Genomic DNA, 113,056 nt, shown 5'->3' on the forward strand with positions numbered 1-113,056 from the left:
GGCGAATTCGGGGCTGGGTTCGTCGACGAGGGTGAAGCTGCCGTCGCCGGCGGACAGGGCGACGGGGATCGTCTGCCACGATTCGGGGCCGAGGAGCGCGAGGTCGGTCTTGCCGTCGCCGTCGAAGTCGCCGGTGAGCAGCTGCGCATTGTCGGCGGCGGCCCGCGCCGGCCATTCGCCGAGGCCGCGGGTGAGGACGTCGAAGTTGCCGTCGCCGCGGCTCAGGGCCACGGGGATCGACTTCCAGTCGCGGGCGCCGGTGACGGCGATGTCGGTGCGGCCGTCGCCGTCGAAGTCGCCGGTGACGATGTCGGCGCCGTGCTGGCCGGCGACCTTGGCCAGGGTGGCCACGGCGGCGCGCGTGACGTTGAAGCCGCCGGCCCCCGCGAACGCGACGGGCAGGGCCTTCCATTCGGTCGAGCCGATCAAGGCGAGGTCGCTGCGGCCGTCGTGGTCGAAGTCGACCGGGACCTTCGAGGCGTGACGCACGACCGCCGGCGGGCCGTACAGCGCCCGCGCGCCCTCCTGGTCGGAGATCGTCAGGGTGTAATCGGTGGTGATGGTGCCGCCGGCGCACCACTGGTAGTGCATCACCGAGCGGCTGTCGTACTCGCTCAGCTCGGCCCACTCGCTGTCCTCGAAGCAGATGCTGGACAGCTCGCGCGTGTGCTCGTGACGCAGGCCGAGCGTGTGGCCGAGCTCGTGGCGCAGCACGCCGACGGTGGTCAGCCGCGGCGACGACTGGTCCCACGCGGGGTTGTTGTCGAAGTCGTCGTAGTCGATGTAGAGGACCCGCTGGCTCTCCGGCGAGGACGGGAAGAAGGCCATCGCGCCGCCGCTGTCCCACGGCTTGACGGCGAACGTGACGGCGCCGCCGGGCTTGCAGGCGGCGTCGCTCGCGGACACGTAGCGGAAGTCGACGTGGCCGGCCTGCTCCCACGAACGCGTGGCCTGCGACATCTCGTGCACGACGCGCTCCTTGAGCGGGCCGAACTCGTCGGCGATACAGTAGCGGAGGTCCTGCTCCTGACCGCCCTGCCAGCGGTCGATCGCGCCCTCGTTGAGGTTGACGATGCTGCGCGGGGCGGTGCCCTCGCGCGCGGCGACGAGGTCGGCGTAGGCCTGCTCGACCTGCGGGAGGTCGACGGGGAGGTCGCCGTCGAGGACGTAGCGCTCCTGGCCGTCGACGATGCGCGTGGCGGCGGCGCGGAACTCCTGCCACGAGGGCAGTTCGGCCTGGTCGGACGATTGGACGGAATCACAGCCGGGGAGCACGACGGCCGCGATCACGACGAGCCGCCGGGGACGATGGAGGTACCTGGACATCATTGAGTTGTGCACGCTCGATGAGCGGCACGCCAGCGATCGGCAGATCCTTACGCGAGGATTACCGTGCGGCGATTGCACGTGCGCGCGGCGCCGTGGCGCAAACGAGGCAGGACCGCGATCGCTGCATGTTCTCCGCGAAGCATCATTCGTCGCCGCGGCGAACCCAGGCGCGAAGAGGCGGCGGCGCCGCCATTGTCATTCGCAGCACCCGGGCCCTCGAGTCGCTCGCCCCGGCGCTCACCGCCGTGCGGCCCACCGCGCGCTCGCACAGGCGAGGCGCGGCGCGAGACCGCTGTCCATCGGCTCGAGCGCGGCGCAGGCGGCCTCGACCAAACCGGCGCGGGTGACCGGATAGGTGTGGATGACGCCGCTCTCCGCGTCGAGCACGTCGATCTCGCGGTCGTCGCCGTGCAGCCGCAGGTCGTCGGCCCGCGAGCGGGTGTGCAGGCGGAACTCCTCGTGCATCTCCGGGACGCTCAGCACCGCGAGCTGACCCTTCTGCGTGCGCGCGACCAGAAAATCGCCGGAGTGGGCGAACTCCAGCAAGGGGGCGTCCTCCAGGCCGGGAGAGCGCACCATCGAGTCGTAGGCGACGCCGCTGTAGGCCGAGAAGCCGGGCTCGGCGAGCTTGACGCCGACGTCGACGGCCCACAGCGAGACGTCGCCGAGGTGGCCGCGCGACCTGCAGGAGGTCAAGAGATACCGCCCGTCGCTCGAGATGATCGAGAAGCCCTGCGGGCTGCTGTGATCGTCGCAGGCGTCGACGGCGAGGAGCCGCTCGTGCCCGCTCGAGGGGTCGAGCACGCTGGTGCGATCGTCGCCGCGTACGACCAGCAGCCCGCTGCCGAGGAAGCTGAGGATGCCGGTCTCGAGCTGGTCGGGCATGCGGAACGGCGACGCGGCGAGGTGCCGCTCGCAGCTCGCCGTCGACCAGATCGACAGCTCGCCCGAATTGCGCAATACGCCGACCCAGGCGCCGTCGCCGGAGATCCGCACCTCCCGCACGCGGGTGCCGTCGCCGGGGAATCGACACAGCGGGGCCGGATCGGGCGGCGCGAGCACCTCGACGCTGCCGTCCGCGACCGCGCCGGCGATGAGGGCCGCGCGGGCGGCGGGCGCGGCGGTCTGACGGCCGCCGCCGAGGCTCCGGCGTCGGTACCGCTCGCGCCCGGAGCTGTCGTCGTGGAAGCGAATCAGGCCCCCGTCGCGCGCGCCGGCGACGGTCTCGCGCCACACGCCGCCGGCGACGCTCCAGGCGTGGGAGCGATCGCCGGGCGCGTCGGCTTCGGCGAGCACCAGCGGCGGCCGCGTGCCACTCCGATCGTGGAGGCGGACGACGCCGGCTTCGTCGCGCGTCGACACCTCGCGCTCGTCGAAGCGCATGACCTTCTCGCCGGGCGGCGGGGTCCATCGCCGCAGCTCGAGCCGATCCGCCGAGTCCCACACGGCGACCCTGGAGGAGAGGATGGCGAACCGGGTGCTGCCGCGCGAGGCGCTCATGTGATCGGTGTGCCAGTTGGAGATCGGCGGGGTGCCCTGGCGGAGGTTCGGCGTCGACGACAGCGAGAGCTCGGCGCCGACGACCAACAATTCGTCGCCGGCGGTGGCCTCGTGGAGCTCGCCGACGATCTGCCGCGCCTGCTCCCATTCGCCGCCGGCGCCGACGGGCACGCGAAACACGACGGTGTTCTCGGCGACATTGTCGGCAGTCAGGAGCCGGCGCCCGTCGCCCGAGAACAGGACGCTGCGCGCGCGGTGGGGCAAGCGCTCGACCCGCCGGGTCTGCATGTCGAACACCAGCGAACCCTCCGCGGCCGAGGGATGCGCGACGGCGATGAAGCGCCCGTCCGGCGAGACTGCCAGTGAATCCGGCCGGCGCGGCCCGGCCCACGATCTGTTCCACGCCGGCGCGCCGCGCCACGCGGGCGAGCGCACCGGCTCGCCGGTGTCGGCGGCGAGGAGCGTGGGCGTCGGCCTGTCGGTGGCGACGACGAGGCGGCGACCGTCGGGGTGCACGGCGAGCGCGGCGCCGGAGGTCGCGAGCGGGGTCGACCACGACCGGACGCCGCGCTCGGGGCTCCACGCGTCGACGGCGTCGAACAGCAGCGCGTACGGGTTGTGCTGGACGGGGCCGCTGTGCGCCGAGAGGGTGAACAGGCGCGAGCCGTCGCGGGCGAACGCGAGATCGTGACAGCGGCGGATCTGCGCGGTCCTGCGGCCGTCGGCGGTGGCGTAGACGTCGCAACGATCGCCGTGGTGCACGACGAGGAAGCGATTGTCCGGACTCAGTGAGACGGAGGCGCGCTGGACGGCGCCGGTGTGAATGGTGCCGAGGTGGCGGACCGGATCGGTCGACCACAGCTGGACGCCGTCGTCGCCGGCGAGCTGGACGGCCAGCAGCGCGCCGTCGTCGGACAGCTCGACGGCCCGCGGCGTCCCGGACGTCGGCAGCTCCGCGACCGGGAGCATGGCCGGCAGGGCGCGGGCGAGGCCGTCGATGACCGCTTGCGGGGCGCGGTCGTAGGTCGGGGCGTACTCCGCGAGGACCTGCACGGCGAGCTCGAGGGCGTCGCGCTCGTGGGCGCCGATGGTGGTGAGGCGCCAGACCTCGGACTCGCGCTGCTCGGCGCGGCTGGCCCGTTCCTGGGCCTCGCGGGCCCGTTTGGCGGCGAGCCGCTCGTCGTCGATGGCACGCGCGACCAGGGCGGCGGCGATCAGGGCGGCCACGCCGAGGAGCAGGGCGCCGAGGCGCCGCCGCGAGGCCTCGCGGTCGCGCTCGAGCTCGCCGAGCAGGGCGCTCATCGACGGCCAGCGGGCGGCAGGGTCGACGGCGAGGCCGCGCTCGAGCACGCGGCGCAACCACGCGGGGGCGCGGCGAGCGTCGCGCGGCGGCGTCAGTTGCCCGCGGGTGATCGCCAGCATCAGCGCCGACGAGGTCTCGCCGCGGAACGGACGCGCGCCGTAGAGCGCCTCCCACAGGGCGACGCAGTAGGCGAATTGATCGGTGCGCGCGTCGGCCTCGCGGCCCTCCCACTGCTCGGGCGCCATGTACGCCGGCGTGCCCATCAGGGCGCCGGTGCGCGTCAGCTCGAGCCCGAGCGGCTGCTCGCGCGGGCGCGCCGGCGGCTCGTCGCCGGGCTCGCCGGCGCTGGCGCGCGCGAGGCCGAAGTCCATCACGCGCACGCGCTCGTCGACGCCGATCATGACGTTCTCGGGCTTGAGGTCGCGGTGGACGAGCCCGGCTTCGTGGGCGGCGGCCAGGCCGCGACCGATGGCGATGAACACGGCGACGATGTCTCGCCAGCTGCGGCGGCGGGCGTTCGACCACTGGCGCAGGCTGACGCCGTGGACGAACTCCATGGCCACGAACACCTCGTCGCCGAAGGTGCCGACGTCGTGGACGGTGACGACGTTGGGGTGGGCCAGCCTGGCCATCGCCTGGGCCTCGCGGAGCAGGCGAGCGCGGCCCTTGTCGTCGCGGCCGTGGCCCTTGAGGAATTTCAGCGCGATCTTGCGGTCGAGCTCGGGGTCGTAGGCGCCGTAGACGACGCCCATCGCGCCGGCGCCGACGTGCTCGAGCAGGACGTAGCGGTCGATCAGCGCGCCGCGGGCGAAGGTCGGCTCCCCCGGGCGCGCGACGCTGCCCTGGGCCGGCAGCTCGCACCTCGGATCGCCGCTCGAGTCGAACTGCAAGGTCGGCGCGGTCGCCGACCCGTGGTGCTCGCGGGACATGCGGTGACCGCCAGGTATGGCGCGCTTCGAGGGTGCTGCCGATCACCATCCCCGGCGCTCGTCGACGTCGCGGCAGTGACGATCGCGGTACGGGTCGGGCGATCGGGCGGGGCCACCGCGGGCCGGCGGGGCAGGCGCCGGCGCGAGGACCTCGGGCCGAGGACCTCGTCGCCCGGCCCTGCTCTCGCTGCTCGTCGTCGTGGTGCCGGCGGCCAGCGCCTCGCGCAGGAGGTCGCGACGACGTCGAGGAGCGACGCGCTTCGGCATGACCGAATGGTCATGTCTTCAAGGACATCCGTTTCGGGACGATCGGCGCGCCGGCCGCGGGGCGCGCGGCTTCGCGCGGCCGATTCTTCTGCAAAAAAATCTTCGTCGCGTGTCACGAACCGGGCGGCTCGCTCTTCAAGCCTCCGGAAGGAAGCCGACACCATGAGCGACACCCAACCCGTCCGCCTCGAACTGCACCTCCCCGATCTCATCAAGACCTTCAAGGAGATGGCCGGCGTGCTCGACAGTTACGGTCTCGATCGCACCGTCAAGCACCTCGTGGTCACCCGGGCCTCGCAGATCAACGGCTGCGTCAACTGCCTCAAGATGCACCTCCGCGAGGCGCGCGAGCACGGCGAGACCCAGGACCGGCTCGACCGCCTCGTCGTCTGGGACCACGTCAGCGACTTCAGCGAGCGCGAGAAGGCCGCGCTGGCGTGGACCGAGGCGCTCACGGTGCTCGATCGCAAGGCCGACTACGGCCCGCTGCGGGCGCGCCTGCGCCAGCACTTCAGCGACGAGCAGATCGCCGCGCTGACTGCCGTCATCGGCGCGATCAATTTCGCCAACCGCCTGCAGGTCTCGATGCACTGACAGGTCGGGTAGGGGGCGCGCTCGCTGCGGGCGCGCCCGGCGATCCGCCGGACCGGGCATGTCCTCTGTGACATGTCTGAAGAGACAGACATGGCCGGGCGAGTTCGCGCCGCCCGGCATCGCAGCCGGCGCGGAGCGGACAGGTCGTCCCCGAGGTGCGCTTGCTCCCTCGCGTCTGCTCGCGTAGGACAAGACCGGGGAGGGTTTGTCATGGCTGACCGGATGGACGACAGGACGCGCGCGTCGGGGGACGGGCGCGACGAGCCGGATCCGCAGGAGACGCGCGAGTGGGTGCTGGCGCTGGTGAACAGCTCGCCCAGCCTCGTGTACCTCAAGGACACCGAGTTCCGCTACCGCTTCGTCAATCGCCGGTTCGAGCAGGACAGCCGCAAGAGCAACGCGGAGATGTACGGCCGCGGCGACGAGGTGATCATGCCGGCGGAGTACGTGGCCCAGGTCCGCGCCGACGAGCTGAAGGTGATGGAGGGCGGGGCCCCGCTGGCCTACGAGGAAGAGGTGGTGACGCCGAAGGGCCGGCGTCACTTCTCGGTGGTCAAGCTGCCGGTGTACGGCCCCGACGGCGCGCTCCTCGGCATCGGCGGCTTCGTCACCGACATCACCGAGCGCAAGCTGCAGGAGCTCGAGCAGCAGCGCACGATCGCCGCCCAGCGCGAGGCGCTGCGCGAGCTGTCGACGCCGCTCTTGCCGCTCGCCGAGGGCGTGCTGGCGGTGCCGCTGGTCGGCGTCGTCGACCCCGAGCGGGCGGGCCAGATCGTCGACGACCTGCTGCGCGGGATCGCCAGCCACCGCGCCCACACGGCGATCCTCGACGTCACCGGTATCCGCAGGATGGACGCCGAGGTCGCGCGCGCGCTGGTGCAGGCCGCCCGCGCGGCGAAGCTGGTCGGCGCCCGCGTGGTGCTCACCGGCATCAGCCCCGAGGTCGCGCAGACGCTGGTCGCGCTCGGCGTCGACCTCTCGGGCATCACGACCCTCGCCACCCTCGCCGACGGCATCGCCTCCGCGCTGCGCGAGTCGTGAGGCGGATGGCGCAGCGACGGCCGCGGGCGCCCCAGGGCGACCATCATCGCTCGCCTGATGGCGAGGTACGGTGATTCGCGCCGGCGGGCGCCGGCTCGACCGAGCCGCCGGGGATGCGTTACCCTCGCGGGCGTGACAGGACGGAGCAGTCGCGCCGCGCCGGCGCTGGTCTGGCTGGTGTTCGGGTGTGGTTCGCAACCCGTCGAGACGAGGCCGCCACCGCCGGCCGCGGCGACGGCTGCGAGCGCGCCGGCGCCGGCTCCGGCTCCGGCCGCGGCCGTGTTCCCGCCGATCGAGAGGCCGAGTTGCCGCCCGGCGGCGCTCGAGCCGGCGATCGCCGCGCCCGCGCCGGGGCCGGCGTACGTGCTGGTCGAGCACGTCGGCGTGCTCCGGCTCGACGGCGGCGAGCCGACCACGGCGTGGCCGCTGCCGAAGGGCGTCGACGCGAGCGAGATCGAGATGACGGTCGGCCCGAGCGGCGCGCTGTGGCTGAGCGGCTGGGACGGTGTCGTCGTGCTCGCGCCGGACGGCAGCGTGCGACGCGTCCGCGAGGCCAAGGGCGGCCCGCGTTACGAGCATCTGCAGGTCCGCGCCGACGACGACGTGTGGGCGGTGACGAGCGACATCGAGTGGCAGGTGGTGCATTACGACGGCAAGCGCTGGGAGCCGGTGCGCGCGCGCAAGCAATTCCCCGGCAAGTACGACGACAACAAGTTCGCCAGCCTGGCCGTGAATGACGAGGGCGTGTGGGTGTCGTCGTGGAACGGCCTGTGGCGCGGCCAGGGCGGGAAATGGCAGCAGGTCGACGCGCCCGGCGGCCCGGGCCCCGGCCTCATGCTATGGACATACCGCGGTCACCTGCTCGTCGGCGCGTTCGAGCGGCGATACGTACGCGACGGCGCCGGCTGGCGCGAATTGGCGTGGCCGCGGACGAACATCTTGACGCGAGCCGTCGGCGAGGTCGGGCTGGTGGCGGCGCCGGACATGGGGCATACGAAGTTGACGCTCGCGCCGGTGTTCGCCGCGGGCTGCACCGGGGTCAGCGAGCCGGTGCCCGGCACGTCGGTGACCGAGCTGACGGTGGACGGCTCCGGTCGGGTGTGGCTGGCGACCGACGCCGCGCTGGCGGTGATCGACGGCGACGGGCGCAAGCTGGCCGAATGGACGCTCGGCGCGTTGCCCGGACTCGCGGGCAGCGTGGAGCAGATCGCGGTGGTCGGCGCCGGGCCGTCACGCTTGCCGGCGCCGCGGAAGCCGCACACGTGGGAGGTCGTCGGCCGGCTCACGACCTACAAGGGCAGGGGCGAGCCGCTGGCGAACGCCGCGATCGAGCTGTGCCCGTCGCCGGCCCGCGACGACCGCTGCCCGCCGGGCCCGTTCACCCGCACGGCGACGAGCGCGGCCGACGGCTCGTTCCGCCTGCCCGAGGTGGGGTACGGCGATTTCTCGATCGTGGTGCGGCCGCCCGAGGGCCTCGAGGACTGCGAGGGCCCGTTCACCGTGAACAGCCACTGGCTGGCGCCCGTGACCGACTGCCCGGCCGACCAGCCCCGCTGCGACATGGGCACGCTGACCTGCTGCCGGCCGTTCGAGATGCCGCCGCCGCATTGAGGCCGGGCGGCCGCGCGACGAGGGGCGCGAAAGGGCAGGTGTGAACGGCCATGCGCCGGGAACACGCCGACCTCCGCGTGCAGAACATCGATCGATGACGGCTGGAGTGCCTGCACCGAAAATTGAAACTCGTTCCATGATTGGCATGGTGGGCGGAGCCTGACGGCAGGGGCTGCAGCGACGCTCAGGGGCGGCCCGAAACGGGTCCTCCGGATTGTAGCGAGAGGTCGGACGCCCGCGCCGTTGCCTCACGGGGGCTCCGCGAAGAGGGGCGTTGACCCGCCGACCTTAAATATCGTCTTTAATGACCCGACATGCGATTCGGCGCCCCGCGAAATCATCGATACGTCTTCACGTTGTCGACGGCCGTCCTGGCCGCCTGTGGCAGCGGCCCCAGCCGCCGCGCCGGGCGTTCCGGGCTATCGCCAATTGCATGAAAAGATCTTCAGCAAGGGCTGCGCCAACGAGGCCTGCCACAGCGGCGAAAAGGGCATCGCCAACCTCACGTTCACCGACCTGCAGGGGTCCTATGATTCTCTGGTCGACGGCGTCCCGGCCAACGGCGCGGCGGCGGGGGCCGGGCTGGTGCGGGTCAAGCCGGGCGACGCGGCGGCCTCGTTCCTCTACATGAAGCTGACCGAGCACGGGCCGGCGCTGACGGAGAAGAGCTACGGGGCGGCGATGCCGCTGTCGGGGATCGAGCCGCCGGGCGAGAAGTCGCTGGCGGCGATCAAGGCGTGGATCGACGCCGGCGCGCCGATGGACGGCGACGACTTCGCGGCCGACCTGGCGGAGCACCACCACGAGGCCAACTACGTCGAGTGCGAGGCGACCGCGGCGGAGGACATGCAGAAGTGCTTCAAGCCGACGCCGACCGACGGCGAGTACCTGCGGATCTACACGCCGCCGCTCGAGATCCCGCCCGGCCGCGAGATCATGCTGTGCAGCGAGATCAACCTCGCCATCGACGAGCCGCTGCTGATCGACCGCGCGGCCGGCCAGCAGATGAACGGCGGCCACCACATCGCGGTGTTCACGACGCTGGCGCCGACCGGCGAGTTCGCGCCGCTCGACTGCGACGACGTCGACATGAGCAGGCTGCGCTTCGTGATGGGCGCCGGCGGGGCCGGCGGGCTCGACACCGCGCTGCCCGAGGGCGTCGGGGTGCGCGTGCTGCCGGGCCAGCGCCTGCTGGTGCAGTCGCACTACATCAATACGACCGACAAGCCGACGATCGTGATGGACGCGGTCGACCTGGCGCTGACGACGGAGGAGGAGTCGCCGACGCTGGCCGACTCGTTCGCGGTGATCGACTCCGAATTCGAGATCCCCGCCAAGACCCGCGGCTTCGAGCGCGTCAAGGAGTGCCGGCTCGAGCAGGACTACGACATCCACATGCTGCTCGGCCACACGCACGAGCGCGGGGTGATGTTCCGCTTCGACCTGCTGCGCGGCGACGCCGAGCCCGAGCTGCTGTACTACGCGACCGACGGCAAGCTGCTGCGCTCGAACCCGGAGATCAAGCTGTACCGCGAGCCGCTGCAGTTCAAGGCCGGCGACCGCCTGCGCATGACCTGCCGCTGGGACAACGACGACGCGACCGCCGTCGGCTGGCCCGAGGAGATGTGCGTGACGTTCATGTACTACAGCCCGGGCGAGGGCTTCTTGACCTGCGACACGGCCGACGAGACGCCGGTGACGATCGGCGGCGGCGACGACAAGTGCCGCGAGCCCGGCGACGAGGGCAACGAGAAGGGGGTCGGCAAGCTCTGCTCGGTCGCGGGCGGCGAGTGCGTCGGCAACGGCACCGCCACCCTGTGCCTCGAGAACTTCGACGCGTTCTCGAACTACTGCACGCTCATCAACTGCCAGTCGGACGCGGACTGCGGCGCGGGGGCCTACTGCGCGGTGGACCCGGCGGGCAGCGCCTGCGTGCCGAACGACTGTTGAGTGAGATGGCTGAAGGGACATGCGCTCCGGGGCATGTCCCTTGCGCCTCGTCGGCTCAGGTCCGGGGGGCCAGCCGCTGGGCGAACAGGACGGTGTTGCCCGCGGGGTCGGCGACGATCGTCTCGCGCATGCCGTAAAAGGTGTCGCGCTGGTCGACGACGCGCGGCCAGTCGCCGAGCGCGCGCTGGACGGCGGCGAGGTCGGCGACCTCGATGAACAGCGAGGCGCGCTCGGCCGCGGCGCCGGCCCCGGGCACGTCGTCGCGCACGGAGGCGACGCTCTGCAGCATGATCTCGGTGGCGCCGGCGCTGAGGATGACGAAGCCGAGCCGCTCGCCGTGCGGCACCTCGGCGACCTTGACGAAGCCGAGCCTGTCTGCCCAAAAGGACAGGCAGTCCTCGACCGATTCGACGACGAGCACGGGGGTGATTCGCTGGACGTTCACGGCATTTCCTCCGCCCCGGGGTGTGCCACGCCGGCGTCGGCGGCGATTGTAGAAATGGTGCGGGCGTACGCGCCGGGCGTGAGCCCGCTCAGGGCCCGCATCTCGTGGATGAAGTGGGCCTGGTCGTGAAAGCCGAGCTCGCAGGCGAGGGCCGCGTGGTCGCGCCGGCCCGCAGCCAGGGCCCGCGTGGCCCGCTGCAGGCGGAACACGCGGGCCAGCTCCTTGGGGCCGACGCCGACGGCCTGGCGCACGCGGCGAGCGAGCGACTGCCGGGCGACGCCGAGGTCGTCGGCCAGCGCGGCGACGCCGGGCGGATCGGTGGCGGCCAGCGCCCGCACCGCGCGCTCGACAAGGGCGTCGACGGGGTGCCGACGCGCCGCGAGCAGCACGGCCGCCAGCTGCCGCACGCGCGCGCCGGGATCGGCGAGGCGGTGCAGCGCGTCGAGCAGCGGCGCCGCGGGCAGCCCGAGCGCGGCGGCCGGGACGCGCGCGTCGGTGAGGGCGTCGGCCGGCACGTCGAAGAAGGCCCGCGCGGCCCCCGGACGCAGGCGCACGGCGACGATGTCGGACGCGCCGTCGGGCACGAGCAAGGCCCGCGTCATGGTGCCGACGACCTCGACCCGCGGCTCGCCGACGAGGTGCACGATCACGTCGACGCAGCCGTCGGGGAGGATCCGCCGGACCTGCTCGGCGCGCGGGGCGACGCTCGTGTGCGTCCAGAAGGCGTCGACGAGGTCGGCGAGCGGGCGCGGGGCGAGGTGCTCCCGGTACATGGCCGCGCGAGTGTAGCGTCGCGGGACGGGGGCGCGGCGGGGGTCGATCCGCAGGGCGCCCGAATCACTCGAGTTCGTCGTCGAGGGCGGCGAGGACGTCGGCGGTGCTCGGGGGTCCGGCGTCGAGGTCGCCGCGGACGCGCTTCAGCTCGTGCTCGAGGGCCTCGATCCTGGCGGTGAAGCGGCGCAGGACGGAGTCGAGGTCGTCGATGGTGCGCTCCTGGAAGGCGAGCTTGACCTCGAGCTCGGTGATGCGTTGCTCGAGCCGGGTGATGTCGGCGTCGGTGGCGGGCACGGCGTGGGGATACGCGGGGCGCGCGGCGCGTGCAAGGGCACGGGTTCGCTCGCGCGAGCGGCGGCGACGAGAGGTTTCGGCCGCGCGCGCGGGCGGCGGGGGCCACGGGCGGCGTGACAAGCGGTTGAAACCCCTCGCGCGCGGCTTTAGGCTCGGACGGGCGTGCCCGAGTTCATCGACATCCTCGATCCCGTGGCCGGCCCGGGGATCGTCGGTCAGGTGCGGGTCGACCGGCGGGCCGGGCCGGACGGCGGGACGGCGCCGCCGCTGGTGATCCTCGGCGGCATGACGCAGACGCTGGCGAGCTGGGGCGGGCAGGTGCGGCCGCTGTCGGCGCAGCGGCCGGTGATCGTGTACGAGGCGCGCGGGCAGGGGCAGACGCGCCTCGACGTGCGCGACGTGTCGCCGCCGGTGCACGTCGACGACTTCGAGCGCCTGCTCGACGCGCTCGGCGTCAGCGAGCCGATCGATCTGTGCGGGTTCTCGTTCGGCGGGCGGATCGCCCTGGCGATCGCGGCGGAGCGGCCGGAGCGGGTGCGGCGGCTGATCCTGTCGGGCGTCAGCGCGGGGCGCGGGGCGCTCGGTCGCGTGGTCGTCCGGGCGTGGCGCGAGTCGCTGCGCACCGGCGACCTCGAGGCGCTGGCGTGGCTCAGCCTGGCCGACACGCTCGGGCCCCGCTACCTCGAGGCCAACGAGCCGATGCTCGCGGCGTTCGTCAAGGCGACGGTCCAGCGCAACACGTACGAGGGCATCTCGGCCCTGTTCGCGCAGACCTTGAACGACGCGCCGGACTCGCCGTGGGCGCCGCTCAACCTGGCGCCGCGGGTGCGCGCGCCGGCGCTGCTGATGGCGGGGGAGCTCGACCGCCTCGCGCCCGCGCGCGAGCTCGAGGCGCTGGCGGCCGCGTTCCCCGGCCCGGCGCGCGCCGAGGTGCTGCCCGAGGTCGGCCACACGGTGGCCATCGAGGCGTCCGAGCGCTGGCGCGCGCTGGTGCTCGAGTTCCTGGCCTGAGGTTCCTGGCACAAAGGGCATGTTCTTCGGGGCATTATGAGCGGCAACACTTTCGGACATGTCTTTCGGGTCACGACCTTCGGCGAGTCGCACGGCGGCGGGCTGGGCGTGGTGGTCGACGGCTGCCCCGCCGGCCACCCGTTCCCGCACGCGCGGATCGCCGCCCAGATGGCGCGCCGGCGCCCGGGCCAGGGCAAGCTGACGTCGGCCCGCCAGGAGGCCGACGCGGTCCAGGTGTACAGCGGGCTCGAGCCCGAGTCGGGGCGCACGCTCGGCACGCCGATCATGATGATGGTCGGCAACAGCGACGCGCGCAGCCACCACTACGACGACCTGGCGGCGCTGTACCGGCCGTCGCACGCGGACTACACCTACGACGCGCGCTACGGGCTGCGGGCGGTGGCCGGCGGGGGGCGGGCCTCGGCGCGCGAGACCGTCGGCCGGGTCGCCGCCGGGGCGCTGGCCGAGGACCTGCTCGCGGCGCTGCACGGGGTCGAGATCGTGGCGTGGGTGGCCTCGGTCGGCGACGTCGAGCTGCGCGAGGTCGACGAGGCGACGCTGACGCGCGCGCAGGTCGACGCCCACGCGGTGCGCTGTCCCGAAGGACAGGTCGCGGAGGCGATGTCGGAGGTGATCGACGCGGCGCGCAAGCAGGGCGACACCGTCGGCGGGGTGGTCCGCTGCGTGGTCCGCGGGGTGCCGGCCGGCTGGGGCGCGCCGGTGTTCGACAAGCTGACGGCCGACCTGGCCAGGGCGATGATGAGCCTGCCGGCCAGCCGCGGCTTCGAGGTCGGCGACGGCTTCGCGGCGACGAAGCTGCGCGGCTCGACCCACAACGACCCATTTTACAAGGACCCGGCGAGCGGGAAGGTCCGGACCACCAGCAATCACTCCGGCGGGATCCAGGGCGGGATCAGCAACGGCGAGGCGATCCGTCTCGCCGTCGCGTTCAAGCCGGTGGCGACGATCTTCCAGCCGCAGCAGACGGTCAACCGCGCCGGCGAGGCGGTCACGTTCCAGGCCCGCGGCCGCCACGACCCGTGCGTGCTGCCGCGGGCGGTGCCGATGGTCGAGGCGATGGCGGCGCTGGTCCTGTGCGACCACATGCTGCGCGCTCGCCTGGCGACCATGGACGGGCTGCGGCGATGACCGACGACACGCCCGAGGCGCGCCGGCGGGCGTTCCGCATCGTGGCCGGCGGCGAGCTGCGCAGGGCGCTGCCGCCCGCGCCCGTGGTGGTCGATGAGCCCTTGAGGACAGGTCCGCCGGAACATGTCGTCGAGGACGTGTCCGGAGGGCCACGTTCGCTGGCGCCCGGGGCCCCGCCGTCGCCGGGCACGGCGCCGCTGGAGATCGCGCGCCACCTGCGGCTCGGCGAGGCGCTGGTGTGGTGGGACGCCAAGGCGGGCTTCGACCTGCGCCCGCTGGCGTGGATCGGGGGCATCAGCGCGGCGGTGCTGCTGGTCGCCAGCCTGCTGGCGCCCGAGTTCTGGCAGCAGCCGCTGTCCGAGCTGTGGCGGCCGATCGCGGTGCTGCTGTCGCCGATGCTGCTGTGGCTGGTGCGCGAGCAGTTCAGCCAGAGAGCGATCCTCGTGACCGACACCGCGGTCCTCGAGGTGCCGCGCCGCGGCGAACCACAGCGGCTGCAGTTCTCGGCGGTGCAGCGGGTCCGCCGCGACGTGCTGACCGGCGGGGTGGTGCTCACCGGCAAACTGTCGAAGATCCGCGTGCCGGCGGCCCTGGTCGACAACACGCGCGCGGCGATCGCGTCGCAACGCAAGGGGGCGCTGCGCAGCCAGGCCGAGCGGCCCGACGACCCGCTGCGCTTCATGGGCTGAGCCCGCGACCGGCGGCGTTCGAGCGGCCCGCGCCCGCGCTCCGTCATCCGGCCGGAATGGCGAGAGCCGGCGCGCGGCAGCTCATTGCGATGCGAACGTTCGCCGGAGGCACGACCATTCGGCCGCGGGCCGGTCGTGCGCGGTGCGTCGAGTCGGAATGTCCACGGGCCATACGCTCATCACCGCATCTCCGCGGCTCGCCAGCGATCGATGGTCCGTGCCGGGCACTGCGTGATTCTCGCGGATTCCACATCTGACGACACGCCTGATGGTGAAGGATTGTCCATGGATGGGCCCGGCGGAGATGGGGACCGTGCTGGATGGGCCGCAGGATTCGCCATGGTGCATGCGCCAGCGGGCCTCGCCTTGACAGATGAACAAACCTTGATCATGGTTGAAGACCATGACGCGCCGTCCTGCCTTCTCAAAGCTGCTCGTTTTCGCCACGGGGTGGGTCGTGGTCGGGGGGTGCAATCGCACGGGTGACCCGCTGATCCCCGAGTCGGTGTTCGGGCACTGCGTTTATAAAAATCGATTCTCCGGGCGGACCGAATGTCGGGAGTACCGCGGGGACCGCTGGGACGAGGCGGGGGCGAGCGCCGACTGTGGTGAATGGGGGGCCGAGCTCGAGGCCGGGGCGTGCGAGCATGAGGACATTCTCGGCGCGTGCGTGCTCGGCGATCCGGAGCGGGTGATCCGCGTGGTCGTGCCCGGGTCCGACGCCGGTGATTGTCGGCAGCAGGAGCGTGGTTGTGAGATCTTCGGCGGCGGGATCTTCGTGCCCGGGCCGGTGTGCGGCGGCGACGACCTGCCCGAGCCGAACGAGGGGACCGTGTTCCAGTGGCCGGTGCTCGAGTGTCGTCAGCCGGTCAAGGGCGAGCCGGCGGGGCAGGGCGCGGGCGGCGATGTCTGTACGTGGTCGATGGTCTCGGGCTGCACCGAGCCGGGGCGCCACTACGGTGATTATGCGTCGTGCGACATGGTGCGGACGCAGCGGCCGTACTCGCCGGTGCCGTCGCCGCAGCCGCCGGTGCCCGACGACCTGCGGCTGGACGACCCGGCCTACGTCGCCGAGCTCGCGTGGGTGACCGAGCAGGCGTCGGCGTGCGCGTGCGTGTGTTGTCATCAGGCCAGCGCGACGCCCGAGGGGGCGGCGATCTGGGACCTCGAGGCGCCGGGCAATTGGGTCAACGGGTTCACGCCGTACGGCCTGGCGTTCGCCGGCGGGTTCCTCGACTCGTCGCTGCTCGGGGCCTATCCGGCGGCCGAAAACAACGGCTTCGACCGCGCGAGCACCGGCCTGCCGTCCACCGACCCCGAGCGCATGCAGGCGTTCTTCGCCGGCGAGCTGGCGGCGCGCGGGCTGTCGCCGGCCGACTTCGCCGACGCCGACCCGACGCCGGCCCCGTTCTACCAGCAGCTCATCCACGAGCCGCAGCGGTGCGCGGGCGGCGAGGGGGTGGCCGCCGATGGGACGATCACCTGGGAGGGCGGCAGCGCCCGCTACGTGTACGTGCTCGCCGGGGACGCGCCCAACCCCGGGCTGCCGCCGAATCTCGACCTGCCTGAAGGGACACGTTGGCGCGTCGACGTGCCGTGGGACGCGGCGCCGATGGCGAGCCGCGGCGTGCGTTACGGGGTCGTCCCGGACGGCGCGCGGCAGAGCTTCCCGGCCGAGGGCTCGCCGGCGAAGCTGGTCGCGGGCACGACGTATTATCTGTACGTGCTGGCCGACATCGGCGTGCCGATCACCCGCTGCCTGTTCACGTATTCAGGGTAGTAGGGCCGCTCCGAAGTTTTCGGCTGTGCGACGCGGTTCCCTCGGCCGTGACCGGGCGAGCTTCGGGTCGGTCGTAATTCGCGGGAGATCGCGGCCCCTCGCAGTGAGGTCCGGCGGCGGGCCCGCCGGCTCTCGCGCGGGAATCGGGGCGTGCGGGCGAGCCGCCGTGCGCTGGCCGAGGTCGCCGGCGAGGCTTCGCGCGTGATTTGGCGAATGCCGGCGAAGTAGCTTGCTGAGGTCGGTGCTGGCCTCTCTCCACGCGCGCACGCCCGCGGCTCGCCGAGCTTCGCTCGGATGTACATTGAGACATGTCATGATGAACATGTCCATCGGGACAGCAATAACGGCCGGCTGCAGCGAGACGTACGAGGTGCGGGGGCGTCAGGTGGTCGTGGAGGCCGACGCGGGGCTGACGATGTGCGCCGGCACGCTCGAGCACATGGACCGCTTCGTCGAGCGGTTCGCGGCGGAGATCGGGCTGCCGCTGGCGGACGGGCCGTGGATCGAGTTTCGCTGGTTGACGCCGGAGCGGTTCGCGGCGCGCAACCCGTGCGGCGGGATGCCGGCGTGCGCCTTGATTCGTACCGTCTATGCCAGCGAGATCCCCCACGAGCACGAGCTCGTGCACTCGGCCGCCAGCGACCTCGGGCTGGCGCATCCGTTCTTCGTCGAGGGGCTGGCGATGGCGTTCGAGGGCGGGGCGCGCGACGCCGAGCCGACCGACGACGAGCCGGACGAGGACGGCGAGGCGGCGGCGCGACCGCGGGTGATGGAGGCGCTGCGCGCCCGCTACGCGTGGCTGCCGGGCGAGTACTACATGCTCGCCGGGGCGTTCACTCGCTACCTGATCGACCGCTTCGGTCTGCGGCTGCACCTCGAGTTCTACCGCCGGACCTGGTACGCCGACCGCTACCGCGGGCTGGCGCGCGAGTTTTTGGCGGTGTTCGGGGCGACGCTCGAGGACGTGGTGCTCGATTTCGAGGCCGAGCGAACCGACTGTCACTACGCCGGCTGGCGCTTCAAGCTGCTCGAGTGCGAGGCGCCGGAGCTCGCGTGGGACGACCAGCGGCTGGCCCGCAACCTCACGCTCGACTGCGACGACGCGGCCGCGGTCGGGGCGGCGGGCGTGGACGTGCGCACGAGCCACAGCTTCACCGTGGCGAGGCCGGGGCGCTTCCGCGTCGAGCTGCGCGAGCGCGACGGCGTACGGGCGACCCTCGGCAGCTGCGGCGGGTGCGAGCGGCCGGTGCTGGCGCGGCTGCGGGCGGCCGACGGTCCGCAGGAGCTCGAGCTACCGGCCGGCCGCTACTTCCTGCGCGCCGAGGCGGCGGCGAGCGACCCGGTGACGTTCGGCGTGGTGATGGAGCGGATCGACGAATGAGGCGCGGGACGGGAAGCTGTCCTTTGGACAATTTATTGCGAGCATGTCGGAAGCCGTCGGGGCGGGGGAGCGTCGTGCGGGCGATGGCTTCGGAGGATGCTGATGGAGGGGGAGCGACGAATGACGCGTCGTGGTCGGGGGGCGACGGAGCGTCATGCGGGCGGTTGCTTCGGAGGACGCTGATGGAGGGGAGCGACGAATGACGCGCGGTGGACGGGGGCGGCGGAGCGTGATGCGGGCGGTGTGTTCGGGGGATGCTGATGGAGGGGGAGCGACGAATGACGCGCCGTGGTCGGCCGGGGCGACGACATCGGGGCCCGCGTGTCGAGGAGCGGAGCGACGGATGACGGGCCGGATCGTCGGGTTCGTGCTGCTGGCGGCGGGCTGTGAGCTGGCCTCGGAGCAATGTTCTTTGGAACAGGTGTGTGCCGAGCCGGGGCAGCGCTTCGGGGTCGGCGGCGGGCCCGGGAGCGCGCTCGTGCGCGACCTGGACGGCGACGGCCGGGCCGAATGGGTCACGGTCAGCCCGGGGCTCGGGACGCTGACGGTGGCGTGGGGCTGGACCGGGGCGGCGGAGACCTGGTCGATCGGTCAGGCGCCGGCGGGGCTGGCGAGCGGCGACGTCGACGGTGACGGGAGGCTCGACGTGGCCGTGCCGCTCGCGGGCGAGGGCGCGGTGGCGCTGCTGCGCGGGACGGGGCGCGGGCAGCTCGGCCCCGTCGAGCGCGTGCCGGTGGGTCCGCGACCGGGCGCGATCGCGGCGGCCGACCTCGACGGCGACGGCGCGGCGGAGCTCGTCGTCTCCGACCTGGATCGCGGCGACCTGCGGATCGTGCGGGGCGGGGTGGTGGTAGGCGAGCCGGTCGCGGCCGGGGCAGGGCCGACGGCGCTGGCGACGGGCGACTTTTCGGGCGACGGGGCGGTCGACGTCGCGGTGACGCTGGCGGTCGACGGCATCATTAAATTGTTCGTCGGGACGGGGGATGGTGGGCTTCGGGCCGGGGCGACGCTCTACGCGGGGGCGGGCCCGCAGCGGGCGCTGGCGGCCGACTTCGACGACGACGGCGCGCTCGACCTGGCGGTGATCGACGGGCTGCTCGACGAGGCGGCGGTGGTCCTCGGCGACGGGGCGGGCGGGGCGCGCGAGACCCGGCGCTGGGCGGTCGCGGCGGGGCCGCAGGAGATGGCGCTGAGGACAGGTCCGGATGGACATGAGCTTTTGGTCATGTCACAGCTGCAGCGGGCGCTGACGCGGGTGCCGCTGGCCCGGCCGGAGCGGCGGACGGCCACGACGGCGAGCGGCTGGCAGGGGCTGGCGGTCGGCGACGTCGACGGCGACGGGAGCGACGAGGTGGTGGTCGGCGACGCGGGCCTCGGCGCGCTGCCGCTGGTCGACGGGCAGGGCTTCGGGTTCTCGCCGTGGTACGCGGCCGACGGGGCGGGGCTGGCGGGGCCGCTGGCGGCGCGGGACGTCGACCGCGACGGGTGGATCGATCTGGTCGTCAGCGACCGCGAGCGCGGCGAGATCGCGCTGCTGCGCGGGCAGGAGGGCGGGTTCGCGGCGCCGGTGCGCTCGCCGGGGCCGACCGACGCGACCGCCCTGGTGCTGGCCGACCTCGACGGCGACGGGGCCGACGACGTGGTGACGTGGCGGCACGCGGGGTACGCCGCGGCGGCGCGTGCGGGCTCCCTGTGGAGCGCGCGCGGCGTCGGCGAGCGGTTCGCGTCGCCGGTCGAGTTCGAGTTCGCCGGCGATCCGCGCCGCGTGGTCGCGTTCGACGGCGACGGCGACGGTCGCAGCGAGCTGCTGGCGCTGCAGGCCCCGGTCGCGCCGGGCGAGTCGGGCGAGTCGGCGGAGGGGGGCGCGGGGCTGTTGACGCTGGAGCTGGCGGACGACGCGTTCGCGCTGATCGACCGCGCGATGGCGACGGAATTCGCGGTCGGCGACGACGTGCTGGTCGGCGACTTCTCCGCCGAGTACGCCGGTGACGAGTTGATCCGCGTCGGGCTCGCGGACGGGGCGGCGGCGATCGTGGTCGAGAGCCGCAGCGCGGGGCGGCGGTGGAGCGGCGGGGCGCTGCCGGCCGGGCGGGTGCTCGGGCTGGCGCGCGCCGACCTCGACGGCGACGGGATCGCCGACCTGCTGGTGTGCGGCGACGACGGGCTGCTGCTGGCGGCGGGGCGCGAGTGGAACGCGTTCGCGCCGGCGACTCGGGTGTCGCGGTCGCGCTGCGACGGGGTGGTGGTGGCCGAGCTCGACGGCGACGGCCGCCCGGACGCGATCACGCTGGGCGAGCGGTTCGGCGAGCCGGTCGCCGAGGTGCAGCTCGGGCACGCGCTGGGGTGGTTGCCGCAGCTCGTGCCGGGCGGGATGACGACGGCGAGCAATCGCCCGCGCGCGCTGGCGGTCGCCGACTTCGACGGCGACGGGCTGCCCGACCTGGCGGCCAGCGGGGTCGACGGCCTGCAGGTGCTGCGCGGCGGACCGCAGGCGGTGCTGCGGCCGGCGCCGGCGCTGGCCCAGCGCGCGGCGCGGGCCGGCGGGCTCGCGCTCGGCGACGTCGACGGCGACGGGCGCGACGAGGTGGCGGCGTTCGGGCTCGGCGGCGACGTCGGGCTCGGCGAGTTCGACGGGACAGGTGCTCTCGGACATGTTCGATACGACATGTTTTTTAAAACATATGACGACGGGCAGGGCGCGCGGCGGCAGCTGTTGCTCGACATCGACGGCGACGGGGCCGACGAGCTGCTGACCGCGCGGACGTGGCAGGAGGGGTTCGTCAGCGACCTGCTGCGGGTCCGCGGCGGCCGCTGGGAGCGCGCGGCGGAGGTGCCGCACGCGATCGCGTCGTACGGGCCGGTGCGCGCCGGGGACCTCGACGGCGACGGCGACGACGAGGTGGTGTACGTGCACACGACGGGGATGCTGGTGACGCACGCGGGCGGGCCCGGCGGGCTCGGTCCGCCGCAGATCGGGCCGTTCGTCGGCGACGGCGCGCTCGGGGTCGATCTCGGCGACGTCGACGGCGACGGGCGGCTCGACGCGGTGCTGTCGACGTGGGACCAGGGCGTGGCGGTGTTCCGGGGCGACGGGCGCGGCGGGTTCGTGGCGGCGCCGCAGACGTGGCCGATGGGCTGGACCACCGGGGCGATCGCCGTCGCCGACCTCGACGACGACGGTCCTGCCGACCTGCTCGCGGTCGCGGGCTTCGCCGGCGGGGCGTCGCTGCGGGTGTGCCACGGCGGCGCGGACGGGCCGCGCGGCGATTGCCGCGACCTCGTGCTCGGACCGGAGGAGGGGCAGATCGCCGGGTTCGCGGCGGCGGACGTCGACGGCGACGGGGTGACCGACCTGCTGGCGGTGCTGGTCGAGGGCGAGGCGCGCTCGCTGGTGTTCGGCCGCGGCGGCGAGGGCGGGCTGGCGATGCACGTCAAGCCGCTGCCCGCCGGCTGGCTCGACGCGGACGCGCGCGGGGTGGTCCGCCGGGCGCGGCTCGACGAGGAGGGGCCGGAGTGGGTCTACGTCGACGGCCGCGAGGTGACGCGCCTCGGGGTGCGGGCGCGCTGATCGGGGCGTAGCGTGACTGCTGCCGGCAGATGGTTCGTCGAGCGTGGCTCGACGACGAGGAGCCTGAGTGGGTCTACGTCGACGGCCGCGAGGTGACGCGCCTCGGGTGCGGGCGCGCTGATCGGCCGTGGACGAGCGCTCGCCCGTGCAGGCGGAAATGGTATGACTCCAGGGGACATGTCCTCGAGAGCATGCGACATCGAGCATGCTCTGATGGTCATGTCTCGACGGGCATGTCTCAACAGCTCTGCGAGAAGATGTGGGCGCGGTCGAGGCGGCCGGCGTAGAAGTCGAGGTCGGGCAGGAAGATGTAGAGGCAGCCGGAGTCGCCCCAGTCGAGGCCGTTGCCGGCGCTGTCGATCTGCAGCAGCAGGCGCCAGCCGCGGGCGGGGGCCGGGGGGTCGGGCAGGGCGGGGTCCTGGACCCAGTCGGGCCAGCCGAGCAGGCGGTGCGTGGGCGGGCGCCGCAGGGCGCCGCGAGCCCGACACCACGCCTCGTAGGTGACCTCGTCGTCGTCCTCGGGGAAGTCGAGGCCGGCGAGCGCGGGGTCGTCGGTGTCGGGCAGGGTCTGCTCGCGCTCGAGGGTCAGCGGGCGCGCGCGGTGGGTGAACTTCGGGCCAGGTTCGCGGCGCAGCGGCTCGTCGACGCCGACGACGCGGAGGGCGACCGCGCGGGCGTCGTCCGTGTCGGCCTCGGCGTCGTGAAGGACGTGGAGCAGGCCCTGACGCGGCAGCGTCAGCCCGGGCACGAGGGCGTGGGCCCGCGCGAGGTCGAGCTGCAGCACGAGCTGGCGGCGGCGGTAGATCGGGTCGGCCAGCGAGCGCGGGACGTCGGCCAGGCCGCCGAGCTTGTCGGCGCCGGGCGGAGTGTCGTCGACCGGCGGCGGCAGGCCCGGCGCGTGGCGCATGCGCAGGGCGGGCGAGATCTGCCGGCCCAGGCCGGGGGCGATCGGGGCGAGCTCGGGGATGGCGAGGAGTTCGTCGATGTCCTTCGGCCCGTCGCTCATGCGGCGCGTGACGATACGCCGAACGCGGTGGCGTCACAACAATGGCCGATCAGACAGGGTCTTCGCGCCAGGTCGCGTCGGGGTGCTCGTCGAGGCGGGGCGGGGGGCGGTAGCGGTCGATGGGGGTGCGCGAGTAATGGATCGGGTTCTTGAGGCAGGGGGTGCGGCCGTCGTCCATGGTGGTGAACAGGTTGCGGTGCGCGACCTGCGGGTCGGCGGCGACCTCCGCGAGGTCGCGGATCGGGCCGTGCGGGAACTGCGGGGCGGCGGCGGCGAAGACCCGAAGCCAATGGTCGCGTGTCTCTTGGGACAGGCGAGCCTGCAGCCGCGCGACCAGCTCGGCCCGGTGGGCCACGCGCGCGGGGTTGGTGACGAAGCGGGGGTCGAGGGCCCACGCCGGTTCGCCGAGGGCGGCGCACAGGCTGGCGAACTGGAGGTCGCTGCCGACGGCCAGCATGAGCGGGCGGTCGGCGGTGGCGAAGCTCTGATAGGGCACGATGGTCGGGTGGGCGTCGCCGAGGGGGCGCGGGACCTCGCCGGTGCACAGGAAGTTCATGGCGACGTTGGCGAGGCCGGCGACCTGGGTGTCGAGGAGGGCGAGGTCGATGTGCTGGCCGAGGCCGCTGCGGCTGCGCTCGTGCAAGGCGGCGAGGACGGCGACGACGGCGTAGAGCCCGGTGCCGAGGTCGGACACGGCGACGCCGACCTTGGTCGGGTGGTCGCGGTCGGGCCCGGTGATGCTCATCAGCCCGCTCATGCCCTGGATGAGGGCGTCGTAGCCGGCGCGGCCCGCCTCGGGGCCGGTCTGGCCGAAGCCGGTGATGCTGCAATAGACGAGCCGGGGGAACCGCGGCGCGAGGCTCGGGTAGTCGAGGCCGTGGCGGGCCAGGTCGCCGACCTTGAAGTTCTCGAGCAGCACGTCGGCGCCGGCGAGCAGGCTGAACAGGGCGTCGCGGTCGGCGGGGCGCTTGAAGTCGAGCACGCGCGAGCGCTTGTTGCGATTGCAGGCCAAATAGTAGGCGGCGCTGCCCTCAAAGTCGGGGGGGCCCCAGCGACGCGTGTCGTCCCCGAGAGGATGTTCGATCTTGATCACATCTGCCCCGAGATCACCGAGCAGCTGGGCGGCGCTGGGCCCGGCGAGGATCCGGGACAGGTCGAGCACGCGCAGGCCGGCGAGCGGTGGGGCGGCGTTTTCCATGGGTCGGAGGATACTATCGGCGACCCGCCGAGGAGGCGAACAGGCATGACGGCAGTCGAGCTGCGCGGTGATTGGAACTTCGGGACAGGTCGCGCGGAGGTGCGGCGATGACCCGGATCGTGCGGGCGCTCCACCGGGCGGTGCGGCTGGCGGGGCCGCGGGCGCCGCTCGACACGCTGCACGCGCGGGTGTTCTACCCGGGGCGACTGACGGGCACGGCGACGGAGCGCGACCTCGGGGCGGTCGAGGCCGACGCCGACGCGGGGCCGTTCCCGGTCGTGCTCTTCCTGCCGGGGGTCAACGTCGGGCCGGAGAGCTACCGCTGGCTGGCGCAGGCGCTGGCGGACCGCGGCTACGTGTTCGTGACGTTCTCGTACGTCGGCGAGACGCGGCCGAGCGAGCCGGGGGCGATCGGGCTGACGCCGGGGCTCGACGGCTCGCGCCTGCGCCCCGACAGCTTCGGCCACGCGCCGACGTCGACGACGATCGGCCCGCTGCTCGACGAGCTGGCCAGGCTGCAGTGCGAGGGCATCCTCGCCGGCTTGCTCGATCTCGAGCACGTCGTCCTCGGCGGCCACTCCGCAGGCGGCTGCGCCGCCCTGCAGAACGCGGCGTTGCGCTATTTCAGCAACATCGCGGCGGCGTTCGCCTATGCGGGGCACGCGGCGGCCCTCACGGCGCTGGGCTGGCCGGAGCAGTCGCTGCTGCCGCTGCCCGGCGAGGTGCCGCTGCTGCTGCTCGGGGGCGAGCGCGACGGGGTGATCGCGGCGAGCAGCCACCGCTACGGGTCGTCGAGCGCCGACGCGTTCGCGCTGATCCGGCGCACGTTCACCGAGGCGCTGCCGGGCGGGCGTGGGGACGCCCACATGTTCCTGCTCGCGGGGGCCAATCACTTCGCGTTCTGCCACCCGGACGACCCGACCACCGGGCGCTCGTTCCTCGACCACCGCGCGACGGCCCCGGGCGAGGCGCTGCGGAACTTCTTCGTCGAGGTCATCTCGACGTTCCTCGACGCATATGTCCGTGAGGACAGCGAGGTGGTCGAGCAGCTCGACCAATTGTCGGGGCACCCGCTGGTGCTGCAGGCGGGGCGGCGATAGGTGCCGCGTCGCGCGTCGGTGACATGACGCCCGGTCGCGGCACGCGTCGCACGTGAGGCTTGACGCGGCGGCCTGGCCGGCGGACGATTCGCGGTCTGGCGGGCCGCCCGCCCCGGTTTGCGGGCCGCGGTGCGCTCGTGCTAGGGTCCGCGCACCATGGCACGTACAACGTTTTATCCGCTGCTGTCGCTGGTGGTCGCGGCGTCGCTGAGCGGCGCCTGCTCGTCCGAGCTCGACGGCAAGCCCAAGGCGCAGGTCGACGACGTCAAGAAGGTCGAGGCGAAGACGGACACCAAGACCGACGCGCCGGCCGCGGCGACGCGCACGCTCAAGCTCGACAAGACCGGCAGCTCGATCGGCTTCGTCGGGGCCAAGCTCACAGGCGACCACAAGGGCGGCTTCGAGGAATTCGAGGGCGAGGCGACGCTGGCCGGCGACCAGGTCACGGCGCTGCGCGTCACCGTGCAGACACCCTCGGTGACCTCGGACGCGCCGGACCTCACCGGCCACCTCAAGAGCAAGGACTTCTTCGAGGTCGAGACCTACCCGACGGCGGTGTTCACCGCGTCCGAGTTCGTGCCGAAGGCCGGCGAGAACGGCGTGACGCACGAGCTGGGCGGCGAGCTCGAGCTGCACGGGGTGAAGAAGGCGATCCGCTTCCCGGCCAAGATCACGGTCGACGCCGGAGGCGCGCAGGGCCAGGCCGAGTTCACGATCAACCGCAAGGACTTCAAGATCGAGTACCCCGGCAAGCCGGACGACCTGATCAAGGACGAGGTCCTCCTCAAGCTCGACCTCAAGTTCAAGGCCGGCTGATCCGGTCGACGACAGGTCCGCCCGGGGCCGGGCGGACCTGCGCGCCGCTCACGCCTCACTCGAACTCGGTGTGCTCGACGATCCAGCGGTGGATGCCCGGCACGATCCAGAAGCTGTAGATGCCGAGCGTGATGATGAGCAGGAAGAACCACTTGATCCACAGGCCGATCAGCGCGAGGCCGCTGCCGGTGAAGCGAAGCCTCCGCCCGCCGATCATGGTGTGGTGACAGCGCCAGCGCTGGATCATGCACAGCGCCCACGGATAGGCGATGCCGAGAGTGACGAACGTCAAGAGAAAGGCGAGGATGGCGACGCCGAGATAGTCGGCGGCGCCGCCGTCGAAGCGGAACGCCGGCGCGGCGCCAGGTGAAACGGTGGCCGTCGATGGGTAGGGAGCGGGTGCGTTCATGGAGCGGGCGATGCTATCGCGGCTCCCTCGGGGCTGCGGAGCCAGGACGTCTGTGAGATGAACGTCGTCCCGAGTCGGGTGTATGTTGCAAAGGCGTGATTCAGGACATGTCTCGAGGGTCCTGTCGGCCTATTGGACATTGTTCCGCTGGCGCGCGACGGCGATCGGGATCGGCCTGTATCTCGTGGCCGCGGCCGGGATCATCCTCGCGGGGGTCGCGTCGCGGCAGGCCAGGAGATAGCCGAACGGGCAGGTCCTGAAGGACATGCCCTTTGGGGCATGTCCTTCAGGACGAGGCTTCACTCGTGGTCGCGGCCTCGGTCTCGGTCTTGGCGGGCTCGGTGATGGTGAGGTCGAGCGCGAGCTGCCAGTGGCCGTCGTCGTCGCGCCGCCACAGGCGCAGGTAGCCGCCGTGCTCGGCCGCCGCGCCGGGTTTAATAGAGCGGGTGGCCTCGCCCCAGACGTAGCCGAGGTCGCCGGCGGCCGAGACGCCGTCGCCGCGGGGAGTGAAGGTGAGCACGTCGGCGCGGTTCAGCAGGGTGGTCTGGAACGCGCTCGGGCCGGTGATCGGGAAGCTGCCCGGCGGGTAGTAGCGGAGGTCGGGCGCGGCGGCGGCCACGAGCGCGTGGAGGCCCTTGCTGGTGATGTCGGCGATCAGCGCGGCCTCGGCGGCGCGCAGGCTCTTGAGCTCGGCGGCGGGGTCGGCCGAGTCGGCGGAGACGCGCGCGGGCGCGTGGGTGAAGCGGTCGGGCAGGTGGAGCGGGGGCGGGTGCGGGCTGCCGCCGTCGACGACGAGGCGCCAGCGCTCGCCCTCCTTGCGCCAGACGCTGACGTAGTGGCCGTACTTGACCTCGCCGCTGTCGCGCCGGTGGGCTTGATAGGGGCCGGTGGTGTAGCCGAGGTCACCGGAGGCGGCGATCTCGGCGAACGCGGGCTCCCAGGTCAGGCTGACGCCGGAGGGGCCGGCGAGCGCCTGCGCGGCCGGCTGCGGCGCGGGGCGCAGGAGCACGGCGTCGGCGGCGAGGTTGCGGGTGAAGCCGCCGACCACGCCGAGCTCGGCGACGTCGCGGCCGAAGTTGCGCTCGGCGCCGACGAGCGGCATCACGTGGGCCTCGGGCAACTTCTCGGCGCAGGCCGCGAGCGCGACGGGCAGGGCGAGGGCGAGGACGCGGCGCACGACGAACTCATAGCACGTAGACCGCCCCGGCGGGACCGGCGTTGCTGGCCTCCACCCCACAGGAGTTCCGCATGCGCTTCGTCGTCCTCGCCTCGTTGATGCTCTGTTCCACCACCGCCTTCGCCGCGCCCGCCGTCAAGGCCAACGCCGACGCCGACGAGGCGGCGTTCAAGGGCACCAAGGGCGCCACCAAGGTGTTCGACTTCGAGAACGACAACGTCTCCGGCGACGCGCTCAAGCCCGACCACGAGGGCGTGCAGAGCCGGACTCAGCGCAAGTGGGAGAGCATGATCAAGGTGCGCATGCACTTCATCCCGCAGATGCTGCAGATGGCGCACGACGTGTGAGCGGCCGCCGGGGCCCGCCTGGTCAATTGGCCAGGCGAGCCTTGTTGCGCGCCTCGGCGGCGCGGGCGGCGATCAGCTGGCGGTCGTCGGCCATCGGCGCGAGGCTCAGGTAGTGGTTGAGGTCCAGGGCGGCGGCGCGGTAGGCTCGGCGCTGCAGCTGGCACAGGCCGCGGTCGCGGTACTCCTCGGCGGCGCCGGGGCTGAGCAGGAGGATCCGGTCGCTCGCCGCGAGCGCGCGCTCGAGGTCGCCGCGGCTGAGGTGCACGCTCTTGAGGTTGTTCAACATGCGCACCAGCAGCTGGCGACCGCCGACCGGGCGCAGCTGGTTGCGGTCGAACTCGATCCGGCCCTGGGTCTTCTGCCGCAGCATCACCCGACACTCGTACTCGGTGAGCAGGCGGCCGCCGTGGAACGGGTCGATGAACAGCTGCGGCAGGTCGAGGTCGACGGCGAGGAAGTGGGCCGGGAAGCCGACCCCGGCGACCCGCAGGCCGACCCGCCGCGCCAGCTCGATCAGCAGCAGCGCCAGCGAGATCGGCAGGCCGCAGCGGCGGTCGAGGACCTGGTGGAAGTAGCTGTTGCGCGGGTCGTAGTAGTCGGACTCGTTGCCGTGGAAGCCGAGCTCGCGGAACACGTAGGCGAGCAGCTGATCGAGGCGCTCGCGCGCGCTGTGGTCGGGCTGGATCCGCTGGCGCAAGGTCGAGGCGAGGCCGTCGAGGCGGGCCAGGTAGTCCTCGACGTCGACCGGCCCGTCCTCCTCTGCGCCGATCCACAGCGCGGTCTCCCCGAGGTCGAGCGCGTGATCGGGGGCGGCCGCGAGGCGGGTGAATTGCTGGCGGGCGTGCTGTTGGCGGACGTCCATCCCGAGCCGTTCGGATCACGATAACTCACAAGTCCCGGCGGCGGCCGCGACAGGCGGTGTGAGAGTGGCCGCGCGGACACTCGAACGGGTGTCCGGACACGCCGGCGCGGCGGGCGATCGGGGCCCGCGCCGGCCCGCCCGTGGGGTATACCGCTCGCGGACGGTCATGCGGTTCCACGAGACGATCCACGGGGTCTACTTCGACGACCTCGACGCCTTCCACATCCTCCACAACGCCCGCTACCTGCTCCTCTTCGAGCACGCGATCGGCTCGTTCTGGCGCCACCTCGGCTGGGCCGGGGTCCTCGACTTCAACACGAACCCCGACCAGTACCACCTCGTGCGGGCGAACTCCCTCGACTACCAGCGCCCGGTGATCGGCACCGGCCAGGTGCGTGTGCGCGTGTGGGTCGAGCGGCTCGGACGCACCAGCCTGACCTTCGGGATGCGGGTGATGCCGCTCGACGAGGACGTCGACCACGCGACCGGCCGCCGCACGGTGGTCCGCGTCGACCCCGAGACCAAGCGACCGTGCGCGTGGACCCCGAGCTTCCGCGCCGAGATCGCGCCGTTCTGCGCGCACGTCGACGCCGAGGCTGGCAAATGAGACATGTGCTGAAGAGCATGTCTTGGTGGACATGTGCGATCGGGCTGGTCGCGGCGCTGGGCTGCACGCCGCGTGACTTCGCCCGGCGCGAGCCGCTGTGGCCCGGCGAGGCGCCGGGGGCCCGCGGGACGGCGAAGGCCGACCGGCCGGAGCTGTTCTACTACTTGCCGCCGGCCGGGAAGGCCAACGGGGCGGCGGCGATCGTGGCGCCGGGCGGGAGCTACGCGCACACCGGCGGGCTGCGGCCGGAGGCGTTCCCGACGGCGCGCTGGCTGGCGGAGCAGGGGTTCGTGGCGGTGGTGCTGCGCTACCGGGTCAGCGGCGACGGCTACGCGCACCGCGACTTTTTGGCCGACGGTCGGCGGGCGGTCCAGCGGGTCCGCGCGCAGGCGGCCGAGCTGGGGGTCGACCCGCAGAAGGTCGGCTTCATCGGCTACTCCGCCGGCGGCCACCTGGCCGGCTTCGTCGCCACGGCGTGCGGCGAGCAGGGCGACGCGGCGGCCGCGGACCCGCTCGAGCAGGTCAGCTGCCGGCCGGACTTCATCGTCATGGTCTACCCCGTGGTCACGCTCGACGACCGCTGGGCCCACCAGCGCAGCAAGCGGAGCCTGCTCGGCGAGGAGGCCGCGACGCCGCAGCTCGAGAAGGAGCTGTCGCTCGAGCAGCGGGTCACGGCGAGCGCGCCGCCGGCGATGCTGGTGCACTCGCGCAAGGACGCGAAGGTCGTGTTCCACAACAGCGAGCTGTACGACGAAGCCGCCCGCGCCCGCGGGGCCCCGTCGCGGCTGCAGCTGTACGACGACGGCCGCCACGGGGTCGGCCTGGCCCAGCGGCCAGGGATGCCGCAGATGGCGAGCTGGCCGGCGACGATGCTGGCGTGGCTGCGCGAGCTCGGGGTGGTCGCGAAGTAAGCTGGTCCGCGCGGGACTGTGCTCGGCCGCCCGCGCTCGCCGGCCCGACGTGCCACATGTCCTGAGGGACATCTCACTTCGCCGGCACGCCGTGCTGCCGCGACTGCGAGCCCGATATCACCTGCCCCGAAGGACAGCTCAATTCACCGGCGCCAGAGCGTCGGCTTCACGGCGCGCCGGCCGGGGTGATGCGCACGCCGAGGCTGGTGCGCTGGTCGACGGCGCCGAACAGGCGCAAGGTGTGGCGGCCGGCGTCGAGCCACACGGTCGTCGCGGGGCTACCTGCCCGAAGGGTCAGCGTCGGCTCCGAATCGCAACCGCCGCAGGACCGCAGGGCCAGCTTGTTGGCGGTGCTGTCGCCGAACAGCTCGACGGTGTATTCGCCGGCGTCGGGGATGGTGACGGTGCGGAAGACGACGACGACGTTGCCGCCGTAGGGGCCGACGGCGTCGGGCTGGTCGCAGGCGATCGGGCGCTGCTCGGCGATCCGGCCGTCGCGCCACGAGAGCTCGGGGGCGGCGCACTCGACCAATTTGGCGTCGTAGGCCGGGTGGGCGCAGCGATTCGAGGCGACGTTGAACTCGCGGACGAGCTCCGCGAGCGAGGCGCCGAAACCGGCGACGAAGGCGCGGTCGATGTCGTCGACGTCGGCTGCCAGACCGATGTCGTCGACGACGCGCAGGTAGGCGTCGAGGCCGTGCGTCCGGATCAGGAAGGCGACGAACGCACCGGCGTGCGGATAACCGCCGGCGATGCCGAAGAGCTTGTTCGTCGGGGCGCGCAACAACGGCTCGATCGGGTCGAGCAGCGGGGCCTCGTCGGCGTCGATGCCGGCGCCGAGGCCCTGATAGGCCGTCGCCAGGCCCTCGCTGAAGAAAGAGAGGGAGCGGCCGAGCGGGGCCGCCACGGTGTGCACGAACTCGTGGTTCATCGGCAGGAGTCGCGCGAAGAAGACGCCGTTGCGGGCGCACCCGTCGGCGCCCTCCTCGCAGGCGGTGCGGGCGACGAATTCGTCGCGCTCGAGCCAGTAGGCGAGCAGGCGGTCGTCGTCGGTCGGCGCCTCGAGGCCGAGCTCGGCGGACAGCAGCGCCACGAATTCGTCCATGTGGGCCACGCTGCCGGCGCACAGCTCGAGGCCGGGATCGACGGCGATCCGGACGTGCTGGCCCTCGTGGGTGACCTCGGGGAGCTCGCGGCAGCCGCACGCGAGCGCGCAGGCGAGGGCGAGGTGGCGCGTCACGGCGCTTGCCTCACGAAGGTGACGCCGAGGTCGTCGATGAGGGCGATGTCGCGGCGGCCGTCGCCGTCCACGTCGGCCGCGTCGAGCCGGAGGACGCCGCGCGCGCTCCAGCGGTGGCGGAGGATCCGGAGGCCGTCGGCGCCGCGACCGATGTGCAGCGCGCCGAGGCCGTTGACGCCCTCGCTCGCCGCCAGCAGCTCGTTCCAGCCGTCGCCGTCGAGGTCGGCCGCGGCGATCGCGGTGACGCCCGTCGGAGGCAGAGGGCGCGGCGGGCCGCCGGTCGCGCCCGCGCCCGGGACCAACAGGAGCCGGTGGGCGCCGTCGACGAGCGCGAGGTCGGTGCGACCGTCGCGGTCGAAGTCGGCGGCGGCCAGTTGATACGGATTGACGGCGGTCCACGCTCGCGGCGCGGCGAAGGTGCCGTCGCTGCGACCGGCGAGGACCTGCGTACCGTCGAGGCTGACGCTCACGAGGTCGAGCCGGCGGTCGCCGTCCATGTCGGCGACGGCCTCGATCCACGCCTCGTGCTCGACGGCGGTCCGCCGCGCCCCCGCGAAGGTGCCGTCGCCGCGGCCGGCGAGGATGGTGAGCTCGATCCGTCCGTAGCGGTCGGCGAGCAGGTCGAGCGCGCCGTCGCCGTCGAGATCGACCGCGCGCACGTGATGGTCTTCGGGCGCGAGCGTGGCGATCGACGCGAACACCGGGGCGTCGCCGTCGAGACGGACGCGCAGCAGCTCGCAGCCGTCGGGGCGCAGCACGGCGAGGATCAATTCGTCGGCGCCGTCGCTGTCGAGGTCGGCCAGCACCGCGTGACGGGCGGACCCGACGAGCCGGTCGTCCGCGTCGAAGCGCTCGAGCGGGCCGAAGCCGCCGCGCCCGTCGGCGCGCGCGCGCGCGAGTCGGTCGCTCAGCCCGAGCAGGTCGGCGGCGCCGTCGCCGTCGAGGTCGCCGATGAGCAGCTCGAGCGCTTCGTCGAGCCGGACGCTCGCGGTCTCGACGAGCCCGGAGCCGAGCGCGAGCGCGGACACCTCGAGGTCGCCGGTGTCGGCGGAGACGAGCGCGAGCCCATCGTCGAGGCGGGCGAGCGCGGGGATGTCTTCGGCGGCCAGCGCGAGCGCGGCCCCCGGCTCCCACGCGCCGCCGGTCGCCAGCCAGGGCTCGAGGCGCACGTGGCCATCCTCCTTGTCGGTGACGAGGACGTCGATCGCGCCGGCGCCGTCGAGGTCGACCGGATCGATCTGCCGGCACGGCGCTTCGCCGAGGCGAACCGGCGCGCCCGGTGTCGGCGCGAACACGTCCGGGACCGCGAAGACACCCTCGCGCGCGCACAGCAACGCGTCGAGCCGGCCGTCCTCGTCGAATTCGACGGCGTCGAGGTCCCACAGCGACAGCGGGTCGAATTCGAGGGGGCGCGGCGGATCGGCGAGGCGATCGAACACGAGCAGGCCGGTGGTGCCGCCGAGGATCAGGCCGACCTCGGCGTCGCCGCGATCGACGACGGCGAGCGTGGCACGCGGCGGCTCGAGCTCGAAGTTGACGAGGGTGGCGAGCCCGCCGGCGCCGTCGCTGTGATAGGCGCTCAGACCGCTGCCGTACAGGTTCAGCACCTCGTCGCGGCCGTCGCCGTCGACGTCGGCGACGGCGACGGCCGAGGGCGTGGCGATGAGCCTCGGGACAGGTTCGATCGGCCAGGTATCGTCGGCCTGCCGCAGCGCCGCGGTCATCTCGCCGAGGCTCCACACGACCACGTCGCGGCGGCCGTCGCCGTCGAGGTCGCCGACCCGCACGCCCTCGATCGGGTCGGCGAGCCCGGTCGGGACGAGGTCGAACCAGCCGCCGTCCGGCCGCCACAGGGCCAGCGAGCCGGGAGCGCCGCTCACCTGGGCCGCCATGACGTCGCGGCCGTCGCCGGCGAGGTCGATCGGCCAGGCGCCCGCGATGTCGGGCTCGTGCCAGGCCGCCGTGACGACCAGCCCCGGCGCCGGCGCCAGCGCGCCGAGCCGCCCGGGAGCGCCGTAGAGGAGCGTGTCCCCGTCGCCCGCGGCGATCGCCCGCGGGGCGGCGGCCGGGGCTCCGGCGGCGATCTGCCCGTCGCGAGGGTCGAGGCGCTGGATCGTGTGTGTCGTTTCGGACAGGACCCCGAGGACGGGTGGTTCGGCGGGCGGCGTGACGACCACCAGGGTGCGGGGCAGCGCCGCCGTCGGCCAGACCGCGCGCCCGCGCAGGTCGCCGCTCCCGTCGCTCCACAGCACGGTGACGGTGTCGTCGAGGGCGTCGGCGGTGGCGAGATCGGCGTGGCCGTCGGCGTCGAGGTCGGCGACGACGACGGCGTACGGGGCGTCGCCGACGGCGTGCCTCGGCCCCTTGTGCAGGCCGCCACGGCCGTCGCCGCGCAGGACCTGGACGGCGTCGGCGCCGGCGAGCGCGACGGCGAGGTCGAGGTGGCCGTCCCCGTCGAGGTCTCCGGCCGCGAGACCGCGCGGGTCGAGCCCGACCGGCAGCGGTGGTTCGGCGACCAGCCGGCGGAGGACGCTGACCGTGCCGTCGCCGGCGTTGGCGGTGACGAGGACCGGCGGCCCCGCGGGATCGAGGTCGACGGCCAGCAGCGCGCGCGGGGCAGCGCCGACCGGGTGGCGCTCGACGCCGGTGAAGTTGCGACCGCCGAGCCCGTGCAGGACCGCGACGGCGTCGTCACGCGGCAAGGCCGTGGCGAGGTCGAGGTTGCCGTCGCCATCGAGGTCGGCGGCGATCACCTCGGCGACCTCCTGGCCGATCGACCAGGTCGAGGTGCTCGTCGCGGGGCCGTCGAAGGCGGACCACGACACGGTCAGGGAGCCGGCCCGACCGCTGGCGACGATGAGGTCCCGGCGGCCGTCGCCGTCCAGATCGGCGTGGACGAGGGCGTCGGGCTCGAAGCCGAACTGGATGCGCACGGGCTCGTCGAGCGCGGGGCAGAGCGCGCCGCGATCGCTGCACGGGGCAGGTCCGCCGCACCCGATCGAGGCGAGCAGGCAGCCGGTGAACGCCGCGGCGTGGCGCTGGGAGAGCACGAGCAGGGTCGAGGTTACATCGCCGCGCCGACCAGGGCCATCGGGATCGCGGGCTCCGGACTCCTGGACCGAGGCGCGCCTGTCCTCGAACGGTCGACGGCCGGGCCGGGGTCGCGCGCGAGTTTCGAGCCGAGGACGAGCCATCGACGGACAGGTCGCGGCGTCGAGGCCGGAGCGGGTCACTTGCCTGTCCCCGAGGACATGTCGTAGTGCGAGGGCGCCGGGCGGGCCGCCTGCCTCGAGGGGGTGCCTGTCTCATGGGGCATGTGACGTCGAATCCGGCGAGCGAACAGAGATGTCCGATGGGACATGTGATGCGGGGCGGGCGGGGGCCGCCGGGCGCAGGAGGAGCGGCTGTCTCCCGGGCGTTGCAGGGCCGACGCGTGCCGCGCCGGGCGACCGATCTGCGTGAGACGCGACGGCGCCGTCCTCGCGGGGCCGAATCGCGCCGCGTTCACGTCGCGCGTGACACGGGCGCGTGAGCGGCGTCGGCTCGAGCTCCTGACTTCGGGGGCAGACGAGGCCCGTCCAGTCCTCGAGCTCATGGCTCATGGGACAGGTTAATTTTCGCGCCGGCGTCTTCGGTTGCGTGCTGGATACACAAATGGGGGCGTGGCACCCCATGTGGAGCTTGTCGAGGTCTGATGACCTCAAGTCAGATAACTGGATGCAACTGGGACGGACATTGAGAGGAACGGTGCTCGTGGGGCTTTGCGGGCTCGTCGGCTGCAGCGACGACGGGACGAGCGCGGGCTCGGAGACGGCGGGCGACTCGTCGACCACGGAGGTGGGGACGACGACCGGGGGGCCGGCGACGACAGGGGCGGTCCCGACCACGGGCCCGACGACGGGGATGGACTCGAGCTCGGAGGGCGCGACCGAGACGACGAGCGACGCACCGACGACCGGGGGCGAGCCGGTGTGCGGCGACGGCAACCTCGACGCCGGCGAGGCCTGCGACGACGGCGAGGGCAACGGGCCCGGTCAGGCGTGCAAGGCCGACTGCACGAGCAACGTGTGCGGCGACGGCGAGCTCGGGCCGGGCGAGGCGTGCGACAACGGGATCGACAACGGCCGCGGCGACGCGTGCACCAGCGAGTGCGCGGCCAACGTGTGCGGCGACGGGGTGGTCGGCCCCGGCGAGGGTTGCGACGACGGCAACCAGGTCGACGACGACGCGTGCACCAACGCCTGCGCGACGATCGCCTGCGGCGACGGCATCGTCAGCGCCGAGGAGGTGTGCGACGACGGCAACGCCGACGACACCGACGCGTGCACGCAGGCGTGCACGGCGGCGACCTGCGGCGACGGGTTCGTGCAGCCGGGGATCGGCGAGGCGTGCGACGCGGGGGCCGCGAACTCGGACCACGGGATGTGCACGTCGATGTGTCAGGTCGCGCAGTGCGGCGACGGCTTGGTGTGGAACAGCGACGGCGGGACCGAGGCGTGCGACGAGGGCGCCAACAACGGCACCGGCAAGACGTGCAAGGGCGACTGTACGCTCAACGTGTGCGGCGACGGCGACCCGGGGCCCGGCGAGGGCTGCGACGACGGCAACCTCGACGCCGGCGACGGCTGCTCGCCGCTGTGCCAGAGCGAGGGCTGCGGCAACGGGATCGTCGACCCGGGCGAGGGCTGCGACGACGGGGCCGACGGCGATCAGAACGACGGCTGCACCGACCTGTGCCAGCCGCCCAAGTGCGGCGACGGGTTCCTGCAGGACGGCGAGGCCTGCGACGCCGGGGCGAACAACAGCGACAGCGGGGCGTGCACGCTGCAGTGCGCGGCGGCGACCTGCGGCGACGGCCTGGTGTGGGCCAACGTGGAGGCCTGCGACGACGGGCCCGCCAACGGCGACGACAAGGCGTGCAAGGCGGACTGCACCGACAACGTGTGCGGCGACGGCTTCGTCGGCCCCGACGAGACCTGCGACGACGGCAACCAGAACAACAACGACGGCTGCACCAACGCGTGCAAGCCGGCCAGCTGCGGCGACGGCTTCGTCCAGCCGGGCGAGGAGTGCGACGACGGCAACCAGAGCGACACCGACGCGTGCCTGGTGAGCTGCAAGGCGGCGACGTGCGGCGACGGACAGACGCAGGCCGGGGTCGAGGAGTGCGACGACGGCAACGCGAGCGACACCGACGCGTGCCTGACGAGCTGCAAGGCGGCGACGTGCGGCGACGGCAAGGTGCAGGCCGGGGTCGAGGCGTGCGACGACGGCAACCTCGTCGCCGGCGACGGCTGCAGCGCCGGCTGCGAGTTCGAGGTCAACATGGTGTGCCAGAACCCGGTGCTGCTGACCCAGGCCGACCGCAACGCCAGCTTCAACGACGGCGGGGCGACGCTCCGCTGCGACCTCGCGGACTGGAACAACCCCGGGCCCAACGACTGGATCGGTCCCAACCTCTGGTACCGCTTCACCGGCGCGGCCGGGACGAAGATGCCGACCTCGCCGCCGCCGGAGTACTCGTGCGGCACGCACGCGTCGGGCTGGATGCAGGGCACCTACCCCACGATCCAGGACGGCATCGTCAACCGCACCGTCTGTTACCACTGGACGGGCAACACGTGCTTGTGGTCGAACCAGATCCAGGTCGTCAACTGCGGCAGCTACTACGTGTTCAACCTGCCCAACGTGGCGGCCAACTGCTGGCTGCGCTACTGCGGCGCCGACTGACCGCCACCCGCCCCGCCCTCACTCGGCCAGCGCGAGGGCGGGGCCGCCCGGCTCGTCGAGCAGCTGGCGCAGCGGGACGGCGGTGCTGTAGCGGTGGCGCCGGACGTGCGCGCCGGCGCAGGTCAGCACGGCGTCCCAGCGGCGCGCCCACAGGTCGGCGTCGATGCCGTCGCGCACGCTCTGGACCAGCGCGATCTCGAGGCCGACCAGGCCCTTCGGCAGCCATGATGCTTCGGGACATGTCCCCGAGGACCTGTAGGCGCGCTCGAACTTGTCGAGCTGCTTGCGCTCGCCGGCCTGGCTGGCCTCGAGGTCCGACAGCACGACGACGGTGGTCCGCTGCGGCTCGCGCCGCACCGGCGGCAGGTCGGCCAGCTTGGTGAAGAAGGCCAGGAGCGAGGTGCCGGGCCTGGGGGTGTAGGCGGCGGCCTGGTCGCGCCAGCCGTGGATCCGCACGGCCCGCTCCTCCTGCAGGCGGGTGCGCCGGGCCTCCTCGACGCCGTTGAGCTCGGCGACGCGGAGGGTCTGGGCGGCCTCGAGCTGCTCGACGCACTTCTGCTGGAACAGGCTGTCGGGCTTGCAGCCGGGGCACAGCACCGGCTCGGAGGCCCAGCGCGCGCCGAACTCTCCTGGCTCGAAGGGCATGTCGGGGGTGGTCGAGCGGTCGCTGCGGTCGGTGATCAGCAGGACGCCGACGCCCGACTCGGGCTCGAGGGTGGCGGCGTAGGCGACGGCGGCGTCGAGCTGGACGTCGGCGAGCTCGCCGTTGCTGCCGCTGCGGTCGACGCCGAACACGATGTTGCGGGCCGGGCGGTCGTCGGGTCGGCTCGCGGGGCCGAACTCGGCGTAGGCCTTGCCGAGGCGCTGGACGCACGGGGGGCGCCAGTCGTCGGTCCGGGTCGCGGGCTGCAGGCCCGACTGCCACCACAACAGGCCGCCGAGCAGGGCGCCGCCGAGCAGCAGGCCGCCGAGGGCGGCGAGGGGTTGAAGCTGGCTCACGGGACACCTCCGGTCATCTGCAGCGGGGCGTGCGGGGGGCTGGCGGGCGGCTCCTCGGCGGCCTGCAGGACCTCGACGGGGAGGGCGAGCGCGGCGGCGCCGTCTTCGTGGCCGAGGATCGTGGCGATGACGTCGTCGAGGGCCGACCACACGGCGACGAGCAGGCCGAGGGCGAGCACGAGGGCGATCGCGGGCGCGCCGAGGGCGATCGCGGCGAGCCACACGACGGCGAGCACGGCGATCCGCGGGAGGGCGGAGATCAGGCGCAGGACGCCGAGGCGCGCCAGCCAGCCGTCCATGGCGCCGACGAGCAGGCCGCCGGTGTGCGCGGCGACCCACGGCACGGCGAGGCCGAAGCCGATGAAGATGATGTTGCTGACCATGATCGAGGAGCCGACCAGGCCCTGCTCGGCGAGCACGAGGCCGCGCGAGGCGGCCAGCGCGGCGTCGAAGGCCGAGGCGCCGCCGAGCACGAACCACCGCAAGGTGCTGCCGCCGCCGCGGATGGTGTCGAACACGCCGAACCACACCTCGAGCACGGCCTTGAAGGCGGCGACGGCGACGTAGAACGACCACTCGGCGGCCCCGGGCGAGAGCAGGCCGAACAGGTCGAAGCGGTAGGGCGGCTCGGGGAAGACGTCGCGCAGCAGCAAGGTGGTGAGGACGACGTCGAGGGCGGTGAGGCCGAGGCCGGCGACGAGGGCGATCCGCTCGCCGAGCCGCATCGGCGGGCTGTGCGGATCGGCGGCCGGCGCTCGCGGCCACAGCCGCAGGCTGAGCCGCCACACGCCCTCGCCGGCGCCGACGAGCAGGCCGCGCAGGCTGCGGTGCCAGCCGAGCTGGACGCGCCGCAGCAAGGCGGCGAGCAGGAGGAAGCCGAACGCGAGCAGGGCGAACAGGCCGGCGCCGCGGACCGCCTGGCTGCCGGCGTCGGCCGGCGGCGGCAGCCACACGGCGAGGCCGAGGACGCTCAGGGCCGCGAGGCCGACCGCGAGCGTCAAGGTCCGCGTGCGTCGCTGGGCAGTGATGGGGCCGGGCGGGCCGGCGGTGCTGGAAGGAGTCGTGGTCATGCTGGCAGTCCTCCGACGCGCGGACGGCCCGCGCCCAGGCCCTCTCGCGCGCGTCACAGTGAGATGTCCCATCGGACATGCTCTGAAAATCATGCGGCTCGCGCCCCCACGGGCGCGGCCGGAGGTTGCACGCGCGAGCGGGTCGCGGTTATTCCGGGCGCCGGCGAGCGGCACGGCGGTCGGAATCAAGTGTCTCGAAGGACAGGCCGGAACTGCGCCGGGTCAGGCGCCGTCGTCGGCCTCGCGGCCCTCGGCTGGCGCCAGCGGCGGGAGGTCGAGCCACTCCGGCGGCGGTCGCATGCGCGCGGCCCGGCGCTCCTGCAGGGTGGCGATGACTTTCTGCAGCGTGGGGTCGTGCCACGGGCGGTCGTCGAGGCGGTGGCCCTTGCCGTAGTTGCAGCGGTTGCAGGCGATCGCCAGGTTGGCGATCGCGTCGGTGCCGCCGTGGGCCCGCGGGACGATGTGCTCGATCGAGGCGGAGGTCAGGGGGGCGCCGTCCTCGGTGATCGTGTGGCGGGTGTTGCAGTGGATGCACTTGCCGGTGAGCACGGGTCGCCCGTCGGCCGCGACGGCGCGCTCGAAGGTGCGATCGGTGGCGGCGCACCACAGCAAGAGCCGCTGCGTCCGACGCGAGCTGCCGCGACCGCCCCTGGTCCTCATGGCGCCTCGATCCGGGCGGCGCGCAGCTCGGCGACGAGGGTCGGCAGGAGCGTGGGCCCGGCGGCGACGACGTCGGCGCAGCCGAGCCGCCACGCGCTGCCGTCGAGCCGGCGGACCCCGCCGCCCGCCTCCTGGACCAGCAGCGTCCCGGCGGCCACGTCCCACGGCTGCAGGTGGTACTCCCAGTAGCCGTCGAGCCGCCCGGCGGCGACGTAGGCGAGGTCGAGCGCGGCGCTGCCGGCCCGCCGCACGCAGCTCACCAGCGGCACCACGCGGCAGAACTCGGCCAGGTTGTCGGTCTCGGTGCTGGCGCGCTGGTACGAGAAGCCGGTGGCGATAAGCGCCTGCTGCATGCCGGCCGCGCGCGAGGCGGCCAGGGCGCGTCCGGGCCGGGCGGCCCGCTCGAGCCGGGCGCCCTGGCCGCGCACGGCGACGAAGGTCTCGCCGCGGATCGGGTCGTGGATCACGCCGAGCCGCGCGCCCTCGTGGTCGCACAGGGCGAGCGAGACGCAGAAGTGCGGGAAGCCGTGGGCGAAGTTGGTGGTGCCGTCGAGCGGGTCGATCACCCACCGCAGCTCGCCGGGGCCGGGCAGGACGGTGTACTTCGGGTCATGTCCCGAGAGACCGGACTCTTCGGCAAGGAACGAATGGTCAGGGTGGACGCTGCGCAGGGCCTCGAGCACGACCGCCTCGGCGGCGCGGTCGGCCGAGGTCACGAGGTCGATCGGCGAGCTCTTGGTCTCGACCTCGAACACGCCCTCGAAGTGGCGGAGGAGCACCGCCCCGGCGGCGTGGGCGGCGGCGGTCGCGAGCGCGAGCTCCGGGTCCTGCATGCCGGCTACGTAGCACGCCGGATCGGTCTGCCGCGCGGAGCCGAGGCCGGCGCGGATCGCCGGGCACGGCGGACGGGAGCGCGCACGTGGCGGCGAGCGCGGCGAAGGGGCCCGCGGCGGCTGCGCGGGGCATGGCGGGCCGAAGCCCCCGCTCGTGGCTGGCGCGCGGCGCGCGGCGCCGGCCCCCGGTCGCCGGCGCGCGCGCGTCCCCTCGCCGGGCGGTCGCGCTGCCAGCCGCAACTCGGTCTGTTACGCTCGCGCCGGTGGTCAAGCAGCTCGATCCGCTCGACAAGACCCTGCTCGGCGAGGGCACGACGACGACGACGACCGCGCCGTCGACGACCCTGACGGACTCGGGCGAGCTGCTGGGCGGGCGCTACCGCATCGAGCGGTTGGTCGGACGCGGTGGGATGGGGGCGGTGTACCGCGCCGTCGATGCCATGGTCGGCGACGTGGTCGCGCTCAAGGTGCTCGACATCGAGATCACGCGCGCGCCGGAGCAGCTCGAGTGGTTCCGCCGCGAGGTCCGACTGGCGCGGCGGATCACCCACCCCAACGTCGCCCGCACCCACGACATGGGCGAGGCGGCCGGGACCCACTTCATCAGCATGGAGTTCATCGAGGGCACGACGCTGCAGGACGTGCTGCGCGTGCGCGAGGACGGCGAGCGGCGGCGCCTGGCCCTCGAGCCAGCCCGGGCCGCGCGGGTGATGCTGGCGGTGTGCGAGGGCCTGGCGGCGGCCCACGCGGCGGGGGTGGTCCACCGCGACCTCAAGCCGGCCAACATCCTGATCGAGAACACCGGGCGGGTGGTGCTCACCGACTTCGGCATCGCCCGCGCGCTCACCGACGAGGGCGGGCGCACGCAGGGGCTGGTCGGGACGCCGCTGTACATGTCGCCCGAGCAGGTCTCCGGCCAGCCGGTCGACACCCGCACCGATGTCTACGCCGTCGGCCTGATGCTGTTCGAGATGCTGACCGGGGCGCTGCCGTTCGCCGGCGACCCCGCCGCGGGGCCGGTGTCGCCGCTGACGGTCGCGCTGGCTCGCCTGACGCAGGCGCCGCCCGACGCGCGCGCGCTGCGGGCCGACCTGCCGCCGGTAGTGGCCGAACTTGTCCTTCAGTGCATGGCCCAAGAGCCAGGCGATCGCCCGGGCAGCGCGGCCCAGGTGGCGGAGCGGCTGCGGGCCTGGCTGCTCAGCGTCGGCGAGTCGGCGGCGCCGCAGGCCGGGGCGCCGCTGCTGGCGGCGATGGCGGCGGCGGCCCACCGCGAGGCGGAGACGATCGTCGGCACCGGGGCGCTGACGCCGAGCGCGACCACGGCCCCGGCGCCGTCGACCCTGGCGAGCGCGCGCCACAACTCCACCGCGGGCGGGCCGGTCGGCGCGGCCACCAGCGGCGGGCGCTCGATGATGCCGACCTCGTCGCTGCCGACGGCGGCGATGCGCTCGCTGGCGCCGGTGCCGTCGGCCGAGCGGGCGCTGGCGGTGCTGCCGTTCCGCTACCAGGGCCCGGCGGACCAGAGCTACCTCGGCGACGCGCTGAGCGACGAGCTGATCGACGTGCTGTCGCGGACGCGCGGCCTGCGGGTGCTCGGCAGCGGGGCGACGGCGCAGTACCGCGACAACCGCGACCCGCGGGCGATCGGCACCAACCTCGGGGTCGACGCGGTGGTCGACGCGACGGTGCAGTGCTCGCCGACGCAGATCCGCGTGCTCGCGCGGCTGGTCGAGGTCGCCAGCGGCACGCAGCTGTGGAGCGACCGCTTCGAGAGCCGCATCGAGGACGTGTTCGAGATGCAGGACCGGATGAGCAAGCGGATCGCCGAGGCGCTCCGCGTCGAGCTCAACACGGTGACCGCCCGCGGCGACGCGCCGGCCGAGGCGGTGGCGCTGTACCTGCGGGCGCGGCGGAAGATCACCAGCCTGCACATCCTCGGCGAGGACGGGGCGATCGAGCTGCTCGAGGCGTGCATGCAGCTGGCGCCCGAATTCCGCCCGGCGCTGGCCAGCTACGCGATCGCCTGCATGCGCGCGTGGTTCCTGCCGGCGGCCTCCGAGTCCCCGCCCGACCGCGACTGGGCGGCCGAGGCCCGCTCGGCGCTGGCCCGCGCGCTGGCCGACGCGAGCGACCTGGCCGAGACCCACCTCGCGCGGGCGATGCTGGCGGTCCAGACCGGCGAGTGGCGCGAGGCGGTGCAGGCGCTGGTGAAGGCGCTGGAGATCGCGCCGACCTACGCGCACGCGCACCAGTACCTGGCGCAGCTGCAGTGCGAGGCCGGCAACACCCGCGAGGGCGTGTCGCGGGCGCGCCTGGCGGTCGACCTCGAGCCGCGCCTGTTCGTCGGCCTGTTCGACGTGGCCCGGGTGCACGCGCTGCGCGGCGAGCTGAGCGAGTACGAGGAGGTCCTGAAGAGGATCGAGGCCGACGCCCGCTACCGCAACCCGACCACGCAGATCCGCCTGCGTGTGGCCGGCTGGTACGGCCACCTCGACAAGGTCCGCGACGTGCTCGACTCGGTCCGCGACGAGGTGATGGTCGGCTTCGCCAAGTTCTCGCTCGGCTACGCCCGCGCCCTGCTCGGCGAGCTCGACAAAGCCGGGCTCGACGCGTTCGTCCGCAGCATCATCGCCGACGGCGTCAGCCCGCGCCTGTACTCGCTGCTGTGCCAGATGGCGGTCGAGATCTACTGCGCCCGCGGGTTCTACGAGGACGCGCTGGTGTACTTTCAGAAGGCCGCCGACTCGGTGCTCATCGACGTCGAGTGGGTCGACCGCTGCCCGTCGCTCAAACGGCTCGCCAGCCTGCCGGGCTTCGGCGAGGCCCGACGCAAGGTCCGGGCCCGCGTGCAGTCGATGTGGAGCGTGTGACCGGCGCGAACTCGCCCCGCGTTCCCAGGTCGTGCTAGGAAGGGGTGAGGTTCGACATGGACACGCTCTATGAGCTGCTGCTGTTCCCCAACCGAGCCGAAGATCTCGACCAGTACCAGACGTACGATGTCGACTTAGAGCACTGGAAGGCGCTGTCCACCGAGTTCCGCGAGGTCTTTCGCGCGGTCTACGAGCGAGGGTCCAGCGCGGTGCTGCTCGTCCACGGGGCGCAAGGTACGGGTAAGACCCTGTTCAGCAAGCGCCTGGCTCAGGACTTCGGACGCGCGTTGCAGGGAGCCCGCGAACCCGACAGCGAGAACTTGTGGCACACCCTGGTCGGGGATACGCCGCCGAAATGGTCCACGATCGAGACTGCGACCCAGGGCTCGCGACTGCACCGCGTCGACCCGGTGAACGGGTGGTTGACCGCGCAACGGGCGATGGCCACGAACGACAAGAGCCGCGTCCGCGTGTTCATCCTCGATGATGCGCACAAGGACGTGTTCGTGTGCGAATGGGCCGGCCTGTCGCGCGAGGCGTACCTCCGGTTCAAGGCCGACAAGTCGGAAGGAGTGGTCCTCGAGTCCGTGGCGCAGAAGCTGGTGGAAGACTGCCGGGGTGATTTCCGGCGCAGCATCTTCCTTCTGCTCTCGAACGATGCCGCGCAGATGAAGGCGTTGAAGGCCCAGATCGACCGATCGCACGTCGGTCTCGCCAAGGTGCTCGAGCTGCCCTTGCCGGCGCCGGAGATCAAGGAGAAGATCATCCGGAAGAACACCAACCGGCTGAACCGAATGAGCTACTGGTGTTGCCTCGACGCCGCAGGGAAGGAGGAGAGGTGTTCTCTGTGGGACGTCCTGATGGCGTCCGACAAGGGCTTCACCGAATCTTTCGTGGCGGTGGACCGGGCGCTTCGCAGCGGCGAGACGCGGCGTGCCGGGCGGCCCGCGAACCGCAACCTCCTCACCTTCGTGACGCTCGGTGCACCGCCGAGCACGGTCCGGAGTTTCGTGGACGACTTCGAGTTGACCGCGGACGAGCACTTTCGCGGTGATCACCTCGGCGTGTGGTTGATGCGCGAGCAGTGGGCATCGAAGTTGTACATGGCGAACGATCCGCAGATGTTCCGGCGGGTTCGCATGCTGGAGTCGGAATTTGCCCTGCGCTGGGTGGCGCTCGACATGAAGGCCACCGCGCTGCTTTGCGAGCGGCCGCAGAGCTTTCTCTCCCTCGTCAACCAGAAACCGCTCGTGCAGTCGCTCCTCGACATCGTCCGGTTCTTGCCGTCGATCGCCAAGCCGGAGGAAGTGAAGAAGCACGGCGCCGTCTGCACGGCCCTCGACGAGGCCATCCAGCGGGATGCGAGCCTCGACATCGCCGATTTCACGCGCAAGTTCATGGAGATGGGCCAGTCCAGGAGCCGGCTCTACGAGCCTGCGCTGGGCCAGTTGCTCGGCTCGTACAGTCGCGGATTGGCCGCGTTCCCCGCGCTGCGGCCCGACTTCATCGTCGAGGAGTATCGGCCCTGTGCCGTCACTGCGGCGAAGGACCACGACGGCATCAAGGACGCCATCAAGCGGAGTTGCCACGTGATCGAGTTCACCGCACACGTGCAGAATGACATGCGCGGGCTCAAGGAGTACTTGCTCGGCAAGGTCGAGCGTTACGCGGTGTTGCTCGAGTCGGTCTGAGGGCGAGGGTCAGTTGCCGGCCTCGCACTCGTCGGGGCCGAAGGCGAAGCAGGCGCCGAAGCTGCCGCGGGTGGTGCAGTGCTTGATGCACACCGCCCCCTCGCCGCACACGTCGCCCGACCACTCGAGGCAGGTGCCGCCGCCGTCGCGCGAGGCGCAGCGGCGCGCGCACGCGGCCGAGGGGCCGCACACGTCCTGGCCCCACGAGGTGCAGTCGCCGTGGGTCGAGCGCGTCAGGCAGCGCTGGGTGCAGACCATGCCGGGGCCGCATACGTCGGCGCCGTAGGCCATGCAGGTGCCGTTCTGGGCCCGCTGCACGCAGTGCTTGGCGCACTTGTAGCGGGTGCCGCAGGCGTCGCGGTCGTAGGCGATGCAGGTGCCGTCGGTGCCGCGCTCCTTGCACCGCACGGCGCAGGCGAAGGCCTCGCCGCAGGCGTCGGCGCCCCAGGTGTGGCAGTCGCCGTAGGTGCTGCGGACGGCGCAGTCCTTGGCGCACACGGCGTCGGCGGCGCAGAAGTCCTGGCCGTAGGTGACGCACTCGCCCTGCGCGTCGCGCCCCTCGCAGGCGAACACGCAGCGCAGCTGGTCGGCGACGCACGAGCCGCGCGCGCAGGTGAATCCGCCCGGGCAATCGCCCGGCTTCTGACACCCGCCCGCGCGTGAATCGCCGACCGGCACGAGGCCGACGAACAGGCCGAGGAAGAACGCCGCCACCAGAGATCCGCGAAGCGCCACGGGTGCAGCGTAGCAGGCCGCAGGACAGGTTCACGCGCGGGCGAGGGCGCCCGTGCCGCGTGAGCGGCGCAGTGGCACGGCCCGGCCCCGGACGTCGGGAGCTCGAGCGGCCGCGAGGATCCGTCGATCCGTCCTCGCGCCGCAGATCCGGCAGGCTGGCAAGCGCGAGGAGGGCGGATATCGGCCAGCCAGGCTCGAAATGCCCCGGTCGCGGCACTGGTGGGGATCGCGGTGCCCAGATTGACTTATAAAAAATCAAGACTGCGGGTCGCTGTATTGCGATCGACAGGGCGGCTCGCGGCCGGCGCTGCTCTTGCGAATCCCGGCCGGACCTGAATGTCGACAGTGACTCGGGCCGTCGGCCGCTTCAGGTCTGCGGCAATTGAGCGACCGGGGCGGCGGCAAGCGCCGAGGCGTCGCGTTCGCGCAGCATCTCGACGAAGCGGACCTCGTAGGCGGCCCGCAGCTCGCGGTTGAGCTGGCGCGGGTCGAGGTCGCGGCCGGCGGTCTCGATCACCGGGAAGAACTCGACGCGGTACATGCCGCGGCGCTCGGGGACCTCGTACCAGGGCTGGTGCTTCATCAACATCGGCGGGTTGACCGAGATGAATGCGGGGACGATCGGGACGCCGGCGCGCACGGCGGCCTCGACCGCGCCGCGGCGGAAGCGTCGCATCTTGCGCTCCCACGAGCGCGACGCCTCGGGGAAGATCACCAGCGGGCGGCCGGACTGCAGGTGGGCGACCATGCGATCGACGACCGCGGGCATGTCGCCGTCGGAGGCTGTCTCTTGCGACATGTCCAACGTGCCCTCCGCGGAGGGCGACAGCGCGGCGCTGCGGTCGGTCCCGGGGATGTGGCCGGCATAGCGCATCAGCACGCGCAGCATCCACGAGCTGTACCAGTGCGGCTTGACCACCGAGGCGAGGCCGGGCGACAGACCCATGAGGATGAGGGTGTCGATCAGCGACGGGTGGTTGGCGATGACGACGTAACCGCCGCTGCGCGGGAAGTCGGGCGGGAGCTCGGGGCGGGTGTAGCCGACCAGCCGCACCAGGTGCAGGAACTGCATGAAGCCGCGGTAGACGCCGCAGATCGCGTTGTCCATGCGCCGCCGCTTGGCCTCCGGCGTGCCCGGCCAAAACGCCAGGAGCGGCAGCGCCAGCCAGCCGACGATGCAGCCGAACGAGAAGAAGCCGAAGAACGCGAAGGCGGTCAGGGGGATGCGCAGGAACTTGGGCACGCGAGGGGACTGCCTACTGTAGTCGCTGGCGAGGCCGCTGAGGAGGCCGCGCGGGGGCGCTCGCGGCCGAACAGCGCAACGGGCTGCGCGGGTCAGCCGACCCGGCCGAAGATGAGCGAGGTGTTGACGCCGCCGAAGGCGAAGTTGTTGCTCATGACGACGCCGACCTCGATGTCGCGGACCTCACGCACGTAGTCGAGGGCGGCGCAGCGGGGGTCGACCTCGACGAGGTTGCGCGTGGGCGCCAGGAAGCCCTCGCGCAGCATGGCGACCGAGAAGGCGGCCTCGATCGGCCCGCAGGCGCCCATGGTGTGCCCGGTGTAGCTCTTGGTCGAGGACACGGCGACCGGGCGGCCGAACACCTCGCGCGTGGCGTTGCTCTCGGCCACATCGCCGATGTCGGTGGCGGTGCCGTGGGCGTTGACGTAGTCGACGCGGTCGGGGGCGAGGCCGGCGTCGCGCAGCGAGCGGCGCATGGCCTCGCGCATGCCCTGCTCCGACGGGGCGGTGATGTGGAGGCCGTCGCAGTTGGTGCCGTAGCCGAGGATCTCGGCGTAGATGGTGGCGCCGCGGGCCTTCGCCCGCTCGTACGACTCGAGCACGACGGTGGCGGCGCCCTCGCCGACGACCAGGCCGTCGCGCTTGGCGTCGAACGGGCGCGGGCTGAGGTCCGGCCGCTCGTTGTAGTTGGTCGAGGTGGCGAACATCAGGTCGAAGGTGACCGCGGTCGTGTAGTGCATCTCGTCGGCGCCGCCGGCGACCATGACGTCCTGCAGGCCGTACTTGACCGCCTCGTAGGCGCTGCCGATCGCCTGGGCCCCGCTGGCGCAGGCGGAGGTGACCGGGACCACGCGCCCGCGGATGCCGAAGAACTGGGCCAGGTTGGCGGCGCAGGTGTGCGGCATGAACTTGAGGTAGCTGGTCGACTGCAGGCCCTTCATGCTCATGGTGGTGAGCAGGGTGGTGCAGAACTCCGCCAGCGCCTCGGACGAGCCCGAATTGGAACCAAAGGACAGGCCGGTGGCGCCCGAGCCGAGGGTCTCCTCGTCGATGCCCGCGTCGGCCAGCGCCTGCTCGGCGCTGTAGGCCGCCAGCAGGGCGACGCGGCCCATGGTGCGGACCTTCTTGCGGTGCCAGCGACGCTCGAGCTCGAGGCCGCTGACGACGCCGGCGAGGCGGGTCCGCATCTCGCCGACGCGGTCCCACCCCGGCATGGCGACGATGCCGTGCCGCCCGCTGCGCAGCGAGGCGGTGGCCTCGGTGAGGTTGTGGCCGATCGGGCAGGCGATGCCGACGCCGGTGATGACGACGCGACGCGGGTTCATGACGCAGGCTCCACGAGGTCGGGGCGAGCGGCGGCCGCGAACTCGGCCGGGTCGCCGCGGAGGACGGTGACGGCGCCGCTGGCGAGGCGCTCGTCGCCGCGCGACAGCTGACAGTGGTACTGCGCCACCGGGCCGCTGGCCCACTGCTCGCGGCAGTGGACCCGCAGCTCGTCGCCGACGCGCAGGTGCGAGACCTCGAGCTCGAGGTCGCGGACGCCGAGCAGCAGGCCGCGGAACGGCCCGGCGTCGCCGCCGCGGGCCTTGTAGGCGAACATCGCGGCGACGGCCTGGGCGAAGTACTCGACGGCGAGCAGCGAGGAGGCGCGCTCGCCGGTGACGAACGGCGCCCCGGCCCGCACCGTGGCGCTGCAGGTGACGGACTGGACCTCGATCGCCGTCATCGCGTCGAGCAGCAGCATCGGCGGGCGATGCGGCAAGATCTCGGCGAGCGGCGGGAAGGCCACGGACCCGTCACTCCTGGGTCGGCGGCACGCTGGCGCTGGCGAGCTCGGACTCGACGAGGTTGACGATGTCCTCGACGGTGCGGATCTTCCGCGCGACCTGGACGTCGATCCGGCGGCCGGTGACCTCGTGCAGCTCGACGAACATGTCGATGGCGTCGATGCTGTCGAGGTCGAGGTCCTCGAAGAGCCGGGATTCGGGGCGGATGTCGTTCGGGTCGAGCTCGAAGCTCTTGACCAGGATCCCGACGATCCGATTGTAGATTTCCGCGCGCGTCATGCTGGGGGTCGTGGGGCGAATGGTACTTGCAGGGTCGAAAGAGGTAAAGGCGCTCGCGCCGGCCGGGTTCCGTGAGGCCGGACCTGGAGCCCGGGCCCGGCGCCGGACCCGGAGGGCCGTGAACGCCGGCTCGGCGGGCCGGGGCGTGCAGCGGCCGGCTCAGGCGAGGGGGTCTTGGAGCATGAATTCGTAGAGCGGCAAGGTGGGAGCCTCGCGCTGGGGGACGACTCCCAGCTCCTGCAAGATGGCGAGGCCGCGGTCGCGGGTGCCGTTGAAGATCGCCTCTGTGGTGCGCATCACCTGCCGCCGCGGGCGCGGCGCGAACATGTCGTCGACGAAGTCGACCAGGTCGAGCTGGTAGCAGAATTGACCGAGGTTCTTGCGGTAGTAGCCGCCCCGCGCGTGCATCTCGCGCTCGATCTGCTTGAAGAAGCGGGCGAAGTTCTCCAGGCCCTGGAGCACGAACTCTTTGCGCCGCAATTCGCCCTTCAGGTAGCGCAGGTCGAGGTGCTGGTCGGTGAAGAACGGCGCCGCCCACAGGTTGTAGTAGCAGGCGATGTCGAAGTCCCACTTGAGCTTGAGCAGCTCGTAGCTGCCGAGCACCGAGTAGAGGTCGCGGTAGAGCAGCACGGTGGCGGCGAACCGGAACTGCATGAACTCGTCGTAGGCGTCCGAGCGCTCGGCGATGTCGGCGCGGCTCTCGCCGGCGGCGTCGCGGGCGATGGTGTCGACGATGAAGTCGCTCTCGATGGCGATGAAGTCGCTGCCCGGGCTGTAGAAGGGGTCGGTGAAGGCGGCGGCCTCGCCGAGGAGGAACCACCGGTCCTCGCCGCGGAAGAACCGCTTGGTGCCGTAGGCCAGCTGCTTGTACGAGAGGATGTCGATCAGCTCGGCCTGGCCGCCGCGCAGGAGGTCCCACACGGCCCGGTGGCCCTTGAGGAACTCGAGGAAGCCCTCGGGCTTGCGCCACGCGTCGCTGAACTGGGCCTTCTCGCCGACCCAGCCGACGCTCATGACGTCCTGGCCGAGCGGGATGAACCAGATCCAGTAGCCGGGGTAGCAGAAGTGGGTGGTGCTGAGGAAGCGCGCGGTGTTCTGCACGCGGGCCCGGAATTCGGGCGGGCCCATGTCGTCCATGTCGGCGTGGCCGCGGAACCGCCCCCACACCGCGCTGATCGGCAGGTCGGTCGGGACGCGCAGCTCCTGGTCGCGGGCGACCAGGCTGGCCCGCCCGCTGGCGTCGATCAGCCACTTGCAGCGCCACCGCGTCTGCTGCTCGCCCTCGGTGACGGTGAACTCGTGCGTCCCGGGGCCCGCTTCGGGGCTGCTCGGCGCGAGCGTGAGGTCGTGGGCCTTGGCGCCGACGTGGATGTCGACACCTGCCTCTTTGTTCATGCGCAAAAGGTCAGTCTCGAGGCGGGCCCGGTCGAGCTGGAACGAGGGCAGGCGCAGCAGGTGGCGGCTGCCGAGCTCGGTCATGCTGAACAGGTCGGCGTCCTTCGCGGGGGTGTCGAAGAAGAAGCGGAGGCCGTTCTTGGGCAGCTGGTGCTGGTAGAGGTACGAGGTGAGGCCGAGCCGGCGGGTGAAATAATTGCCGGCGATCTCGACGGAGGACTCGCCGACCTTGAACGAGCCCTGGGTGCTCTTCTCGAACAGGGCGACCGAGAGGCCGGGGACTTGCCGACGAAGTTGACGGGCGATCAGATTGCCTGCGAGACCGCCGCCCAGCACGGCGACGTCGACGGTACGAGCTGCTTCCACAAGGCCTCCGGGAGGTGATGACATAGCCGATGGACGGCGCCGGCGCTCAAGACTGCGACGCGGCCGCCGTGGCAAAGGTCATGACGCCGACGGTGCAGGCCTGACCTTCGCGATCGATCTGGAAGTGCACCCGGGGCGGCTCGGCGTGCTCGCGCTCGAGGGTGAGCTGCAGCGCGTCGCCGGGGCCGATCGGCTGCTTGAATTTGAGCCTGCCGACCCTCGTGGGTTCGCCGAGCTCGGGCCACAGCGCGCGCACCTGGTCGAGCACCAGGGCGACCAGCTGGGCCACGCCGGGCAACAGCGGCGAGCCGGGGAAGTGGCCCTCGAAATAGAGGAGGTCGGCGGGGACGCCGACGGCGAAGGTCGCGCTCTCGCCGCCGGCGGTGCTGTCGCGACGCAGCAGCTCGAGGTCGAAGCGGTCGCGCATCAGCCGAGGTCGCCGAGGCCGATGACGTCGGCCATGGTGTAGAGGCCAGGCGCCCTGCCGGCGACCCAGCGGGCGGCTCGCAGGGCGCCGCGGGCGAAGATCGCCCGGTCGAAGGCGCGGTGGGTCAGCTCGAGGCGCTCGCCCTCGGCGAGGAACATGAGGGTGTGCTCGCCGATCGAGTCGCCGCCGCGGACGGCGGCGACGCCGATCTCGCCGCGCTCGCGCGGGCGGGCCTGCTCGCCGGCCCGGTCGGTGCGCATGACGCCCTCGAGCTCGCGGCCGGTGGCCTTGGCCACGGCCTTGGCGATCCGCAGGGCGGTGCCCGAAGGGGCGTCGCGCTTGTGGCTGTGGTGGATCTCGAGCAGCTCGGCGTCCCAGCTCTCGCCGAGGGAGCCGGCGACGAGGCCGGCGATCTTGGTCAGCAGGGTCACGCCGACGCTGAAGTTGGCGGCGCTGACGATGGCGATCTCGCGCGAGGCGGCGCGCAGCAGCTCGCGCGTCGACTTTTGCAGGCCGGTGGTGCCGAGCACCAGCGGCACCCCGGCCTCGACGCAGCGGCGGATGTTGGCGTCGGTGGCGGGGGCGAGCGAGAAGTCGACGACGACGCTGTTGCGGCGCGGCCTGAGGTCGTCGACGACGGTCACGCCGATGTCGTGCAGGCCGGCGAGGCGCCCGGCGTCCTGGCCGAGCCCGGCGCCGCCCTCGCGGTCGACGGCGGCCTCGAGGATCAAGGAGTCGCTGAGCACGATCTCGCGGATGAGAGTCTTGCCCATGCGCCCGCGGGCGCCGACGATGCTGATGGGGACGAGGCGTTCGGTCGTCATGGCGGTCTGGGGCTGGCTTTGAGGACCTGTCTCGAAGAGCAGGCGAGCTGGCCTTGGGGACCTGTCGCTCAGGACAGGAGGCCGAGGGTGCGGAGGGTGTCGGCGAGGGCCAGGCCCTCGCGGCTGGTGGGGTCGATGGCGACCAGCGGGAGGCGGAGATCGCCGGCGCAGCGGCCCTGGAGGGCGACGGCGGCCTTGACGGGGATCGGGTTGGGCTGGCCGAACAGGGCCCGGGCGAGCGGGTAGTGGCGGTCGTGCACGGCGCGGGCGTCGTCCCAGCGGCCGGCGGCGGCGGCGTCGCACAGCCCGGCGACCCACTGCGGGGCGACGTTGGAGGTGACCGAGATGACGCCGTGACCGCCGAGCGCGAGGAAGGGGAACACGGTGAAGTCGTCGCCCGAGAGCAGGGCGAATTGCGGGCGCTGGTGCAGCAGCTCGCGCAGGCGCGCGGCCCGGTTCAGGTCGGCGGTGGCCTCCTTGATGCCGACGATGCCGGGGATCGCCGCCAGCTCGGCGACGGTCTCGGCCTGCAGGTCGACGCCGGTCCGGCCGGGCACGTTGTAGACGACCACCGGCAGGCCGCTGGCCTCGGCGACGGCGCGGAAGTGGGCGACGAGGCCGGCCTGGGTCGGCCTGTTGTAGTAAGGAGTGACCTGCAGCGTGCCGTCGGCCCCGGCGGCCTTGCAGGCGCGCGCCAGCTCGACGGCCTTGGCGGTGTCGTTGGCCCCGGCGCCCGCGAGCACGGGGACGCGCCCGCGCGCGGTCTTGACGACCAACTCGACGACGCGGAGGTGCTCGGCCACGCTCAACGTCGAGGCCTCGCCGGTGGTGCCGCACGGCACGAGCCCGTGGATCCCGGCGGCGATCTGCGACTCGGCGAGGGCGACGATCGCCGGCTCGTCGAGCTCGAGCGCGCCGCCGCTGCTGCGCCGCATGGGAGTGATCAGGGCGGTGAGGGCTCCGCGGAACATGAGCGGGCGGACACTAGCACAGGCTCGCAGGAGCGCGCGCGTCCGCCGGGCGCAGGGGCCCGCCCGCGCGCCGCCGCGTCCGCGACCGCGCCGACGGGCGCGCCCGAGCGCGACGGTGCGGGTCCGGCGACGCTCAGGCGCCGGGTGGGGTCGGCCAGGAGATCGCCTCGTGGACGGCCAGGAGCTGCAGACCCTCGGCGCCGAGGCGGGCGAGACACAGGCTGGCGCTGGCGGGGCTCGGGCGCGCGCCGCCGGCGATCGGGAAGGTGTGCTCGCCGGCCTCGCTGCGGCAGCGGGTCGAGGTGACGGTGACGCTGGTGCGCCCCGGGAGGGCCGGGACCGGGCGGAAGACGGCGGCGATCAGGTGCAGCGCGGGGTCCAGGGGGGCGTCGTGCCAGCGGACGACGACGCCGCTGCCGGGCTGGAAGGCGGCGTAGAGGCGCGCGCGCGAGCGCTGGGCCAGGCGCTCCACCAGGGCGAGGGCGTGGCCGTGGAACGGATCGGCCGCGAGGACGCGCGCGACCACCCGGCGGGCCTGCTCGAGGTGGTCCTGCTGCATGTACAGCTGCGCGAGCGTGGCGCTGACGAGGGCGGGCGCTTCAGACATGGTCGTCGTCCCAGGTGGAGGCGGCGCCGAGGACGGCGCGGGCGAGCCAGTCGGGGGTGAGGAGGGGCCGCGCGACCTCGATGTCGCGGGCGATCTGCTCGACCAGGGCGGCCGCCGAGGGGAAGCGGGCCTCGTCGCGCAGCCGCGCCGCGAAGGCGACCTCGACCGGGCGGCCGTAGAGGGCGTCGCCGAGGTCGACGTCGAGCGCGTGGACCTCGAGGGTGCGGGCCAGGCCGGCGCCGAAGGTCGGGTTTTGACCCAGGTTCATGACGGCGGGCCAGAGGGTGCCGGCGTCGCGGTCGGGGGTGACGAGCGCGAGCGCGCCGGCGTAGACGCCGGGGGGCGGGAGGAGCGGGTTGTGGACGCCGACGTTGGCGGTCGGGAAGCCGAGGCCGCGGCCGCGGCGGGCTCCGGGGACGACGGGGCCCTCGACGCTGTAGGGGCGGCCGAGCATGGCCGCGGCCGCGCTCAGGTCGCCCTGCACGATCGCGCGGCGGATCGCCGAGCTGCCGAGCTTGGCCCGCGTCGGGTCGGACGGCAGGCTCACCTCGGCCACGATTTCGGTGGCGACGCCGGCCGGGGCCAGGAGGCGGCGCAGGTCGTCGGGGCCGCCGGCCCGGCCGGAGCCGAAGCGGAAGTCGGGGCCGACGACGACGGCGCTCGGCCGCAGGCCGGCGAGCAGCAGGTGCTCGACGAAGGCGTCGGGCGAGGTGTCGGCGAGGGCGCGGGTGAACGGCAGGACGACGAGGCTGTCGACGCCGAGCGCCGCGGCGACCCGGGCGCGCTGGTCCGGGGTCTGGAGGCGGGGCGGCGCGCGGTCGGGGGCGAGGAGCTGGGCGGGGTGCGGCTCGAAGGTGACGAGGGCCACACGGGGCGCGAGCCCGGCGGCGCGGCGGAGGAGCGCCTGGTGGCCGAGGTGGAGGCCGTCGAAGGCGCCGATGCACGCTGCCGTGCCGGGCGGGAGGGGCGAGGGCTGCCGCAGGAGGCGCATGGGCGACCGGCGGCGAAGCTAGCACGCGCGCGGGGGCGCGGAGCGCGGGCGGCGCGGGGCTTGGCTCACGCGCGACGGCGCCGGGACGGCGTCGCCGGTGGCGAGGCCGAGGTCCCGTGCAGTGGAAGCGGTCGTGGCGGCGAGAAGGTGTAGGGTTGGGACATGCCGCGGATGTCGTTCGGTCTCTGGTTGGTCCTCGTGCTCGGCTGCGGCGAGTCCGCCCGCGAGGTGTACACGCAAGGGATGAAGGCCGAAGGCGAGGCCGAGCGCGGGCCGTGCAAGCTGGTCTTCGATCCGCAGCTCGGGGAGAACGTGATCTCCGCCGACCAGATCCAGAGCTGTCTCAAGGGCCAGGAGGAGGCGCTGGCGCTGTACGACAAGGCGGCGGGGCTCGGGCTCAAGGACCTCGACTTCGAGCGCACGCACGAGCAGGCGCGCGAGCGGGCCAGGCGACTGCAGGGGATGTTGACGACGCTGCGGGAGCTCGAGCAGCCGGAGTATCCCGGCGGCAAGGCGCCGTAGCGCGGGACTCGCTGCCGTCGCGGCTCAGGGCAGGGCGCCGCCCTCGATCCAGCGGACGATGGCCAGCATCTCGTGGTAGGGCAGCGGGGCCTCGGGGGGCATCGGGGCGCCGCGGACGCCGTGGAGGGCCTGGCCGTCGTCGTCGCGCAGGAGCACCTGCACCAGGAAGCTCTCGGAGGGGCGGCGCGGGGCGACCATGGGGAAGCCGGTCGACTGCGGATGGGTGGGCAGGACCAGGCCGGCGAACGCGTCCTGCGGGGAGGACAGGTCGAGGCGCTCGTAGGCGAGGTCGTCGGGGTCGCGGTGGCAGCTGCAGGCGGGGTTGTTGGCGGCGAACACCTGGCCGGGCGCGAACAGGTCGGTGAGGGTCGGGGCGGGCTCGGGCGGGTCGGCCTTGTCGTCGTCGCCGGGCTCGCGGACGTAGAACTGGAGGATGAAGAGGGGGCCGGCGTCGTCGGCGACCCACCCGGGGGTGCCGACGTCGAGCTGCTCGCCGGCCCAGCCCACGGCCGAGGGGGCCAGGCGGACGCGGTGGAGCACGCCGGGGACCAGCGGCTCCTTGGCGCGCAGCGAGACGACGCTGCCGGGGCACCAGGGGGCGTCCGCGGTGCCGCTGCGCTCGCCGGGCGGGCGCCAGGCGAACAGCTGCAGGTCGAGCTGGGTGTCGAAGATGACGAGGCCGGAGCGCAGCGAGGCGTCGAGGTCGTCGAGGGCGCGGGGGTCGAGGGTGCCGGAGAAGCAGAAGTCGATCTGGGCCCCGGGAGGCACGTCGGTCGCCATGGGGCCGGGGATCGTCTCGAGGATCTCGAGGCGCTCGGAGATCGGCTCGAAGCGCGGCGTGTCGCTGACGCGGGTGCAGGCGAGGGCCGCTGCGAGGGCGATCCCGGCGGCGAGGCGGGCGGCCGGGCGCGCGGAGAGCGGTCGCTCGCGGCGGGACGACATCGGCCTGCAGCGTACCCGTCGGCGACCGGGAGAGCCAGGAGGGCTTTTCCCCACGGCGTGCAGGGACTCCGGTCGCGGTCCAGCGAAGGCCGAAGCGGCGTGCAGGGCGGCTGTGCCAGGGCCGGGACCGCGGAGGTCGGCTTGTTGACCCTTTGCGCCGGCCCCTGGTATCGTCGCGGCGATTTCGGCAGTCGCCGCGCCCGCCCGGGCAACCCCGGCTCCATCGGCCCACATCGGGCCCACGAGCGCCGGCCCTAACGACCCCTCCACCGACGCCTGCCACGATCTCGAACCAGGGAGCCTTCTGGTGCTGCGAACAACGCGATTCGTCAAGCTGATCCCCATCGTCGTCGCGGCCGCGTGTACCGCGGGCTGTGGACCCTTTGGGTACCTCAAGAAGGTGGCCAAGGAGTCGACCCGGGCGGTGGCGGACGCCGAGGCGGCAGGCGCCGAGGAGAACGCCCCCTATGAGTACTGGGGCTCGGTGACCTACCTGGAGCAGTCGAAGATCTTGATGGGTTACAGCGAATACGAGCGCTCGTTCGACTACGGCGAGCGGGCCAAGCAGCTCGCCGAAGAGGCGAAGAAGAAGGCCGAGATGCGGCGCAAGGGGCAGATGGACCAGCGCGCCGAGGGCGTCGCGACCCCCGACGAGCTGCCGGCCGGTGCCGACGGCGATGCGAGCGGTGACGCGAAGGCGAGCGGCGACGCGAAGGCGAGCGGCTCGACCGATGCGGGCGGCGCCAAGGGCGAGGTCAAGGCCGGCGTGTCGGTCGGAGGTGGCAAGTGAACCGCCTTACAGTTTGTGTTGTCGCCACGGTGGCGAGCTCGTTCGTCGGGCTCGGGTGTCTCGGCGAGCGTCTGCTCGGCAAGGTCCAGGGCACCGACACGGTGCTGCAGGGCGCCATCGCCGACGGCTCGAAGACGATCGGCTGCGCGCCCAAGGAGACGGCGATCGCCGAGGCGAACATCCGCTTCTCGCGCGACGCGCTGGGGATGGGCGAGTACTACCGCGGCAAGGACCACGCGGAGAAGGCCGAGCTGTACACCCAGCTGGCGCGCAAGAAGACCGACCCGGTGCGCTGCAAGGACCCGAACGTGGTCAGCCGGCCGCCGCCGGGCGCCAACGACCGCGACTGGGACGGCTACGACGACATCGCCGACAAGTGCCCGGACGAGCCGGAGGACTTCGACAGCTTCGAGGACGACGACGGCTGCCCCGACAAGGACAACGACAAGGACGGGGTCCTCGACGCGGACAAGCTGACGAAGGACGAGGCCCGCAAGACCTACACCTGGTCGAGCAACGACAAGAAGACGGAGAACGGCCGCGAGGTCGACTGTCGCAACGAGCCGGAGGACGTCGACCAGTTCGAGGACGAGGACGGCTGCCCCGACCCGGACAACGACCGCGACACGCTGCTCGACGTCAACGACAAGTGCCCGAACGACCCCGAGGACTTCGACAGCTTCGAGGACGAGGACGGCTGCCCCGACGTCGACAACGACAAGGACAAGGTCCTCGACGCGGCCGAGCTCGTGCGCAACGCCGACGGCACCTACAACTGGGTCAACAACGACAAGAAGACCGAGAACGGGGTCGAGGTCGACTGCCGCAACCTGCCCGAGGACTACGACGGGGTCGAGGACGAGGACGGCTGCCCGGACGTGCTGAAGATCGACAACTGCCAGATCAAGCTGAGCGACAAGATCTACTTCAAGTTCAACAAGTGGGACATCGACCCGAAGAGCTTCAAGGTGCTCGACGAGGTCAAGGACACGCTCAACGCTGCGCCGGACATCAAGATCTTCATCGAGGGTCACACCGACAGCAAGGGCAGCAACAAGTACAACAAGGATCTGTCGCAGAAGCGCGTCAACAGCGTGCGCGACTACCTGGTCAAGGCCGGCATCGACACCGCCCGCCTCGAGCCGGTCGGTTGGGGCGAGGAGAAGCCGATCGACGACAACAAGACCAACGAGGGCCGCGCCAACAACCGCCGCGTGGAATTCAACCTCAAGGACTGCAAAAAGACCATCCAGTGATCGGCGCCGCGCGCCGAGCCCCCTGGACACCCAACGCCGGCGCCGAGCCGGCGTTCGGCTAGAAGGAGCCCGAGACCCAGTGCGAACGCAGACCTACGTCCGTCCTAGCCTTGTCGGCCTGCTCTCCGCGGCTCTGTCGCTGGCGGTGTTCCTGTCCGCAGGGACAGCCTTCGCAGACGCGCGCGACGACCTCAAGGCGGCCTACAACAAGGCGCTCGGGCAGTACAACAACCTCGAGCTCGACCCGGCGCTCGCGGGCCTCGACCAGGCGCTGGCCGGCGCCACGGCGGACGACCCGGCGACGGCGCCGCTGCGGATGCTGCGTGCGGTCATCATCTTCTCCAACTCGGGCGACAAGAACGCGACCACGGCGGCCTTCGTCGACGCGGTCAAGGCCGACTACAACGTCGCCATCCCGACCGAGCTGCGCTCGCCGGACGTGCAAAAGCTGCTCGACAAGGCGCGCAAGGACTCGGGCGCGTCGGCGCCGACCGAGGCGGTGCGCCACACCTCGCCGTCGACCGACGCCTGCGGCCAGGACCTCCAGTTCGAGGTGGTCGCCTCCGGCATCCCCGACGGCGGCCAGGTCGCGCTGTACTGGCGCGTGCAGGGCGACACCGGCGAGTTCAAGTCGGTGACGATGGACTCGTTCGGCAACATCGCCACCGCCCAGGTGCTGGCCTCGGAGCACGGCGACAAGCCGGTCGAGTACTTCGTCTACGTCTACGACGCGGGCAACAAGGCGCTCGGCAACAAGGGCGCGCAGGACAGCCCGCTGGTGGCCGAGGTCAAGTGCGTCAAGGAGGAGCCGAAGGCCAAGGAGCCGGAGAAGCCGCCGCCGCCGAAGCACTCGCTGCCCAAGATCTTCATCAACATCGGCCTCGGCACCGGCGTCGGCGTCGCCCGCGGCGTCGCCGACCAGAGCTACAGCCAGTACGACCCGCAGGGCAACTTCAACTACGGCCTCAAGGAGTTCGCCTGCGCGCTCGCGCGGTGGAGCTCCGGCACCAGCGACCTGCCGGGCGACCCGATCCAGTACCAGACGCAGATGGGCCCGACGGTGATGGCCTACGGCGGCCCGTACACCATCGACCAGCTGGCCACCGCCTACAACGCCGGCGAGTGCGCGGCCCACCACAAGGTCAGCACCGGCATGGCCTCGGCGCCGTTCCACATCGCCCCCGAGATCGGCGGCCGGATCGGCAAGAAGCTGGTGCTGTCCGGCTTCCTGCGCATCCAGGCCGTGACCGGCTCCAAGGTGTACCGCGACGACCCCAAGGCGTCGTTGCCGGACTCCTACATGAACGACGTCACCAACCCGAACCCGGAAGGCATCCGCGGCAAGCCCGGCATCACCATGGCCGGCGGCCTCAAGATCAAGTACTTCCTCGGCTCGGACGAGAAGAAGTTCCGCCTGTTCGTCGGCGGCTTCCTCGGCGGCGGCTTCACCCGCCTGCGCGTGCCCATGGGCTTCGCCAACGACCGCAACGGCAACAGCGTGCCCGACGACAAGGAGGCCGCGTTCGAGGGCGCGGGCCAGTGCACGGCCGTGTGGCCGTACAAGTACAACTGCGGCGACCCGGGCTCGATGGAGAGCCAGGGCGCGATCCAGCAGGCCGCCACCGTCACCGCCAACGCCGACAAGTCGCAGCGCATCGACACCGTCCGGATCGGCGGCGGCCTCCTCGGCGGCGTGTTCGGCTTCCACTGGCAGGCCGCCAAGCACTTCGGCCTGTTCGGCGAGCTCCAGGTCGGCGTGTGGTTCCCGCGCACGACCAGCCTCCTCATCGACCTCAACGTCGGCCCCGTCATCACCTTCTGAGGGCGAGGGCCGCCGGCGCAGAGGACCTGCTCGATGGGGCAGGTCCTCACGGACAGGTCAGCGCAGCAGCGGGGCGGCCAGCGCCACCGCGCTGGTGACCGCGAGCGCGACACACATGGCGTAAAGGACCTGTGCGATCCGCCATGTCCTCACGGACAGCCACTCGAGCGCCGCGGCCTCCTCGAGCTCGGCCAGGCGGCGCAGCGTGGCGGGCAGGTCGCCGCCGCCCTCGGCCGCCTGGACCGCGCGGGCGAAGCCGGCGGGCAGGCCGACCTCGGCCAGGGCGACGCCGAGGTCGCCGCCCTGCGCGACGCCGGCGCGGGCGCGCTGGGCCGCCTCGGCGAGCTCGCGGTCGGCCGCCTCCCAGCCGGCCAGCTCGAGCGCCAGCTGGCGCGGCGCCTCGGCGCCGACCAGCAGGGCCAGCGCGCGGGCGAAGCGGGCCAGGGCCAGCCGCCGCAGCGCCTCGGACAGCCCGGCGGTCAGCGCCAGCGCCCCGGCCCGCAGCCCGCGCGAGGCCGCCAGCGCGGCGCCGGTGAGGACGAGCAGGGCGGAGATCGCAGCTGTCCCGAGAGACAGCCAGGGCGCGAGCGCCAGGACGTCCGCCGCGGCACCGGTCGGCACGAGGTCGAGTCGGCGGTAGAGCCCGCCCGCGGCGGGGATCAGCACCATCGCCAGCGCCGCGCCGGCGCCGAGCAGCGTCGCCGCGGCCAGGGTCACGCGCGCGACCGCGGACCGCACGGCCGCCTGCGCGGCCTCGGCGGCGCTCAACTGGTCGATGAGCGCCGTCAGCGTGACCTCGAACAGCCCGCGCGCGTCGGCCTCGCCGAGGGCCCGGGCCGCCAGCGCGCCGAACGTGGTCGGGTGCTGCGCGAACGCCTCGCCGACCCCGGCCCCCGACTCGACCGCGAGCTGGGCGGCGTGCAGCGCCCGCGCGATCGCGCCGCGGCTGCTGCGAGCCCCGAGCTCGAGCGCCTCGGCGGCCCCGACTCCGGCTGTCCGCAAGACCAGGAATTGGCGCAGCGCCGGCAGCAGGGCCCGGGCCGGGGCCTCGGGGAGGCGGGGCGCGCCGCGGCGGCTGCTGCGGTCGACGCGGGTGACCCGCAGGCCGCGGCGGCGCAGCGCCTCGATCACGTGGACCTCGTCGATCCCGGCCAGCTCGCCGCCGCGGATCTCCCCGGCGCTGGTGCGAGCCTCCCACACGAACAGCGGCATACCTGTCCCTTGGGTCAGTCGGTCGTCGCGCGCAGGACCTCGTCGAGCGAGGTCGTGCCGTCGACGACCCGCAGCAGCCCCGCGAGCCGCAGCGGCCGCATGCCGAGCCGCACCGCCTCGGCGCGCAGCTCGGCCACGCCGGCGCCGTCCGTGATCCGCTCGCGCAGCGCCTCGCCGATCGGCATGACCTCGAAGATCGCCGTGCGCCCGCGGAAGCCGCCGTGGCAGGCCTTGCAGCCGCGAGCCCGTCGCGGCGAGCCGTCGCGGGCGACGACCGGCGGGACCCCGGCGTCGACCAGGCGCTGGACGCTGCAGCTCGGGTCGGGCTCGGCGCACTCGGGACACAGGCGGCGGACCAGCCGCTGCGCGATCACCAGGGACGTCGCGGCGGCGATCATGTGCGGCTCGACGCCGAGGTGCACGAGCTGGATCAGCGCCGCCGCGGCTTCGCCGGCCGGCAGGGCCGCGAGCACGCGCCGACCGCCGGCGGCCGCCTTGGCGCACAGCTCGGCGGTCTCGAACTCGCGCAGCTCGCTGACCATGACGATGTCGGGGTCCTGCCGCAGCACCGCGCGCACGGCCGCGGCGGGGCCGAGCCCGAGCTCGGGGTGGACCTGCACCTGCGAGACGCCCTGCAGGTGATACTCGACCGGATCTTCGACGGTGGCGATCCGCACGCTGTCGGCGGTGAGCTCGCCGAGCGCGGTGCACAGCGTCGTCGAGCGGCCGGCGCCTGCGAGCCCGGCCACCAGCACGAGGCCGTGCGCGCGGTGCAGGGCGGCCCGGACCTGGCGCAGCGGCTCGCCGTCGAGGCCGAGGCGCGCGAGGTCGGCCGGCAGCGCCGCGCGGTCGAGCAGGCGCAGGCGCAGCGCCTCGCCGAACACCGTCGGCAAGGTGACCACGTGGAACGCGACCTCGCGCTCCTTGCCGGCCTTGAAGCGCAGGCGCCCCTCGAGCGGCTGGCGGCGGTCGCCGACGTCGAGCCCGGCCTGCTGCTTGAACTTGCCGATCAGCGACGCGCCGTAGCCGAGCGGCGGGTCCATCTCGTGGTAGAGCGCGCCGTCGATGCGGTAGCGGACCCGCATGCCCTTCTCGTACGGCTCGATGTGGATGTCGGACGCGCCCTTGGCCAGCGCGTTGCGCAGGATCGCCTCGCACAGGCGCCCGGCCATCGACTGCTCCGGCTCCGACAATTGCGGCGGCGGCCGCTCGCGCTCCGGCAGGCTCACCGCCGGCTCGAGCCCGAGCCCGCCGAGCACCTCGCCGTAGGGCGCCGCCATGTCGACCTTGTCGTAGTAGCGGGCGATCGCCGCCTCGATCGCCGGCTCGAGGCTGACGACCGCGTCGATGTTGAGGTTGGTGTGGAACTTGAGGTCGTCGATCGCCAACATGTTGTTGGGATCGGCCATGGCGACGATGAGCTTCGAGCCGGCGCGCTGGACCGGCACCGCGAGGTGGCGCACGGCGATCGACTTGTCGACGGTGCGGATGACCGAGGGATCGATCTCGTGGGTGGCGAAGTCGAAGTAGGGGACCTTGAAGTGCTCGGCGAGGAAGCCGGCCAGCTGGCGCTCGCTGATGAAGCCGAGCTTCAGCAGGATGGTCGTCAGGCGCTTGCCGAACGCGCGCTGCTCCGACTGCGCCCGCTGGAGCTGCGGCAGCGAGATCAGGTCTCGATGGACCAGTAGTTCGCCGAGTCGGTCTGCCATGCGGGCTCGGCCGACGCCGGCGGGCGCGGCCAGGGCGGAAAAGCCTACAGCCCGCCGCCCGGCCCGCCAAGCGAGGAAACTTTCGCGGCGCCTCGCGCCTGTCCTTCGCAATACGGTCCCAGGGGCGAGACGCCGCCGTCCGGCCGCGACGGCGCCACCGGCTCCATGGCCCGGGGACCTGTTTTTTTCGCCACGTCGTGGCGCTATCGCCTATTCTCCGCGGCCGCCATGCCACCCAACGACGGCCGTCCGCTGCGCACTCGCCCCGCCACTCGCCCCGCCGAACCCTCGCGGCCGCAGCGTCGCGGCGGCGGCGGCGGCGGCGGTGCCGGTGCCGAGGCGCCGCCGCGGCGCAGGACCCAGGGCGGCCACCCGCGACCTGCAGTTCGCGGCCCGCACGTCAAGGTGCCGCACGAGGTGGCTCGCCTGTTGCGCGCCGGGCACCCGTGGGTGTTCCGCAACGCCGTCCTGCGGCCGCTCGCGCTGCCCGAGGGCGCCGTCATCCCGGTCATGGACCTCGACGGCTACCTCATCGGCCACGGCCTCCACGAGCCCGAGGGCGCGATCGCCATCCGCATGGTGAGCCTCGCGCCCGAGTTCGAGTGGAACGAGGCCGAGATGCTGGCGCGCGTGCGGGCCGCGGTGCGCCGCCGCGGCAGCGGCGTCCCGGCCGAGGCCTGCCGCCTGATCCACGCCGAGGCCGACGGCTTCCCCGGCCTCGCCGTCGACCGCCTCGGCAGTTACTTGCTCGTCTACAAGTACGGCAAGATCGCCGAGACGTACCTCGACGCGCTGGTGCCGATCCTCGAGCAAGAGCTGAAGCCGGCCGGCATCTACCTCCAGGACCGGATCCGCGGCGTCACGCCCGACGACCGCCGCCCGCCCGCGTTCCACCTCGCCGGCAAGGCCGCGCCGCCCGAGGTCGAGGTCGACGAGGATGGCCTCAAGTTCCTGGTCGATGTGACAGCCCCGGTCTCGCCCGGGCTGTTCCTCGACCTCCGCGAGGGCCGGCGCCTGTTCGAGGCGTGGTCGCGCGGCCGCAGCGTGTGCAACCTGTTCAGCTTCACCGGCGCGTTCGGCCTGCGGGCGCTCCGTGGCGGCGCGACCTCCGTCACCCACGTCGACGCGGCCGCCCGCAGCCACGCGCGCTGCCGCCAGAACCTCGGCGCCTCGAAGATGGACCCCGAGGCGATCGAGGCGATCACCGGCGACGCGTTCGCCCTGCTCGAGAAGTTCCGCCAGCGCGGCCGCGTGTGGGACCTCGTGATCGTCGACCCGCCGCCGTTCTCCAACGTCAAGGGCAGCACCTTCAGCGCGCTCAAGGACTACGGCGAACTGATGCGCGCCGTCGCCGGCGTCGTCGGCCCCGGCGGCCACGTGCTGGCGATCAGCAACGCCGTCCGCCTCGGCGAGGAGGAGTTCCTGCTGGCCGTCGGCGAGGGCGTCCACGCCGCCGGCCGCGCCGCCCGCCTGGTCGGCGAGTGCGGCCTCCCGCCCGACTTCCCGGTGCCCCCGGCCTTCATCGAGGGCCGCTACCTCAAGATCAAGCTGCTGCAGTTCGACTGAGCCGCCGCGGCGCCGCGCGCATCAGTTCGACTGCCCGGCAGCCCGCGTCGGCGCCCGCAGCTGCAGCCGCCGCGACGCTCGCGGCTGCTGCCCGCGGATGAACACGAACACGAGGCTAGCGCGCCGAAATTCGCGCGCAACTTCGCGCGCACGCTACGGCGAGGGCAGGCGGTCGGCGTAGCTCGCGTAGATATCGGCGAGGTCGGCACGGATGGCCGCGAACTCGCGGGCGATCGCCCCGGCGTCGCTCATCGGCCGCTTCGGCGGCTTGCGCCGGGCGGAGCGGCGCGGGCGGGGTTCTTCGGGCGGCTGGAGCTCGAGGATGGAGGCCATGCCCGCCAGGATTCCGCGGAGCGACATGCCTCCTTCTATACGCCGCCGGACCCGTCGAGCCAGCCCGCGGGCCGGATCTGCGCAAAGGCCGTCCACTTCGCTTGCGCGAAGCGCGCGAAATCGCACGCAGGAACGGCCGAGCCTGCGGGGGCTCGCGGCCGCGCGGATCGATTATTCTCCCCCGCCCATGCAGCGGCCCATTCGCGCTCACGAGATCCGCAGCCGATTTCTCAAGTACTTCGCCGACCGCGACCACGCCGTCGTGCCGTCGTCGTCGCTGGTGCCGGCCAACGATCCGACGCTGCTGTTCACCAACGCGGGGATGGTGCAGTTCAAGGACACCTTCCTCGGGCGCGACCCGCGGCCGTACAAGCGGGCGGTCAGCGTGCAGCGGTGTCTGCGGGCCGGCGGCAAGCACAACGACCTCGACAACGTCGGCTTCACCGAGCGGCACCACACGCTGTTCGAGATGCTCGGCAACTTCTCGTTCGGCGACTACTTCAAGCAGGACGCGATCCGCTGGGGCTGGGAGTTCTTGACCGAGGAGCTCGGCATCCCGGCCGATCGTCTGGTCGTCAGCGTCTTCAGCGGCGAGGGCGAGTCGGCCCCCGCCGACGACGAGGCCTACGAGCTCTGGACCGCGCATGTCCCGAAGGACAGGATCTACCGCTTCCCCGCCAAGGAGAACTTCTGGGCCATGGGTGCGACCGGTCCGTGCGGGCCGTGCTCGGAGATCCACATCTTCCACGGCGACAAGGCCCCGCCCGACGCCGGCGTCGCCGGTCGCGGTCCGGCCTACGAGGACACCCGCTACACCGAGCTGTGGAACCTCGTGTTCATGCAGTACGAGAAGTTCGACGACGGGCGGTTGGTCCCGCTGCCCAAGCCGAGCATCGACACCGGCGCCGGCCTCGAGCGGCTCGCCTCGGTGCTCGAGGGCGTCGGCAGCAACTACCGCACCTCGCTGCTGACCCCGCTGGTCGACCTCGCCAAGCGGCTCGCCGGCGCGCCCGCACACGATCTCGGGGCCGGAGAGGCGCCGTTCCGCGTGATCGCCGACCACGCGCGCGCCACCGCCTTCCTGATCGCCGACGGCGTGTTCCCCGACCGCGGCGACCGGCCCTACGTGCTGCGCCGGATCATGCGCCGCGCGATCCGCTTCGGCGAGAAGGTCGGGCTCGAGGACCTGTTCTTCCACGAGGTGTGCAAGAAGGTCGTCGAGGAGTTCGGCGAGGCCTATCCCAACCTGGTCGAAAGGGCAGCCACGATCGACGAGGTCGTGCGCGGCGAGGAGGAGAGCTTCCGCCGCACCTTGAAGCGCGGCCTGCGGCTGTTCGAGGGCGCCGTGTCCGAATTGCCCGCCGGCGAGACCGCCTTCCCGCTCGCCGTCGCCGCCGAGCTCTACGACACCTACGGCCTGCCGATCGACCTCACCGGGATCCTCAGCCGCGAGAAGGGCCTGACGCTCGACGAGGAGGCCGTCAAGCAGGAGGTCCAGGCGCGCCAGAGCGCCGGGTCCGCGGCCGCCAACCTCGGCGGCGGCGACAAGGCGATCGACAACCTCTACTTCCGCTTCAAGGAGAAGTTCGCCGGCGCCGCGAGCTTCACCGGCTACAGCGAGCTCAGCACCCGCGGCAACGTGCTCGCGCTGGCCGTCGGCGGCGTCGAGAAGACCGCCGCGCAGGTCGGCGACGAGGTCGAGTTCATCACCGACGCGACCCCGTTCTACGGCGAGAGCGGCGGCCAGGTCGGCGACACCGGCATCGCCGAGGGCGACGGCGTGCGCGTCGAGATCTCCGACACCATCAAGCCGACCGGCGACCTCCACATCCACCGCGGCAAGGTCACCCGGGGCGCGCTCGAGGTCGGCCGGCTCGTCACGTTGACCGTCGACGGCGCGCGGCGGGCCGCGATCCGCCGCAACCACAGCGCGACGCACCTCCTGCATCACGCGCTGCGGGCGGTGCTGGGCACCCACGTGGCGCAGAAGGGCTCGCTGGTCGCGCCCGACCGGCTGCGCTTCGACTTCTCGCACCCGCGCCCGATCACCCCCGAGCAGCGGCAGCAGATCGAGCGCATCGTCAACGAGATGACGCTCGCCAACGCCGACACCGACACGCGCGAGATGAGCCCCGGCGACGCCAAGAGCGCCGGCGCGATCGGGCTGTTCGAGGCCAAGTACGGCGAGCAGGTGCGCGTGGTCCGGATCGGCAGCGACAGCGTCGAGCTGTGCGGCGGCACCCACGTGCACCGCGCCGGCGACATCGGCCTGTTCGCCATCGTCAGCGAGGTCGGCATCGCCCAGGGCGTGCGCCGGATCGAGGCCGTCACCGGCATGAACGCGCTGCGCCACCTGCAGGACACCGTGAAGATCCTCGACGAGGCCGCGGGCGCCCTGCACGCCAGCGGCCCCGGCGACGTGATGGACAAGCTCGGCCGGCTGCAGGCGAGCGCGCTCAAGCGCGAGCGCGAGATCGGCGAATTGCAGCGCAAGCTCGCCGTCGGCGGCGGCGGCTCGACCGACACGATCGCCGAGGTCGGCGGCGTCAAGCTGCTCGCCAAGGTCGTCGCCGTCGCCGATCCCAGGGCCCTGCGCGAGGCGGCCGACACCCTGCGCGATCGCCTCGGCTCCGGCGTGATCGTCCTCGGCGCCGAGAAGGACGGCAAGGCCTCGCTGCTGGTCGCGGTCACCAAGGACCTCGCCGGAAAGGTGCACGCCGGCAACCTCATCGCCGCCCTCGCCGCACATGTCGGCGGGCGCGGTGGGGGCCGGCCCGACCTCGCGCAGGCCGGGGGTCCGAACGCGTCGGGCCTGCCCGCGGCCATCGACGCCGCCTCCAGCGCCCTCGCCGCGCAGCTCGCCTGAGCCGCGCCGGCGCCGGCTGCTGTGTTACCGTGAGCGAGCATGCAGCTCGCCGATCTGCTCGTGCGCGAAGGCTACTCGTCGAGGGACGTGCCGGCCCTGCTCTCGTGGGCGCTCGCGCGGGCCGACGCGCTGCTGCAGACCATCGACTCCGACTCGCCCGTCGGCGTGCTCCTCGACGGTCTTCCGAGACATGTCGTCAAGGACAGCCCGGTGGTCGCCCGCGGCAGCGTCGACCACAACAGCAGCCGCAGCAGCAGCGACGACGACCTCGCGGCCGACGAGGACGTCGTCGACGAGCTCCCGGTCGACCTGCGGCGCGCCGTCACGGCCGCCACCACGTCGTCGCCGCAGCCGGCCGCTCCGGCCTACGTCGACGACGACCCCGACTCGGGCTTCGGCGGCTTCGCGCGCTTCCAGTCGCTCTTGAAGCTCAACCGGCCGTACCCGTACCGCAGCCAGGAGCCGGTCGCCGACGAGCGGCCGACGCTGGCGCGGAGCTTCGCGCTGGCGGGCGAGCGGGAGGCCGACCGTGTGCAGCCGTCGTCGCCGCCCCCTGACCTCTCGGCGACCCTGCCGCTGGCGGCCGCGCTCGGGATCAGCAGCGAGGAGTCGGCCGCGCTGGTGCTGGGGATCCCCGACGAGGACACGGGCGAGCACTCCGGCCTCAGCGCCCTGTTCGACCCCGACGCCGGGCCCGACATCGTCGACTCGCTGCCGCTGTCGATGGCGCCGCGCATGTCCTCGAGCTCGCGCACCAGCGCCTCCGCGGCCGGCTTCATCGACGACGACGACGTGCCGCTGCCGACCGTCCGTCGCGGCACCGGCACCGCGAGGATGGCGACGCTGGTGGACGACGACGACGCGCCGCTGCGCTCGCCGGTGAGGGACGACGACGACGAGTCGATGTCGTCGCGGCTGGTGGACGACGACGACGTAGCGCTCCCCGATCCCTCGCCCCTGATGGACGACGACGAGTCGCCGCTCGGCAGCGGCGCGCTGCTGGACGACGACGATCTCCCGCTCGGCGCCGGGCTGACGGACGACGACGACGAGGTGCCGCCGCCGCCGCCGCGCCACGGCGCGCTGGTCGAGCACGAGGGCGGTCCGCCGCCGGTGCGCCTCGCCGCCTCGTCGCTGCTGGACGACGACGACGACGTCCCGCCGAGCAGCGCCCCGCCGCCGACGATCGCCACCGAGCTGGACGACGACGAGACGATCGCCGAGCCGCTGCGCACCCGCGACACCCCGCCGATGCCCGGCCTGCCGGCCATCGACATCGACGCCGAGAACGGCGCGCCGGTGCTGCGCCACCGCACCCCCAAGAAGAAGGTCGTCGAGCTCGGCGCCCCGGTCGCCAAGCCGCGCGGCGGCTCCGGTGCGAGCGCCGTCAGCCCGCGCGGCCCCGGCCCCAAGCCGCCGCCGCCGCGCAAGCCGCCGCCGCCGCCGGCCCGCAAGCCGCCGCCGCCGCCGGTCGACGACGACATCCAGGAGCTGAGCCGCGTCGAGCTGATCGAGGACTTGCCGTCCTACCTGCGCGACGACGACGAGTGAGTCCGGGTTGCCCGGACGGACATGACCTCCCGGGCATGTCCTCGACAGCATGTCCATCCGGACATGCTGTCAGAAGCATGCCCGGACGGACATGCCTGAAGGTTCAGGTGTCTTCGAGGCCGGCGCCGGCGAAGTGGAACGCGCGGACGAACGCGCGCCGGCCGGCGCTGTCGCGGCCGGGGTGGGGGCCGATCTGGGCGCGGGCGACGTCGGCGGGGGAGGTGCCGGCGGCGACCAGGGCGTCGAGGGGGTCGAGGAAGAACGACTCGGTGCGGCCGCGGTGGTCGCGGATGTCGGCGCGCTCGAGCCCGCCGCGGGCGATAGCGAGCAGGCGCTCACACAGCGAGCGGACGCGCGGCGACGCCAGGGCGGCCTGGCGACACTCGGCCCACAAGGCCAGGCGTTCGCCGAAGTCGAGGCCGGCGACCAGCTCCCAGGCCGCCTCGCTGGCGTCGTCGTCGTAGAGCAGCCCCTTCCACAGCGCCGGCAGCGCACAGACGACGTTCTGCCGCACCGAATCGCAGCCGCGGACCTCGAGGTACGGCTTCAGGCGGATCTCCGGGAAGAGCGTGCTCAGGTGAAGCTCCCAGTCGCCCTGCGTCGCCGAGTGGCGGACCCCCTCGGGGTCGACGTAGCCGCTCGCCATGTACTGGCGGAACGGCACGTGCAGCGGGATGTAGCGGCCCTGGCGGCGGATGAAGAACATCGGCACGTCGAGCGCCCAGTCGACGTAGCGCTGGTACGAGAACGGCGCCTGAAACGCCCACGGCAGCAGCCCGCAGCGGGCCGCGTCGACGTCGGTCCAGTTGTCGCTGCGCAGCGAGGCGAAGCCGCGGTCCTCGCCTTCCTTATATGGGGAGTTGGCGAACAGCGCCGTCGTCAGCGCCGACACCCCCATCGCCAGGCGGAACCGGGTGCCGGCCTGCTGTTCCGACGCGAAGTCGAAGTTGGCCTGCACGGTGCACGTGCGCAGCATCATGTCGAGCCCGCGCTGCCCGCGGGTCGGCAGATAGGCGCGCATGACCGCGTAGCGCGGCTTGGGCATCCAGTGGACCTCTTCGCGGGTCGCGAATGGATGAAACCCCGAGGCCAGCCACGCGATCCCCAGCTCCTGCGACACCGCGTGAAGCTCGCGCTGGTGCTGCGTGAACTCCTGGCAGGTCTGGTGGACGTCCGCCAGGGGTTTGCCGCTGAGCTCGAACTGACCGCCGGGCTCGAGGGTGATCGAGGCGCCGTCGCGTTCGAGGCTGATGAGCGCCCCGTCGTTGCCGCGCTCGCCGCCCGGCTTCCAGCCGTACCGCGCCATGAAGGCCTGCATCACGGCCAGGACGTGGGCTTCGTACTCGACGGGCCGGTAGGAGCCGTCGGCGACGACCACGCCGAACTTCTCGTGTTCGGTGCCGATCTTGTGGCTACGGGGGTCCGGGCGTTCGGCGCGGCGGAAGAACCCCGTGAGGTCTTCGGGCTGCAGCGGCGCGGCGGAGGCGGGGGTCTCGGGGGTGCTGCTCACGGAGGCTCCGGGTCGAAGGCTGGCGGAGAATCAGTGTACGTGCCGTCTGGCGAGACTTGACAGCGAATTGCAGGCCACGGCCGCGTGACGATCGGCGAACACGTCCGCGGCGCGGGGCCCGACCGTCACCCGCGCTTGACCGGGGCGCAGGCCCGCCGTTACTCTTCGCCGGCGTAAAGGTCATGGCTGGATCCGCCGTCCACGAAGTTCCCTGTGTCATCGGCCCACGGATCACCGTCCGAGGCTCCCTCGTCGGCGAGGAAGATGTCGAGGTGCAGGGCAGGGTGGAGGGTAGCATCGCCTTGACGGCGCACCTCCTCATCGCCGGTCCCGCGCTGGTCGCCGCCGACATCGAGGCCGACAGCGTCGAGATCCACGGCCAGGTCGAGGGTGACGTCGTCGCCGCCGAGGGCATCACCCTCCGCGAGGGCGCTCGCGTGATCGGCAACCTCCGCGCGCCTCGCGTCGAGATCGCCGACGGCGCGCAGTTCAAGGGCTCCGTCGAGATGGACGTCCCGCTGCCGGGCAACGTCCTCCGGCAACCGCGCCCGCGCTGAGTTCACCTCCCCCGGGGCTTCACGGCTCCGGATCGCTCCGACAGGCAATTCATGTCCAGCACCGTCATCGGCTCCAGCATCCTCATCGACGGCGAGATCACCGGCGAGGAGCATCTCGTCGTCCGAGGCACCGTCAAGGGCCGGATCCAGGTCCGCGACACGCTCGTCATCGAGGACGGCGGCCTCGTCGAGGCCACGGTCGACGCCGCGTCGATCACAGTCCAGGGCACGCTCCGCGGCGACGTCGCCGCCAGCGAGCGCGCCGAGCTGCGCCCGAGCAGCACCGTCGTCGGTGACATCCGCGCCCCGCGGATCCTCATCGCCGACGGCGCCTCGTTCAAGGGCAACGTTGACATGGGGGGTTGAAGGTGTCGCAGTCGGAATCCACGCACTCGGCCGTCGGCTCGCCCGACGAGGCCACCACCGTCGTCGCCCCCGGCACTCACATCGCCGGTCGTCTGTCTGGCCAGGAGGACATTCGCGTCCACGGCACGATCGAGGGCCGCATCCACCTCGCCGCCACCCTCTACGTCGAGCCGGAGGGCATCATCGCCGCCGACGTGCACGCCGATGACGTCGTCGTCGCCGGCACCATCGTCGGCAACGTGAGCGCCGCCGGCAGCATCGTCCTCGCTGCCAGCGCCCGCGTCGTCGGCGATCTCCGCGCGCCTCGCCTGGTCGTCGCGCCCGGCGCCGCCTTCCGCGGCCAGGTCAGCATGGAGCCGCCCGACGAGGACGAGCTCGAGGCCGAGGCCGAGGCCGGCCGCGGCCGCCGTGAAGGTCGCCAGTACACCGGCGCCGCCCAGGCCCGCCCGGCTCCGCCGCGTGCGACCGTCTACGCCACCCAGAACGGCGTTCGCCTGCCACCTCAGCGCACCGCCTCGCGCCGCGACGCAGTCGCCAAGCCCGCACTGGCCCGTCCTCGCCTCGACGAGCAGGCCGGCGACCTGTACGGCGACGCCGAGGAGGCCGACTGGGGCGACGGCGTCAAGCGCTCGAAGAAGGTCGCGCGCCCGCGGGTCCTCGCCCGCGGCAAGCACAAGGTCGAGCGCATCTGAGCGCCCCGCCGACACCGGTCGGCGCAGCCAACGAGCCCCGCGGAGGTAACCCCGCGGGGCCTGTTTTTTGGTCGCCCGACGAAACTGCAGCAAACATCGGCGCGCGGCTTTGGTAACATCGCCGCAATTCTGTCATGGCCCCACACGGCCGCGTTCGGCCCCCTAGGCCGCGAATCTCCACCTCTTCCGTCTCTGGCCCCTCCGGGCCGGTTCGTCTCCACGGCCCGTCCGGGCCGGTTCGTCTCCACGGCCCCTCCGGGCCGGTTCGTCTCCACGGCCCGTCCGGGCCGGTTCGTCTCCACGGCCCGTCCGGGCCTGAAAGGTCGGCCTGATGCGCAAGCTCGTTCTCTCGTCCCTGTTCGCCCTGTCGGTGTTCACGACCTCCGGTTGCAAAGAGCCTGACCCTTACGCTTACGAGACGCACATCGAGAACATCCGCAACGCCAGCGCCAAGGGCATCGGCTTCTCGGGCATGAAGGACCTGGTCAAGACCGTCATCACCTCGCCCGACAACGGCCCGCGCCTCGACGAGTTCGTGCAGAAGGTGGTCCCGGTGTTCGAGGAGCAGTGGGACTCCTCGCCCGAGCACCAGGTCAACATGCTCGAGATGCTCCGCGACATCGGCCGGCCCGAGGCGGCGCCGCTGTGGAGCAAGGCGCTCGGCACCCTCGACGGCTCGGAGGAGGGCCGCAAGCGCGTGCTGCTCGCCCTCCAGGGCATCCAGCGCGCCAAGGCGACCGGCTCGACCGACGCGGTGCTCGGCCTGTTCGAGGGCCTGACGAAGGACCCGGGCAAGGACAAGGGCAAGGCGGAGGGTGAGATCCGCCGCGAGCTCGCGCGCACGCTCGGGATCTTGAAGGACCCGAAGGCCGTCGACCCGCTGATCGCCGCGCTGCAGCAGCCGACCGAGATGCGTCCCCCGCAGATCCACCGCATCGTCGCCGAGGCGCTCGGCAACCTGCGCGACCCCAAGGCGATCGAACCGCTCGTGATCGCCAACTTCTCGATCCCCGACGACCAGACCGACAGCAAGAACCTCAGCAACCGCGTCAAGCTGGCCCTCAACAGCATCGGCGAGCCGGCCGTCCCGCGCCTCGTCGAGCTGCTCACCGGCAAGGAAGACGACATCGTCATCAAGAAGGTCGTCGAGGCCGGCAGCACCCTCCCGGTGGTCCGCTTCACCGCCGCGCTGATGCTCGGCTCGCTCGGCAGCCCCACGGCCGTCGACGCGCTCATGCAGAACATCCCCGAGGGGACCTGCAAGCCGGTCGTCAAGGAGGACCCGAAGAAGAAGGACAAGAAGAAGAAGGCCGCCGAGGAGGAGGACGAAGATCCGGACAAGGCGGACAACGAGAACCTCCGCAACGCGATCGTCACCTCGCTCGGCCAGATCGGCGACCCGAAGGCCGCGGCCGCGGTGTGCCCGTGCACGCAGGCCACCGTGCACTTCGAGGAGCAGTTCATGATGACCGAGGCGCTCGGCTACATCGGCGGCGACGAGGCCACGAAGTGCCTCATCAACTTCGTCAAGACCGCCGAGAGCGACCCCGAGACGCTGCCGAGCACCGACAAGACCCCGCTGTCGATCCGCGTCGAGGCCGGCCGCTTCGCCGTGCTCGCCGCCGGCCCCGACCAGGTCGCCGCCGTGCGCGAGGCCTTCGCCGCCAACACCGACCCCAAGGTGGCCGAGGGCCTGAAGCAGTGGGAGCCCGCGCTCGCCACCCTCGAGACCTGCAAGGCCGACAAGGACTGCTACCTCAAGACCCTCAAGGACACCAACGCCAGCTGGGTCGCGCGCGAGAACGCGGCGATGGAGCTGACCCGGGTGGCGCCCGGTGACGCCGCCGTGGCCGAGGCGATCGCCCAGGCCTACAAGGTCCGCGAGGTCGACGCGCGCGTGACGATGGCGCTCCTGGCCGCCCGCGTCATGCAGGGCAAGCGCTGCCAGAAGTGCGTCGACGTGCTCGAGGACATCATGAAGGGCGAGAAGGGCACGACCGACATCAGCTACCAGAAGGCCGTGCTGACCGCCCGCGACACGATCGCCAAGCTCGGCGAGTGAAAAAGCGCCGCGCCCGCGCGAGCTCGCTCGGAGCGATCTCCGACGCGACAACTCACAACCAGGCCGTGATGCTCGCGGCCTCGTGTGCCATGCTCACGCCGATGTCCCGCCCGCCCGTCCGGATCGCGCTCGTCGTCGCGGCGACCCTCGAGGTCGCCTGCGCCGGCAAGCCCGCCGCCGTCGTCACCCCCGAGGACGCCGCCGTCACCGTCCAGCCGGGCGAGGCGACCGCGACGGCGCCGCTCGGACCGGCCACCTTGCCGGACGCCGAGGCGGCGCTCGCCGGCGGCGACGCGGCTCGGGCCGTCGCCCTGTTCTCGGGCTACCTCGGCGGCGAGCCCGACGAGACCGGCGTGCGCCAGGCCTACCTCGGCCTCGCCCGCGCCCAGGAGCTCCTGCGCGACTGCGCCGCGGCGATCCGCGCCTACGACGCCTACCTCGCCCGCTTCAGCGACGGCCCGGCCGACCTGTTCGCCCGCCGCGGCGCCTGTTACGCCGAGCTCGGCGAGTGGAAGGCCTCGGCCGACAGCTACGGCGAGGCCTTCACCCGCGCCACCCTGCCGAGCGCCAAGGTCGAGGCGCTCGCCCGCCAGGGCTACGCGTACTTCGAGCTCGGCCAGCTCGACCAGGCCGAGCCGCTGCTGCAGCAGGCCGACCAGATCTACCTCGCCTCGCAGGAGCAGAACAGCGAGCGCTTCAGCAACTACTACTTCGTCGGCATGGCCCGCTTCTACCGCGCCGCCGTGTGGCACCGGCGCTTCCGCGACGTCCCGATCCGCCTGCCCGAGAAGCAGATGACCGAGGACTTCGCCCGCAAGTTCGCCCTGCTGGAGAAGGCCCAGGACGCCTACAACGAGACCATCAAGGCCAAGCACATGTTCTGGGTCTCGGCCGCCGGCTACCAGCTGGGCAGCCTGTTCGAGGAGTTCTACGACGCCATGATGCACGCCCCCGTGCCGGACTGGCTCGACGACAAGCAGCGCCAGGTCTACTACGAGGAGCTCAAGAACCAGCTGAGGCCGGTGGTCAACAAGGCGATCTGGGTGTTCGAGAAGAACCTCGCGACCGCCCGGCGGCTCGGCTATGAGAGCGAGTTCACGGCCCAGACCGAGGCCAAGCTGAGCGAACTCCAGGCCGTGCTCCTCGCCGGCGACACCACGCTGGGCAAGCCGCACCCGCCGCTGGCGCCGGAGGCACGCCCCGAGATCGGGGCAGGGGAGATCGCCTCCGTCGGTCAGGAGCCGAGTCCTGTCGATCGCAAGCTCTTCGTCCCCGAGCTGACCCCGCTCTGAGCCCGCCAAAGCGGCCTCTTCCGCTCGATTGGCGCGATTTTGCCGTCTCTCGCGCCGCCCGAACGACGCCCAGCCACCCGCCCGGCGTGGCTTGACACTCTGCCGGATCCGCGGCTATACAGCGCGTCCACTTTCGGACCCTCACCGGGCCCGATGCTTTCGCTTAGCTTCTCGCTCGACCCCGGCGGAGAGCCCGCCACGAAGACCCCGGAGGGAAATCTCACCACCACGCTGGCGTAGCTCAATTGGTAGAGCACCTGATTTGTAATCAGGCGGCTGCGGGTTCGAGTCCCATCGCCAGCTCACCACGACCGAAAGGCCTCCGGGGCCACGCACGCAGCGACCGTTCCACACCACGAGGATGGGTGCCCGAGTCGGCCAAAGGGAGCAGACTGTAAATCTGCCGCGCACCGCGCTTCGAAGGTTCGAATCCTTCCCCATCCACTGCCTACCGCGGGAGTAGCTCAGTTGGTAGAGCGTCAGCCTTCCAAGCTGAATGTCGCGAGTTCGACCCTCGTCTCCCGCTCTCTGCGCAAGCCGCGCATCTGCACTGGTCCCCTGGGCCTCCGCGGCCCGAACAACTTCATGCCCATGTAGCTCAGTTGGTAGAGCACATCCTTGGTAAGGATGAGGTCGGCGGTTCGAGTCCGCCCATGGGCTCCGGAAAATCCCTCTCGACGACTGAACCCGTCACACCCAGAGAAGCACAGCCATGGCGAAGGAAACATTCGTACGGAACAAGCCCCACGTGAACATCGGCACGATCGGCCACGTGGACCACGGGAAGACGACGCTGACGGCGGCGATCACGAAGGTGCTGAGCCTGAAGGGACAGGCGGAGTTCAAGGGCTACGACATGATCGACAAGGCGCCCGAGGAGCGGGCGCGCGGCATCACGATCTCGACGGCGCACGTGGAGTACGAGTCGAGCCAGCGGCACTACGCGCACGTGGACTGCCCCGGTCATGCGGACTACATCAAGAACATGATCACGGGCGCGGCGCAGATGGACGGGGCGATCCTCGTCGTGAGCGCGCCGGACGGCCCGATGCCGCAGACGCGCGAGCACATCCTGCTGGGCCGTCAGGTTGGCATCCCGGCGATCGTGGTGTTCCTGAACAAGTGCGACATGATCGGCGCCGGCGACGAGGAGATGCTGGAGCTGGTGGAGGTCGAGCTGCGTGAGCTGCTGTCGAAGTACCAGTTCGACGGCGACAACGTGCCGATCACCCGCGGTAGCGCGCTGAAGGCCCTGAACGCGCCGTCGTGGGACCACGCGGACGCGAAGTGCATCTGGGAGCTGATGGACGCGTGCGACTCGTACATCCCGCAGCCGCAGCGCGAGCTGGACAAGCCGTTCCTGATGCCGGTCGAGGACGTGTTCACGATCTCGGGCCGCGGCACCGTCACCACGGGCCGCATCGAGCGCGGCGTGATCAAGGTGGGCGACGAGGTTCAGATCGTCGGCCTGCGTGACACGCAGAAGACGACGGTGACGGGCGTCGAGATGTTCCGCAAGCTGTTGGACCAGGGCCAGGCGGGCGACAACGTCGGCCTGCTGATCCGCGGCATCGACCGCGAGGGCGTGGAGCGCGGGCAGGTTCTCTGCAAGCCGGGCTCGATCACGCCGCACAAGAAGTTCAAGGCGACGGTGTACGTGCTGAAGAAGGAGGAGGGCGGTCGCCACACTCCGTTCTTCAAGGGGTACCGGCCGCAGTTCTACTTCCGCACGACGGACGTGACGGGCTCGGTGACGCTGCCCGAGGGTGTGGAGATGGTGATGCCCGGTGACAACATCGAGATCGTCGTCGAGCTGCACAGCACGATCGCCTGCGAAGAGGGGCTGAAGTTCGCCATCCGCGAGGGTGGCAAGACTGTCGGCGCCGGCGTCGTCACCAAGATCCTCGAGTAGAAGCTCGAGAACGAACGAGGCGGGGGCGTGACCCCCGCCTCCTTTTGCCCTAACTTCCCGATTTGCCGGCCTCGGCCGAAACTCGGGAGCGAACTTGTCAACCGGAACGGGTCTTGCTAGAACCGGACCCCTTCGCCTGAGGCTCCCATGGCTGCCGGCAACCGCATCATCATCCAGCTCGAGTGCCAGTCGTGCAAGCGGCGCAACTACTCTTCGACCAAGAACAAGCGGACGACGCCCGAGAAGCTCGTCCTCAAGAAGTTCTGTCGTCACTGCCGGAAGCACGCAGATCACAAGGAGACCAAGTAAGAGAAGAGAGGGTTCTTACAGGGGGTTAGCTCAGTTGGTAGAGCAGCGGACTCCAAATCCGCAGGCCGAGGGTTCGAGTCCCCCACCCCCTGCTTCCTGTCAGAGATGGCCGAACTTCGGACACTCTGAGCCCCTGCCATGACGACCCCGCCGCGCAAACGAAAGCTCGTAGTCGCCCGTGAGTTCGACCCCAATCGGTGGGCGCACGCGGCGTTTTTCCTCGGCTTTCTGCTGCTCGCGTACGTCTTCAGCAACCTCACCGAGGACATGTGGGCGTTGCTGTGGTCGTACTGGCCGCGCCAGCTCGGTCGTCCGTCGCCGAACACGGCCACGACGATCGGCGTGGTGCTCGCCCTGGTAGGCGCCGCCATCGCCTGGCGGAACAAGCGCTGGTTCACGTTCGTGAGCGAGGTCGCGGTCGAAGTTTCGCAGGTGACGTGGCCGACCAAGGCGGAGACGCGGGTCGCCACGATCGTGGTCGTCGTCCTCACGCTCGTCTGCTCCGTCCTCCTGGCGATGATGGACCTGTTCTGGTCCAACGTGACGGACTGGCTCTACGCTCTCTGACGGATCGGGGCACAAATTCTCATGGAGTGGTACGTCGTCAACACCTTCTCGGGCTACGAGAACTCGGTCAAGAAGGCCCTGGAGGACCGGATCAAGAACGCCGGTCTCGAGGAGCAGTTCGGGGAGATCTTGATCCCCTCGGAGAAGGTGACCACCCGGAGCGGCAAGAAGACCGTCCAGAAGACCAACAAGCTTCTGCCCGGCTACATCTTCATCAGCATGGACCTGACCAAGGCGAGCTGGCACCTGGTCCAGAACACCCCGAAGGTCACCGGCTTCCTGGGCGGGCAGAACCCGAAGCCGGTGCGCAAGGCCGAGATGAACCGCATGCTCGGCCAGGCTCCGCCGGACGAGCAGGCGCCCGTCGAGAAGGTCGTGCCGAACATCACGTATTCGGTCGGCCAGCAGGTGCGTGTCCGCAGCGGCGCGTTCGCCAACTTCACCGGCGAGGTGGAGGAGATCAACAACGACAAGCAGAAGATCTGGCTGTCGGTGTCGCTGTTCGGCCGCCCGACGCGCGTCGAGGTCGACTTTTCCGAGGTCGAGCCGGTTGTGTAACGCCGGCGGATCTGCGACAAGCCAGCACGCCTGTCCCGCCGAGTGAGCGGCGTCAAGCTCACGGTCCCTGAAGGGCGGCGCCAGCGGCACCGGCCCACCCGACCGACCCACCCCTTTTACGAAGCACCGCCATGAAGAAGGTAACCGCGTACGTCAAGCTCCAGATCAAGGCCGGGCAGGCGAACCCCGCGCCCCCGATCGGCCCTGCGCTCGGCTCCAAGGGCGTCAACATCATGGAGTTCTGCAAGCAGTTCAACGCCCGCACGGCGAAGGACCAGGGCCTCGTGATTCCGGTGGTCATCACGGTCTACTCCGACCGCTCGTTCACCTTCATCACCAAGACCCCGCCGGCGTCGATCCTGCTGCTGAAGAAGGTCCAGTCGGCCAACGCCAAGGTCGAGAAGGGCTCGGGCGTGCCGAACCGCGAGAAGATCGGCAAGCTGACGACCGCCGAGGTCCGCGAGATCGCGGAGTACAAGTTCAAGGACATGAACGCCGCCTCGATCGACGCCGCCGCGCGCACCATCGCCGGCACGGCGCGGTCGATGGGCATCGACGTGGTCGAGGCCTGAGGCCGGCGAGAGTTCTTTCCTGTCCTTGAAGCCATGAGGACGGGAGACCCGGCCCACGCGGGCCGGAACAACCCCGGGGGAGGCCGCACAGGCCGCTGGGACCCCGGAAAGGGCAAGAGACTATGGGCAAGAAGTACGAGGCGATCCGCAAGCTGGTCGACCGCGACAAGCGCTACACCCTCGCCGAAGCGGTCGAACTGCTGCCGAAGCTGAAGTTCACCAAGTTCGACGAGACGATCGACGTCGCCGCGCGCCTGGGCGTCAACCCGAAGCACGCCGACCAGATGATCCGCTCGTCGTGCGCCCTGCCGCACGGCACCGGCAAGTCGCTGCGCGTGGTCGTGTTCGCCAAGGGCGAGCGGGCCAACGAGGCGCGCGAGGCGGGCGCCGACTTCGTGGGCGCCGAGGACCTGGTCGACCGCGTGCTCAAGGAGAACTGGCTCGAGTTCGACAGCGCGATCGCCACGCCCGACATGATGGGCCTCGTCGGTCGCCTCGGTCGTATCCTCGGCCCGCGCAACCTGATGCCCAACCCCAAGGTCGGCACCGTGACCATGGACGTGGCCAAGGCCGTCCGCGAGATCAAGGCCGGCCGCATCGAGTTCCGCACCGAGAAGACCGGCATCGTCCACGCGCCCGTCGGCAAGATGTCCTTCGGGCCAGACAAGCTGCGGGAGAACATCCTCGCGCTGCTCGACACGCTGCAGCGCCTCAAGCCGTCCACGGCCAAGGGCAAGTACTTCAAGAGCGTGTCGCTGTCGTCGACGATGGGCCCGTCGGTCCGCCTCGACACCAACGAGATCGTGGCGCTGATCGAGCGCTGAGCCGCGCCACCGCACTGTCCTTCAAGGAGTTCACCAAGCCTGTCGAAGACGTGACGTGATGAAGCCGCCCGCGAGGGCGCACGCACTCGAAGACAGCAGGTGGTCGGCCATCCGACCGCAAACGCGAGAGCGGCCTGCCGAGAGTGGAGCGAGCGACGAGAGGAAGCGGGGCGCGGGTTGTCCGTCCCCCATCTCGGCGGTCCTCCACCCGGAGGGCCGAGGAGACGAGCCAAGATGCCCACCCTGAGCAAACACGAACAATCGGCGAAGCTCCGCGAGGAACTGAGCGACGTGTCCGCGTTCATCCTGGTCGACTACACCGGGATCACCGTGGCCGAGGCCAGCGACGTCCGCAACAAGTTCCGCGACGCCAAGTGCCGCTACCAGGTCTACAAGAACTCGGTCATCCACTACGCGGTGACCGGGACGAAGCACGAGCCGGCCACCGCCCTGCTGAAGGGCATGACCGGCATCGCGTTCTCGTCGGAGGACCCGGGCGCGGCGGCCCGTGTGGCGCGTGATTTCGCCAAGGACGCCAAGAACTTCAAGATCAAGGGCGGCATCATCGACGGGCAGACGCTCGACGCCAGCGGCGTCAATCGTCTCGCCGACATGCCCGGGCCGCGCGAGCTCAAGGCGCAGTTCCTGGCCCTGCTCAACACGCCGGCGACCAGCTTCGTCCGCGTGCTGAACGCCGCCCCGCAGAGCTTCCTCTACCTCCTGAATGCCCGCAAGGACCAGCTCGCCGCTGCCTCCTGAGGCCGGCGCTCGTCCCTCATCAACCCGTCACCGTTTGCACCGACAGACTTCGAGGAATTCATCATGACCGACATCACCCGCGACCAAGTCATCAACTACCTGAGCAACCTTCCGGTCATCGAGATCGCCAACCTGGTCAAGGAGCTCGAGACCAAGTGGGGCGTTTCGGCCGCCGCGCCGGTCGCCGTCGCTGGTCCCGCGGCTGGCGGCGCCGCGCCCGCCGCCGAGAAGAAGGAAGAGCAGACCGAGTTCACGGTCGTGCTCAAGGGCTTCGGCGACAAGAAGATCAACGTCATCAAGGCGGTCCGCGTGCTCAACCCGGCGCTTGGCCTCAAGGAGGCCAAGGACCTGGTCGAGGGCGCCCCGGCCAACATCAAGGAAGGCATCTCCAAGGCCGAGGCCGAGGAGATGGCGAAGCAGCTCAAGGAGGCCGGCGCTGAGGTCGAGATCAAGTGATCTCAGGGCCCGCCGCCCAAGCTGCTCCGGCGTGTACGGCGCCAGGGGGGAAACCCCCTGTGTGTCGTGCACACGCGTTTGTGTTGGGGCAATTTCGCGCCCCGGTGAGCCCTGGCTCACATCGAGTCTCGAGTACTTTTTGCGGCTTCGCGATCTCGCTGGCTCACGAGCCGCCCGACCCGAAGTCCTGAGCTTTTGCCTCGCTTAGCGCTTAGACAACCTGCCGGCCCGCTCCACTGCCGCACGAGGCAGTTCGTCCCCCCTGAGGAACCGCGATGCCACCGATGATCCAGAACAACTTCCGTGTGCGCAAGAACTTCGGAAAGCTCAAGCGCATCATCGAGGTCCCCAACCTCATCGACATCCAGAAGCGGTCGTACGACAAGTTCCTGCAGCGGGACGTGCCGCTGGAGAACCGCGAGGACATCGGTCTCCAGGCCGTGTTCAAGAGCGTGTTCCCGATCAAGGACTTCGGCGAGACCAGCTCGCTCGAGTTCGTCAGCTACAGCCTCGACCGCCCCAAGTACGACGAGGACGAGTGCCGCGCGCGCGGCATGACGTTCGCCGCCCCGATCAAGGTGATCGTGCGCCTCGTGGTGTGGGACGTCGACGACGAGACGGGCACCCAGTCGATCCGCGACGTCAAGGAGCAGGAGGTCTACTTCGGTGAGATCCCGCTGATGACGGCGCACGGCACGTTCATCATCAACGGCACCGAGCGCGTGGTCGTGTCGCAGCTGCACCGCTCGCCGGGCGTGTTCTTCGACCACGACAAGGGCAAGACCCACGCCTCGGGCAAGAAGCTGTTCTCGGCCCGCATCATCCCGTACCGCGGCAGCTGGCTCGACTTCGAGTTCGACCACAAGGACACGATCTTCGTCCGCATCGATCGCCGCCGCAAGCTGCACGCGACCGTGCTGCTGCGCGCGCTCGGCTACAACACCCCCGATCTGCTCGACTTCTTCTACGACAAGGAGACGATCAACATCGAGGAAGGCGGCGTCCTGACGCGCGCGATCGACTTCGACCTGCTGGCCGGCCAGCGCGCCTCGCACGACATCCGCGACCCGGAGACCGGCGAGGTCATCGTCCGCAAGGGCCGCAAGTTCACCAAGGCGAACATCAAGCGCATGCGCCAGTCGGGCATCCGCACCCTGCCGATGGACGCCGAGAGCCTGGTCGGCAAGGTCTCGGCCGAGGACGTGGTCGACGAGAACACCGGCGAGGTGCTCCTCAACTGCAACGAGGACCTCACCGAGGAGCACGTCCGTCGCCTCGCCGACGCCAAGATCAAGAGCTTCAAGATCCTCTTCATCGACGACTTCAACGTCGGCCCGTACCTGCGCAACACCCTGCTGCAGGACAAGCTGCACACGCCTGAGGACGCGCTGCTCGAGATCTACCGCCGCCTCCGCCCCGGCGACCCGCCGACCGCCGAGACCGCGCGGACCCTGTTCGAGTCGCTGTTCTTCAAGCCCGAGCGCTACGACCTGTCGACCGTCGGCCGCCTCAAGCTGAACCACAAGTTCGGCCTCGAGGAGAGCCTGACCTCCACCGTGCTGACCAAGCGCGACATCATGGAGACGGTCAAGTACCTGGTCGAGCTCCGCAACGGCCGCGGCCAGATCGACGACATCGACCACCTCGGCAACCGCCGCGTGCGCGCCGTCGGCGAGCTGATGGAGAACCAGTACCGCATCGGCCTCGTCCGCATGGAGCGGGCGATCAAGGAGCGCATGAGCATGTCCCAGGAGATGGACGCGCTCATGCCGGCCGACCTGATCAACGCCAAGCCGGTCTCGGCGGTCGTGAAGGAGTACTTCGCCTCCTCGCAGCTGAGCCAGTTCATGGACCAGACCAACCCGCTGTCCGAGGTCACGCACAAGCGCCGCCTGTCGGCCCTCGGTCCGGGCGGCCTGACGCGCGAGCGCGCCGGCTTCGAGGTCCGCGACGTCCACAACACCCACTACGGCCGCATCTGCCCGATCGAGACCCCGGAAGGTCCGAACATCGGCCTCATCGCGTCGCTCTCGACCTACGCGCGGATCAACGAGTTCGGCTTCATCGAGACGCCGTACCGCACCGTCGACGGCGGCGTGGCCTCGTCCGACGTCGACTACTACTCGGCGCTCCAGGAGCAGGGCCACTTCATCGCCCAGGCCAACGCGGTCACCGACGACAACGGCAAGCTGCTGGCCGACCAGGTCCAGGTCCGTCACAACGACGAGTTCGAGGCGGTCGCCCCGGCCTCGGTCACGCTGATGGACGTCTCGCCGAGCCAGCTGGTCTCGGTCGCCGCCTCGCTGATCCCGTTCCTCGAGCACGACGACGCCAACCGCGCGCTGATGGGCTCGAACATGCAGCGGCAGGCGGTCCCGTGCCTGCGCACCGCGGCCCCGCTGATCGGCACCGGCATGGAGATGCACGTCGCCCGCGACTCGGGCTCGACCGTCGTCGCGCTGCGCGACGGCGTGGTCGAGCAGGTCGACGGCGCGCGCATCGTCGTCAAGCCGGTCACCGGCAAGACCGAGGAGAACCGCGGCATCCTCGGCGCCAAGCCCGACATCTACAACCTGACCAAGTTCCAGCGCTCGAACCAGAACACCGCGCTCAACCAGAAGCCGATCGTCCGCGTCGGCGACCGCGTGAAGAAGGGCGACGTCATCGCCGACGGCGCCGCGACGGAGCGCGGCGAGCTGGCGCTCGGCCAGAACGTGGTCGTCGCGTTCATGCCGTGGCAGGGCTACAACTTCGAGGACTCGATCCTCGTGTCGGAGCGGATCGTCCGCGAGGACGTGTACACCTCGATCCACATCGAGGAGTTCGAGTGCGTCGCCCGCGACACCAAGCTCGGCAAGGAAGAGATCACGCGCGACATCCCGAACGTCGGCGAGGACGCGCTGGCCAACCTCGACGAGGCGGGCATCGCCCGCATCGGCGCCGAGGTGAAGGCCGGCGACATCCTGGTCGGCAAGATCACCCCGAAGGGCGAGACCCAGCTCAGCCCCGAGGAGAAGCTGCTGCGCGCGATCTTCGGCGAGAAGGCCGGCGACGTGCGTGACACCTCGCTGCGCCTGCCGCCGGGCGTCAGCGGCATCGTCATCGACGCGCGGGTGTTCGCCCGCAAGTCGGTCGAGAAGGACACGCGCGCCCAGCAGATCGAGGACGCCGAGCGCGAGAAGCTGATGCAGGACCGCCGCGACAACGTCGCCATCGTGTCCGACGGCTACTACAACCGGATGAAGGAGATCCTCGTCGGCAAGACGACCGCCGCCAAGCTGGTCGACGACGCCGGACGCGAGCTCATCACCGCCGGCGTCGTGCTCACCGAGGCCAACCTGGCCGACGTGCCGCGCGGCGAGTGGGGCCGCTTCTCGCTCACCACCGCCGAGGACACCGAGGTCGTCGAGGCCCTGGCCCGCCGGCTCGAGAAGGACCTCGACGAGATCGAGACCATCTACCGCGAGAAGATCGCCAAGCTGACCAAGGGCGACGAGCTGCCGCCCGGCGTCATCAAGATGGTCAAGGTCTACGTCGCCATCAAGCGCAAGCTGCAGGTCGGCGACAAGATGGCCGGCCGCCACGGCAACAAGGGCGTCATCTCGCGCATCCTGCCGATCGAAGACTTGCCGTACCTCGAGGACGGCAGCCCGGTCGACATCGTGCTCAACCCGCTCGGCGTGCCGTCGCGCATGAACGTCGGCCAGATCCTCGAGGTCCACCTCGGGTGGGCCGCCTACGAGCTCGGGCAGCAGATCGACCGCTACATGCAGACCAAGTTCTCGCCCGAGGTCCTGCGCACCCAGCTGAAGAAGATCTACGAGACCAAGGAGGCCCAGCGCTTCATCGACGGTCTCGCCGACGACGACGTCATCCGCTTCGCCGACAAGCTGCGGCGCGGCGTCCACATGGCCACGCCGGTGTTCGACGGCGCGCTCGAGACCGAGGTCAAGGGCACGCTCAGCAAGGCCGGCGTGCCCGAGAGCGGCCAGGCGATCCTGTTCGACGGCCGCACCGGCGAGGCGTTCGAGGAGAACGTCACCGTCGGCATCATGTACATGCTCAAGCTGCACCACCTGGTGGACGACAAGATCCACGCCCGCAGCATCGGCCCGTACTCGCTCGTGACCCAGCAGCCGCTCGGCGGCAAGGCCCAGTTCGGCGGCCAGCGCCTCGGCGAGATGGAGGTCTGGGCGCTCGAGGCCTACGGCGCCGCCTACGCGCTGCAGGAGCTGCTCACCGTCAAGTCGGACGACGTCGTCGGCCGCATGCGGATGTACGAGTCCATCGTCAAGGGCCAGCCCACCATGCAGCCGGGCGTGCCCGAGTCCTTCAACGTGCTCCTCAAGGAGCTGCAGGCCCTGTGCCTGAACATCGAGCTCGTCGACGTCAACGCGGAGACGGGCGTGGTCACCGGCGTCTCCCGCGAGGCGATGTCGGCGGCGGAGTAACCACCCGGAGAAAGCGAACAAGGAGACACGGCCATGAGAGACATCTTCAGTTTCTTCGAGAAGCAGAAAGAGGCCACCTACTTCAACGCGCTCCGGATCGGCGTCGCCTCGCCGAAGACCATCCGAGACTGGTCGTACGGGGAGGTCAAGAACCCCGAGACGATCAACTACCGGACCTTCAAGCCCGAGCGCGACGGCCTGTTCTGCGCCAAGATCTTCGGGCCCATCAAGGACTACGAGTGCCTCTGCGGCAAGTACAAGCGCATGAAGCACCGCGGGGTCGTGTGCGAGAAGTGCGGCGTCGAGGTCATCCACTCCAAGGTCCGGCGTGAGCGCGCGGGTCACATCGACCTGGCGACTCCGGTCGCGCACATCTGGTTCCTCAAGAGCCTGCCGTCGCGCATCGGCAACATCCTCGACATCCCGCTGACCAAGCTCGAGAAGGTCCTCTACTGCGAGGCCTACATCGTCATCGACCCGAAGGACTCCGGGCTCGAGGAGCGCGAGCTGCTCAGCGAGGAGCGCTTCGACCAGTTGATGGAGGAGCTCGGCCCCGAGGCGTTCAACGCCGGCATGGGCGCCGAGGCGATCAAGGAGCTGCTGTCGCGCATCGACCCGGTGGTCGAGGCCCGCAACCTGCGGGCGGAGATCGCCGGCGCCACCAGCGAGGCCAAGCGCAAGAAGGCGGCCAAGCGCCTGCGCGTGGTCGAGGCCTTCCGCAACAGCGGCAACAAGCCCGAGTGGATGATGCTCGAGGTCGTGCCGGTGCTCCCGCCCGACCTGCGGCCGCTCGTGCCGCTCGACGGCGGCCGCTTCGCCAGCTCCGACCTCAACGACCTGTACCGCAGGGTGATCAACCGCAACAACCGGCTCAAGCGCCTGCAGGAGCTGGCCGCGCCGGAGATCATCATCCGCAACGAGAAGCGCATGCTGCAGGAGGCCGTCGACGCGCTGTTCGACAACGGCCGCCGCGGCAAGACGATCACGGGCCCCAACAAGCGCCCGCTGAAGTCGCTGTCCGACATGCTGCGCGGCAAGTCGGGCCGGTTCCGTCAGAACCTGCTCGGCAAGCGCGTCGACTACTCGGGCCGTAGCGTCATCGTCGTCGGGCCCGAGCTGCGCCTGCACGAGGTCGGCATCCCCAAGAAGATGGCGCTCGAGCTGTTCAAGCCGTTCATCTACAACCGGCTCGAGGCGCAGGGGCTCGTCACCACCATCAAGAGCGCCAAGCGGATGGTCGAGAAGGAGGCCCCGGAGGTCTGGGACATCCTCGACGAGGTGATCAAGGAGCACCCGCTGCTGCTCAACCGCGCGCCGACGCTGCACCGCCTCGGCATCCAGGCGTTCGAGCCGGTGCTGATCGAGGGCAAGGCGATCCAGCTGCACCCGCTGGTCTGCACCGCCTTCAACGCCGACTTCGACGGCGACCAGATGGCCGTCCACCTCCCGCTGTGCATCGAGTCGCAGATGGAGGCCCGCGTGCTGATGATGTCGACCAACAACATCCTCAGCCCCGCGCACGGCCGGCCGATCATCGTGCCGTCGCAGGACATCGTCCTCGGCCTGTACTACATGACGCGCGAGCGGGCCTTCGCCCACGGCGGCGTCAACGAGAACCCGGCCCAGGACGGCTTCTACATCGGTCACTTCGGCTCGCCGGCCGAGGTGCGCATGGCCTACGACCACGGCGCCGCCCACCTGCAGGCCAGGGTCCGCGTGCGCATGGAGCCGGGCAAGCCGATGCTCGACAGCACCGTCGGGCGCGTCCTGCTGTACGAGGGCGGCATCCCCAAGAAGATCCCGTTCTCGATGGTCAACCGGTCGCTGGGCAAGAAGGAGCTCAACGAGCTGATCGACACGTGCTACCGCCTGTGCGGCCAGAAGGCCACCGTCCTGATGGCCGACTACCTGCGCAGCACCGGGTACAGCGAGGCGACCAAGGCCGGCATCTCGATCTGCATGGATGACATGGTCATCCCCGAGGCCAAGAAGAAGCTGCTGCAGCAGGCGACCGCCGAGGTCAAGCGCATCATGGCGCAGTACGCCGACGGCCTCATCACCTCGGGCGAGCGCTACAACAAGATCATCGACATCTGGGCGAACGTCTCCGAGCAGATCGCCAACGCGATGATGGAGGGCATCTCGACCGCCGTCCTCACCGACGAGCGGACCGGGAAGCAGGTCAAGCAGCCGTCGTTCAACTCGGTCTACATCATGGCCGACTCGGGCGCCCGCGGCTCGCGGCAGCAGATGCGCCAGCTCGCCGGTATGCGCGGCCTCATGGCGCGTCCCTCGGGCGAGATCATCGAGTTCCCGATCACGACGAACTTCCGCGAGGGCCTCACGGTTCTCCAGTACTTCATCTCGACGCACGGCGCGCGCAAGGGCCTCGCCGACACCGCGCTCAAGACCGCGAACTCCGGGTACCTCACCCGCCGCCTGGTCGACGTCGCCCAGGAGGCCGTGATCACGGAGTTCGACTGCGGCACGATCCAGGGCCTCGACATGACCGCCCTGGTCGAGTCGGGCGAGGTCATCGAGCGCCTGGCGGACCGCGTCCTCGGCCGCGTCGCGCTCGAGCCGCTGTACCGCCCGGGCACCGACGATCTCATCATCGCCGAGGGCGACCTCATCGACGAGACCCGCGCCAAGCAGGTCGACGACGCCGGCATCCAGTCGGTGCGGATCCGCAGCGTGCTCACCTGCGAGGCGATGCGGGGCATCTGCGCCAAGTGCTACGGGCGCGACCTGGCCCGCGGCAACATGGTCGACGTCGGCGAGGCGGTCGGCATCATCGCCGCCCAGTCGATCGGCGAACCCGGCACGCAGCTGACGATGCGCACGTTCCACATCGGCGGCGTCGGCAACATCACCGCCGAGCAGTCGCAGCTGGCGGCCCGCTTCGGCGGCACCGTCAAGCTCGAGGACATCGAGCTCGTCGGCGGCCGCGAGGACAAGGACGGCCCGTACTCGGTGGTCATGAACCGCCACGCGCAGCTCAACCTGCTCGACGAGAAGGGCCGCACGCGCGAGCGCTACGACCTGGTCTACGGCGCGAGGCTGCGGGTCCAGGACGGCGAGGTGGTCAAGCCCGGCCAGCTGATGGCCGAGTGGGACCCGTTCACGCTGCCGATCATCGTCGAGGTGACGGGCACCGTGGAGTACGGCGACATCATCGAAGGCGTGACCATGGCGGTGCGGGTCGACGAGACCACGCAGCACTCGAGCATGGTCGTGCAGGAGAGCCGCGACCCCGACGCGCGCCCGCGCTTCGTCATCAAGAACGACGACGGCGAGGTCATCCGCGTCCACGGCAAGCACGAGGCGCGCTACTTCCTGCCGGTCGGCGCGGCCTTCACGTTGACGGAGGGCACCAAGGTGGTCGCCGGCGACGTGATCGCCAAGCTGCCGCGCGAGTCGACCAAGACCAAGGACATCACGGGCGGTCTGCCGCGCGTGGTCGAGCTGTTCGAGGCGCGCACGCCGAAGGACCACGCGATCATCTCGGAGATCGACGGCACCGTCAGCTTCGGCAAGGACAAGGGCGGCAAGCGCCGCATCATCGTCACCGCCGAGCACGGCGACCCGAAGGAGTACCTGGTACCCAAGGTCCGCCACCTGCTCGTGCGCGAGGGCGACCGCGTCCGCGCCGGCGAGAAGTTGATGGACGGCCCGGCCAACCCGCACGACATCCTCGCGGTGCTCGGCGAGAAGGCGCTGGCGACCTACCTGCTCGACGAGATCCAGGAGGTCTATCGTCTGCAGGGCGTGAAGATCAACGACAAGCACATCGAGACGATCATCCGGCAGATGATGCGGCGCGTGCGGATCAAGGATCCGGGCGACACCAACTTCCTCGCCGACGATCACGTCGAGCGGCAGATCTTCCAGCAGGAGAACCAGCGCGTTGCCGCGCTCGGCGGCACGCCGGCGACCGGCCAGGCGCTGCTGCTCGGCATCACCAAGGCCTCGCTGTCGACCGAGAGCTTCATCAGCGCCTCGTCGTTCCAGGAGACCACCAAGGTGCTCACCGAGGCGGCGCTGCAGGGCAAGATCGACTTCCTGCGCGGCCTCAAGGAGAACGTGATCATGGGCCGGCTCATCCCCGCCGGCACCGGCCTCACGGTCTACGACCGCCTGCACATGGTCTCGGACGACCAGGCGCAGCACGACCCGAACGCCGAGCCGATCGCGCGTCGCTCCAACGAGCGCGACCTCATCAACGTTCAGGACTGATTCGTCTCGGCGGAGGCCGGCGCACGCTGCGCTGGCCTTCGTCGTTCCGGCGGACGGGAGGTGATCTCCCTTCCGCAGTCCAGCGGCACCACACGCTCGACGCGCTGCCCGCTGCTGCGGTGCGGGCCTGGATCTCCGCTCCAGGCCGAATTTTCGCCTCTTCGAGGGGTTTGGACGACAGTCCGGCCCCACGCGCCCGGCCGGCGGCGATGCTTGATCTGGCTGGCGCCCCCCTATATAACCAGCCCCCCAGCCGCAGGGGGCAAAAGCGAACAGGTCCTCGGTCTCTCGGGCGAGGACTTGCCAACTCCACGGCCCTCCGGGCCTGGTCCAACCCCCGGCTCGAAATCTGGAAAGGCTTCACGGCGCATGCCGACGATCAATCAGCTTGTCCGCAAGGGACGCGAACTGCAGAAGAAGAAGACGACGGCTCCGGCGCTGCGCGGGTGCCCGCAGAAGCGCGGCGTATGCGTCCGCGTGTACACCTGCACGCCGAAGAAGCCGAACTCCGCGCTCCGCAAGGTCGCTCGCGTCCGCCTCACCAACGGCATGGAAGTGACGACCTACATCCCGGGTGAGGGTCACAACCTGCAGGAGCACTCGATGGTGCTGATCCGCGGCGGTCGCGTGAAGGACCTCCCCGGCGTCCGCTACCACGTCGTGCGCGGCACCCTCGACACCACCGGCGTCAACGGCCGTCGCCAGCGGCGCTCCAAGTACGGCGCCAAGCGGCCCAAGTAGTGACTTAGAAGGACGACCATGTCGCGCAAAGGAATCACCACGCGGAAGCGCCCGCAGAACGACATCCGGTACACCGACCACCCGCTGGACGTGAACCGGAACATCCACAAGTTCATCTGCGGCATCATGCGCGCCGGCAAGAAGTCGATCGCCGAGAAGATCGTCTTCGGCGCCTTCGACATCATCTCCGAGCGCACCAAGGACGACCCGGTCAAGGTGTTCGAGAAGGCGATCTCCAACGTCTTCCCGCGCCTCGAGGTCCGTTCGCGCCGCGTCGGCGGCTCCAACTATCAGGTCCCGATCGAGGTCCGCCCCGAGCGCGGCCAGGCCCTCGCGTACCGCTGGCTGATCGGCTTCGCCCGCTCGCGGCCCGAGAAGACCATGCGCGAGCGCCTCGCCAACGAGATGCTCGACGCGGCGCAGAACCGCGGCGGCGCCGTCAAGAAGCGCGAAGACACCCACAAGATGGCCGAGGCCAACAAGGCCTTCGCGCACTACCGCTGGTAGCGATCGCTCCGGCCCGCCCCTCGCGGGCCGTTCGATCTTTCTCTCCACTCCTCAGCTCCGGATCCTCGGCCCCGCTCGCGGGGCCCCCGCCATGACCCACTGACCTCGAGCCACAAGAGCGCGACAACCCTCGATTCTGCCCCGCGATTGGACCAGCGCCAATCCTTGGTCCCTTCGCAGCAGATCCCGAGTCGGGCCCCTCGCCAGCCATAACCCCTCCCAGCTCGTGGAGACGGATGGCCGGCGGAGCGGCCCTCGTGTCGTTCCCCGAGGCTCCCCCCGTCCCATGCAATCCTCCAGCGACATCGCGGCCATCCGAGACATCGGCATCATGGCCCATATCGATGCCGGGAAGACCACGACGACCGAACGCGTGCTCTTCTACACGGGGATCTCGCACAAGATGGGTGAGGTTCACACCGGCAACACGGTCATGGACTTCATGGAGCAGGAGCAGGAGCGGGGCATCACGATCACCTCCGCGGCGACCACCTGCTTGTGGCGCGGTCACCGGATCAACCTGATCGACACCCCCGGGCACGTCGACTTCACGATCGAGGTCGAGCGCTCGCTCCGCGTCCTCGACGGCGCCGTCGCCGTGTTCGACGCCGTCGCCGGCGTGCAGCCGCAGACCGAGACCGTGTGGCGGCAGGCCTCGCGCTACCACGTCCCGCGGATCGCCTTCGTCAACAAGATGGACCGCGTCGGCGCCACGCTCGACCGCACCGTCGAGATGATGAAGTCCGTCCTGCACGCCCACCCGATGGTCGTGCAGATCCCCAACGGCCTCGAGTCGGGCTTCACCGGCGTCGTCGACCTCCTGACCATGGAGGAGATCGTCTGGACCGACGACTCCGGCACGCAGTTCACCCGCAAGCCGGTCACCGAGGACCACGAGCTGCACACCGAGGCGACGCTGGCCCGCGAGGCGCTGGTCGAGTCGGTGGCCGAGGTCGACGACGAGATCATGACCGTGTTCCTCGAGACAGGTGCGGGCGGCGTCCCGCTCGACCAGCTCAAGGCCGGCCTGCGCCGGGCGACCATCGCCAACAAGGGCGTGGCGGTGCTGTGCGGCACGGCGCTCAAGAACAAGGGCATCCAGCCGCTGCTCGACGCCGTCATCGACTTCCTGCCGTCGCCGCTCGACATGCCGCCGGTGATCGCCAGGCGCAAGAGCGATGACGGCGAGGTCCAGCGCCACGCCGCCGCCGGCGAGCCGCTGCTGGCGCTCGCGTTCAAGGTCGTGCACGACCCGCACCGCGGTCCGCTGGTGTTCCTGCGCGTCTACTCGGGCGTCCTCAAGGTCAAGGAAGCGATCCAGAACGTCACGCGCGATCGCAAGGAGCGGGTCAACAAGCTCCTGCAGGTGCACGCCAACAAGATGCAGGAGATCGACGAGGTCTCCGCCGGCAACATCGCCGCCGCCGTCGGGCTCCGCTTCACCACCACCGGCGACACGGTGGTCCTGGCGACGGACCGCGAGCAGGTGATCTTGCCCGGCCTGGAGATCCCGGAGCCCGTGATTTTCCGCGCGATCGAGGTCAAGTCGACCGCCGACCAGGCGGCGCTGAGCGAGGCGCTCGAGCGGATGCAGCGCGAGGACCCGAGCTTCACCGTCCGCGTCGACCCCGACTCGGGCCAGACGCTGATGGCCGGGCAGGGCGAGCTGCACCTCGAGATCATCGTCGACCGCATCGCCCGCGAGGCGCGCGTCCCGACCAACGTCGGCAAGCCGCAGGTCGCCTACCGCGAGACGGTCGCCCTCCCGCTGGTCCACCCCATCGAGTACGACCGCGAGATCGGCGGCAAGCGGCAGTACGCCCGCATCGTCCTCGAGCTTTTGCCCCGCGAGCGCGGCGCCGGCAATTTGTTCGTCAACCTCATCCCCGAGCCGGTCCGCGAGCGCGGGCAGAAGCCCGAGCCGCCGAAGCTGCTGCCCGACATGATCGCGGCCGTCCGCGAGGGCGTCACCGACGCCCTGACCCGCGGCCCGCTGCTCGGCTACCCGGTCGTCGACCTCGAGGTTCGGCTCAAGGACGGCGGCTACGTCGAGGGCGACTCGACCGCCGTGAGCTTTCGGGCGGCCGCCACCATGGGCCTCATGGAGGCCTTCGAGAAGGCCGGGCCCCGTCTGCTCGAGCCGGTGATGAAGGTCGAGGTCGAGGCGCCCGAGGACTACACCGGACACGTGGTCAACGACCTCGTCGGGCAGCGCCGCGGCCGGGTTCAGGGCATGGAGCCCCTCCGCGGGCTTCAGGTCATTGACGCGGAAGTTCCGCTGGCCGAGATGGTCGGGTATGCTACGGCGCTTCGTTCGGCCACCCAGGGCCGAGCGAGCTACTCGATGCACTTCAGCCACTACGCCGAGGTCCCGAGCGACCGGCAGGCGGAGATCGTCACCCGCGCCCGCGGATATTAGCGGTTTCTCTCACTCAGGCGACGCGATCGGGCTTTTCCAATCCTTGACTAGCTGGTAGATCCCGCCCCCCAGACTCCAACACCCCTCACTGAGCGAAGCACAGCCATGGCGAAGGAAACATTCGTACGGAACAAGCCCCACGTGAACATCGGCACGATCGGCCACGTGGACCACGGGAAGACGACGCTGACGGCGGCGATCACGAAGGTGCTGAGCCTGAAGGGACAGGCGGAGTTCAAGGGCTACGACATGATCGACAAGGCGCCCGAGGAGCGGGCGCGCGGGATCACGATCTCGACGGCGCACGTGGAGTACGAGTCGAGCCAGCGGCACTACGCGCACGTGGATTGCCCCGGTCACGCGGACTACATCAAGAACATGATCACGGGCGCGGCGCAGATGGACGGGGCGATCCTCGTCGTGAGCGCGCCGGACGGCCCGATGCCGCAGACGCGCGAGCACATCCTGCTGGGCCGTCAGGTCGGCATCCCGGCGATCGTGGTGTTCCTGAACAAGTGCGACATGATCGGCGCCGGCGACGAGGAGATGCTGGAGCTGGTGGAGGTCGAGCTGCGTGAGTTGCTGTCGAAGTACCAGTTCGACGGGGACAACGTGCCGATCACCCGCGGTAGCGCGCTGAAGGCCCTGAACGCGCCGTCGTGGGACCACGCGGACGCGAAGTGCATCTGGGAGCTGATGGACGCGTGCGACTCGTACATCCCGCAGCCGCAGCGCGAGCTGGACAAGCCGTTCCTGATGCCGGTCGAGGACGTGTTCACGATCTCGGGCCGCGGGACGGTGACGACGGGCCGCATCGAGCGCGGCGTGATCAAGGTGGGCGACGAGGTTCAGATCGTCGGCCTGCGTGACACGCAGAAGACGACGGTGACGGGCGTCGAGATGTTCCGCAAGCTGCTGGACCAGGGCCAGGCGGGCGACAACGTCGGCCTGCTGATCCGCGGCATCGACCGCGAGGGCGTGGAGCGCGGGCAGGTCCTCTGCAAGCCGGGCTCGATCACGCCGCACAAGAAGTTCAAGGCGACGGTGTACGTGCTGAAGAAGGAGGAGGGCGGTCGCCACACTCCGTTCTTCAAGGGGTACCGGCCGCAGTTCTACTTCCGCACGACGGACGTGACGGGCTCGGTGACGCTGCCCGAGGGTGTGGAGATGGTGATGCCCGGTGACAACATCGAGATCGTCGTCGAGCTGCACAGCACGATCGCCTGCGAAGAGGGGCTGAAGTTCGCCATCCGCGAGGGTGGCAAGACCGTCGGCGCCGGCGTCGTCACCAAGATCCTCGAGTAAGACTTCGCTCGAGTACGCCGGCCAAGACGCAAGGGATATCGCCGTGGACACGCTCAAGATTCGCATCCGGCTCAAAGCCTTCGACCACAAGCTGCTCGACCAGTCGGCGAGCGAGATCGCCGAGACCGCCCGCCGCACCGGCGCGACGGTCGCGGGCCCGATCCCGCTGCCGACCAAGATCAACAAGTACACGGTCCTGCGCAGCCCCTTCATCGACAAGAAGTCGCGCGAGCAGTTCGAGATCCGCACCCACAAGCGGCTGCTCGACATCCTTGAACCGAACAAGCAGACCCTCGACGCGCTGATGAAGCTCGACCTCTCGGCGGGCGTGGACGTCGAGATCAAGACCTGAGGCACCATGGCCAAGCTCATCGTCAAAGACCTCACGGGCGCCCAGGTCGGCGAGATCGACGTCGCCGACGCGGTGTTCGCCGTCCCCGTGCGTGAGCACCTCCTGTGGGAGGTCGTGCGCTACCAGCGGGCGGCTCGCCGCGCCGGAACGCACTCGACCCAGACCCGCGCCGAGGTCTCCATCACCGGCAAGAAGCTGCACAAGCAGAAGGGCACCGGCGGCGCCCGCCACGGCTCGCGCCGCGCCAACATCTTCCGCGGAGGCGGTCAGGTGTTCGGGCCCAAGCCGCGCAACTACGCCTTCCACGTCAACAAGAAGGTCATGGCGAGCGCGCTGCGCACGGCCCTGACCCTGCGGGCCAAGGACGGCGACCTGGTCGTCATCCGCGACCTGCAGCTGTCGGCGATCAAGACCAAGACCATCGCCCAGGCGCTGACCACTCTCGGCGCGCCGAAGGCTCTGGTGGTCGACGCCGGCGACAACAAGAACCTCCGCCTCAGCACGCGCAACCTGACCTCGGCGAGCTTCCTCGACGTCCGCGGTCTCAACGTCTACGACATCCTGCGCTTCCCCAAGCTGCTGATCTCGGAGACCTCGCTGCGCGCGGTCGAGGCCCGTCTGTCGGGCGTCAAGTCCGACGCCCCGAAGGAGGTCGCATGACCCCGCAGCAGATCATCGTCCGCCCGGTCGTGACCGAGAAGTCGACCGACGTGCAGGGCCGTCACAACCACTACGTGTTCGAGGTCGCCAAGGCCGCGAACAAGATCGAGATCCGCAAGGCCGTCGAGCTCGTGTTCGGCGTCCGCGTCCGGGACGTGCGCACCATGGTCGTGCGCGGCGACCTCCGCCGGGTCGGCAAGTTCACCGGCAAGCAGCGGTCGTGGAAGAAGGCGATCGTCACCGTTCACCCCGGTGATTCGATCGACCTCTACGGAGAGCAAGCCGACAAGGGCTGAAGGAGCGAACCATGGGCATTAAAGTCTACAGGCCGACCTCCCCGGGCCGACGCGGCATGAGCGTCAACACCCGCGACCAGGTGACGGCGAGCGAGCCGCACCGGCCGCTGGTCGAGAAGATCGACCGCCACACCGGGCGCAACAACTACGGCCGCAAGACCTCGCGCTTCCGCGGCGGCGGTCACAAGCAGCTGTACCGCGTCATCGACTTCAAGCGCGACAAGTTCGGCGTGCCGGGCAAGGTCGCGACGGTCGAGTACGACCCGAACCGCACCACCTTCATCGCGCTCATCAACTACGCCGACGGCGAGAAGCGCTACATCCTCGCGCCCGAGGGTCTGAAGGTCGGCGACTCGGTGATCAGCGACCAGGCGGCCGACATCAAGCCGGGCAACAGCCTCCCGCTGCGCAACATCCCGGTCGGCACGATCATCCACAACCTCGAGATCAAGATCGGCAAGGGCGGCCAGCTGGTCCGCACGGCCGGCTCGGGCGCCCAGCTGATGGCGCGCGAGGGCGACTGGACGCAGGTCCGCCTGCCCTCCGGCGAGGTTCGGCGCGTGCACATCGACTGCCGCGCCACCGTCGGCACGCTGAGCAACGGCGACCACAGCCGCGTCAGCCTCGGCAAGGCCGGTCGTACGCGTTGGCTCGGCATCCGCCCGCACAACCGCGGCGTCACCATGAACCCGGTCGACCACCCGATGGGCGGCGGCGAGGGTCGCACCTCCGGCGGTCGGCACCCGTGCTCCCCGTGGGGCATCCTGTCGAAGGGCTACCGGACGCGGCACAACAAGCGCACCGACGTCTTCATCGTCTCCCGTAGGAAGAAGTAACGCATGGCACGCTCCATTAAGAAGGGCCCGTTCGCGGACTCTCACCTGGTCGAGAAGATCGAAGTCGCCCTCAAGGAGGGCAGCCGGCGCGTGGTCAAGACCTGGTCGCGCCGCTCCACGATCATGCCGCAGTTCGTCGGCGCGAACGTGATGGTCCACAACGGCCACAAGTGGATCCCCATCTTCATCACCGAGAACATGGTCGGGCACAAGCTCGGCGAGTTCGCCCCGACCCGCACCTTCCGTGGTCACTCCGGCGACCGCAAGGCCACGAAGAAGTAATCACCGAGGTACCCATGGCCATCGCACGTCTCAGCCACGCGCGCATTACCCCGCGAAAGGCCCGGATCATCGCCAACCTGATCCGCGGCAAGCAGGTCGCCCGCGCCATCGACGACCTTCGCTTCCTGCACAAGTCGGGCGCCAAGCAGTTCTTCAAGCTGCTCGTGTCCGCCGTCGCCAACGCCGAGGACACGGGCGACGTCAACGTCGACAACCTCGTCGTCACCAAGGTGACCGTCGACCAGGGTCCGACGCTCAAGCGCTGGCGCCCGCGAGCGATGGGCCGCGCCAATCGGATCCTCAAGAAGACCAGCCACATCCACCTCGAGGTGGCGGAGGCACGCAGCTAATGGGACAGAAAACACATCCGATCGGCTTCCGGATCGGGATCGTCCGTACCTGGGGCTCGAAGTGGTTCGAGCACACGCGCTACCGTCAGTGGCTGCACGAGGACCTCAAGATCCGGCGCTTCCTCAAGAAGGAGCTCTACGCCGCCAGCATCGCCGACATCACGATCGAGCGGGCCGCCAACAAGCTGAAGATCAACATCTTCTCGGCGCGCCCCGGCATCATCATCGGCAAGCGCGGCGCCGGCGTCGAGGTCCTGAAGAAGAAGGTCTCGCGGCTGACCGAGTCCGAGGTGTTCCTGAACATCCAGGAGGTCCGCAAGGCCGAGACGAACGCCCAGCTGGTGGCCGAGAACATCGCCCAGCAGCTCGAGCGCCGCATCGCCTTCCGTCGCGCGCTCAAGCGGGCGATGCAGACCGCGATGAAGTTCGGCGCCAAGGGCATCCGCGTCGCCGCCTCGGGCCGCCTGGCCGGCGCCGAGATGTCGCGTCGTGAGACCTACCGGGCCGGCGGCGTCCCGCTGCACACCCTGCGTGCCGACATCGACTACGGCTTCGCCGAGGCCCACACGACCGCCGGTGCGATCGGCGTCAAGTGCTGGATCTTCAAGGGCGAGGTCTACGGCACGCGCGCCACGCAACAGAACGACCCGCGCTTCCCGCGGCCCCAGAAGTAAGCGAGGCATCCGAACATGCTCTCCCCATCCAGAGTCAAGTACCGCAAGGTCCAAAAGGGCCACATGGCCGGCCAGGCCAAGGGCGGGTCGGAGGTCTCCTTCGGCGACTTCGGCCTGCAGACCGTCGAGTGCGGGTGGCTGACCGCGCGCCAGATCGAGGCGGCGCGTATCGCGATCAACCGCCACGTCAAGCGCGGCGGCAAGCTCTACATCCGGATCTTCCCGGACAAGCCCGTCTCGCGCAAGCCGGCCGAGACCCGCATGGGTAAGGGCAAGGGCGCCCCGGACTACTGGGTCGCCGTTGTCCGCCCCGGCCGGGTGCTCTACGAGATCGAGGGCGTCACCGAGGAGCTCGCCCGCGAGGCGTTCCTCCGCGCCCACCACAAGCTGCCGATCAAGACCCGCTTCATCCGAAGGGACGGTGCCCTGTGAAAGCGCTGGAACTCCGCGAGAAGACCACCGAGGAGCTCACCGAGCTCGAGGTGCAGCTCCGCGACAAGCTGGTCCGCCTGAGCGTCGCCAAGGCGACCCAGCGGGCCACCAACACCGCCCAGTTCGGCGCCCTGCGCCGCGACATCGCCCGCATCAAGACCGTCCTCCACGAGCGCGCTCGCGGCATCGCGGGAGAGGCATGAGCCATGACTGAGCAAGACACCACCACCGAGACCGAGACGCGCCAGCGCCGTGTCCTCACCGGCACCGTCGTGTCGGACAAGATGGACAAGACCATCGTCGTCCAGGTGCAGCGGCGCTTCAAGCACCCGCGCTACCGCAAGTACGTCAGCGAGCGGCTGCGGTACAAGGCGCACGACGAGACCAACCAGGCCAAGGTCGGCGATGTCGTCCGCATCGTCAGCTGCCGGCCCCTGTCCCGCGAGAAGCGCTGGGCGCTCCAGGCGATCGTGGAGAAAGCGACGCTCGTATGATTCAGGTCCAGTCCGTCCTCGACGTGGCCGACAACTCGGGCGCGCGCAAGCTGTTCTGCATCAAGGTGCTGGGCGGCTCGAAGCGCCGCTACGCGACCATCGGCGACATCATCGTCGTCTCGGTCCGCGACGCCCTGCCGAACAGCAAGGTGAAGAAGGGCTCGGTCATGAAGGCCGTCATCGTCCGCACGCGCAAGGGCGTGCGCCGGGTCGACGGCAGCGTGATCCGCTTCGACACCAACAGCGCGGTGCTGATCGACGCCCAGAAGCAGCCGATCGGGACCCGCATCTTCGGGCCCGTGGCGCGCGAGCTGCGGCAGAAGAACTACCTCAAGATCATCTCGCTGGCGCCGGAGGTGCTGTGATGCAGCGGATTCGTTCAGGCGACGAGGTCGTCGTCATCGCCGGAAAGCACAAGGGTCGCCGCGGCAAGGTGCTGCGGGTCGTGCCCGAGAGCGACCGAGTGGTCGTGCAGGGTGTCAACGTCGTCACCAAGCACGTCAAGCCCGGCAAAGAGAACCCCCAGGGCGGCATCGTGAAGCGCGAGGCCCCCGTCCACCTCTCCAACGTGATGCTCGCGGATCCGCAGTCGGGCGACCCGACGCGGGTGCGCTTCCAGGTCCTCGACGACGGCCGCAAGGTCCGCGTCGCGGTCAAGTCGGGCGAGCAGATCGACAAGTAACCGGAATTCGTCGTCATGGCCAAGGCAGCACGCGCCGGCGGGGCACCCCCCGCCAAGAAGAAGGAAGCCGCCGGCTTCGGGTTCAAGTTCCAGCGGGTCCAGGAGGAGCCGCTCAAGCGCGAGGAGGGGTACGTACCCCGGCTCGTACAGAAGTACAGCGAGGTCGCGAGGCCCGCGCTCGTGTCCGAGTTCGGCTACAAGAACGCGCTCAACGTGCCGCGGATCGAGAAGGTCGTGCTCAACATCGGCCTCGGCGAGGCGATTCGCCAGCCGAAGCTGCTCGAGCAGGCGTTCGAGGTGCTCGGCAACATCACCGGTCAGCGGCCGGTGGTGACGCGCGCCAAGAAGTCGATCGCGACCTTCAAGCTCCGCGAGGGGATGAAGATCGGGTGCATGGTGACGTTGCGGGGCAACGTCATGTGGGAGTTCCTCGATCGTCTGCTGACGATCGCGCTCCCGCGCACCCGTGACTTCCGCGGGGTCAGCCGCAAGGCCTTCGACGGCCGCGGCAACTTCACGCTCGGCGTGAAGGAAGTCCTGATCTTCCCCGAGGTCGATATCGACAAGCTCGACAAGGTGCCGGGCATGAACATCTGCATTCACACCTCGGCCGGCACCGACAACGAGGGTCGCGCACTGCTCGAGAAGCTGGGGATGCCGTTCCGGCGCGCCTAAAGGAGTCGCAATCATGTCCATGACCGATCCCATTGCCGACATGCTGGCGCGCATCCGCAACGCGCAGCACGCCCAGCACCCCAGCTGCACGATGCCCGGCTCCAAGCAGAAGCTCCGCATCTGCCAGATCCTCAAGGAGGAGGGGTACATCTCCGACTTCTCGTGGCAGGACGACGACAAGCAGGGCCTGCTGTCGGTCCAGCTCAAGTACCAGGGCGAAGAGGCCGCCATCGAGGGCATGCGCCGGATCAGCCGCCCGGGCCAGCGCGCCTACTCCCGCGGCAAGGACATCCCCAAGGTCCACAACGGCCTCGGGATCCTGATCGTCTCGACCTCGCGTGGCCTGATGACCGACCGCGCCGCCCGGCGACAGGGCATCGGCGGCGAGCTCATCTGCAGCGTCTGGTGATTCGAACCGCCGCCGCGTGAAGGAACAAGACCATGAGTCGTATCGGCAAATCTCCAGTGAAGATCCCCAAGGGGGTCACCGTGACCGTCAAGGGGCAGACGCTGTCGGTCAAGGGTCCGCAGGGCAGCCTCGACTTCGAGGTCCCGGCCGTGATCCAGTTCAAGGTCGAGGGTGACACGATCACCTTCACCCGTACCGGCGAGGACGGGACCCTGCGCGCGCTGCACGGCACCGCGCGGGCGATGACGGCGAACATGCTGACCGGCGTCTCGGTCGGCTTCACGCGCACCCTCGACATCGTCGGCGTCGGTTACCGCGCCGCGGTCAAGGGCGACGTCGTCGACCTGACGCTCGGCTTCTCGCACCCGGTCAACTACAAGCTGCCCGAGGGCGTCAAGGCCGAGGTCGACAAGGACGGCAAGCTGCACGTCAAGTCGGCGAGCAAGGCCCTGCTCGGCCAGGTCGCCTCCGACCTGCGCAACTTCCGGCCGCCGGAGCCCTACAAGGGCAAGGGCGTACGTTATCTGAACGAGAAAATCACCCTGAAGGAAGGCAAGGCCCGCGGTAAAGGCAAGTAGCCGCGCGCTGGGAGTTCGACCATGCCCTCGCCCAAAGAACAGATCCGGCTGCGCCGCAAAGCCAGCATTCGCAAGCGGGTCCACGGCACCACGGAGCGTCCGCGCCTCTCGGTGTTCCGCAGCGCCAAGCACATCTACGCCCAGGTCATCGACGACAGCACGTCGGCGACGCTGGTCGCCTCCTCCTCGCTCGTCAAGGAGCTGGCCTCCGAGAGCGAGAAGACCAAGCGCGAGCTGGCCGAGCTCGTCGGCAGCGCCATCGCCAAGGCCTGCCTGGCCAAAGGCATCACCAAGGTCGTGTTCGACCGCAACGGCTACATCTACCACGGCCGGGTCAAGGCCCTGGCCGACGGCGCGCGAGCGGGTGGCCTCGACTTCTAGGATCCAGTCATGATCGACATCGAATCTCTCGGAGAACTGGTCGACCGCGTCGTCTACATCAACCGCGTGGCGAAGGTCGTCAAGGGCGGCCGGCGCTTCAGCTTCAGCGCGCTGGTCGTCATCGGCAACGAGCGCGGCTGGGTGGGCATCGGCTACGGCAAGGCCAAGGAAGTCCCGGAGGCGATCCGCAAGGCCAACGACCTCGCGCGCAAGAACCTGTTCCAGGTCCCGCTCGCGGGCGCGACGATCCCCCACGAGGTCATCGGTCACCACGGCGCCGGCACGGTGCTGTTGCGGCCGGCCTCGCCGGGTACCGGCGTCATCGCCGGCGGCGCGGTGCGTGCGGTCGTCGAGTGCGCGGGCATCCACGACATCCTGAGCAAGTGCATCGGCACCAACAACCCGCAGAACGTCATCCACGCGACGCTGGACGCGCTCCAGCGGCTGCGCGCGCCGGAGTCGGTGTCGCGTCGCCGCGGCCTCGCGGTGGCCGAGCTTACGCAGTAGGAGCACAGCCATGGCCCTCAAGCTCAAAGTGACCCTCGTCCGCAGCCCGATCCACCGCGAGCAGTCGCAGAAGGACACTGTCCGCGGGCTTGGCCTGCGCCGCCTGCATCACTCGCGCGTGCTCGACGACACCCCGTCGATCCGCGGCATGATCCGCAAGATCCAACACCTCGTCGCCGTCGAGCCGGCCGACGAGTAAGCCGAAGGGAACGGTCCCATCATGGGTACTACACTTGAAACACTGCAGCCGCCGGCCGGCGCCCGGAAGCGTCGCAAGCGCGTCGGTCGCGGTATCGGTTCGCGTCGCGGCAAGACCTCGACCCGCGGCGTCAAGGGTCAGCTCGCGCGTCACAACCAGATGCCCGACCACTTCGAGGGCGGTCAGAACCCGCTCCAGCGGCGCGTCCCGAAGCGGGGCTTCATCAGCCTCAACCGCGACGAGTACCACGGCGTCAACGTCGGCGTGCTCGAGGGCAAGTTCGCCGCCGGCGAAGAGGTCTCGCTCGAGAGCCTGCGGGCCAAGCGCCTGATCCCGAAGCGGGTCAAGCAGGTGAAGCTGCTCGGCACCGGCGAGCTCAAGACCGCGCTCAAGGTCAACGTCGCCAAGGTCAGCGAGTCGGCCCGTCAGAAGGTCGAGGCCGCGGGCGGCTCCATCCAGGAGTCCGCCACGCCCGCCGAGGGCTGAGCGTCAGAGCTGGCCTTTCGGGGCCGTCAGGCCAGCAGGCCGCGCACCGTGATACCGGTCACCGGGTGCGCGGCCTTTCGTACGTCGGCCGGGCCGCCGAACGGCGCCCGGCCGAAGTTCGTCGCGGGGCCGGCTGCGGCGCCGGGCGGCATGGGGTACAAGTTGTCGCCGAAGCCTCCGGGCCCGAGGGCCCGCCCGTCTGGCCGTCAGATCGGGCACGAGAAGGGGCAAGCTGGGATCGCCGATGGGTGTCATCATCAACATCTTCAAGCTGCCGGAGCTGCGCAAGCGTGTGCTTTTCACGCTGGCGATGCTGGCCGTCTACCGCTTCGGCGTGTTCGTGGCCGTGCCCGGCGTCGACCGCACCGTCATGGACGACATCGTCCGCCAGGGAGCGGGCGGCTTCCTCGGCTATCTGAACATGTTCAGCGGCGGCGCGCTGAGCAACCTGTCCGTGTTCGCGCTCGGCATCATGCCGTACATCAGCGCCAGCATCATCATGCAGCTGATGACCGCGGTCATTCCGCGGCTGGAGATGCTGAGCAAAGAGGGTGAGACCGGCCGCCGCAAGATCAACCAGTACAGCCGCTACGGCACGGTGTTCCTGTCGGTGGTCCAGGGCTGGTTCATGGCCACCTGGCTCGAGTCGCAGAACGCCCCCGGGCAGACGCTGGTGCTCGACCCCGGGCTCGCGTTCCGCTTGATGACGATCCTGACCCTGACCGCAGGGACATGCTTCATCATGTGGTTGGGCGAGCAGATCACCGAGAAGGGCATCGGCAACGGGATCTCGCTCATCATCTTCGCCGGCATCGTCGCCGACCTCCCGGTCGCGCTGTACCAGCTGTGGCAGAAGACCCAGGACGACCCCGAGAACTTCGGGCCGATGTTCATCGCCATCCTCGGCGCGCTGGTCATCGCCGTGATCGCCTTCGTCGTGATCATGGAGCGCGGCCAGCGACGGATTCAGGTCCAGTACGCCAAACGTGTAGTCGGGCGGCAGATGTTCGGCGGCAACGCCAACTACCTGCCGCTCCGCCTTAACAGCGCCGGCGTCATCCCGCCGATCTTCGCCAGCTCGATCCTCATGTTCCCGAGCCAGATCGCGGGCATGACCGGCTCCTCGTCGATGCAGTGGTTCTCGAACGCCCTGCGTTACGATGGCTGGCTGTACCTCACCGCCTTCGTGGCGCTCGTGATCTTCTTCACGTTTTTCTACACATCGCTGCAGTTCAACCCGGTCGACGTGGCCGACAACCTGAAGAAGCAGAACGCGTCGATCCCCGGGATCCGCCCTGGCAAGCGGACGGCCGAGTACATCGACTTCATCCTCACGCGCCTGACGTTCGCCGGCGCCTGGTACATCGCCGCGGTCTGCGTCCTGCCGACCCTGCTGCAGACCAAATTCAACGTCCCGTTCTACTACGGAGGCACTTCGCTGCTGATCGTCGTCGGCGTCGCCCTCGACACGGCGCAGCAGATCGAGAGCCACCTGGTGACCCGTTCGTACGAGGGATTCGCCGGTCCTGGCGGGCCGCGGGTCCGCGGGCGCCGGGGCTAACTCACACGGAGCCGAGCGCGCCGGTCTGGTGCCGGCCTGGACTATCGGCGGCCTTTTTGCCACCTTTTCGCCCTTCCTTGACCCCCCCTGGGGGTCCTTGAGCTTAAGTACCGGGCCATTCACGGCCCCGGACCAGTCGACAGTCCGTGTCGGCGGTCCGAACTCGACGGTGCCGCGAGGGCCGTCGACGCACCGAGGTCTCTTCTCTGTGAACCCCACGCACGCCGACACCTTCGAGGCCACAGTGGTCGCTGAGTTGCCCCAGCAGCTGTACCGCCTCGAGGCCGAGCCGCCGACACAAGCTGTCCTCACGGCCAGCCTGTCCGCGGAGGCGCGGCGCCTCGGTGTGCACGTACGGACGGGGCAACGTGTGCTGGTCCGCAGGGCCAGTCTCGATCCAGGTCGCGGTGTCATCACCGGTCTGGCGCTCCGCCAGGCCTAGCCGCCACCTTCGCCAAGAGGAACAATGAAAGTCAGAGCCAGCGTTCGAAAGATCTGCGACAAGTGCAAGGTCATCCGCCGCAAAGGTGTCGTGCGGGTGATCTGCGACAACCCCAAGCACAAGCAGCGGCAGGGCTAGGAGGACCACCATGGCACGCATTGCAGGGGTGGACCTGCCCCGGAACAAGCGCATCGAGATCGCGCTCACCTACATCTACGGCATCGGCCGCGTCACGGCGCAGAAGATCCTCGACAAGTCCGGCGTCGGCGCGGCGATCCGCACCGACGACCTGACCGACGATCAGCTCGCCGCGATCCGCAGCGTCATCGAGAGCGACCACAAGGTCGAGGGTGACCTCCGCCGCGACGTCCAGATGAACATCAAGCGCCTGATGGACCTCGGCTGCTACCGCGGCCTCCGTCACCGCCGCGGCCTGCCGGTCCGCGGCCAGCGCACCCACACCAACGCCCGCACGCGCAAGGGCCCCAAGCGGGGCACCGTGGCGGCCAAGAGGAAGGTCTGAGCCATGGCGACTACCAAGGATGCCGACAAGGGCAAGGCCAAGCGTCGCGTCAAGAAGAACGTCGCGACGGGCGTCGTCTACATCAACTCGACCTTCAACAACACGCTCATCACCATCACCGACGTCAACGGCAACACGATCGCGTGGGCCTCGGCGGGTGTGCGTGGTTTCAAGGGCTCGCGCAAGTCGACGCCGTTCGCCGCTCAGCTGGCGGCCGACGACGCGGCGCGCAAGGCCCAGGACCACGGCATGCAGAGCGTCTCGGTCCGCGTGTCGGGCCCCGGTGCCGGCCGCGAGTCGGCGCTCCGCGGCCTGCAGTCGGCGGGTCTGCGCATCACTTCGATCAAGGACGTCACGCCGATCCCGCACAACGGCTGCCGCCCGCCCAAGCGGAGGAGGGTCTGAACCATGGCTCGCTACATCGGTCCCGTGTGCCGGCTGTGCCGGCGTGAAGATGCCAAGCTGTTCCTCAAGGGCGATCGCTGCTTCACCGACAAGTGCGGCTACGAGCGGCGCCAGTACCCCCCGGGTCAGCACGGCCAGGGTCGCAAGAAGCGGCCGAGCGACTACGGCCAGCAGCTGCGCGAGAAGCAGAAGGTCAAGCGCATCTACGGCCTGCTCGAGAAGCAGTTCCGCGGCTACTACTACCGCGCCTCGCGGATGAAGGGCGTGACCGGCGAGAACCTGCTCGCCCTGCTCGAGCGTCGGCTCGACAACGTCACCCTGCGCTGCGGCTTCTCCTCGAGCCACGCCGAGGCCCGCCAGCTCGTGCGTCACGGCCACTTCCTGGTCAACGGCAAGCGGATCAACATCCCGAGCTACCAGGTGCGCGCCGGCGACGTCGTCGAGGTCCGCGACAACAGCAAGAAGATCCAGCGCATCGTCGACGCCCTCGGGCAGGTCGACCGGGTCCCGCGGCCGGCGTGGATCGATCTCGACAAGGAGAACATGCGCGGCAAGATCACCGCGCTGCCGTCTCGGTCGGACATCTCGGCGGACATCGACGAGCAGCTCATCGTCGAGCTGTACTCGAAGTAACCACAACGGAGGGACGAATGCAGGACCAAAACACCATCGCCAGGAACTGGCGCGACCTGATTCGGCCGAAGAAGCTCGAGGTCGACACCTCTTCGCTCACCGACACCTACGGCAAGTTCACGTGCGAGCCGCTCGAACGCGGCTACGGCATCAGCCTCGGCAACAGCCTGCGGCGGGTGCTCCTGAGCTCGCTGCAGGGCGCCGCGATCACGACCGTCCGCATCGAGGGTGCGCTCCACGAGTTCACCACGGTGCCGGGCGTCGTCGAGGACGTCACGGACATCATCCTGAACGTCAAGGCGCTGCTCCTCCGTATGGACGACGCGACCCAGCGGACGCTGGTGATCGACAAGCAGGGCGAGGGCGAGGTCACCGCCGGGGACATCCAGTGCCCGACCGGCGTCACCGCTCTCCGCCCTGAACAACACATCGCCACGCTCAGCAAGGGCGGCCGGCTGCGCATGGAGCTGACCTGCGCGATGGGCCGCGGCTACGCGACCGCGGATCAGAACAAGACCGAGGGCATGCCGATCGGCGTCATCCCGATCGACTCCTTGTTCTCGCCGATCCAGAAGGTCAACTACCGCGTCACCAACGCGCGCGTCGGCCACCGCACCGACTACGACCGCCTCTCGCTCGAGGTGTGGACCGACGGCTCCGTGCGTCCCGAGGACGCGGTCGCCTACGCGGCCAAGATCCTCAAGGAGCAGCTCTCGATCTTCATCAACCGCGAGGAGATCGAGGAGGCCGCCGTCCCGCAGCAGAGCGAGAGCGACAAGCTCAACGAGTACCTGTGGCGCTCGGTCGACGAGCTCGAGCTCAGCGTCCGCTCGGCGAACTGCTTGCAGAACGCCAACATCCACTACATCGGCGACCTCGTGCAGCGCACCGAGGCCGAGATGCTCAAGACCAAGAACTTCGGCCGCAAGTCGCTCAAGGAGATCAAGGAGATCCTGGCGCAGATGGGCCTGTCGCTTGGCATGAAGATCGACAACTGGCAGGGCCCGCCGCCGGCCCGTGAGGAGACCTGACCGCCATGCGCCACCAGAACGCTGGCCGCAAGTTCAGCCGCAGCTCGTCGCACCGACGCGCCATGTTCCGCAACATGGTCACGTCGCTGCTCGAGCACCAGCGCATCACCACCACCGAGCCGAAGGCTAAGGAGCTCCGGCGCCTGGCCGAGCGCACGATCACCACGGCGCTCCGCCTCGGTGACCTGCTCACCAAGCCGAAGGAGCAGCGCTCCGTGGCCGAGCAGGGCAAGTACGTGCACGCCCTCCGCATGGCGGGCCGCATGGTCCGCTCGCGCGACGCGCTGCACAAGCTGTTCACCGACATCGCACCGCAGCTCCGCGGCCGCCCCGGCGGCTACACGCGGATCCTCAAGGTCGGCACCCGCCCCGGTGACGCCGCGCCGATGGCGATCCTCGAGATCGTCACCTTCAAGCTGCCCGCCGCCGCACCCGCGGCCGCCGGCGGCGCCTCGGCGACCGGCTCCGAGTCGGCCGACTGAGACGCCGCGGCCGCCCGGCCGCTGAACCGAGCGAGAAGGCTCGCGCTCCGGCGCGGGCCTTCTTGCTTGGGTCCGATGCTCGTGACCTCTGCGGCGATGCGGAGCGGGCGTCGTTCTCGAATCTCGGCCTCGGCTCCTGTGGGACACGGGACGGGTGTCTCGGCGTCTCGCATGAATCTCGCGTTCGCCCGCCGTTCGTGCCTCGGCTCCTGAAACGACGGCGAGCGACGTGCCCGGCGTCGTGCACGAATCTCGCGTTCGCCCGGCCTTCGTGCATTCGCGTCTGCTGGCCGCTCCGGCCCGACGTCGCGGGTTTTTTGATCGCGCTGGCGGCACTCCCTACGCTAGGGGCGTGCTGGAAGACATCGAACCGTACCTCCACCTCGTGGCCGTCGGCGGCGGGCTGCTCGTCGCGCTGTTGCTGCTCGTCTGGCTGGGACGCGGGGTGCGAGGCGAGCGGCGCGAGCGGCCGCGGACGGTGGTCGGTCTGACCCCCGCGCACGCGCTGCACGTCGTCGACGTGGCCGGCCGTCGCCTGCTCGTCGGGACAGGTCCGGGCGGACCGCCGCAGCTGCTGCTCGAGCTGCCCGACCCGCCGCCCGCGCCGTGGAACGCCGCCCCGGCCGAGCTCGACGCCCCGCCGTGGGTCGCCGACGCGGCGCGCAGCAGCGAAGGTTGGCGCGCCGAGGCCAGGCGTGGCGACACCATTCGCAGCCCGGAGGGGTGGCGCGCGCATGGCCCCTGAGCTGCCGGCAGGCGCTGCCACGTGGGTGGCCCTGTCGCTGGCGCCGATCGCCGCCGTCGGCTGCACCGCGTTCGCCAAGGCCAGCGTCGTGCTGTCGGCGATCCGCGTCGGTCTCGGCGCCGAGTCGCTGCTGCCGTGGAGCGCCGTGTTCGCGCTGTCGCTGGTGGTGACCGCCGTGATCATGGGCCCGGTCGCGTTCGAGACGGCGGCGCTGTACGGCAACGGCGCGCCGCTCGACGTCGCCGCGCTGTTCGAGCCGCTGGCGAGCTTCCTCGGCCGCCACGCCGACCCGGCGGAGGTCGACTACTTCTCCGGCCTCAACGCCGCCGGCCCCGCGCACCCGCTCGCGCTCGTGCCCGCGTTCCTCGTCACCGAGCTCGGCGAGGCGCTGCAGATGGCCGCGCTGATCCTGTTCCCGTTCGTGCTCGTCGACCTGATCCTCGCCCAGCTCGTGGCCTTGATCGGTCTCTCGGGGCAGGTGCTGCCCGCCGTCGCGCTGCCGGTCAAGGTGCTGCTGTTCCTCGCCGTCGGCGGCTGGGACGCGGTCATCCGCGGCCTCGTGGAGGGCTACGCGTGACGGTCGCGCACGAGGTCCTGTCGCACGGCCTGGCCCAGGCGGCCTGGCTGGTCGCCCCCGCGGCCGGCGCCGCGGCCGGCGCCGCGCTGGTCGTCGGCTGGCTGTGCCACCGCCTCGGCGTCACCGACCCGGCCCCGGTGCTGCTCGCCCGCGCGACCGCGGTGCTCGCGGTGGTGTGGTGGCTGGGCGCGCGCTGGCTGTCCGAAGGGGCAGGTTATACGCGCGGGCTGTGGGCGCTGCTGCCGGAGATCGGGCGGGCAGGATGAATCTGTCCGTAGAGACAGGTGCGGGGCCGGCCGTCGTCGGGCGGCCGGGCCGTCCGCGAGGACATGTGATTCACGGGCGGTCGCGGCGGTGATCCCCGGGGCGCTGGCGGCGTGGGCCTGGCTGGCGCTGCGCCTGTTTGCGATCTTGCACGCGCAGACGCTGTGGCGCGCGGCGGCCGGCGGGACGTGGTGGGCGATCGCGGCGGCGCTGGCGGGCGTGCTGGCGGCGGCGTGGACGACGGGCGAGGCGGCGCCGGTGGCCTGGTCCGGCTGGCTCACCGCCGCCGGCTTCGAGGTGCTGCTCGGCGCGACGATCGGCGCGCTCGTCCGCCTGCCCGGCGACGCCGCTCTCGGGGCCGCGCGCCGCTCCGGCGTCTCGCTGGGTCTCGGTCGCGCGCGCGGCTTCGCGGCCCTGCAGCTCGCGCTGGCCGGCTCGCTCGCGCTGGCCGTCGGGCTCCACCGGCCGCTGCTCACCGGCCTGCGCGCGTGCGCGATGCGCTGGCCCGCCGGCGATCCCGGCGCCTGGGAGCTGCCGCTCGATCTCCCCGCGACCAGCGCGGCGGCCCACGACGCCACCGTCCTCGCGCTCGGCCTGGCCACGCCGGTGTTGCTGACCGCCGCCGTCGTCGAACTCGCCCTCGCCAGCGCCGCCACGACCGGTCCGTTCGCCGCGCTGGCCCGCGCGAGTCGGTCGTGGCTGGTGGCCGCGGCGGCGCTCGTCGCTCTCGGCGCGGCCTGGGCCGTCCATCCCGAGGCCTGGCTGGCCGCCCTCCCGCGCGCCTGAGGCGTGTTACCGTCCCTCTGCCGCATGCTCCGCGTCCCTCACCGCTGGTGCGTCGCGTTGCTGCTGCTGGCTGCCTGCGGCCGCGGCGAGCCCGAGCCGGCCGACCTGCAGGCGCTGCGGCTGCCGTCCGGCGCCTTGCTCTCCCCCGACGGCTCGTGGCTGTTCGTCGCCAACAGCAACCTCGACCTCGGCGTGCAGTCGAGCACCCTCGTGGTCCTCAACCTGCGCGCGCTCGACAAGTCGTTCGCCGCGGCGCCCCAGCCGGCCGGCGCCGAGCTCAGCGTCGACGCGCCCTGCCGTGTCTCGGAGGGCATGTCGGAGGAGACAGGTGCGAAAGGGCAGGAGATCGTCGAGTGCGAGGAGCGCTACTTCATCCAGCGCGAGCACTCGGTGCGCCTGACCAGCGGCGCCGGCAACATCGCGCTCGACCGCCCGAGCGGCGACGAGGGGCCGTGGCGCCTGCTCGTCCCGTCGAGCCTGGGCGAGCGGGCGGTGTCGTGGATCGACGTGGTGCGCGGCGCCGGCGGCATCGAGGTCGACTGCGGCCAGGACGCCGAGGGCGAGTGCGACGCGGCGCACTCGCTGCAGCGGCTCGGCAACGACCCCAGGGGCGCGCGCCTGCCCTCGGACCCGGCGCGGATCTTCGTCGACCGCGAGGGCTATCGCTTCGCCTACTTGCCGCACCTGCTCGGCGCGCGCATGACCCTCATCGCCCTCGACGCCGAGTACGGGCCGACGATCACCGACATCACCGACTCGTCGGCGGCGTTCTTCGCCTCCGAGCCGCTCGGCAAGGGCACGCTCGCCGGCGGCTTCGCCGTCGAGCAGCGCGCGTGCGACCCGGCCGACGCGCCGCCGAGCACCGAGGGTTGCACGCGTCCGCTGCTGTACGCCTCGCACCGCTTCTGGCCCGGCGTGCGGCTGTTCAGCGTCGAGACCGGGCGCGACACGCTGGTGCGCTTCGGCAACCATTGGTTGCTCGGCGTCAATCCGTACGCCGCGGGCGACCGGCCGTTCATGGGGGAGATCGAGTTCCTCGACCCCGAGGTCGGCGACCGGCTGCTCGCGGTCCACACCACGCCGCCGTCGCTCTCGCTGATCGACACCAGCCAGGGCCCCGACGGCGAGCCGCTCAACGACCCGATCGACAGCGTCGCGCTGTGTCACAACCCCAACGTGCTGGCGATCCACCGGCCCGCGCAGGCGGAGGCGATGGCGTTCGTCAGCTGTTACTCCGACGACCAGGTCGCCGCGGTCGCGCTCGGCTCGTTCACCGTGGTCGCCACCATCCCGGTCGACGACGGGCCCAACGAGTTGGTCGTCGACGAGGCCCGGCGCAAGCTCTACGTCGTGCACACGCTCGCCGGCACCATCGGCGTCGTCGAGCTCGACAGCGCCTCGCCGCGGCGCTTGCAGATGATCCGCCGGATCGGCCTCGGCGGCTGACTCAGTTCTTGCGGAACACCTGGCGCATCCACGCGCCGAGCTGGTCGCCGCGGTAGCGCACCTGGTGCGTGAACACGAACTCGCGCAGCGCCTCGGCCATCGCGGCCGCCGAGGGGTAGCGGTCGTCGATGCTGCGGGCCAGCGCCTGCAGCAGGATCTGCTCGAGCGGGCCCGGGATCGCCGGGTTCACCTCGCTCGGCCGCGGCACCTTGCACTGGCGCACGCTCTCGAACGTCTCGATGTCGCTGTCGCGGCGGAACAGGCGCCGGCCGGTCAGCAGCTCGAAGAACACGATGCCGAGCGCGAACACGTCGCTGCGGGCGTCGAGCGGCGCGCCGCGGACCTGCTCCGGGGACATGTACGCCAGCTTGCCCTTGATGACGCCGGCCTGGGTCTGGACCGACGAGCTGGTCGCCTTGGCCAGGCCGAAGTCGATCA

At 71.1% G+C, this 113,056-nt stretch carries 109 protein-coding genes, 5 tRNA genes and 1 pseudogene (1 of these 115 cut by a window edge); 80 read left to right on the forward strand and 35 right to left on the reverse strand.

From position 1 onward, the window contains the following. From K7C98_RS17985 to K7C98_RS17995, 3 genes are all read right to left on the reverse strand, one after another. A partial coding sequence (locus K7C98_RS17985; protein WP_224192915.1) for an FG-GAP-like repeat-containing protein occupies positions 1-1,326 on the reverse strand: 1,326 nt, incomplete at its 3' end. Positions 1,327-1,566: 240 nt separating this feature from the next. Then, positions 1,567-5,061, reverse strand: a complete 3,495-nt coding sequence (locus K7C98_RS17990) for a WD40 repeat domain-containing serine/threonine protein kinase (protein WP_224192916.1) — start codon at positions 5,059-5,061, stop codon at positions 1,567-1,569. Between the two features lie 42 nt (positions 5,062-5,103). Further along, positions 5,104-5,328 carry a hypothetical protein gene (locus tag K7C98_RS17995; RefSeq protein ID WP_224192917.1) on the reverse strand — a complete coding sequence of 75 codons (225 nt, stop codon included), beginning with the start codon at positions 5,326-5,328 and terminating at the stop codon, positions 5,104-5,106. A gap of 162 nt (positions 5,329-5,490) precedes the next feature. Between K7C98_RS17995 and K7C98_RS18000 the strand changes: the two genes are divergently transcribed. The 4 genes from K7C98_RS18000 (at position 5,491) to K7C98_RS18015 (ending at position 10,524) form a co-directional block, all read left to right on the forward strand. After that, the gene (locus K7C98_RS18000) at positions 5,491-5,922 is read left to right on the forward strand and encodes a carboxymuconolactone decarboxylase family protein (RefSeq protein ID WP_224192918.1); all 432 of its coding nucleotides are present in this window, start codon (positions 5,491-5,493) and stop codon (positions 5,920-5,922) included. Between the two features lie 210 nt (positions 5,923-6,132). Next, complete coding sequence (locus K7C98_RS18005; RefSeq protein WP_224192919.1) at positions 6,133-6,963, forward strand: PAS domain-containing protein; 831 nt, start codon at positions 6,133-6,135, stop codon at positions 6,961-6,963. Between the two features lie 132 nt (positions 6,964-7,095). Beyond that, positions 7,096-8,574: a carboxypeptidase-like regulatory domain-containing protein gene (locus K7C98_RS18010; protein ID WP_224192920.1), complete on the forward strand. Its 1,479-nt coding sequence runs from the start codon at positions 7,096-7,098 to the stop codon at positions 8,572-8,574. A 429-nt stretch (positions 8,575-9,003) separates the two neighbouring features. Then, positions 9,004-10,524 (forward strand): hypothetical protein, encoded by a 1,521-nt coding sequence (locus tag K7C98_RS18015; RefSeq protein ID WP_224192921.1) that lies wholly within the window; start codon positions 9,004-9,006, stop codon positions 10,522-10,524. Positions 10,525-10,579: 55 nt separating this feature from the next. On the opposite strand, the gene K7C98_RS18020 is transcribed toward K7C98_RS18015, so the two are convergent. The 3 genes from K7C98_RS18020 to K7C98_RS18030 form a co-directional block, all read right to left on the reverse strand. Then, the gene (locus K7C98_RS18020; protein ID WP_224192922.1) at positions 10,580-10,969 is read right to left on the reverse strand and encodes a VOC family protein; all 390 of its coding nucleotides are present in this window, start codon (positions 10,967-10,969) and stop codon (positions 10,580-10,582) included. Next, a complete protein-coding gene (locus tag K7C98_RS18025) occupies positions 10,966-11,742 on the reverse strand; it encodes a helix-turn-helix domain-containing protein (protein ID WP_224192923.1) in 777 nt (258 codons plus the stop codon). Before K7C98_RS18025 ends, K7C98_RS18020 begins: the two co-directional genes overlap by 4 nt. 64 nt (positions 11,743-11,806) lie before the next feature. Continuing rightward, complete coding sequence (locus K7C98_RS18030) at positions 11,807-12,037, reverse strand: SlyX family protein (RefSeq protein WP_224192924.1); 231 nt, start codon at positions 12,035-12,037, stop codon at positions 11,807-11,809. A 162-nt stretch (positions 12,038-12,199) separates the two neighbouring features. Here K7C98_RS18030 and K7C98_RS18035 point away from each other — a divergent pair, with 162 nt between their 5' ends. The 6 genes from K7C98_RS18035 (at position 12,200) to K7C98_RS18060 (ending at position 21,615) form a co-directional block, all read left to right on the forward strand. Continuing rightward, positions 12,200-13,048: an alpha/beta fold hydrolase gene (locus K7C98_RS18035; RefSeq protein WP_224192925.1), complete on the forward strand. Its 849-nt coding sequence runs from the start codon at positions 12,200-12,202 to the stop codon at positions 13,046-13,048. A gap of 36 nt (positions 13,049-13,084) precedes the next feature. Then, entirely contained in the window at positions 13,085-14,197 is a 1,113-nt protein-coding gene (gene aroC / locus K7C98_RS18040) for a chorismate synthase (RefSeq protein WP_224192926.1), read from the forward strand. Then, on the forward strand, positions 14,194-14,886 hold the full coding sequence (locus K7C98_RS18045; protein ID WP_224192927.1) for a hypothetical protein: 693 nt from the start codon (positions 14,194-14,196) through the stop codon (positions 14,884-14,886). Before aroC ends, K7C98_RS18045 begins: the two co-directional genes overlap by 4 nt. A 403-nt stretch (positions 14,887-15,289) precedes the next feature. Next, on the forward strand, positions 15,290-16,666 hold the full coding sequence (locus K7C98_RS18050) for a proteinase inhibitor (protein WP_224192928.1): 1,377 nt from the start codon (positions 15,290-15,292) through the stop codon (positions 16,664-16,666). A gap of 322 nt (positions 16,667-16,988) precedes the next feature. Continuing rightward, on the forward strand, positions 16,989-18,047 hold the full coding sequence (locus tag K7C98_RS18055; protein WP_224192929.1) for a hypothetical protein: 1,059 nt from the start codon (positions 16,989-16,991) through the stop codon (positions 18,045-18,047). Between the two features lie 343 nt (positions 18,048-18,390). Beyond that, the gene (locus tag K7C98_RS18060; protein WP_224192930.1) at positions 18,391-21,615 is read left to right on the forward strand and encodes an FG-GAP repeat domain-containing protein; all 3,225 of its coding nucleotides are present in this window, start codon (positions 18,391-18,393) and stop codon (positions 21,613-21,615) included. 238 nt (positions 21,616-21,853) lie between these two features. On the opposite strand, the gene K7C98_RS18065 is transcribed toward K7C98_RS18060, so the two are convergent. Both K7C98_RS18065 and K7C98_RS18070 read right to left on the reverse strand, forming a co-directional pair. Next, positions 21,854-22,621 (reverse strand): DUF1963 domain-containing protein, encoded by a 768-nt coding sequence (locus K7C98_RS18065; RefSeq protein WP_224192931.1) that lies wholly within the window; start codon positions 22,619-22,621, stop codon positions 21,854-21,856. Positions 22,622-22,670: 49 nt separating this feature from the next. Beyond that, entirely contained in the window at positions 22,671-23,819 is a 1,149-nt protein-coding gene (locus K7C98_RS18070) for a CaiB/BaiF CoA transferase family protein (protein WP_224192932.1), read from the reverse strand. A 107-nt stretch (positions 23,820-23,926) separates the two neighbouring features. Here K7C98_RS18070 and K7C98_RS18075 point away from each other — a divergent pair, with 107 nt between their 5' ends. Beyond that, positions 23,927-24,919 (forward strand): alpha/beta hydrolase family protein, encoded by a 993-nt coding sequence (locus tag K7C98_RS18075; RefSeq protein WP_224192933.1) that lies wholly within the window; start codon positions 23,927-23,929, stop codon positions 24,917-24,919. A gap of 156 nt (positions 24,920-25,075) precedes the next feature. Then, the gene (locus tag K7C98_RS18080) at positions 25,076-25,735 is read left to right on the forward strand and encodes a YceI family protein (protein WP_224192934.1); all 660 of its coding nucleotides are present in this window, start codon (positions 25,076-25,078) and stop codon (positions 25,733-25,735) included. Between the two features lie 55 nt (positions 25,736-25,790). Here the strand turns inward: K7C98_RS18080 and K7C98_RS18085 are convergent, their stop codons facing one another. Both K7C98_RS18085 and K7C98_RS18090 read right to left on the reverse strand, forming a co-directional pair. Beyond that, positions 25,791-26,144 (reverse strand): DUF898 domain-containing protein, encoded by a 354-nt coding sequence (locus tag K7C98_RS18085; protein ID WP_224192935.1) that lies wholly within the window; start codon positions 26,142-26,144, stop codon positions 25,791-25,793. Between the two features lie 286 nt (positions 26,145-26,430). Then, entirely contained in the window at positions 26,431-27,321 is an 891-nt protein-coding gene (locus tag K7C98_RS18090; protein ID WP_224192936.1) for a DUF4440 domain-containing protein, read from the reverse strand. A gap of 71 nt (positions 27,322-27,392) precedes the next feature. On the opposite strand from K7C98_RS18090, the gene K7C98_RS18095 reads away from it, so the two are divergent. Beyond that, positions 27,393-27,668, forward strand: coding sequence for a hypothetical protein (locus K7C98_RS18095; RefSeq protein ID WP_224192937.1), 276 nt, complete (start codon positions 27,393-27,395; stop codon positions 27,666-27,668). Positions 27,669-27,690: 22 nt separating this feature from the next. On the opposite strand, the gene K7C98_RS18100 is transcribed toward K7C98_RS18095, so the two are convergent. Further along, positions 27,691-28,530: a SirB1 family protein gene (locus K7C98_RS18100; protein ID WP_224192938.1), complete on the reverse strand. Its 840-nt coding sequence runs from the start codon at positions 28,528-28,530 to the stop codon at positions 27,691-27,693. Between the two features lie 166 nt (positions 28,531-28,696). Here K7C98_RS18100 and K7C98_RS18105 point away from each other — a divergent pair, with 166 nt between their 5' ends. Together K7C98_RS18105 and K7C98_RS18110 are read left to right on the forward strand one after the other, a co-directional pair. Beyond that, the gene (locus K7C98_RS18105) at positions 28,697-29,137 is read left to right on the forward strand and encodes an acyl-CoA thioesterase (protein ID WP_224192939.1); all 441 of its coding nucleotides are present in this window, start codon (positions 28,697-28,699) and stop codon (positions 29,135-29,137) included. 17 nt (positions 29,138-29,154) lie between these two features. Then, the gene (locus K7C98_RS18110; protein ID WP_224192940.1) at positions 29,155-30,048 is read left to right on the forward strand and encodes an alpha/beta hydrolase; all 894 of its coding nucleotides are present in this window, start codon (positions 29,155-29,157) and stop codon (positions 30,046-30,048) included. 166 nt (positions 30,049-30,214) lie between these two features. Here K7C98_RS18110 and K7C98_RS18115 read toward each other — a convergent pair whose 3' ends face one another. Together K7C98_RS18115 and K7C98_RS18120 are read right to left on the reverse strand one after the other, a co-directional pair. Then, positions 30,215-31,288 carry a hypothetical protein gene (locus K7C98_RS18115; protein ID WP_224192941.1) on the reverse strand — a complete coding sequence of 358 codons (1,074 nt, stop codon included), beginning with the start codon at positions 31,286-31,288 and terminating at the stop codon, positions 30,215-30,217. Then, the gene (locus K7C98_RS18120; RefSeq protein ID WP_224192942.1) at positions 31,285-34,338 is read right to left on the reverse strand and encodes an FG-GAP-like repeat-containing protein; all 3,054 of its coding nucleotides are present in this window, start codon (positions 34,336-34,338) and stop codon (positions 31,285-31,287) included. Before K7C98_RS18120 ends, K7C98_RS18115 begins: the two co-directional genes overlap by 4 nt. A 697-nt stretch (positions 34,339-35,035) precedes the next feature. Between K7C98_RS18120 and K7C98_RS18125 the strand changes: the two genes are divergently transcribed. Further along, positions 35,036-37,018 carry a DUF4215 domain-containing protein gene (locus K7C98_RS18125; RefSeq protein ID WP_224192943.1) on the forward strand — a complete coding sequence of 661 codons (1,983 nt, stop codon included), beginning with the start codon at positions 35,036-35,038 and terminating at the stop codon, positions 37,016-37,018. 18 nt (positions 37,019-37,036) lie between these two features. Here K7C98_RS18125 and K7C98_RS18130 read toward each other — a convergent pair whose 3' ends face one another. The 4 genes from K7C98_RS18130 to K7C98_RS18145 form a co-directional block, all read right to left on the reverse strand. Further along, entirely contained in the window at positions 37,037-38,017 is a 981-nt protein-coding gene (locus tag K7C98_RS18130; protein ID WP_224192944.1) for a hypothetical protein, read from the reverse strand. Continuing rightward, on the reverse strand, positions 38,014-39,087 hold the full coding sequence (locus K7C98_RS18135) for a hypothetical protein (protein ID WP_224192945.1): 1,074 nt from the start codon (positions 39,085-39,087) through the stop codon (positions 38,014-38,016). The genes K7C98_RS18130 and K7C98_RS18135 overlap by 4 nt, the downstream gene beginning before the upstream one ends. A 222-nt stretch (positions 39,088-39,309) precedes the next feature. Beyond that, a complete protein-coding gene (locus tag K7C98_RS18140) occupies positions 39,310-39,747 on the reverse strand; it encodes an HNH endonuclease (protein WP_224192946.1) in 438 nt (145 codons plus the stop codon). After that, complete coding sequence (locus K7C98_RS18145; RefSeq protein WP_224192947.1) at positions 39,744-40,580, reverse strand: inositol monophosphatase family protein; 837 nt, start codon at positions 40,578-40,580, stop codon at positions 39,744-39,746. Before K7C98_RS18145 ends, K7C98_RS18140 begins: the two co-directional genes overlap by 4 nt. 263 nt (positions 40,581-40,843) lie before the next feature. Here K7C98_RS18145 and K7C98_RS18150 point away from each other — a divergent pair, with 263 nt between their 5' ends. Beyond that, positions 40,844-43,450 carry a protein kinase domain-containing protein gene (locus tag K7C98_RS18150; RefSeq protein ID WP_224192948.1) on the forward strand — a complete coding sequence of 869 codons (2,607 nt, stop codon included), beginning with the start codon at positions 40,844-40,846 and terminating at the stop codon, positions 43,448-43,450. A gap of 56 nt (positions 43,451-43,506) precedes the next feature. Next, positions 43,507-45,141 carry a hypothetical protein gene (locus tag K7C98_RS18155; RefSeq protein ID WP_224192949.1) on the forward strand — a complete coding sequence of 545 codons (1,635 nt, stop codon included), beginning with the start codon at positions 43,507-43,509 and terminating at the stop codon, positions 45,139-45,141. A 9-nt stretch (positions 45,142-45,150) separates the two neighbouring features. Here K7C98_RS18155 and K7C98_RS18160 read toward each other — a convergent pair whose 3' ends face one another. The 11 genes from K7C98_RS18160 to ribF form a co-directional block, all read right to left on the reverse strand. Beyond that, on the reverse strand, positions 45,151-45,876 hold the full coding sequence (locus K7C98_RS18160) for a hypothetical protein (RefSeq protein WP_224192950.1): 726 nt from the start codon (positions 45,874-45,876) through the stop codon (positions 45,151-45,153). Between the two features lie 367 nt (positions 45,877-46,243). Beyond that, entirely contained in the window at positions 46,244-47,119 is an 876-nt protein-coding gene (locus K7C98_RS18165) for a lysophospholipid acyltransferase family protein (RefSeq protein ID WP_224192951.1), read from the reverse strand. Between the two features lie 92 nt (positions 47,120-47,211). Beyond that, positions 47,212-48,444, reverse strand: a complete 1,233-nt coding sequence (locus tag K7C98_RS18170; RefSeq protein ID WP_224192952.1) for a beta-ketoacyl-ACP synthase — start codon at positions 48,442-48,444, stop codon at positions 47,212-47,214. Next, entirely contained in the window at positions 48,441-48,908 is a 468-nt protein-coding gene (locus K7C98_RS18175; protein WP_224192953.1) for a hypothetical protein, read from the reverse strand. The genes K7C98_RS18170 and K7C98_RS18175 overlap by 4 nt, the downstream gene beginning before the upstream one ends. A 7-nt stretch (positions 48,909-48,915) precedes the next feature. Continuing rightward, complete coding sequence (locus K7C98_RS18180; RefSeq protein WP_224192954.1) at positions 48,916-49,185, reverse strand: acyl carrier protein; 270 nt, start codon at positions 49,183-49,185, stop codon at positions 48,916-48,918. Positions 49,186-49,344: 159 nt separating this feature from the next. Further along, positions 49,345-50,946, reverse strand: coding sequence for an NAD(P)/FAD-dependent oxidoreductase (locus tag K7C98_RS18185; protein ID WP_224192955.1), 1,602 nt, complete (start codon positions 50,944-50,946; stop codon positions 49,345-49,347). A 46-nt stretch (positions 50,947-50,992) separates the two neighbouring features. Next, on the reverse strand, positions 50,993-51,373 hold the full coding sequence (locus K7C98_RS18190) for a hypothetical protein (RefSeq protein WP_224192956.1): 381 nt from the start codon (positions 51,371-51,373) through the stop codon (positions 50,993-50,995). Continuing rightward, positions 51,373-52,197, reverse strand: coding sequence for a 4-hydroxy-tetrahydrodipicolinate reductase (dapB, locus tag K7C98_RS18195; RefSeq protein ID WP_224192957.1), 825 nt, complete (start codon positions 52,195-52,197; stop codon positions 51,373-51,375). The genes K7C98_RS18190 and dapB overlap by 1 nt, the downstream gene beginning before the upstream one ends. Before the next feature lie 68 nt (positions 52,198-52,265). Continuing rightward, on the reverse strand, positions 52,266-53,168 hold the full coding sequence (gene dapA, locus K7C98_RS18200) for a 4-hydroxy-tetrahydrodipicolinate synthase (protein WP_224192958.1): 903 nt from the start codon (positions 53,166-53,168) through the stop codon (positions 52,266-52,268). Positions 53,169-53,301: 133 nt separating this feature from the next. Further along, positions 53,302-53,775: a tetratricopeptide repeat protein gene (locus K7C98_RS18205; protein WP_224192959.1), complete on the reverse strand. Its 474-nt coding sequence runs from the start codon at positions 53,773-53,775 to the stop codon at positions 53,302-53,304. After that, entirely contained in the window at positions 53,768-54,766 is a 999-nt protein-coding gene (ribF, locus tag K7C98_RS18210; RefSeq protein ID WP_224192960.1) for a riboflavin biosynthesis protein RibF, read from the reverse strand. The genes K7C98_RS18205 and ribF overlap by 8 nt, the downstream gene beginning before the upstream one ends. Positions 54,767-54,928: 162 nt before the next feature. On the opposite strand from ribF, the gene K7C98_RS18215 reads away from it, so the two are divergent. Further along, on the forward strand, positions 54,929-55,288 hold the full coding sequence (locus K7C98_RS18215) for a hypothetical protein (protein WP_224192961.1): 360 nt from the start codon (positions 54,929-54,931) through the stop codon (positions 55,286-55,288). Between the two features lie 24 nt (positions 55,289-55,312). On the opposite strand, the gene K7C98_RS18220 is transcribed toward K7C98_RS18215, so the two are convergent. Beyond that, a complete protein-coding gene (locus K7C98_RS18220; protein ID WP_224192962.1) occupies positions 55,313-56,230 on the reverse strand; it encodes a hypothetical protein in 918 nt (305 codons plus the stop codon). A gap of 307 nt (positions 56,231-56,537) precedes the next feature. Between K7C98_RS18220 and K7C98_RS18225 the strand changes: the two genes are divergently transcribed. The 3 genes from K7C98_RS18225 to K7C98_RS18235 all read left to right on the forward strand — a co-directional run bounded on the left by K7C98_RS18225 (position 56,538) and on the right by K7C98_RS18235 (position 60,098). Next, complete coding sequence (locus K7C98_RS18225) at positions 56,538-57,020, forward strand: DUF4398 domain-containing protein (RefSeq protein ID WP_224192963.1); 483 nt, start codon at positions 56,538-56,540, stop codon at positions 57,018-57,020. A 29-nt stretch (positions 57,021-57,049) separates the two neighbouring features. Next, entirely contained in the window at positions 57,050-58,276 is a 1,227-nt protein-coding gene (locus K7C98_RS18230) for an OmpA family protein (protein WP_224192964.1), read from the forward strand. Between the two features lie 79 nt (positions 58,277-58,355). After that, a complete protein-coding gene (locus K7C98_RS18235; protein ID WP_224192965.1) occupies positions 58,356-60,098 on the forward strand; it encodes a hypothetical protein in 1,743 nt (580 codons plus the stop codon). A gap of 57 nt (positions 60,099-60,155) precedes the next feature. Here K7C98_RS18235 and K7C98_RS18240 read toward each other — a convergent pair whose 3' ends face one another. Further along, complete coding sequence (locus tag K7C98_RS18240) at positions 60,156-61,310, reverse strand: type II secretion system F family protein (RefSeq protein ID WP_224192966.1); 1,155 nt, start codon at positions 61,308-61,310, stop codon at positions 60,156-60,158. A 14-nt stretch (positions 61,311-61,324) separates the two neighbouring features. Continuing rightward, a complete protein-coding gene (locus K7C98_RS18245) occupies positions 61,325-63,019 on the reverse strand; it encodes a GspE/PulE family protein (RefSeq protein WP_224192967.1) in 1,695 nt (564 codons plus the stop codon). A gap of 228 nt (positions 63,020-63,247) precedes the next feature. Between K7C98_RS18245 and K7C98_RS18250 the strand changes: the two genes are divergently transcribed. After that, positions 63,248-64,585 carry a class I SAM-dependent rRNA methyltransferase gene (locus tag K7C98_RS18250; RefSeq protein ID WP_224192968.1) on the forward strand — a complete coding sequence of 446 codons (1,338 nt, stop codon included), beginning with the start codon at positions 63,248-63,250 and terminating at the stop codon, positions 64,583-64,585. Between the two features lie 153 nt (positions 64,586-64,738). Here the strand turns inward: K7C98_RS18250 and K7C98_RS18255 are convergent, their stop codons facing one another. Beyond that, positions 64,739-64,945, reverse strand: coding sequence for a hypothetical protein (locus K7C98_RS18255; RefSeq protein WP_224192969.1), 207 nt, complete (start codon positions 64,943-64,945; stop codon positions 64,739-64,741). A gap of 160 nt (positions 64,946-65,105) precedes the next feature. Here K7C98_RS18255 and alaS point away from each other — a divergent pair, with 160 nt between their 5' ends. Both alaS and K7C98_RS18265 read left to right on the forward strand, forming a co-directional pair. Continuing rightward, the gene (gene alaS / locus K7C98_RS18260; RefSeq protein WP_224192970.1) at positions 65,106-67,784 is read left to right on the forward strand and encodes an alanine--tRNA ligase; all 2,679 of its coding nucleotides are present in this window, start codon (positions 65,106-65,108) and stop codon (positions 67,782-67,784) included. Positions 67,785-67,823: 39 nt separating this feature from the next. Continuing rightward, positions 67,824-69,335, forward strand: coding sequence for a hypothetical protein (locus tag K7C98_RS18265; RefSeq protein ID WP_224192971.1), 1,512 nt, complete (start codon positions 67,824-67,826; stop codon positions 69,333-69,335). 103 nt (positions 69,336-69,438) lie between these two features. Here K7C98_RS18265 and K7C98_RS18270 read toward each other — a convergent pair whose 3' ends face one another. Continuing rightward, positions 69,439-70,845, reverse strand: a complete 1,407-nt coding sequence (locus tag K7C98_RS18270; RefSeq protein ID WP_224192972.1) for a glutamate--cysteine ligase — start codon at positions 70,843-70,845, stop codon at positions 69,439-69,441. 182 nt (positions 70,846-71,027) lie between these two features. On the opposite strand from K7C98_RS18270, the gene K7C98_RS18275 reads away from it, so the two are divergent. From K7C98_RS18275 to rplO, 43 genes and pseudogenes are all read left to right on the forward strand, one after another. Next, the gene (locus K7C98_RS18275) at positions 71,028-71,402 is read left to right on the forward strand and encodes a bactofilin family protein (protein WP_224192973.1); all 375 of its coding nucleotides are present in this window, start codon (positions 71,028-71,030) and stop codon (positions 71,400-71,402) included. Positions 71,403-71,453: 51 nt separating this feature from the next. Continuing rightward, positions 71,454-71,768 (forward strand): bactofilin family protein, encoded by a 315-nt coding sequence (locus K7C98_RS18280; RefSeq protein WP_224192974.1) that lies wholly within the window; start codon positions 71,454-71,456, stop codon positions 71,766-71,768. 2 nt (positions 71,769-71,770) lie between these two features. After that, positions 71,771-72,460: a bactofilin family protein gene (locus K7C98_RS18285; protein ID WP_224192975.1), complete on the forward strand. Its 690-nt coding sequence runs from the start codon at positions 71,771-71,773 to the stop codon at positions 72,458-72,460. A 331-nt stretch (positions 72,461-72,791) separates the two neighbouring features. Then, positions 72,792-74,522: a HEAT repeat domain-containing protein gene (locus K7C98_RS18290; RefSeq protein ID WP_224192976.1), complete on the forward strand. Its 1,731-nt coding sequence runs from the start codon at positions 72,792-72,794 to the stop codon at positions 74,520-74,522. A 101-nt stretch (positions 74,523-74,623) separates the two neighbouring features. Next, on the forward strand, positions 74,624-75,814 hold the full coding sequence (locus K7C98_RS18295) for a hypothetical protein (RefSeq protein WP_224192977.1): 1,191 nt from the start codon (positions 74,624-74,626) through the stop codon (positions 75,812-75,814). A 230-nt stretch (positions 75,815-76,044) separates the two neighbouring features. Further along, a tRNA-Thr gene (locus K7C98_RS18300) sits at positions 76,045-76,117 on the forward strand. Positions 76,118-76,173: 56 nt separating this feature from the next. Next, a tRNA-Tyr gene (locus K7C98_RS18305) sits at positions 76,174-76,258 on the forward strand. Positions 76,259-76,267: 9 nt separating this feature from the next. Continuing rightward, positions 76,268-76,340: transfer RNA gene (locus K7C98_RS18310), tRNA-Gly, on the forward strand. Between the two features lie 61 nt (positions 76,341-76,401). Next, a tRNA-Thr gene (locus K7C98_RS18315) sits at positions 76,402-76,474 on the forward strand. A gap of 52 nt (positions 76,475-76,526) precedes the next feature. Then, a complete protein-coding gene (gene tuf / locus K7C98_RS18320) occupies positions 76,527-77,726 on the forward strand; it encodes an elongation factor Tu (RefSeq protein ID WP_224192978.1) in 1,200 nt (399 codons plus the stop codon). Positions 77,727-77,873: 147 nt separating this feature from the next. Then, positions 77,874-78,035 (forward strand): 50S ribosomal protein L33, encoded by a 162-nt coding sequence (gene rpmG / locus K7C98_RS18325; RefSeq protein WP_224192979.1) that lies wholly within the window; start codon positions 77,874-77,876, stop codon positions 78,033-78,035. Between the two features lie 19 nt (positions 78,036-78,054). Continuing rightward, positions 78,055-78,127: transfer RNA gene (locus K7C98_RS18330), tRNA-Trp, on the forward strand. Positions 78,128-78,173: 46 nt separating this feature from the next. After that, positions 78,174-78,602, forward strand: a complete 429-nt coding sequence (gene secE, locus K7C98_RS18335) for a preprotein translocase subunit SecE (RefSeq protein ID WP_224192980.1) — start codon at positions 78,174-78,176, stop codon at positions 78,600-78,602. Positions 78,603-78,623: 21 nt separating this feature from the next. Beyond that, positions 78,624-79,160: a transcription termination/antitermination protein NusG gene (nusG, locus tag K7C98_RS18340; RefSeq protein ID WP_224192981.1), complete on the forward strand. Its 537-nt coding sequence runs from the start codon at positions 78,624-78,626 to the stop codon at positions 79,158-79,160. Between the two features lie 131 nt (positions 79,161-79,291). Further along, positions 79,292-79,732, forward strand: a complete 441-nt coding sequence (gene rplK, locus K7C98_RS18345; protein WP_224192982.1) for a 50S ribosomal protein L11 — start codon at positions 79,292-79,294, stop codon at positions 79,730-79,732. Positions 79,733-79,854: 122 nt separating this feature from the next. After that, complete coding sequence (gene rplA, locus K7C98_RS18350) at positions 79,855-80,556, forward strand: 50S ribosomal protein L1 (RefSeq protein WP_224192983.1); 702 nt, start codon at positions 79,855-79,857, stop codon at positions 80,554-80,556. A gap of 234 nt (positions 80,557-80,790) precedes the next feature. Next, positions 80,791-81,315, forward strand: a complete 525-nt coding sequence (gene rplJ, locus K7C98_RS18355; protein WP_224192984.1) for a 50S ribosomal protein L10 — start codon at positions 80,791-80,793, stop codon at positions 81,313-81,315. 63 nt (positions 81,316-81,378) lie between these two features. Beyond that, positions 81,379-81,771 carry a 50S ribosomal protein L7/L12 gene (rplL, locus tag K7C98_RS18360; protein ID WP_224192985.1) on the forward strand — a complete coding sequence of 131 codons (393 nt, stop codon included), beginning with the start codon at positions 81,379-81,381 and terminating at the stop codon, positions 81,769-81,771. A gap of 275 nt (positions 81,772-82,046) precedes the next feature. After that, positions 82,047-86,159 (forward strand): annotated as a pseudogene (gene rpoB / locus K7C98_RS18365) (DNA-directed RNA polymerase subunit beta); the annotation flags it as partial. A 96-nt stretch (positions 86,160-86,255) separates the two neighbouring features. Then, positions 86,256-90,458, forward strand: coding sequence for a DNA-directed RNA polymerase subunit beta' (gene rpoC, locus K7C98_RS18370; protein ID WP_224192987.1), 4,203 nt, complete (start codon positions 86,256-86,258; stop codon positions 90,456-90,458). A gap of 369 nt (positions 90,459-90,827) precedes the next feature. Beyond that, on the forward strand, positions 90,828-91,199 hold the full coding sequence (rpsL, locus tag K7C98_RS18375) for a 30S ribosomal protein S12 (RefSeq protein ID WP_096328192.1): 372 nt from the start codon (positions 90,828-90,830) through the stop codon (positions 91,197-91,199). 18 nt (positions 91,200-91,217) lie between these two features. Further along, on the forward strand, positions 91,218-91,706 hold the full coding sequence (rpsG, locus tag K7C98_RS18380; RefSeq protein WP_224192988.1) for a 30S ribosomal protein S7: 489 nt from the start codon (positions 91,218-91,220) through the stop codon (positions 91,704-91,706). Between the two features lie 286 nt (positions 91,707-91,992). Next, positions 91,993-94,125, forward strand: a complete 2,133-nt coding sequence (fusA, locus tag K7C98_RS18385) for an elongation factor G (RefSeq protein ID WP_224192989.1) — start codon at positions 91,993-91,995, stop codon at positions 94,123-94,125. Between the two features lie 105 nt (positions 94,126-94,230). Then, the gene (gene tuf / locus K7C98_RS18390; RefSeq protein ID WP_224192978.1) at positions 94,231-95,430 is read left to right on the forward strand and encodes an elongation factor Tu; all 1,200 of its coding nucleotides are present in this window, start codon (positions 94,231-94,233) and stop codon (positions 95,428-95,430) included. A gap of 43 nt (positions 95,431-95,473) precedes the next feature. Next, complete coding sequence (rpsJ, locus tag K7C98_RS18395; RefSeq protein ID WP_096328188.1) at positions 95,474-95,782, forward strand: 30S ribosomal protein S10; 309 nt, start codon at positions 95,474-95,476, stop codon at positions 95,780-95,782. Between the two features lie 6 nt (positions 95,783-95,788). Then, positions 95,789-96,442 carry a 50S ribosomal protein L4 gene (gene rplD, locus K7C98_RS18400; RefSeq protein ID WP_224192990.1) on the forward strand — a complete coding sequence of 218 codons (654 nt, stop codon included), beginning with the start codon at positions 95,789-95,791 and terminating at the stop codon, positions 96,440-96,442. Next, the gene (gene rplW / locus K7C98_RS18405; protein ID WP_224192991.1) at positions 96,439-96,738 is read left to right on the forward strand and encodes a 50S ribosomal protein L23; all 300 of its coding nucleotides are present in this window, start codon (positions 96,439-96,441) and stop codon (positions 96,736-96,738) included. The genes rplD and rplW overlap by 4 nt, the downstream gene beginning before the upstream one ends. Before the next feature lie 11 nt (positions 96,739-96,749). After that, positions 96,750-97,574 (forward strand): 50S ribosomal protein L2, encoded by an 825-nt coding sequence (rplB, locus tag K7C98_RS18410; RefSeq protein WP_224192992.1) that lies wholly within the window; start codon positions 96,750-96,752, stop codon positions 97,572-97,574. A 3-nt stretch (positions 97,575-97,577) separates the two neighbouring features. After that, positions 97,578-97,856, forward strand: a complete 279-nt coding sequence (rpsS, locus tag K7C98_RS18415) for a 30S ribosomal protein S19 (protein WP_224192993.1) — start codon at positions 97,578-97,580, stop codon at positions 97,854-97,856. A gap of 14 nt (positions 97,857-97,870) precedes the next feature. Continuing rightward, positions 97,871-98,206: a 50S ribosomal protein L22 gene (rplV, locus tag K7C98_RS18420; protein WP_224192994.1), complete on the forward strand. Its 336-nt coding sequence runs from the start codon at positions 97,871-97,873 to the stop codon at positions 98,204-98,206. Continuing rightward, a complete protein-coding gene (gene rpsC / locus K7C98_RS18425; RefSeq protein ID WP_224192995.1) occupies positions 98,206-98,880 on the forward strand; it encodes a 30S ribosomal protein S3 in 675 nt (224 codons plus the stop codon). Before rplV ends, rpsC begins: the two co-directional genes overlap by 1 nt. 15 nt (positions 98,881-98,895) lie before the next feature. Next, entirely contained in the window at positions 98,896-99,312 is a 417-nt protein-coding gene (rplP, locus tag K7C98_RS18430; RefSeq protein ID WP_224192996.1) for a 50S ribosomal protein L16, read from the forward strand. After that, positions 99,309-99,515: a 50S ribosomal protein L29 gene (gene rpmC / locus K7C98_RS18435; RefSeq protein ID WP_224192997.1), complete on the forward strand. Its 207-nt coding sequence runs from the start codon at positions 99,309-99,311 to the stop codon at positions 99,513-99,515. The genes rplP and rpmC overlap by 4 nt, the downstream gene beginning before the upstream one ends. A 3-nt stretch (positions 99,516-99,518) precedes the next feature. Then, a complete protein-coding gene (rpsQ, locus tag K7C98_RS18440) occupies positions 99,519-99,806 on the forward strand; it encodes a 30S ribosomal protein S17 (protein WP_096328179.1) in 288 nt (95 codons plus the stop codon). Next, the gene (rplN, locus tag K7C98_RS18445; protein WP_224192998.1) at positions 99,803-100,171 is read left to right on the forward strand and encodes a 50S ribosomal protein L14; all 369 of its coding nucleotides are present in this window, start codon (positions 99,803-99,805) and stop codon (positions 100,169-100,171) included. The genes rpsQ and rplN overlap by 4 nt, the downstream gene beginning before the upstream one ends. Next, positions 100,171-100,488 (forward strand): 50S ribosomal protein L24, encoded by a 318-nt coding sequence (gene rplX / locus K7C98_RS18450; RefSeq protein ID WP_224192999.1) that lies wholly within the window; start codon positions 100,171-100,173, stop codon positions 100,486-100,488. The genes rplN and rplX overlap by 1 nt, the downstream gene beginning before the upstream one ends. Positions 100,489-100,503: 15 nt before the next feature. Continuing rightward, a complete protein-coding gene (gene rplE / locus K7C98_RS18455; RefSeq protein ID WP_224193000.1) occupies positions 100,504-101,163 on the forward strand; it encodes a 50S ribosomal protein L5 in 660 nt (219 codons plus the stop codon). Positions 101,164-101,182: 19 nt separating this feature from the next. Continuing rightward, positions 101,183-101,572, forward strand: coding sequence for a 30S ribosomal protein S8 (gene rpsH, locus K7C98_RS18460; RefSeq protein ID WP_346660293.1), 390 nt, complete (start codon positions 101,183-101,185; stop codon positions 101,570-101,572). Positions 101,573-101,604: 32 nt separating this feature from the next. Then, a complete protein-coding gene (gene rplF / locus K7C98_RS18465; RefSeq protein ID WP_224193002.1) occupies positions 101,605-102,150 on the forward strand; it encodes a 50S ribosomal protein L6 in 546 nt (181 codons plus the stop codon). A 21-nt stretch (positions 102,151-102,171) separates the two neighbouring features. Continuing rightward, on the forward strand, positions 102,172-102,531 hold the full coding sequence (rplR, locus tag K7C98_RS18470) for a 50S ribosomal protein L18 (RefSeq protein ID WP_224193003.1): 360 nt from the start codon (positions 102,172-102,174) through the stop codon (positions 102,529-102,531). Between the two features lie 9 nt (positions 102,532-102,540). Beyond that, the gene (gene rpsE / locus K7C98_RS18475; RefSeq protein WP_096328172.1) at positions 102,541-103,038 is read left to right on the forward strand and encodes a 30S ribosomal protein S5; all 498 of its coding nucleotides are present in this window, start codon (positions 102,541-102,543) and stop codon (positions 103,036-103,038) included. 10 nt (positions 103,039-103,048) lie between these two features. After that, positions 103,049-103,237: a 50S ribosomal protein L30 gene (gene rpmD, locus K7C98_RS18480; protein WP_224193004.1), complete on the forward strand. Its 189-nt coding sequence runs from the start codon at positions 103,049-103,051 to the stop codon at positions 103,235-103,237. Between the two features lie 21 nt (positions 103,238-103,258). After that, positions 103,259-103,723 carry a 50S ribosomal protein L15 gene (gene rplO, locus K7C98_RS18485; protein WP_224193005.1) on the forward strand — a complete coding sequence of 155 codons (465 nt, stop codon included), beginning with the start codon at positions 103,259-103,261 and terminating at the stop codon, positions 103,721-103,723. 26 nt (positions 103,724-103,749) lie between these two features. On the opposite strand, the gene K7C98_RS43715 is transcribed toward rplO, so the two are convergent. Further along, positions 103,750-103,884, reverse strand: coding sequence for a hypothetical protein (locus K7C98_RS43715; RefSeq protein ID WP_263429602.1), 135 nt, complete (start codon positions 103,882-103,884; stop codon positions 103,750-103,752). Between the two features lie 83 nt (positions 103,885-103,967). On the opposite strand from K7C98_RS43715, the gene secY reads away from it, so the two are divergent. The 12 genes from secY to K7C98_RS18545 all read left to right on the forward strand — a co-directional run bounded on the left by secY (position 103,968) and on the right by K7C98_RS18545 (position 112,618). Beyond that, positions 103,968-105,284, forward strand: coding sequence for a preprotein translocase subunit SecY (secY, locus tag K7C98_RS18490; RefSeq protein WP_224193006.1), 1,317 nt, complete (start codon positions 103,968-103,970; stop codon positions 105,282-105,284). A gap of 466 nt (positions 105,285-105,750) precedes the next feature. Further along, positions 105,751-105,864, forward strand: coding sequence for a 50S ribosomal protein L36 (rpmJ, locus tag K7C98_RS18495; RefSeq protein ID WP_096328167.1), 114 nt, complete (start codon positions 105,751-105,753; stop codon positions 105,862-105,864). A 10-nt stretch (positions 105,865-105,874) separates the two neighbouring features. Continuing rightward, entirely contained in the window at positions 105,875-106,249 is a 375-nt protein-coding gene (gene rpsM, locus K7C98_RS18500) for a 30S ribosomal protein S13 (protein ID WP_224193007.1), read from the forward strand. 3 nt (positions 106,250-106,252) lie between these two features. Then, positions 106,253-106,654: a 30S ribosomal protein S11 gene (rpsK, locus tag K7C98_RS18505; RefSeq protein ID WP_224193008.1), complete on the forward strand. Its 402-nt coding sequence runs from the start codon at positions 106,253-106,255 to the stop codon at positions 106,652-106,654. A 3-nt stretch (positions 106,655-106,657) separates the two neighbouring features. Then, positions 106,658-107,287, forward strand: a complete 630-nt coding sequence (gene rpsD / locus K7C98_RS18510; RefSeq protein WP_100793399.1) for a 30S ribosomal protein S4 — start codon at positions 106,658-106,660, stop codon at positions 107,285-107,287. Between the two features lie 17 nt (positions 107,288-107,304). Next, positions 107,305-108,318, forward strand: coding sequence for a DNA-directed RNA polymerase subunit alpha (locus K7C98_RS18515; RefSeq protein WP_224193009.1), 1,014 nt, complete (start codon positions 107,305-107,307; stop codon positions 108,316-108,318). Between the two features lie 5 nt (positions 108,319-108,323). After that, complete coding sequence (rplQ, locus tag K7C98_RS18520) at positions 108,324-108,800, forward strand: 50S ribosomal protein L17 (protein WP_224193010.1); 477 nt, start codon at positions 108,324-108,326, stop codon at positions 108,798-108,800. A 352-nt stretch (positions 108,801-109,152) separates the two neighbouring features. Then, a complete protein-coding gene (locus K7C98_RS18525) occupies positions 109,153-109,545 on the forward strand; it encodes a hypothetical protein (protein ID WP_224193011.1) in 393 nt (130 codons plus the stop codon). After that, complete coding sequence (locus tag K7C98_RS18530; protein ID WP_224193012.1) at positions 109,535-110,122, forward strand: hypothetical protein; 588 nt, start codon at positions 109,535-109,537, stop codon at positions 110,120-110,122. The genes K7C98_RS18525 and K7C98_RS18530 overlap by 11 nt, the downstream gene beginning before the upstream one ends. Next, complete coding sequence (locus tag K7C98_RS18535) at positions 110,119-110,388, forward strand: hypothetical protein (RefSeq protein WP_224193013.1); 270 nt, start codon at positions 110,119-110,121, stop codon at positions 110,386-110,388. The genes K7C98_RS18530 and K7C98_RS18535 overlap by 4 nt, the downstream gene beginning before the upstream one ends. 88 nt (positions 110,389-110,476) lie before the next feature. Continuing rightward, positions 110,477-111,172, forward strand: coding sequence for a hypothetical protein (locus tag K7C98_RS18540; RefSeq protein ID WP_224193014.1), 696 nt, complete (start codon positions 110,477-110,479; stop codon positions 111,170-111,172). Between the two features lie 24 nt (positions 111,173-111,196). Further along, entirely contained in the window at positions 111,197-112,618 is a 1,422-nt protein-coding gene (locus K7C98_RS18545) for a YncE family protein (protein ID WP_224193015.1), read from the forward strand. A gap of 1 nt (position 112,619) precedes the next feature. Here the strand turns inward: K7C98_RS18545 and K7C98_RS18550 are convergent, their stop codons facing one another. Beyond that, positions 112,620-113,056, reverse strand: partial view of a serine/threonine protein kinase gene (locus K7C98_RS18550; protein WP_224193023.1) — the 3' end only. It continues 484 nt past the right edge of the window; the window shows 437 of its 921 coding nt (coding positions 485-921); its start codon lies beyond the right edge, outside the window; its stop codon occupies positions 112,620-112,622.

Origin of the sequence: Nannocystis pusilla (genome assembly GCF_020073745.1) — a bacterium.
GTDB lineage: Bacteria > Myxococcota_A > Polyangia > Nannocystales > Nannocystaceae > Nannocystis > Nannocystis radixulma.

Bases quoted from the DNA above. Each gene is read 5' to 3' on its own strand.
- K7C98_RS17990 (WP_224192916.1), bottom strand. From the start codon at position 5,061: ATGTCCCGCGAGCACCACGGGTCGGCGACCGCGCCGACCTTGCAGTTC.
- K7C98_RS17995 (WP_224192917.1), bottom strand. From the start codon at position 5,328: ATGCCGAAGCGCGTCGCTCCTCGACGTCGTCGCGACCTCCTGCGCGAG.
- K7C98_RS18000 (WP_224192918.1), top strand. From the start codon at position 5,491: ATGAGCGACACCCAACCCGTCCGCCTCGAACTGCACCTCCCCGATCTC.
- K7C98_RS18005 (WP_224192919.1), top strand. From the start codon at position 6,133: ATGGCTGACCGGATGGACGACAGGACGCGCGCGTCGGGGGACGGGCGC.
- K7C98_RS18025 (WP_224192923.1), bottom strand. From the start codon at position 11,742: ATGTACCGGGAGCACCTCGCCCCGCGCCCGCTCGCCGACCTCGTCGAC.
- aroC (WP_224192926.1), top strand. From the start codon at position 13,085: ATGAGCGGCAACACTTTCGGACATGTCTTTCGGGTCACGACCTTCGGC.
- K7C98_RS18045 (WP_224192927.1), top strand. From the start codon at position 14,194: ATGACCGACGACACGCCCGAGGCGCGCCGGCGGGCGTTCCGCATCGTG.
- K7C98_RS18050 (WP_224192928.1), top strand. From the start codon at position 15,290: ATGACGCGCCGTCCTGCCTTCTCAAAGCTGCTCGTTTTCGCCACGGGG.
- K7C98_RS18055 (WP_224192929.1), top strand. From the start codon at position 16,989: ATGTCCATCGGGACAGCAATAACGGCCGGCTGCAGCGAGACGTACGAG.
- K7C98_RS18060 (WP_224192930.1), top strand. From the start codon at position 18,391: ATGACGGGCCGGATCGTCGGGTTCGTGCTGCTGGCGGCGGGCTGTGAG.
- K7C98_RS18065 (WP_224192931.1), bottom strand. From the start codon at position 22,621: ATGAGCGACGGGCCGAAGGACATCGACGAACTCCTCGCCATCCCCGAG.
- K7C98_RS18070 (WP_224192932.1), bottom strand. From the start codon at position 23,819: ATGGAAAACGCCGCCCCACCGCTCGCCGGCCTGCGCGTGCTCGACCTG.
- K7C98_RS18075 (WP_224192933.1), top strand. From the start codon at position 23,927: ATGACCCGGATCGTGCGGGCGCTCCACCGGGCGGTGCGGCTGGCGGGG.
- K7C98_RS18080 (WP_224192934.1), top strand. From the start codon at position 25,076: ATGGCACGTACAACGTTTTATCCGCTGCTGTCGCTGGTGGTCGCGGCG.
- K7C98_RS18085 (WP_224192935.1), bottom strand. From the start codon at position 26,144: ATGAACGCACCCGCTCCCTACCCATCGACGGCCACCGTTTCACCTGGC.
- K7C98_RS18095 (WP_224192937.1), top strand. From the start codon at position 27,393: ATGCGCTTCGTCGTCCTCGCCTCGTTGATGCTCTGTTCCACCACCGCC.
- K7C98_RS18100 (WP_224192938.1), bottom strand. From the start codon at position 28,530: ATGGACGTCCGCCAACAGCACGCCCGCCAGCAATTCACCCGCCTCGCG.
- K7C98_RS18105 (WP_224192939.1), top strand. From the start codon at position 28,697: ATGCGGTTCCACGAGACGATCCACGGGGTCTACTTCGACGACCTCGAC.
- K7C98_RS18110 (WP_224192940.1), top strand. From the start codon at position 29,155: ATGTCTTGGTGGACATGTGCGATCGGGCTGGTCGCGGCGCTGGGCTGC.
- K7C98_RS18135 (WP_224192945.1), bottom strand. From the start codon at position 39,087: ATGACCACGACTCCTTCCAGCACCGCCGGCCCGCCCGGCCCCATCACT.
- K7C98_RS18140 (WP_224192946.1), bottom strand. From the start codon at position 39,747: ATGAGGACCAGGGGCGGTCGCGGCAGCTCGCGTCGGACGCAGCGGCTC.
- K7C98_RS18145 (WP_224192947.1), bottom strand. From the start codon at position 40,580: ATGCAGGACCCGGAGCTCGCGCTCGCGACCGCCGCCGCCCACGCCGCC.
- K7C98_RS18155 (WP_224192949.1), top strand. From the start codon at position 43,507: ATGGACACGCTCTATGAGCTGCTGCTGTTCCCCAACCGAGCCGAAGAT.
- K7C98_RS18170 (WP_224192952.1), bottom strand. From the start codon at position 48,444: ATGAACCCGCGTCGCGTCGTCATCACCGGCGTCGGCATCGCCTGCCCG.
- K7C98_RS18180 (WP_224192954.1), bottom strand. From the start codon at position 49,185: ATGACGCGCGCGGAAATCTACAATCGGATCGTCGGGATCCTGGTCAAG.
- K7C98_RS18190 (WP_224192956.1), bottom strand. From the start codon at position 51,373: ATGCGCGACCGCTTCGACCTCGAGCTGCTGCGTCGCGACAGCACCGCC.
- dapB (WP_224192957.1), bottom strand. From the start codon at position 52,197: ATGACGACCGAACGCCTCGTCCCCATCAGCATCGTCGGCGCCCGCGGG.
- dapA (WP_224192958.1), bottom strand. From the start codon at position 53,168: ATGTTCCGCGGAGCCCTCACCGCCCTGATCACTCCCATGCGGCGCAGC.
- K7C98_RS18205 (WP_224192959.1), bottom strand. From the start codon at position 53,775: ATGTCTGAAGCGCCCGCCCTCGTCAGCGCCACGCTCGCGCAGCTGTAC.
- ribF (WP_224192960.1), bottom strand. From the start codon at position 54,766: ATGCGCCTCCTGCGGCAGCCCTCGCCCCTCCCGCCCGGCACGGCAGCG.
- K7C98_RS18215 (WP_224192961.1), top strand. From the start codon at position 54,929: ATGCCGCGGATGTCGTTCGGTCTCTGGTTGGTCCTCGTGCTCGGCTGC.
- K7C98_RS18220 (WP_224192962.1), bottom strand. From the start codon at position 56,230: ATGTCGTCCCGCCGCGAGCGACCGCTCTCCGCGCGCCCGGCCGCCCGC.
- K7C98_RS18240 (WP_224192966.1), bottom strand. From the start codon at position 61,310: ATGCCGCTGTTCGTGTGGGAGGCTCGCACCAGCGCCGGGGAGATCCGC.
- K7C98_RS18245 (WP_224192967.1), bottom strand. From the start codon at position 63,019: ATGGCAGACCGACTCGGCGAACTACTGGTCCATCGAGACCTGATCTCG.
- K7C98_RS18250 (WP_224192968.1), top strand. From the start codon at position 63,248: ATGCCACCCAACGACGGCCGTCCGCTGCGCACTCGCCCCGCCACTCGC.
- K7C98_RS18255 (WP_224192969.1), bottom strand. From the start codon at position 64,945: ATGTCGCTCCGCGGAATCCTGGCGGGCATGGCCTCCATCCTCGAGCTC.
- alaS (WP_224192970.1), top strand. From the start codon at position 65,106: ATGCAGCGGCCCATTCGCGCTCACGAGATCCGCAGCCGATTTCTCAAG.
- K7C98_RS18265 (WP_224192971.1), top strand. From the start codon at position 67,824: ATGCAGCTCGCCGATCTGCTCGTGCGCGAAGGCTACTCGTCGAGGGAC.
- K7C98_RS18275 (WP_224192973.1), top strand. From the start codon at position 71,028: ATGGCTGGATCCGCCGTCCACGAAGTTCCCTGTGTCATCGGCCCACGG.
- K7C98_RS18280 (WP_224192974.1), top strand. From the start codon at position 71,454: ATGTCCAGCACCGTCATCGGCTCCAGCATCCTCATCGACGGCGAGATC.
- K7C98_RS18290 (WP_224192976.1), top strand. From the start codon at position 72,792: ATGCGCAAGCTCGTTCTCTCGTCCCTGTTCGCCCTGTCGGTGTTCACG.
- K7C98_RS18295 (WP_224192977.1), top strand. From the start codon at position 74,624: ATGTCCCGCCCGCCCGTCCGGATCGCGCTCGTCGTCGCGGCGACCCTC.
- tuf (WP_224192978.1), top strand. From the start codon at position 76,527: ATGGCGAAGGAAACATTCGTACGGAACAAGCCCCACGTGAACATCGGC.
- rpmG (WP_224192979.1), top strand. From the start codon at position 77,874: ATGGCTGCCGGCAACCGCATCATCATCCAGCTCGAGTGCCAGTCGTGC.
- secE (WP_224192980.1), top strand. From the start codon at position 78,174: ATGACGACCCCGCCGCGCAAACGAAAGCTCGTAGTCGCCCGTGAGTTC.
- nusG (WP_224192981.1), top strand. From the start codon at position 78,624: ATGGAGTGGTACGTCGTCAACACCTTCTCGGGCTACGAGAACTCGGTC.
- rplK (WP_224192982.1), top strand. From the start codon at position 79,292: ATGAAGAAGGTAACCGCGTACGTCAAGCTCCAGATCAAGGCCGGGCAG.
- rplA (WP_224192983.1), top strand. From the start codon at position 79,855: ATGGGCAAGAAGTACGAGGCGATCCGCAAGCTGGTCGACCGCGACAAG.
- rplJ (WP_224192984.1), top strand. From the start codon at position 80,791: ATGCCCACCCTGAGCAAACACGAACAATCGGCGAAGCTCCGCGAGGAA.
- rplL (WP_224192985.1), top strand. From the start codon at position 81,379: ATGACCGACATCACCCGCGACCAAGTCATCAACTACCTGAGCAACCTT.
- rpoC (WP_224192987.1), top strand. From the start codon at position 86,256: ATGAGAGACATCTTCAGTTTCTTCGAGAAGCAGAAAGAGGCCACCTAC.
- rpsL (WP_096328192.1), top strand. From the start codon at position 90,828: ATGCCGACGATCAATCAGCTTGTCCGCAAGGGACGCGAACTGCAGAAG.
- rpsG (WP_224192988.1), top strand. From the start codon at position 91,218: ATGTCGCGCAAAGGAATCACCACGCGGAAGCGCCCGCAGAACGACATC.
- fusA (WP_224192989.1), top strand. From the start codon at position 91,993: ATGCAATCCTCCAGCGACATCGCGGCCATCCGAGACATCGGCATCATG.
- tuf (WP_224192978.1), top strand. From the start codon at position 94,231: ATGGCGAAGGAAACATTCGTACGGAACAAGCCCCACGTGAACATCGGC.
- rplD (WP_224192990.1), top strand. From the start codon at position 95,789: ATGGCCAAGCTCATCGTCAAAGACCTCACGGGCGCCCAGGTCGGCGAG.
- rplW (WP_224192991.1), top strand. From the start codon at position 96,439: ATGACCCCGCAGCAGATCATCGTCCGCCCGGTCGTGACCGAGAAGTCG.
- rplB (WP_224192992.1), top strand. From the start codon at position 96,750: ATGGGCATTAAAGTCTACAGGCCGACCTCCCCGGGCCGACGCGGCATG.
- rpsS (WP_224192993.1), top strand. From the start codon at position 97,578: ATGGCACGCTCCATTAAGAAGGGCCCGTTCGCGGACTCTCACCTGGTC.
- rplV (WP_224192994.1), top strand. From the start codon at position 97,871: ATGGCCATCGCACGTCTCAGCCACGCGCGCATTACCCCGCGAAAGGCC.
- rpsC (WP_224192995.1), top strand. From the start codon at position 98,206: ATGGGACAGAAAACACATCCGATCGGCTTCCGGATCGGGATCGTCCGT.
- rplP (WP_224192996.1), top strand. From the start codon at position 98,896: ATGCTCTCCCCATCCAGAGTCAAGTACCGCAAGGTCCAAAAGGGCCAC.
- rpsQ (WP_096328179.1), top strand. From the start codon at position 99,519: ATGACTGAGCAAGACACCACCACCGAGACCGAGACGCGCCAGCGCCGT.
- rplN (WP_224192998.1), top strand. From the start codon at position 99,803: ATGATTCAGGTCCAGTCCGTCCTCGACGTGGCCGACAACTCGGGCGCG.
- rplX (WP_224192999.1), top strand. From the start codon at position 100,171: ATGCAGCGGATTCGTTCAGGCGACGAGGTCGTCGTCATCGCCGGAAAG.
- rplE (WP_224193000.1), top strand. From the start codon at position 100,504: ATGGCCAAGGCAGCACGCGCCGGCGGGGCACCCCCCGCCAAGAAGAAG.
- rpsH (WP_346660293.1), top strand. From the start codon at position 101,183: ATGACCGATCCCATTGCCGACATGCTGGCGCGCATCCGCAACGCGCAG.
- rplF (WP_224193002.1), top strand. From the start codon at position 101,605: ATGAGTCGTATCGGCAAATCTCCAGTGAAGATCCCCAAGGGGGTCACC.
- rplR (WP_224193003.1), top strand. From the start codon at position 102,172: ATGCCCTCGCCCAAAGAACAGATCCGGCTGCGCCGCAAAGCCAGCATT.
- rpsE (WP_096328172.1), top strand. From the start codon at position 102,541: ATGATCGACATCGAATCTCTCGGAGAACTGGTCGACCGCGTCGTCTAC.
- rpmD (WP_224193004.1), top strand. From the start codon at position 103,049: ATGGCCCTCAAGCTCAAAGTGACCCTCGTCCGCAGCCCGATCCACCGC.
- rplO (WP_224193005.1), top strand. From the start codon at position 103,259: ATGGGTACTACACTTGAAACACTGCAGCCGCCGGCCGGCGCCCGGAAG.
- secY (WP_224193006.1), top strand. From the start codon at position 103,968: ATGGGTGTCATCATCAACATCTTCAAGCTGCCGGAGCTGCGCAAGCGT.
- rpmJ (WP_096328167.1), top strand. From the start codon at position 105,751: ATGAAAGTCAGAGCCAGCGTTCGAAAGATCTGCGACAAGTGCAAGGTC.
- rpsM (WP_224193007.1), top strand. From the start codon at position 105,875: ATGGCACGCATTGCAGGGGTGGACCTGCCCCGGAACAAGCGCATCGAG.
- rpsK (WP_224193008.1), top strand. From the start codon at position 106,253: ATGGCGACTACCAAGGATGCCGACAAGGGCAAGGCCAAGCGTCGCGTC.
- rpsD (WP_100793399.1), top strand. From the start codon at position 106,658: ATGGCTCGCTACATCGGTCCCGTGTGCCGGCTGTGCCGGCGTGAAGAT.
- K7C98_RS18515 (WP_224193009.1), top strand. From the start codon at position 107,305: ATGCAGGACCAAAACACCATCGCCAGGAACTGGCGCGACCTGATTCGG.
- rplQ (WP_224193010.1), top strand. From the start codon at position 108,324: ATGCGCCACCAGAACGCTGGCCGCAAGTTCAGCCGCAGCTCGTCGCAC.
- K7C98_RS18530 (WP_224193012.1), top strand. From the start codon at position 109,535: ATGGCCCCTGAGCTGCCGGCAGGCGCTGCCACGTGGGTGGCCCTGTCG.
- K7C98_RS18545 (WP_224193015.1), top strand. From the start codon at position 111,197: ATGCTCCGCGTCCCTCACCGCTGGTGCGTCGCGTTGCTGCTGCTGGCT.